The organism is Glaciibacter kafniensis, from assembly GCF_039538945.1.
In the GTDB taxonomy this organism is placed as follows: Bacteria; Actinomycetota; Actinomycetes; order Actinomycetales; family Microbacteriaceae; genus Cryobacterium; species Cryobacterium kafniensis.
Genome location: NZ_BAABCN010000001.1, coordinates 1 through 109477 on the forward strand (window position 1 = coordinate 1; position 109477 = coordinate 109477).

Here is a 109477-nt window from a genome sequence, read left to right on the forward strand (position 1 = left end):
GCGGTAAAACCACCATCAACAACGGCGTCGCCCTCTGCTGGTATCACCACTCCACCATCGACACCTCCGGCTGGCTGATCCGCATCCTCAACTGCGCCGTGCAAGTCAAAGCCCCACCCTGGATGGCCCCCAGCGGCGACTGGATACCCGCCCGCAAGCACCGCGCCCACACCACGCTCAGCCGCTGACCAATCTCGTTGGTCGAGGAGCGCGCGAGCCTGCGAGCACGCGTCTCGAGACCCCGCGACCCGACCCTCGAACGCAACCCACGTTCCCGAGATCGACTCGCCGGGTCTCGAGCGGCGGGGCCGTTGCGCGGCATGGTGGGGGACGAATCTGACCATTCCGTTGGTCGAGGAGCGAGCGCCAGCGAGTGTCTCGAGACCTCGTGAGCCGACGTTTGAACGCAACCCGAGTTCAAGGATTGGCTCGCGAGATCTCGAGACGCGGCCTCCTGCGTCGGCTGCTCCTCGATCAACGAAACGGTCATATACCTCATAGACGCGGCCGACTCCGTCGGGCGCTCCTCGACCAACGATGGGCGCGATCCCGAGATCGACTCACCGGGTCTCGACAAGCTCGACCAACGTGGCTGTCACTTGGGTCGACAGAGTCGCTTCTGGTGCGGGCGCACGCGGCATCCTCTAACGTCAGAGGAGAGCTGCTTTCGCTTTCCGACTGATTGGACGTAATCGTGACTACTCCCCGTGTGACTCTCAGCGCCGAGGGCGCTGACTTCGTTGCCGTCGATGTTCTCGTCGTCGGGGCGGTGGCCAGCGCTGAAGGGGTGACCTATTTCGGCGATCCCGCGTTCGCTTGGGTGAGCGAACAGTTCGAGACTTTTGGCGTGACCGGTGCGACCGACGCTCTCTTGCGCCTCCCCGCAACCGGGGCATCCGTCGGCAGTGTCGCGGTGATCGGACTCGGCTCGGCTGTCAACGTTGACGCTCTGCGCAACGCCGCCGGCTCCGCAGTGCGCCAGCTCGGCGGCGCCGCCTCTGTTGCATTCGCCCTGCCGCTCAGCACCGAAGCTGAGGTGCATGCCGTTGTCGAAGGCGCCACCCTCGGTTCCTACTCCTTCACCATGTTCAAAGGCACGAGCAAGAATGCTCAGAAGCTGCCGTCAACCGACATCACCGTGCTCACCTCGGTCGCCGTCGAGGAGAAGGCACTCGAACGCATTGCGGTGCTCGGCGACTCAGTGCGCATGGTCAAAGACCTCGTCAACACGCCCGGCGCCCAGCTGTTCCCTGCCTCGCTCGCCCAAGTTGCGGTGGATGCCGCAGCCGGGCTGCCGGTCACCATCGAAGTCTGGGACGAGGTCAAGCTAGCTGCCGAAGGCTGCGGCGGAATCCTCGGCGTCGGACAGGGCTCGTCACGTCAGCCGCGACTGGTGAAGGTGAGCTACGCCCCGGCCGGCGCCAGCACGCACCTCGCCTTCGTCGGCAAGGGAATCACCTACGACACCGGCGGATACTCGCTCAAGCCCTGGGACGCCATGCTCACGATGCACCACGACATGGCCGGTGCGGCCACCACTTTGGCCGTCACGCTCGCTGCTGCTCGCCTGAACCTGCCGGTGCGGCTCACTGCCTGGCTCTGCCTCGCCGAGAACCTCGTCTCGAGCACCGCCATCCGCCCGAACGATGTGCTGACGATGCGCAACGGCACCACCGTCGAGGTGATCAACACCGACGCAGAGGGGCGCCTCGTCATGGCCGACGGCCTGTCGCTGGCCAGCGAAGAGCACCCAGACGCCATCATCGACGTCGCGACCCTGACGGGCGCAGCCATCGTCGCTCTCGGACGCCGCACCGCCGGAGTGATGGGCGACGCCGACCTGGTCGCCCGGGTGGTCGCCGCCGGTGAAACCACCGGTGAAGCGCACTGGCCGATGCCGCTGCCGACCGAGCTGCGTCGCCTGCTCGACTCGAAGTTCGCCGACCTGGCCAACATCAACGCGGGAGTACGCGACGCCGGGATGCTCGTGGCCGGCATCTTCCTGCAGGAATTCGTGGGCACGCAGGCCGGTAGTGCGGCGAAGATTCCCTGGGCTCACCTCGACATCGCCGGCACGGGCACCAACAACGGTCCCGGCTACGGAGTCGTCGGTGACGGTGGCACCGGCGCCTCGGTGCGCACGGTGCTGCAATTGGTCGAGAACCTCGCCAGCGCGTAGGCGCTCAGATACGACAGAGGCGGCGCCCACCTGATGGTGGGCGCCGCCTCTGTGTGTGCGGTGAGAACCGCTAGGCGCGAGCGTGGCGGCGTCGGGCCGCGACCAACAGGCCGAGACCGAGCAAGAGCGCCGCTGCACCCCCCGTCAGGATGCCGTCGACTGCGTTGGTGCCGGTTGAGGCGAGTTCTGCGGTGACCGGAGTCGTGGTGCCGCTACCCGTGCCGGGCGCGGGCGCAGCTGTCGGGGTGTCCGTGGGCGCCGGGGTCGGGGTGTCCGTCGGAGCCGGGGTGGGCGTCGGCGTCGGAGTCTGCGTGGGCGTCGGTACTGCGGTGACCGTCAGCGGAACGCTGGTGCTGGTGTCCGCGAGCACGTCGAAGAGGTGGATGGTGTGGTCGGCGGCCAGGGTGCTGGCTGGGATCGTGGCGACGAAGCTGACCGTGCCGGCCGCATCCGCTTTCGTGGTACCGAGCACGACGGGGTCGGAGTGCAACTCGATGCGCACGTCTCCGTCGGGCGTGAAGTTCTCACCGGTCACGGTGACGTGCCCGCCGGCGACGATTGTGCTGACCGACAGCTCGGCGGCAAGGGGCAAGGCCGGAGGGGTCACAAAATACAGGGCTCCGGCGTCGTCCGAGAGTGTCGTGACGCGTGTGGCGGGCACAGCGGGGGTTGCACTGTCGAAGCTCCACAGCCCATTGGGTTCGTAGGAATCGAACCAGAGCACATCGTTGCTGTCGAAGTCGGCGACCCAATTCTGTCCGAATGAATTGACCGATTCGCTGACGAGCGTTGGCGCATAGCCGGTGCCGGTCCCAGCGAGCGTGTAGATGTTTCCGTCGAAGTTCACCATATACAGAACACCGGCACTGGATGAGGCCAATCCATTTCCGTTCAGTTCGCCGAGAACCGGACGCAGATCGGTGACGGCGCCGGTTGACAGATTGACGGTGCCGAGGCGGTCGTCGTCAAGCAGAACACGTGCGGTTCCATCGGAGGTGATATCGAGATCCTGGAAGTCGTCGGATTCATCTACGCCGCTCAGCGGTACGACCGCGATGATGTCGTTGGTCACCGGATCTAACGAAGTCAGGGTGTACACGTCATCGTCGGTCTCGGCGATGTAATAGACGAGTCGGGTCACCGGGTTGAAGTCACCCCCGGAAACATCGCTGTCTGGGATCGTGCCAACCTTCGTGAATGTATTCGTGGCGGAGTCGAATGCCGAAATGGTTTCATCGTCGTAGCCGATCATGTGGAGCACCTCCCCGGGCGCCGGCGCTGCTGAGGCTGCGGCAGCCCCGAGCAGCGGGGCAGTGAGCAGCACGGCGAGGCCGACGGCAAGCGAAGTTCGGGCAGGGGTCATCCACGATGTCATACGTGTCACGCTACGGAAGCGCTGAGGCCGCTACTAGGGACCTAGGTCGCATCTTGGTGCGTGACGTCGGCGCCGCAGACGGCACACAGAAAGGGCCGGTCCTCGAGGAGGGCCGACCCTTTCTATTGGTTGAGTTCTATTGGTTGAGCGGATGTCGCTAGTTGCGCGCGATCGCGAAGAGGCGCAGCAGCTCGACGTAGAGCCAAACCACCGTCACCATGATGCCGAAGGCGCCGCTCCAGCCGAACTTGCGAGGCGCACGGTTGTTGACTCCGCGCTGGATGAAGTCGAAGTCGAGCACGAGCGAGTACGCGGCCATCACGACGGCGAGCAGGCCGATGACGACGCCGAACGGGATGCTTGTGCCCGGGATGTCATTGCTGCGCAGGCCGAACGCAGCATCGGATCCGCCGAAGACCATCATTCCAATGTTGACCAGGGAGAAGACCAGGTAGCCGACCATCGCGATGAGGAAGACCTTGGTGGCCTTCTTCGAGGCACGGATCTTGCCGCTCTTGAACAGCGCAAGGGTCACGCCGACGACGACGAGGGTGGCCAGCACGGCCTGCATGACCAGGCCACCGCCGAAGGCATCTTCAAAAATGTAAGAAATGCCGCCGACGAAGAGACCCTCAAATGCCGCGTAGGCCAGGATCAGGCCGGGGGACGGCTCCTTCTTGAAGGTATTGACCAAGCCGAGAACGAGTCCGACGATCGCACCGAGGATCGGAATGAAGGGCAGGCCTGGGGTGAGCGTCCAGCCGGCGACAGCGGCGACGACCAGGATCGCAAAGCAGAGTGCCGACTTGGCAATGGTGTCTTCGTAGGTCATGCGGTCGGTGTCCTGCGCGCCCGCCGACGGGGCGTTGTACATCTGCTGCAGTTCGTCGCCGGAGAGAACCGGAGCCTTCGTCTGCGGCCCCTGGGCGCTGAAGGCCGGGTTGCGCGAGAAGGCGGGGTTGGAAGTTGCCATGGTGTCCGGGCTCACATTCAACTGGGGGACAGGGACGCGCCGAAACCGACGTTGTCTCCAATCTAGCTGAGAGAACGTTCAGATTCACTGAGGATTCGCCGAATAACTGCGCTCGTCAGGGCTGGCTGGTCGTGCGCGTGACCGCACGTCGATCGTCGCGCCAGCGCGCGAGTTGGCGGGCGAACCAGGCGGCGGCCACGCTCACCCCGGCGCAGAAGAAGAGCGCCACGGCCGTTGCGGTGTACTCATGCAAGGTCAGCTTTGCCACGATGCTGGCTGCGATCGGTGCCACAACGGCCAGGTAACTGACAGCCGGGCGGTGGCGAACGAGCAGCCAGGCGGCGAGAAGCGCGGCGAAGGCTCCGACGAAGTCGGGACCGGCAACCGGAACGAGGCCGGCGATCATGCAGGGCACAAGCACGAGAAGGCGCCGCCACAGCGCAGCAGGAAGGCAGAGCCAACCGACCGCCTGCACGACAGGTCCAATCAGCAGGAACCAGAGGCTGTAGGTGCTGGTGAGGTTTGTCGCGGCAACTCCGACGACGATTGCGGCCAACCCGACGAGATAGCGGGGCAGATAGCTGCCCCAGCGCAAACGCAGACTGCGGGTGGGCTCACTCCACACAATCACATCCCCGATTCTGGTCAACACATCACCGTTTCTGGCCGGCACACCACTGATTCTGCCAGGCCCGAGACTAACCTTGTCGCATGACCAGGTCAGCCCCATCGCATCCGATTGTCATCGGACATCGTGGCGCATGCGGCTACCGGCCCGAACACACTCGTGCGGCATACGAGTTGGCCTTCGCTCTCGGCGCCGACGCCATCGAACCAGACATCGTTGCCACGCGCGACGGGGTTCTCGTCGTGCGCCACGAGAACGAGATCTCCGGCACGACGGATGTCGCCACTCGCGCCGAGTTCGCCGAGCGACGCACCACGAAACACATCGATGGCATCGCCCTGACGGGATGGTTCACCGAAGACTTCACCTGGGCCGAGCTGGCGACTCTGCGCGCTCGCGAGCGAATCCCCGCGCTGCGCAAATCGAGTGCCAGCTTTGACGGAGCATTTGGGCTACTGCGCCTGCGCGATGTCTTCGACCTCATCGATGACGCCTCGATCGACGTGCCCCGGCCGCTCAGCATGGTCGCTGAAATCAAACACGCCACCTATTTCGAGTCGATCGGTCTGCCGCTCGACGAGCTGTTTGCGGCCGAAGTGAACGAGGCCGGCTGGAACGAGGGCGACGGACGCCTCGTGATCGAGAGCTTCGAGAAGCACGTGCTCGACCAGGTCTACGCGCGGGGAATCTACGGAAAGCGGGTTTACCTGATCGAGGCGTCTGGCAAACCTTTCGACGAGGTCGCCCGGCTCGGCAGTGCGGCCGCGCACTATGCCGATGCGCTCACCGATGCCGGGCTCTATGCGCTCGCCGGGCACGTCGACGGGGTGAGCGTCGACAAGAAGCTCATCCTCGAGATCGATGCCGCCGGCGACGTCACCGGCAAGTCTGAACTTGTCGACAGTGCCCATGCGGCTGGTCTCGAAATCTACTGCTGGACCCTGCGCCCGGAAAACAAGTTTCTGTCCCGCTCCTTTCGCACCGGAAAGGTGAGCGCCGACTTCGGCGCGTGGCAGAGCGAATTCGCGTTGATCATGGGCACGGGGATCGACGGGGTGTTCGCCGACCACCCGGATCTCGCGGTCGCCGTGCGCGCCGAGCTCTGAGCATCCGCTCGCTTCTCGCTTCTCGCTTCTCGCCGATCGTCGCTCGTCGGGCTGGGTGTCAGGGGCACCACCTACAATTGAACCGACATGACGACTCTCCTCGACCCCGATTCCACGCCTGCGAATCAGGCCTCCGTGGTGCCCATTATTCTCGACGGCTACGGACCAGGTCAGGGCGCAGCCTTCGGGGCAGGGCCAGGTGCTGGCTCCGGTGCTGGCTCAGGTGCCGGCTCACACCAATCGCCGCTGCTCAACGGGCTGAACCCGCAGCAGCGCATCGCCGTCGAATACCGCGGACCGGCCCTGCTGATCATCGCCGGCGCCGGCTCCGGCAAGACCAGTGTGCTCACCCGCCGAGTCGCCAGCCTGATCGACAGCCGCGAAGCCTGGCCGAGCCAGATCCTCGCGATCACCTTCACCAACAAGGCCGCTGCCGAGATGCGTGAGCGCGTCAAAGCGCTACTCGGCCAGGGTGCCGATGGCATGTGGATCTCCACCTTCCACTCCTCCTGCGTGCGCATTCTGCGTCGCGAGGCCGAGAAGGCGGGTCTCACCACCAACTTCAGCATCTACGACTCCTCTGACACCCGGGTCACGCTCAAGCGCATCATCAAGGGCCTCGACGCCGACACTCTCGGCTTCACCCCGGCCAACGTCTCGTCGAAGATCTCGAAGCTCAAGAACGAGCTCGCCGACGTCGACTCCTACTCCCGCAATGCGAACATGAGCGACCCGCAAGAGGTCATGTTCGTTGAGATCTTCCGGCAGTACACCAAGCGGTTGCGCGACGCCAGCGCCCTCGATTTCGACGACCTGATCGGCGAGACCGTCTATCTGTTCCGGGCGTTCCCCCAGGTCGCCGCGCTCTATCGGCGCCGGTTCCGTCACATCCTGGTCGACGAATACCAGGACACCAACCACGCCCAGTACTCCCTCATTCGCGAGTTGACCCGGCCGGTCACGGCCGAGATCGCCGAGGAGATGGAATCCCAGGGGCTGCACGTGCGCAACGTGCAGGATGCCACCGGAACGATCCCGGGCGCCTCGCTCACCGTCGTGGGCGACTCCGACCAGTCGATCTATGCGTTCCGCGGCGCGGACATCCGTAATATCAGTGAGTTCGAGCGCGACTTTCCGGGCGCCCAGGTGGTGTTGCTCGAACAGAACTACCGGTCGACGCAGAACATCCTCTCCGCGGCGAACGCCGTGATCGGCCACAACTTCGACCGCAAAGACAAGAAACTGTGGAGTGCCGACGGGCCAGGCGAGAAAATCGTCGGTTACACCGCGTACTCCGGCCACGACGAGGCCCAGTTCGTTGCCGATGAGATCGAGGCCCTGCACAGCACCGGCATGGCCTATCGGGACATGGCCGTCTTCTACCGCACCAATGCGCAGACCCGTGCGCTCGAAGAAATTCTGGTGCGGGCCGCTGTTCCCTACCGCGTGGTCGGCGGCACCAAGTTCTACGAACGCGCCGAGATCAAAGACGCCCTGGCCTACCTGATCGCCGTCGCGAACCCCGCCGATGAGCTGGCGCTGCGGCGCGTGCTGAATACTCCGAAGCGCGGCATCGGCCCAACCACCGAAACGGCCCTCGGCAGTTTTGCAGAGGCCAACGGCATCACCTATCGGCAGGCGATGCGGGATGCCGCGGCGCTCGGACTCGGGCCCAAGGTCACCGGATCGATTCTGCAGCTGGCCGGCCTGCTCGATGAGGCTGCCCTCAAGCTCGACCCGGAGAACCCGGCTGGCGTCGCCAATGTGGCTGAGATCCTCAGCTTCGTGCTCGAGCAGAGCGGTCTGCTCGCGGGACTTCGCAACAGCCGCGACCCGCAAGATGAGGCGCGGGCCGAGAATATCGAAGAATTCGTCGCCCAGACGAAAGACTTCAACCGGGAGAACCCCGACGGCGGGCTCGTCGACTTTCTCACCCAGGTGTCGCTGGTCGCCGCCGCCGACGACCTCGACGATGAGTCGGGAACGGTCTCGTTGATGACCCTGCACACCGCGAAGGGACTGGAATACGACGCCGTGTTCTTGACCGGCGTCGAAGAGGGATTGCTGCCGCACCAGATGTCGGCCGGCGAACCTGGCGGCCCGGCCGAAGAACGGCGCCTGTTCTACGTCGGAATCACTCGCGCCAAGAAGCGGCTGTACCTCTCGCTGGCCATGAGTCGCGCGCAGTTCGGTGAGGTGAACGTGGCCATGCCGAGTCGCTACCTGCAAGAGATTCCCGCTGAGCTGATCGACTGGAAGCAGTCGCCGGGAATGGCGAACTCTCGTGGCGGAACGCAGCCGCGCGCACTCAACGCCCGACGCGACGGCTACGGCTTCGGGGGCTCGAGTGGTTCCCGCGGCGTCGGAAGCGGCAGCGACCGGGTTCCGGCGGGGTTGCCGCCGGCTCCCAAGCCGAAGACCGAGTGGGCGAACCGCATCACGGCGCAGGTGCGCGACAACGGTGACCTCACCCTCGAAGCCGGTGATCGCATCCGTCACGTCGATTTCGGTGACGGTCGGGTGAATCAGGTGACGGGTGAAGGAACCAAGCGCATCGCTCATGTGCAGTTCGACACGTCGGGAGCGAAGAAGCTTCTGATTAAGGTCGCGCCGATCGAAAAGATCTGATGAGCGCCGGGGCGAAACAACCAGACGAGACGAGTAAGCCCGAAAGCCTGCTCGACCGAGTCAAGAACCTGCGCAGACTCGACTTCGAGGTCGCCACGCGGGCAGCGCTCGCCACGGCTGTTCCTCTGATCATTCTCGTGGCGCTCGGCCGCATCGACTGGGCGGCGTACGCGTCGTTCGGAGCGATGACGGCCCTCTACGGCAGGGGCGAGCCCTACCGCATCCGATTGCGCACGGTGAGCGTGGGGGCGCTCGGCCTGCTCGTGAGCATCGCGCTGGGCATCGGTATGTCCGTCAGCGGCGCCTCACTGCTGGTGCTCACCCTGGGGCTCCTTCTGGTCATTGTCGCCGGGCTGCTGCTCGCGGCAGCGGTCGGGCTCTTTCCGCCGACGCCGATCTTCTTCGTCTTCGCCTACGCGGTCTGTGCGCAGGCGCCGACGCCGCCCGCGGAGATCTGGTCACGGATGCTGGTAGCCGTGATCGCCGCCGCCTTCGCCTGGACGCTCACCATGTCGGGGTGGCTGATTCGCCGCGCTGCCGTCGACGCACGCACCGGGACGTTCAAAACCCTGCCGCGCCAACCGCAGGTGCGGGTTGCCGCAGTGGTCGATGCGCGGGTCTGGCTCGCCATCGTGCAGAACGTGGTCGGGGTGCTCATTGCCGGCGGGCTGGCCATCGCGGTGGGGATCGGGCATCCGTATTGGGCGGTAGTCAGCGTCGTCGCAGTGATGCCGCCGCCCGGAGCCGCCCACACCATCTCCCGCGCCATGCATCGAATCATCGGAACGGCGGCCGGCGTCGTGGTGACCGGGCTGATTCTGCTGCCCGGTCCTCCCGTCGGAGTGCTCGTGGCCGTGATCGTGATCGCCCAGTTCGGTGCTGAGATTCTGGTCGGCCGACACTATGGCGCTGCCCTGCTCTTCGTTACGCCGCTTGCACTGACCGTGGCGCACCTGGCGAGTCCGGTGACGGTACCGACACTGCTCGTCGACCGAGTGGTGGAGACGGCGCTGGGCGGCGGCATCGCGATCGCGATCGTGTTGATCACGCGCGCAGTGGCGAACCGGCGAAACGCTCCAGACGCGGTCTGAGCCGGCTCGAGCGGGTTCGCTCGACGGCGTCAACTCTGCCCGCGTCCGCTCTCTTGTCTGCGTCAGGGGACGAGCGTAGCGTTGTCGTTCACGGGGGATCACGCCCGCAATGCGAAAGGCTGATCATGGCTAGCGACTCAGACGGCCTCTGGCCACGACTGCCGGATGATGCGGAGCCGGTGGTCGACGATGAGCGTCCGATCGACGACGTCGACGAACCTCTCGATGAGGAAGAGCCGGTGGCCGGCGACATCGAACCCGGCATCGACGCGGACGAACGAATCGTCGTTGATGACGAAGATCTTGAGCGCTGACGCTCCCTGACTGCTGGGCGTGCAAACGCGTGAATTTACCCTCAGATTCGGTGGGCGCCAGAACCTAGACGACGTGCTCCCGCAGGGGTACCGTCTCGGGCATGAGCGACATGCGGGGCTGGAGTGATGACGAGCGGCGCGCCCGCGCCCTCGCCGCCAGCGAGATCACAACAGAAGCAATCACTGTGATTACGATCGAAGGCGAGCCTGAGGTCGAGAGTGAACAAACTCCTCTCCCTCGACATGCCACCTGACGCGTCAGTGGCCACACCTCAGTGGCCACACGTCAGTGGCCACATTTGACGCGCATTGTCACGTGAATCCGGCGCGAGCCTGACGCACAGGTCACTCGCGGCTTGACGGCGAACTCTGCTCCGAGTTGTCTGTCGTGCGCGAGGAGCGCGCCCGGCGAACGAGCATCCAGATCGCACGCCAGCCGAGCAGAAAAGCGCCGAGCACCAGTGTCGTGACGATCGCAAAGCTGAGTTGCACACCCTGGCCGACGAGCCAGCGGAGCGCGAGCCCACCGAAAACGCTGCAGAGCCAGACGACGAGTCCGGTCCAGACGATGGCTTGGGGGTGGCGCCACGCGCGCACAACCAGCCAGCCGAGTGCGAGGCCCGCGAGAAAAGGCCACCAGGTCGTGAGCACCCCGGCGAGGCCTTCGTTGTGACTGGCGCGACCGATCAAGACGAAGAGGAGCACGAGTGCGGCGTCGAGTACTGCGGCAGTAGCGACTGAAACGCGGGCGACGGATGCTGACGATGATCGTTCGGTTGCCATTCCTCAAGCCTATGGCGCGGGTCGACCGGGTCCGGCCGCCGGCGCTACCCGAGTCCGAGCAGGTGGTGCTCCGGGTCAAGCGTCGACAGTAGCTGACCGCAGATCTCGCTGAGCTGAGCGACCTGGCGCGAGGTGAGCGGGTCGAAGACCACCTCGCGCACTTCCTCGACATGGCCGGGGGCGCTGGCGACGATCTTTTCCCAGCCGGCATCGGTGAGTGCGGCGATCGATGCCCTGCCGTCGACGGGCGAGGGAAAACGCGTGAGGAATCCCGCACCCTCCAGCCGTCCGATCACGTGGGAGAGGCGTGACAGCGACGAATTGGTGCGTGACGCCAGCTCGGTGAGCAGCAGCTGCTTCTGCGGGCTCTCAGAGATCATCGCCAAGACGTAGTACTCGAAATGGCTGAGCCCGGCATCGCGTTTGAGTTCGGCCTCGAGCCGGCTCGGTAGCAGCATTGTCACGGCGACCAAGCGCAGCCAGGCCAGACGTTCATCATCAGAGAGCCAGCGTGGTTCAGTCATGCGTTGATTCTAACATTTAACTTGACGCTTCAACTAAAGTGATTTACCATTTAGTTGTCGCTTCAAGTAAATCCCGGGGGGCTGGCGGCACCGATCCACTCACTGATCTTCAGAAAGAGAAACCATGACTGACATCACCATCATCGGAACCGGCAACATGGCACGCGGCATCGGCACACGTGCAGTGGCCGCAGGTCGCACCCTCGAAATCCTCGGTCGCGACTCGGCCGCGGCGCAGGCGCTCGCCGCAGAGCTCGGCGGCGCCGTCAGCTTCGGCAGCACGGATGCCGCGCCCGCCGGTTCGCTCGTTGTGCTGGCTCTGCCGTTCGACGCGGCGAAAGAGGTCGTGGCTGGGTACGGTGACGCGCTGGCCGGCAAGGCGCTGATCGACATCACGAACCCGGTCGACTTTGCCACGTTCGATTCCCTCGTCGTCGCACCCGGAACATCCGCCGCCGAGGAGATCGCCGCGCTCGCCGCACCGGGTGCCGTGGTCGTCAAGGCCTTCAACACCGCATTTGCCGGAACCCTGGTCGCCGGAACTGTCGCCGATGTGCCGCTCGACATCTTCATCGCGGGTGACGACGCCGAGGCCAAGGCGGCCGTCGTCTCGTTCGTGACCGATGCCGGTTTGCACCCGATCGACGTCGGGCCGCTGCGCCGTGCGCGTGAGCTCGAAGGGTTTCAATTTGTCATCATGACGCTGCAGGCGAACCCGGAGTTCGACACCTTCAACTGGAACACCGGCCTCAAGGTGCTGGTCTAGTCACGTCGTTTCGCCCGTCGACGCGCCCGCCATCGCTCTCGCGGTGGCGGGCGCGTCGTTTTAGTCTGGGGGCTCCGAGGAATTCGAGGTGCGCGAGCGAGGTAGAGTTGACAGCGGCCAGGATGTCTTGACGTCGAGCTAGTTTCGCGCCGACAACTGTGCCAATGACCCCTCACCATGCATGAACGCTAAGTTGCGGATTGGAAGAGCAGCGTGGATCTTTACGAATACCAGGCCAGAGACCTGTTTGAAGAGTATGGAGTCCCGGTTCTTCCGGGAATCATCGCGGACACTCCTGAGGAGGTGCGCGCAGCTGCCGAGAAGCTCGGTGGCGTTGTCGTCGTCAAGGCCCAGGTCAAGGTCGGTGGACGCGGTAAGGCCGGTGGCGTCAAGGTCGCCAAGACTCCAGATGACGCAGAGGCCGCTGGCCGCGCCATCCTCGGACTCGACATCAAGGGTCACACCGTGAACCGCGTGATGGTCGCCGGTGGCGCCCGCATCGCGCAGGAGTTCTACTTCTCGGTGCTGCTCGACCGCTCGAACCGCTCCTACCTCTCGCTCGCCAGCTACGAAGGTGGCGTCGAGATCGAGGTGCTCGCGGTTGAGAAGCCGGAGGCGCTCGCCTACACGTCGATCGACCCGAACGTCGGAATCGAGCTTGACATCGCCCGCCAGATCGCGGTCGATGCGAAGTTCCCGGCCGAGCTGGTCGAGAAGGTTGCACCCGTCTTCGTGCAGCTCTACAACGTGTTCAAGGGTGAAGACGCGACTCTCGTCGAGGTCAACCCGCTCGTTCTCACCGAAGAAGGCGACATCATCGCCCTCGACGGCAAGGTCACCCTCGACGAGAACGCCGACTTCCGTCACCCGAAGCACGCCGCCCTCGAAGACGCTGCAGCTGCAGACCCGCTCGAGGCGAAGGCCAAGGAGAACGACCTCAACTACGTCAAGCTCGACGGTGAGGTCGGTGTCATCGGCAACGGTGCAGGCCTCGTCATGTCGACGCTGGACGTCGTCGCCTACGCCGGTGAGAACCACGGCGGCGTGAAGCCGGCCAACTTCCTCGACATCGGAGGCGGAGCATCCGCTGAGGTCATGGCTGCCGGTCTCGACGTCATTCTCGGCGACCCGCAGGTCAAGAGCGTGTTCGTCAACGTGTTCGGCGGCATCACCGCCTGCGACGCTGTCGCCAAGGGCATCGTCGGCGCACTCGCCGAGCTCGGCTCCGCGGCGAACAAGCCGCTCGTTGTGCGCCTCGACGGCAACAACGTCGAAGAGGGTCGTCGCATCCTCGCCGAAGCGAACCACCCGCTTGTCACACTGGCCGCCACCATGGACGAGGGCGCCGACAAGGCCGCCGAACTCGCCCACGCCGCGAAGTAAGGGATTTTCGAATATGTCAATCTTCCTCAACAAGGACTCCAAGGTCATCGTGCAGGGCATCACCGGCGGTGAGGGCACCAAGCACACCGCCCTCATGCTGAAGGCCGGCACCCAGGTCGTCGGTGGCGTCAACGCTCGCAAGGCCGGCACCAGCGTCGTGCACGGCGACGTCGAGCTGCCCGTCTTCGGAACCGTTGCCGAAGCCATCGAGAAGACGGGCGCGGATGTCTCCATCGCGTTCGTTCCGCCGGCTTTCACCAAAGACGCAGTGATCGAAGCCATCGACGCCGAGATCCCGCTGCTCGTCATCATCACCGAAGGCGTTCCGGTGCAGGACTCGGCTGAGTTCTGGGCCTACAACAAGGCCAAGGGCAACAAGACCCGCATCATCGGCCCGAACTGCCCCGGCATCATCACCCCCGGTGAGGCACTCGTCGGCATCACGCCGGCGAACATCACCGGCAAGGGCCCGATCGGTCTCGTCTCCAAGAGCGGCACCCTGACCTACCAGATGATGTACGAGCTGCGCGACCTCGGCTTCTCGACCGCGATCGGTATCGGTGGCGACCCCATCATCGGCACCACGCACATCGACGCCCTCGAGGCGTTCGAGAACGACCCGGAGACCCTCGCGATCGTCATGATCGGTGAGATCGGTGGCGACGCCGAGGAGAAGGCGGCCGACTACATCAAGGCGCACGTCACCAAGCCGGTCGTCGGCTACGTGGCCGGCTTCACGGCCCCCGAAGGAAAGACCATGGGCCACGCCGGCGCCATTGTCTCCGACGGAGCCGGAACCGCACAGGGCAAGAAGGAGGCCCTCGAGGCCGCCGGAGTCAAGGTCGGCAAGACGCCGAGCGAGACCGCGACCCTGCTGCGCGAGGTTCTCGCCGCACTGTAGGTCACGCATTCTCAGCATTTTCTGCATTCTCTGAAGGGCCCGCCGGTTTCGGCGGGCCCTTCTGCGTCGTGGTCGATCCGCCTCGATAATGTTCAGCCTGAGCGGGGTGCATCGCTCGGGGGCGACTGAGGATGCCCACAGCTGGCAATTATCGACATCCGTGGGGAGATGGATGGCGGTGAGCGGTGAGCGGTGAGCGGATGGCGGATGGCGGTGAGCGGATGCCGGATGGCAGATCGCAGAGGGATGCGAGATACCGATGACAGCGCTGCCCGACGGGGTGATACTGGGAGGCATGCAAGAACTATTTCAAATCGGTCTCACGATCTGGGTGGTCGTCGGCGTGATACTCGGCCTCACCGCGCTGGTCGCCATGGCCAAGGCGCCGTACCGCAAAGAGTAATTCGCTCACGTGGGGGGCATGCCCGGCGTCCCTTCGCCGAGCTTGACACTTCCGGTCGAGTTTGACCCGCACACCGGGGAAGCTCGACCGCAAATGTCAAAGTCGGCGGGTTCGGCTCGCCGGATTCGACCCGGGTGCTGATGTTATCGAAGGGCGCTCAACGAGATGCCGGTGGTCGAGCCCGTCAGGCTTTCGCCGGCCGGTCCCGATACGTAACCGGCTTACGAGGACTGGCTCGCGGGATGTCGACAGGCTCGATCAACGGATGCTTGCTCAACAGTTTGAATCGCACGCCATCGGCGGGGGAGCCGGGCGGCGCGTGCACGACAGGTAGGCTCGAAAGCCGATGAATCGCTCAACTACCGCCCTGCTCGCCGCACTCGAGGCCCTCATCGTCGTCGCAATCGGCGTGGGGATCGCGCTCGTTCCGCTGACCGTGCTCTGGGCGACCCACTTCGAGCTCGCCGTCGACTGGAGCGTCTTCTGGAATGCCGCCGCCGACGTCTGGCTGCTCGGCAACGGGGTCGATCTCACCGTGCAGCTTCCCGCCGCACTGGCAACCGCATTCGCGTTGCCCGGTGCGGAGGCGCCATTTGTTCTGAGTATTGCCCTGCTCGGCTTCACCGTGCTGGCCGTCACTCTGGGCGTGCGCACGGGCATCCGTGCCAGTGAAACCCCGCACCCGATCATCGGTGTGCTCGCCGCGATCGCCAGCTACGGCGTGTTCACGACGCTCATCGCCGTGTCATCGGGCAACAGCGTGGTGACCGCGTCGCGGCCTCAGGCGATCGTGTTACCGACGCTCATCTACGCAGCCGGTGTGCTCGTCGGCGTGCTTGGGGTGTTCGGGCGTGGGGTGTTCGAGCGGGGGGAACTCGCGCGCAGCGAGCTCGCACGCGGCTTGCCCACGACGGATGCGACGTCACGCTCGGCGAAGGAACCCGCCGCAGCCCGCAACGTGGGCCGCGTCGCCGGGCTCGGCCGCCGCATCCGTGAACGCTATTTCGATCTGCCGGACACGGCTCGCCAGGCGATCGCCGAGTCGCTACGTGGAGGTGCCGCCGCGGCCGTCGCCATCGTCGGAGTCGCGGCACTCGCGGTGGCCGTGTTGATTTTGGCCAACTTCGCGACGATTATCGGCCTCTACGAAGCCGTACAGGCCGGGGTGATGGGCGGGATCACCCTGACCGTCGTGCAGCTGGCGCTGCTGCCCAACCTTGTGATCTGGGCGGTCTCCTGGCTGATCGGTCTGGGCTTCGCGGTCGGCGTCGGCACCGGCGTCTCCCCGGTCGGCACCTCGCTCGGTGCGGTTCCGGGATTGCCGATCTTCGGCGCGCTGCCTCAGAGCGCCCCTCCGGGTGGATTTCTGTGGCTGCTGGTTCCGGTGCTGATCAGTTTCTTCACGGCGTTGCTGATTCGGCGCCGCTCCGACAAAGCCGGTCGGCCGGCGCCGACCCTGACCGGACAGCTCTCTGCCGGCGGAGGCATCGGCCTTGTCGCCGGGCTGCTGCTTGGCCTGGCCGCCTGGGCGTCTGCGGGAGCGATGGGCCCCGGTCGTCTCGCCGACGTCGGACCGAATCCGGTGCTCGTCGGCGTGCTCGCCGCGGTTGAAATCGGGATCGCCGCGTGCCTCGGGATGATTGCCGGAAGCCGTGTTGCGGCATCCGCTTCAAGCGCTGCCTCAACTTCAAGCGCTGCCTCAACCTCAAGCGTCACTGTCGACCCCAAATAACTCGCCGAGTTTGACACTTGCGGTCGAGTTGCCCTGCTCTGCCGGTCAAGCTCGACCGGAACGGTCAAGCTCGGCGAGGTGAGCGCATGCCGGATGTCGCCACGGCCGGAGCGCGTGCCTGTCACTGTAAACTCAGAGGGTGCTGTCACTGGTCGTACTTATCTCTGGCGGAGGGTCGAACCTGCGCGCACTGCTCGAAGCATCGGAAGACGCTGAATTTCCCGCGCGCGTCGTCGCCATCGGCGCCGACCGCGACGCCGACGGGCTGGCCCTCGGCGAGGAATTCGGAATCCCGACCTTCACTGTGCCCTTTACCTCGTTTGCGAACAGGGACGCCTGGGGAGATGAGCTTCTCGCCCAGATCCAGCAGTGGCAGCCCGACCTGGTCGTGCTCAGCGGGCTGATGCGCTTGCTGCCGCCCCGCGTCGTCGAGGCGCTCTCCCCACACCTGGTCAACACGCATCCGGCCTATCTTCCCGAGTTTCCCGGGGCTCACGGTGTGCGTGATGCTCTCGCTGCCGGCGCCACCCAGACCGGCGCCAGCCTGATTGTTGTCGACAATGGTGTCGATGCCGGACCGATCATCGCGCAGGAACGGGTGCCGGTGTTGCCTGGCGACACGGAAGCTTCCCTGCACGAACGCATCAAACCTGTCGAACGCCGTCTGCTGGTGCAGGCAGTTCTCGATATCGCCAACGGACACGTCGATCTCAAGGAGCTATCCCACGCATGAGCGGTCACACTAACGCCCAGAGCCTCTACCGCGACAGGGACCAGGTCGCCGTGAAACGCGCCCTCATCTCCGTCAGCGACAAGACCGGCCTGATCGAACTCGCCGACGTGCTCGCCGCCGCCGGTGTCGAAATCGTCTCCACCGGTTCGACCGCCGCCACCATCCGTGCGGCCGGCCACGCGGTGACGGATGTCTCAGCGGTCACCGGATTCCCCGAATCCCTCGACGGTCGTGTGAAGACGCTGCACCCGTCTGTGCATGCCGGCATCCTCGCCGACCTGCGTCTCGAGGCACACGAGAACCAGCTGCGCGACCTGAGCATCGCCGCGTTCGAACTCGTCGTCGTGAACCTCTACCCGTTCGTCGAAACCGTCGAGTCGGGTGCGGCCCCCGCCGACGTGATCGAGCAGATCGACATCGGCGGCCCCGCCCTCGTGCGCGCCTCCGCGAAGAACCACGCCAACGTGGCGATCGTCGTCGACCCGGAGAACTACAACGAGGTCATCGCCGCGGTTCAGGCCGGCGGCACCACCCTTCGTCTCCGCCAGAAACTGGCCTCGCTCGCCTTCGAGCACACCGCCAGCTACGACCTCAGTGTGTCGGCCTGGTTCACCGAGAACGTCTACGACCAGTGGGCAGACGACAACGACGAACTCGCCGGCGAGATCCTCGAGCAGTTCGACACTCTGCTCGCCAGCGCCTCGACCGCATTCGACACCGAAGCCGCATTCCCCGACACCCTGGTGATCGAGACAGAGCGCGGTAGCGTGCTCCGCTACGGCGAGAACTCGCACCAGTCTGCGGCCCTGTACCTCGGCGAGGGCGGTGCCGGCATCGCCCAGGCGACCGTGCTGCACGGCAAGGAGATGTCCTACAACAACTACGTTGACGCGGATGCCGCGGTGCGCGCCGCGTTCGACTTCGATGAGCCCGCCGTGGCCATCATCAAGCACGCCAACCCCTGTGGCATCGCCGTCGCGAGTTCCAAGGCCACCGACGCCATCGCATCCGCTCACCGTCGCGCACATGACTGCGACCCGGTGTCGGCGTTCGGCGGAGTGATCGCCGCCAACCGGATCGTCACACTTGGCATGGCCGAGACCGTCAGCCAGATCTTCACCGAGGTTCTCGTCGCGCCCGGCTTCGAGCCGGCCGCGTTCGAGCTGCTGAGCGCTAAGAAGAACATTCGTCTGCTCGAGCTTCCCGACGGCTACCGTCGCTCCTCGATGGAGCTGCGTCAGATTTCGGGCGGCCTGCTCGTGCAGGAAGCCGACGCATTCGACGACTTCGACTCGTCAACCTGGACGCTGGCCGCCGGCGAAGAAGCCGACGCGGCAACCCGCGCCGACCTTGAGTTCGCCTGGAAGGCCTGCCGGTCGGTGAAGTCGAACGCCATTCTGTTGGCGCGTGGCGGGGCATCCGTCGGCGTGGGAATGGGGCAGGTGAACCGGGTGGATTCCTGCCAGCTCGCCGTGACCCGTGCCGGTGATCGCGCGGCCGGCTCTGTTGCGGCCTCCGACGCCTTCTTCCCGTTCGCCGACGGCCTGCAGGTGCTTCTCGATGCGGGCATCACCGCGGTCGTGCAGCCCGGCGGCTCGGTGCGCGACGATGAGGTCATCGCCGCGGCAACGGCTGCCGGCGTAACAATGTACTTCACCGGAGAACGCCACTTCTTCCACTAGGAACGCAACTCAACGAGCGGGTGAACAGGGTTTCTACGGGGCCCGGTTCACCCGCTTTGTGTTGAATGAGCCGTGGTTTGACGGTTGCGTCGTAACATGCCTCGCGAGCCATATGTGCTCTGAGAGAATTGCAGCATGCTCACCTCCCTCCCCGTTCTCGATCTCTCCCGGCTCGACGCGGGACCCGCCGAAGCCGAGGCTTTTCGCAGCGAACTCCGCCGCGTCACCCACGAGGTCGGGTTCTTCTATTTGGTCGGCCACGGTGTCGACCAGGAATTGATCGACGAACTCCTCTCCGTGTCGCGCCGTTTCTTCGAGCTTCCGGCGGAGCAGAAGCTCGCCATTGAGAACGTGAACAGCCCGCAGTTCCGCGGCTACACCCGCGTCGGCGGAGAACTCACCCACGGTGACATCGACTGGCGTGAACAGATCGACATCGGCGCCGAGCGCGAGGCGATCGAACCTGGCCCCGGAGTGGCCGACTACTGGCGGCTCGAAGGCCCCAATCTCTGGCCGGATGCCCTCCCCGAACTGCGCGAGGTCGCCACGCGCTGGAACGACGAGCTGAATGCGCTCGCACTCCGGCTCCTGCGGGCGTGGGCGCTCTCGCTCGGAGCCCCGGAAGACGTCTTCGATGCGGGTTTTGCCACGCACCCGTTCTCGCTGATCAAGATCGTGCGATACCCGGGGGAATCCAACCCTGAGCCGAAGCAGGGAGTCGGGGCGCACCGCGATGGGGGAGTGCTGACGCTCCTTCTGGTGGAGCCGGGCAAGGGCGGACTGCAGGTCGAGCATGACGGCGAATGGATCGAGGCGCCCTCGGTGCCCGGTGCGTTCGTGGTGAACATCGGGGAAATGCTTGAGCTGGCCACGCACGGCTACCTCAAGGCGACCCTGCACCGCGTGATCTCGCCACTGATCGGCGACGACAGAATCTCCATCCCCTTCTTCTTCAACCCGGCACTCGACGCGACAATGCCTCGCCTCGAACTTTCGCCGGAGCTCGAAGCCCTGACGCGTGGGCTGTCGGTCGACCCGACGAACAGCCCGATTCTCGAAACCTATGGCGACAACGCGCTGCGCTACCGGCTGCGCGCGCACCCGAATGTCGCCGAGGTGCACCACAACGACCTGCTGAAGTAGGCCTGAGGGCGTCCTTTTCGGTGGTCGAGGAGCACGCGACGAAGGAGCGCGCATCTCGAGACCTCGCGAGCCAATCTTCAAACGCGACCCCAGTCGAGAGATCGGGTCGCGGGATCTCGAGACGCGGCCTCCTGCGTCGGCTGCTCCTCGATCAACGAAAAGCTTGCGCCTGATGCTCCGCGTGCCATATTCTGAAAGGCTGCCTGACCGAGGTGGCCCAAGACGATGACGCGCCCAGGAGGCAGACATGACAAAGACAGCCCAGCTTACGATCGCAACGGTTGCGAGCAGCGGCGCTGACTTTGGCGCCCTGCGTTTGTCCACGCCCAGCTTGTCCACGCCCAGTTTGTCGACGCTCCGTTTGTTCACGCCCAGTTTGTCGACGCTCCGCGGAGTGTCCACGTGCTATCCGTTTGGACCGACCGCCGCGTAGCACGCACCGGGGGAGCACCTCCGCCGTTGCACTCCTGTTACGCCCGCTTGCTCTGCCTGGTCTCTGCACGCAGGATCCCCACTCACAGAGCACCTCGACGCATCGCTGCGTCGGTTTTCTGTCGCGAGGCATCCCGGCGTCCGGATCAGTTCCGTGTGACTTCGACACGCTGCGCAGAATCACCCACGCCCCACACTTCGGTGGCCTCGCCACCTCTCTTGCACAACCAAATCAGGAACTCTTGTGACCACAATCACCTCGCCCGGACATCCCCCTCAACCCCCTGAGCAGCCCGTCGCCCCCGCGCGGCCGGTGCGCCTCTCTACCTTCCGCACGCTGCTGCGGCTCTACCCTTACGCCCAATCCGCGATGCCACGGCTGTATCTCGGGATGGTGTCGGCCCTGCTCGCCGGTCTCGTCGCTCTGGCCATCCCGCAGGTTTTGGCCTGGCTCGTCGACGGGCCGCTCTCTGACGGCGATACCAGCCAGATCTGGCCCGCTGTGGGGATTGTGCTCGGCCTCGGTGTGCTTGAAGCGATTTTGATCGCGCTGCGCCGCTGGTTTGTGCTGAATCCAGGCACCCACGTTGAAGCTGCCATGCGCAACAGTCTCTACACCCGGCTGCAGGACCTGCCCGTGACGTTTCACGACCGGTGGCCGAGCGGCCAGCTGCTGTCGCGCGCGGTCAGCGATCTCAACCTGATCCGCCGGTGGCTGTCGTTCGGCATCGTGCTGCTGGTGGTCAACACCATCACCATCGCCGTCGGATTCGCGATCCTGATCTCGATCAACTGGATCCTCGGCCTCATCTTCCTGGTCTGCTCGATCCCGATTTGGATCTACGGCTATGTCTTCGAAGAGAAGTACTCGGTGATCGCGCGGCGCAGCCAAGACCAGGCCGGCGACCTCGCGACGGCCGTCGAAGAGTCGGTTCACGGCATCCGTGTGTTGAAGGCCTTCGGTCGCGGCAGCTTCGCCCTGAAGAACTTCTCGTCGCAGGCGGAAAGCTTGCGCGGCACCGAAATTGAGAAGGCCCGCGCGATTGCGGGAATTTGGCTGTGGCTGCTCCTTGTTCCCGACGTCGCATTCGCATTTTGCCTGGTTGCCGGTGTGTGGCTCGCCAGCCTCGGCCATCTGAGTCTCGGTGAGCTCGTCGCCTTCTTCGCCACGGCCACTGTGCTGCGTTTCCCGGTCGAGTCGATCGGATTCCTGCTGTCGATGACCTTCGACACTCGCACAGCCACCGACCGCTTCTTCGACATTCTCGACGCGCCGAACACGATCACCGACCCGGTGAACCCGGTCACGATCGAGCAGCCGCGCGGCCGGCTCGCCTTCGAGAACGTGCACTTCCGCTACCACGATTCACCGGCGGATGTCCCCGATCTGCTCAACGGGGTCGACCTGGTGTTGGAGCCGGGGGAGACCATGGCCCTGGTCGGGCTGACCGGCTCGGGCAAGTCGACTCTGACCGCTCTGACGACGCGTCTCTACGACGTGACGGATGGCGCGGTGACCCTCGACGGCGTCGACGTGCGTCACCTGAGTCGCGAAGATCTGCGCCGTCACCTGGCGATGGCCTTCGAGGATGCGACGCTGTTCTCGGCATCCGTGCGCGACAACGTGCTGCTCGGCCGTGACGAGTTCACCGGGCCGAGCGCCGAGGCTGACGCCGTGCTGGAGGAGGCGCTGCGCATCGCGCAGGCCGGCTTCGTTCACGATCTTCCGGAAGGCGTCGACACGAAGGTCGGCGAAGAGGGAATGAGCCTCTCCGGCGGGCAGCGGCAGCGACTCGCCCTGGCGCGGGCTGTGGCCGCCGCACCGGCGGTGCTGGTTCTCGACGACCCTTTGTCGGCCCTCGACGTCGACACCGAAGCGTTGGTTGAAGCCGCGCTGCGCGACGTACTGGCGTCGACGACCGCCCTGGTCGTGGCACACCGGCCGTCGACAGTCACGCTGGCCGATCGTGTTGCTCTGCTGCAAGACGGCACCATCACCGCGGTGGGGCGGCATTCGGAGCTGCTTCTGACCAATGAGCATTACAAGTTCGTCATCTCCAGCCTGGAAGACGAAGAACGCAGAGAGAACGCCAGAGAGGAGGGCTCGCGATGAGTGTCACCGGAGTAGAAGGCGAAGAACGCAACGACTTCACCAAGGCGGAAAGCGCCCAGATTCGGGCTCGTTCGCTGCGCTTGCTCGGCTCGCTGCTGCGCCCGGAACGTTGGCGGGTCACCCTGGCGATCGTGGTTGTGGTCGTGTCGACGGCCGCCCAGGTGGCCGGCCCCGCGCTGATCGCGTTCGGCCTCAACAGCGGGCTTCCCGCATTGATGAACAACGACTGGGTGCCGCTGGCGGCAGCCGGTATCGTCTACCTGTTCACCGGCGTGATCGGCGCGGTTCTCGTCGCCTGGTACACGGTCATGTCGGCGCGCATCAGCCAGGCGGTGCTGATCGACCTGCGCAAGCGCGTCTTTCTGCATACCCAGAAGCTGAGCCTGGAGTTTCACGAGTCCTACACCTCCGGCCGCATCATCTCGCGGCAGACGAGCGACCTCGACGCCATCAGGGAACTGTTGGATTCGGGGATCAACCAACTGTTGCAGGGCGTGCTCTACATGGTCTTCATCGCGATCATGCTGTTCATCCTCGACCCGACGAGCGGGCTGGTGCTGTTCATTGCCCTCATTCCGCTCGCCGTGCTGACCCGCTGGTTCCAGGTGCGGTCGCAGACGATGTTCCGCCAGACCCGGGTCGCCTCGGCGCGCCTGATCGTGCACTTCGTCGAAACCATGACAGGCATCAGGGCGGTCAAGGCATTCCGCAAGGAGAAGCGCAACGAGCAGGAGTTCGGCGGGCTGGTCGAAGACTACCGGTCGGTGAACAGCAAGGTCATTCAGCTGTTCGGGATCTTCGATCCCGGACTGGTACTGATCGGCAATGTGACGGTCGCCGCCGTTCTGCTGATCGGCGGTTTCCGGGTGGCCGACGGGCAGCTGGCGATCGGTACGCTGCTGGCCGCACTGCTCTACGCGCGTCGATTCTTCGATCCGATGGAGGAGATGGCGATGTTCTACAACTCCTACCAGTCGGCCGCCGCGGCCCTCGAGAAGATCTCGGGTGTGCTTGAGGAGCGCCCTGGCGTGCCGGACCCGCTGCGCCCGGTCGACCTCTGGGAAGCGAAGGGCGACGTGAGTTTTCAGGGCGTGCAGTTCGCCTACAAGACCGATCGGGTCATCCTGCCGCATTTCGACCTCGAGATTCCGGCCGGGCAGACCATCGCTCTGGTCGGCTCGACGGGCGCCGGAAAGTCGACATTGGCCAAGCTCATCTCCCGGTTCTACGACCCGACGGATGGCCAGGTCACGCTCGATACGGTCGACCTGCGCGACCTGCATCCGAAAGATCTGCGCCGCGCGATCGTCATGGTCACGCAGGAGGCCTACCTGTTCAGCGGGTCGGTGTCCGACAACATCGCCATCGGCAAACCGGATGCGACATTCGACGAGATCAGAGCGGCCGCCGAGGCCGTGGGAGCCCACGATTTCATCGTCGGGCTGCCGAACGGCTACGAGACCGATGTGAACAAGCGCGGCGGCCGGGTATCGGCCGGTCAGCGTCAGCTGATCTCGTTCGCACGGGCGTTCCTGGCGAACCCGGCGGTGCTCATCCTCGATGAGGCCACGTCGTCGCTCGACATCCCGAGTGAGCGGCTCGTGCAGGAGGGGCTGCAAACGCTGCTCTCCGATCGCACGGCCGTCATCATCGCGCACCGTTTGTCGACAGTGGCGATTGCCGACCGGGTGCTCGTGATGGAGCACGGGGTCATCGTCGAAGACGGTTCGCCCGAGTCGCTGATTGCCGGCACCGGGCGGTTCGCCCAGCTGCACGCGGCCTGGCGCGACTCGCTGGTCTAGGTCGGCTGATCTAGCCCGCTGAGGGGCCCGGCGGGTGCGCCGGGCCCTTTCTCTGCGCCGCCCGCGGCATCCCGAGCGATCCGACGCGCGGGCGTCGTCGTCGAGACCCGTTGAGCCGCGCCGTTCGCTGGCGCCGTGCACCCCACCGAGTGCTCTGCGCTGTCGTGCTCATGGATGGAGTGTTCGCGCTGTACATTTGAAACCAGCAATCACACCTCTCGTTTGTGTTTACGCGACAAAGGAGTATTGTGAACGCAAACATTCATATGATCAACATCGGCGAAGTGCATGCGAAAGCGTCGTTTCAGTCGATGGGTTTGCCTCGCGCACCGCGGGGCGGCGATCACCTCAAAGGAGAGCGATACATGACACACAGCACTCGCTTCGTACGTTCCGCCGCTGTCGTAGCGGTGACGGCATTTTCCGTCTTCGGACTCGCTGCGTGCAGCACCGACAACGGCGCGGCCAGCGACAGCGGCCCGATCGAAATCAGCTACCTGCACCGCTTGCCTGACGGCGAGGGAATGACGCCGGTCAGCGAGATCGTCGCGCGTTGGAACAAGGAGAACCCTGACATTCAGGTGAAGGCCACTAAGTTCGACGGCGCGGCGACGGACATGATCCTGAAGCTCGAGACTGACGTCAAGGCGGGCAACGCCGACTGCCTCGCACAGGTCGGGTACTCCGAGGTTCCGCAGATGTTCGTCAAGGGCCTGCTGGAAGACGTGGCTGACGAAGCCGCGCAGTATGCCGATGACTTCTCGTCAGGCGCCTACGCGATGATGACCGTCGGCGACGCGGTCGTCGGTCTCCCGCAGGACACCGGCCCCCTCGTCTACTACTACAACGCAACCGAGTTCGAGAAGCTCGGCCTCCCGGTGCCCACGACACTCGACGAGCTGAGCAGCGATGCGGCCACGGCCGCCGCCGCTGGCAAGTACGTTGCCGCATTCACGCCCGATGAGGCGCTCTCCTGGCTGTCGGCGCAGGCCGCAGCAGCGGGCGACTCCTGGTTCGGCGCGACCAAAGACGGCTGGACCGTCGACACCGAGGGCGCAGGCAGCCAGAAGGTCGCCGCTTTCTGGCAGAACCTGGTCAACAACAAGCAGACGCTCGTCACTGAGCGCTGGGGCGAGGCATTCACCCAGGCGCTGAACAACACCAGCCTGATCGGGCACGTCGGCGCTGCTTGGGAGGCCGGCTTCCTGCTCGACTCGCTGGACGGCACCCCGGCCGAGGGCCAGTGGCGGATCGCCCAGCTGCCCGACTTCGGCGCCGGTGCGCTGACCGGTCCTGACGGCGGATCTGGCGTTGCCGTCATGAAGGGCTGCGAGCACCCGGCCGAGGCAATGGAATTCAACGACTGGTTCAACACGCAGATCGACGACCTCGCCTCGCAGGGACTGGTTGTTGCCGCGAACGGCACGCCCACCACGAGCGACAAGATGCTGCGTCAGTTCGGCGGCCAGGATGTGCTCGCAGAGCTCGCCACGGCTTCCGGCAACCTGAACCCCGACTTCGTCTACGCACCGGGCTTCGCCTCGCTGACCAAGATGAACGAGACTGCATCGGGCGTCGGAGCCGGCACCGCAACGGTCGCCGATATCTTTACCACCGCGCAGACCACCGCGGTAGCGACGCTCGAAGACCTCGGTCTGCCCGTCGCAAAGTAGGGCACAACGCGGCGTGAGCGCCGTGCCGGCGGATCACACGGAAACCCCGGTTGATCCGCCGGACCCGCAGTTGAAGTTGAAGGAGACCACCACCCCATGACCCTTTCCACACAGAGCCGCACCGGGCAGACGGGAAGTACGGAAGGCCTACGCCCTTCCGCGCGGACCCGCACCCGTCCAACGGGGCGAAAGGGGCGAGGAGGGCTGAAGCCGATGCACGGCGCACGGCAGCAGGCCGTCACCGGCTGGTTGTTCATGGCACCGTTCGCCGTATTGTTCGTTGTCGTCTTCCTCGTGCCGATCGTTGTCTCGATCTACTCGTCGATGTTCGCGCAGCTTCCGTCTGGGGACGGCCTCTACGGCGGCGGTGGGCTCGTCGACACGTTCGTCGGATTCGACAACTTCGCGCTCGCGCTCGGCAGCGCTCCGTTCTGGACAGGGATGGGTCGCGTACTGCTGTACGGCCTCTTTCAGGTTCCGGTGATGATCATTGTCGCGCTTGGACTCGCGCTGCTGCTCGACTCCTTCATCGTGCGTCGCCCTGGCGGCTTCCGCCTCGCGTTCTTCCTGCCGTTCGCGATTCCCGGCGTCATCGCCGCGATGATGTGGCTCTACCTGTACACCCCGGAGGTCTCGCCGTTCATGCAGTATCTGCCGGAGGGAACCAACCTCATGGCGCCGGGAACCGTGCTGTTCTCGATGGCGAACATGACCACCTGGACCTACACCGGCTACAACATGCTCATCTTCCTCTCCGCTCTGCAGACCATCCCGAAGGATCTGTTCGAGGCTGCTCGCCTCGACGGCGCGTCAAACTGGAAGATCGCAACCCGCATCAAGATCCCGCTCGTGCGCGGTGCTGCACTTCTGGCCGTGTTGCTGTCGATCATCGGCACCATTCAGCTCTTCAACGAGCCGGTCATCATGGAGGGCGCCAACCCCTGGATGGGCAAGGAGTACACCCCCATGATGCTGGCCTACAACTCGATGATGGGAGCCGTGTCGCCGTCTGGCACCGGCCCAGCGTCGGCCTATTCGCTGTTGATGGCGGTCATTGCGGGAGCTCTCGCGGTTGTCTATTCCCTGATTCAGCGCCGGAAGGGAGACAAGTCATGAGCGTCACCACTCTGATCGAAACCGCGAAACGCCGCGCTCAGGAAGCTGAGGCTGATCGTCCGCCCAAGTCGGCATTGCCAAGCCCACTGGCTCGAGGCATCGGCATCGCCGTTCTCGTCGTGGCCACGCTGTACTTTCTGGTGCCGGTGCTCTGGCTCGTCATCGCCTCGACAAAGAACAACCACGACCTGACGAATTCGTTCGGGTTCTGGTTCGCCGAGTGGAACCTGGCCGAGAACTACGAGAGCCTGATGTCCTGGACGCAGGGGATGTTCTGGCACTGGGTCGGCAACTCGATCTTCTACTCGCTGAGCGCCGGTGTGATCGGCACCCTGTTCGCCGTGATGGCGGGATACGCGATCGCCAAGTTCATCTTTCCCGGAAAGAAGATCGCGGTCGGCATCATCATGGCCGGATTGCTGCTCCCCGTCGCGTTGCTGACGGTGCCGCTCTACCTGGAGTTCCACACGCTGGGGCTCGTCGACACGCCCTGGGCGATCATCATCCCGTCGGCTGTCTCCCCGTTCGGTGTCTTTCTCGGCATGGTTTTCGCCCAGGATGCGGTGCCGACAGAGCTCCTGGAGGCGGCACGCATCGACGGTGCCAGCGAGGTGCGCATCTTCTTCACGATCGTGCTGAGACTGTTGGCACCCGCGATGGTGACTATCTTTCTGTTCATCTTCGTGGCGACCTGGAACAACTTCCTGTTGCCCCTGCTGATGGTCTCGACACCGGAACTCAAGCCCGTCACGCTCGGGCTGTTCGGCATGATCAGCTATTTCTCGCCCGACAAGGGTGCGGTGATGCTCGGAGCGCTTCTCGGCGTCATTCCGCTGATCATCCTGTTCTTCAGCCTGCAGCGATTCTTGCGTTCCGGCCTGGCCGCTGGAGCGGTCAAGGGCTGATCACCAGGCACGTTGATCGAACGACGAAGGGGATGCTCCATGGGGCATCCCCTTCGTCGTTCCCGCGCTCGGGATCGACCTCGAGACATATGCGTCCCGAGCTCCGAGCGCGGTCCAGTGCCGGCGCGCGCCGGCCCCAACGCGCGCACCGGCATCCGACCCGCGCGGCGGGAATCGGGTCTCGAATTCGGCTCGCGGAGTCTCGCCAGGCTCGACCAACGAGATGGTTGAGTCCGAGGATCGGCTCGCTGGGTTTCGAGACACGGGCTCGCTGCGCTCGCTCGTTCCTCGACCAACGAAATGATCGCGCGTGCGGGTCGACGAGCCGGAACGCAGTGAGGCCCGCGGCATCTGCCGCGGGCCTCACTGCGTGGTTCGTGGCTAGGAGCCGATGAACTCCTCGACCTCGCCGAGTTCGGCGTGATCGCGTACCTCGACTGTTGTGCCGAGCTGGTCGAGGTCGAGAACACGCACCTCGTTGCGGCCTGCTCGCCACAGTGGGGCCGGTGCGTACAAGGTCACCTGGGGGCCGATGTTCCAATACCGTCCGATGAGGAAGCCGTTGATCCAGACGAGGCCCTTCACACCATCGGGGAACGCCAGCCAGGCGTCGGCAGGTTCCGCGACATCGATTTCGGCGCAGGCGTACCCGTCGGTCCCCGGCTCGCCATCGGGCTGCAGGTCCGTGAGCGGCAGCACGCGGTGGGTCCACCCGTGTGCGTAGCGACGCCCGAGGAGCACACCGCTCAAGATTCCCTTGTGCTCGCCGATCTTCGGGCCGTAGTTGATGCGGCCCAGGCTCTCCACAACGATCGTGATCATGACGGAGCCGTCAGAGCCAGTGAGAACGGCTGTGGTGTCCCCGTCGCGATCGAGGGTGGCGATTCGTTCTCCGTCGACGAAGACAGTGGCGCGATCGTGGAGAAGAGGAATCGAGAGCACGGTTTCGCCGTGCAGCAGCGCGGTCGTCTCATAGACCACGATTCCCTCGGAAACGCCGAGTTCTTCAAAGGTCGCGGGATGGGCCTGGGGCGCGCCGGCAGAAAGTGCGCGCACAGCGTCGATGAGTGACGCCTCGGCGGTGAGCGGCACGGTCTGGGGAGTCTGGAATCGCGGTGCAGAGGGCAGCTCCGGCAGGGGGCCGTCGTGGAAGGGAGCGAAGGCCGCGCGCAGCGCTTCGAACTTCGCGCCGACTCGGCCGTCTTCGGCGATGGGTGCGTCGGAGTCGTAGCTCGTCGCTGTCGGCTGCAGCGTGCCGTCCCAGTTCGCGCCGTTCCACAGACCGAAGTTGGTGCCGCCGTGCGCCATGTACAGGCTCACTGAGCCGCCTGCGGCCAAGAGTTCGTCGACGGTGCTGATCATGCTCTCGGCGCTGCGCACGTGGTGACGTTCGCCCCAGTGGTCAAACCAGCCGCCCCACAGCTCGCTGCAGAGAAGTGGAGTCGCGTCGGGGAGGAGTCGCACGGCTTCGGCCACCCCGGTGCCGAAGGTGAAGCTCGGCATGGCGCCCGCGATCGACCCGTGATCCTGCATGCCGGCGGTGATGCCGTCGGCCGTGGTCAGGAGTTCGACGATGCCGTGCTGGAGAAGCAAGTCACGCTGGTGTTCGAGGTGCCCATGATCGGATCCGAACGAGCCATACTCGTTTTCAACCTGCACAGCGACAATCGGTCCGCCGTGTGCCGCCTGCAGCGGTGCCAGGCGGGGGAGGAGCTCTGCGTACCACGCCTCGACGGCCTCGCGGTAGGCGGGGTCGCTGCTCCGCACGCCGCGCGTGCGTCCGGTCAGCCAGGCGGGAAGCCCGCCGTTCGACCATTCGGCGCAGATGTACGGGCTCGGGCGCACGTACACGTCCAGGCCGATCTCACCGGCGAGGAGGATGAACCGCTCGACGTCGCGCCAGCCGTCGAAGCGGGGCTCGCCTTCTGTCTCTTCATGAAAGTTCCAGGCGACGTAGGTGTCGACGGTGTTCGCTCCCATTGCCGCGAGGCGGCGGAGCCGGTCCTCCCACTGATCAGGGTGCACTCTGAAGTAGTGCAACGCGCCAGCGAGCATCCGGTGGGGGCGACCATTCCGCAGCAACACGCTGTCGCGGTATGTGAGCGCAGCTACTGAATCAACGCTGACCTGGCTGTCGGTCGCGAACATCCGCGGCCTCCCTTGAATTGTGGGCATGATTGCCCGTTGAACAAAATGTTTGCGTTCACATTATCCCGCATTTTCGGTACTGCGTGTTGGGCCTCCGCGCCGTGCAAGTGAGCGCTCACTACACTGGGCAGATGCCAGTTCGTTCACAGCAGGATCGCTTGCCGACCCAGGTCGATGTCGCGCGCGTCGCCGGGGTGTCAACGCAGACGGTGTCTCGGGTGGTCTCGGGGCAACCGAACGTGCGTCCAGAGACTATTCAACGCGTGATGGCGGCGGTGGAGGCGACCGGCTACCGGCTGCACGCGGCCGCCGCGTCGCTCGCATCCGGTCGCAGTCGTACTCTCGGCGTGATCACCATCTCGTCTGCCCAGTATTCGACGAGTGCAATTTTGCTCGGCGTCGAGGCGGCCGCGTCAGAAGAGGGTTACTCGGTGTCGACGGCGAGCGTGCCGCAGCACTCAGCCCCTGCCTCGTTTCTCGGGGCATTCGATCGCCTGGAACGACAGGGGGCGGAGGGGATCGTGATCCTGGCGCCCGTGGGGTTTCTCGCCGAGGCGTTGGGCACGCGCACCGAGCGCACACCCACTGTTGGTCACCGGCAGTCCGATGGAATCGGCGCGGATGCGCTCGTCGATCAGCGGGAGATCGCCCGCCTGGCCACCGAACATCTGCTCGATCTCGGCCATCGCACCGTCTGGCATGTTTCAGGCGACGAGTTCTGGCAAGAGTCCAACGCGCGCAGGGACGAGTGGGAAGCCGTGCTTCGCGAACGCGGAGTGACGCCGCCGCCGGTGATCCCTGCCGACTGGTCGCCTGAGTCCGGCTACCGAGCCGGGCGCACGATCGCGGCGATTCCCGACGTCACTGCGGTCTTCGTGGCCAGCGATGAGATGGCCTTCGGCGTCATCCGCGCACTGCACGAGGCCGGACGCACAGTGCCAGACGACGTTTCGGTCGTGAGCGTCGACGACATCGCGCTCGCCGCGTACGCGGCGCCAGCGCTCACCACCGTTCGACAGCCGTTCCACGAAGTGGGGCGCGCCACGGCGACCCGCGTGATCGACCTGATTGAGAAGCGCGAGCCGAGCGTCACCCCTCAGCTCCGTGCCGAGCTCATCGTCAGAGCCTCGACGGCCCCGCCACCGCCGCTCGCGTAGAGCGCGCCACTCGCCTGTGCGGCCCCGCTGCAGACCATTATCTCGCCTCCCATTCGACGGAGATTTTTGCTCTGCGGCGCCGATGAGTCGAATTTGTGGCCATTTTCGGGTGAATCTCCGTCGAATGGGAGTTCAGCGCGTTCCCGTGTCGACAGACGGGGGTCGAGTGTCAGTGCTTTGTTGTGCCGAGGGCGGTGACATGCCGAAACTCCTCGGCGTGTGAGGCTGAAAAGCGCCGGCGGCGTACACCTGGCCGTCCATAATGGGACTGACCTCGCGCTGAGGGAATTCAAGTCGTACCTTCAGGGGAATGTGAGCGTAGACAGATGTCCAAAATTGCCGGTCAAACCGAGACCGTGGTGAAGGCCTCCTGGCTTCCGCTGATCGTCGTCGTGCTGACGCAGATCCAGGCCTCGTTCGCGGTCAACGCGCTCACCGTCTCGATGCAGGGAATCACCACCGACCTGAACACGCCGGCAACCAGCGTGGGAACGGCCATCACCGCGGGTACCTTCGCGATGGCCGCCTTCATTCTGCTGGGCGCCAAGGTCGGTGCCAAGTTCGGCTCCCGCCGGGTCTTTCAGATCGCAGTGGTCATTCACGGTGCGGCAATGGCCGCGGTGGCACTCAGCGCGACCCCCGCCATGCTGTTCATCGCCCAGGCGGCATCCGGTGCGGTCATCGCGCTGATCGCCCCCGCACTGGTCGTCTTCATTGCCGCCAACTTCCACGGACAGCAGCAGGCCAAGGCCATCGGCTACCTGGCCGCGGCCATCCCCGCGGCCGGCGTGCTCGCCCTGCTGATCGCCGGCACCTTCGCCTCCACCATCGGTTGGCGTTACTCGTTCGCGCTCATCGTGGTTCTTGCGGTGATCAACCTGCTGCTCAGCTTCAAGCTCAAGCCGGTCGCCCCGCAGAAAGACGTGAAGATCGACTGGGTCGGCGCTCTCGTCGCCGCGGCATCCGTCATTCTGCTCAGTTTCGGCTTCAGCGGCCTGAACACGTGGGGCGTCGTGCTCGCCACCGATGCGGCACCGTTCAACGTGCTCGGCATCTCTCCGGCTCCGATCCTGATCGTGCTCGGCATCATCGGCGGTCAGTTCTTCTTCAGCTGGCTTCGACGTCGCAAGGCGCAGGGCAAGCCGCAGATCTTCGACCTCGACGTGCTACGCACCGGCTCGGAGAAGGCCACGACGATCTGCATGGCCGCCATGCTGTTCGTCGGCACCGCAGCGAACTTCTTGATTCCGCTCTACATTCAGATCGTGCAGGGCCGTTCGAGCCTCGAAACCTCATTCGCGATCATTCCCTACACCCTCTCCATTTTCATCGCGAGCACCGTTGTCGCAACGCTGTACAAGCGCTTCCCGCCGCGTCAGATCGCCCGCGTCGGCTTCGTCGTCGTCGCGCTGGGGCTCATTCTGCTGGCCTTCACGATTCGCAACGAGTGGGAACAGTTCTTCGTCATCGTCGGTCTGATCACCCTTGGCCTCGGCCAGGGCGCGATCGTTGCCCTCGTCTTCAACACGCTGCTCTCGGCCGCACCCAAGACGCTGGCTGGTGACGTCGGAGCCTGGCGCGGACTCGTGCACAACATCTCGGGCAGCATCGGAATTGCGCTCGCCAGCGTGTTCGCCGTCGGCATCTTGAGTTCGATGGTCGTGACCGGGATCGCCGGAAATGCGACCCTGACCGATGACCTGAAGAGTCAAGTCGACCTCAACAGCATCAACTTCGTCACCAACGACCACCTCAAGGATGTGCTGAGCACGACGACAGCGACCCCTGAGCAGGTGGATGCGGCGGTGGCGCTCAACGAGGAAGCCCGACTGCGCGCACTCAAGATCTCTCTTCTCGCACTGGCGTCTATCGCGGTCCTGGCGATCATTCCCGCCGGGCGGATGCCCAACTACCGACCAGGGGATCTCCCCGCAGAGCTCTCCTCCGGTCGTCCGGCCAGTGAAGAGGAACTCGAAGTGGCCGACCATGAGGACGACCTCGACGCGACAGGCCACCACCCCTTTCCCACGCCCTCCGGCACCAACGCAGCCTAAGGAACACTGACATGCCTTCCAGCGACTACAAGCTCATTCCGGCCTCCTTCACGGCGACTCCGTCGTTGGCTGCGGCGCAGTCCGTCACGGTGACCGCGGTCACCGACGCCGGCGGCACTCCCGACAGTGCTCCCGGCGCGATCGGATTTCTGATCGGGACCACCGGCACCGTTCCTGCCGAGCTCGGCATCGATCGCGATGCCCTTGTGCGGGCCGGCTTCGACGGAAAAGCCGGGCAGTCGCTGGTGATTCCGCAGGCCGCAGGCCCTGAGCTGGTCGCCGTTGGCGCCGGCGACACCGCCGAGCAGTCTGAGGCTGCGCTGCGCGATGCCGCAGCGGTGTTCGCCCGGGCCGCACGTCGGGCCGAGAGCCTGGCCGTGGTCGTTGGCGGAGAATTCGACCTCGCACCCGCCTCCATCGGCCGTCTGGTGACCGAAGGTGCGCTGCTCGCGCGCTACCGTTACACCGAGCTCAAGACTGCGAGCAAGCACGTCGCGTTGTCGGCGCTTCAGATCGTGGTGGCCGCCGATCAGGTCGACGACGTGACCACGGGCATCCGCGTCGGTGAGATTCTCGCGCGCGCGGCAAACCTGGCGCGCGACCTGGCCAACACCCCGCCAGGGCACCTCACCGCCACCGATCTCGGTGACGTCGCGCTCACCCTCGGCGCCGAGCACGGGCTCGCCGTTGAGGTCTTCGACAAGAAGCAGGTCATTGAGCTGGGTCTCGGCGGACTGCTCGGCGTCAACGCCGGCAGCATCGAAGAGCCCCGCATGATCAAGCTCGTCTACACGCCGCGAAACAGCGACGCGACCGCGGCACCCGCCCAACTCACCCTGGTCGGCAAGGGAATCATGTACGACTCGGGCGGAATCAGCCTCAAGCCGTCTGACCCCATGCACCTCGCCATGAAGATGGACATGGCCGGCGCCGGCGCCGTTCTGGCCACCATGACGGCACTGGGCGACCTGGATTGCCCGACCAGCGTCACCGCGTTTCTGATGTGTACAGACAACATGCCGTCTGGCTCGGCGATGAAGCTGGGCGATGTGCTCACACTGCGCGGCGGTACGACGGTCGAGGTCAAGAACACGGATGCCGAGGGTCGCCTCGTGCTCTCTGACGCACTCGTGCTCGCCAGCGAAGAGTCGCCCGACGCCATCGTCGACATCGCCACGCTGACTGGGGCGGCACTGATGGCGCTCGGTCAGCGCACTGCCGCGGTGCTCGGCAACAACCAGGCGCTGATCGACCAGGCCAGCGCTTCCGCGCTCGCGACAGACGAATCGATCTGGCAGCTGCCCCTCGAGCGCCGCTACCGCGACCAGCTGAACTCTGACGTCGCCGACATGTCGAACATGGGCGGCAAGTACGCCGGTGCAACGCTGGCCGCACTGTTCCTCGCCGACTTCGTCGGGGACATCCCGTGGGCTCACCTCGACATTGCCGGAACCATGCAGGTCGATTCCGACGACGTCTGGCGTTCGAAGGGCGCGACAGGTTTCGGAACCCGTCTGCTCATCGACTTGGCGCTGAACTTCACCCCGGTGAAGTAACGATGTCTACAACCTCACTCTCGACGGCAGACACTCCCGAGGCGCCCGTCCCGCCGTCTGTGGCGCCGACTGCTGCGCAATTGACTGCAGCCGCGGCGACTGCTGCGGAATCGACCGCGGCCACGGCGACGGCTGCAGCGCCGCTGGCGCACACTCCGTGGCTGGCCTCGTCGGCGACATTCGCCCTGCTCAAGGCCGGGCCGTTCCGGTTCGGGTTCGTGGCGACCCTTGGCGTGCTTCTTGCGCTCGTCTTGGGCTCGGCGATCAGCTCGGTCAGCCACGCGCTCACGCTGATCTTTCTCGCACTGTTCATCAGCCTGGGGCTCTACCCGATGGTGCGTAAGCTCGAAAGCTGGCGTCTGTCGCGCACCCAGTCGGTCTTGGTTGTGACCCTCGGCTTCGTCGTGCTGGTGGCGTTGCTGCTGTGGATTATCGTGCCGATCATCAGCGAACAGGCCAGCTCGCTGATCACGCAGCTGCCGAGCGGACTCGATCAGATCGAGGACCAGGCCTGGTTCATCGACTTCAACGAGGCCGTCGGCGGTGCGCTGACGCCGTTGCTTCACTCGCTGCAGGCGGCAGTGACCGACCCGGCCGTCTGGCTCGCGGTCAGTGGCGGGGCGCTCCGCGTCGGAGCGAACATCCTGAGCGGAACCGTCGGTGTCGTGTTCGTCGTCGTGCTCACCCTGTATTTCGTGGCCTCGCTCGAGGGCATGAAGCAGGCGCTCTACACGCTGGTGCCGAAGTCGCGCCGCGCCGGGTTCTCCGAACTCGCGGAGCAGATCTTCGAATCCGTCGGCAAGTACCTCAGCGGCATGTTCATTCTCGCGGTCATCAACGCCCTCTTCACGTTTGTGTTGTTGACGGCATTGGGGGTGCGTTACGCGCCTATTCTCGCGGCCTTGGCGCTGCCGATCACCCTGATTCCGCTCGTGGGTAGTGTGATCAGCACGGCCATCATCGTGACGGTATCGCTGTTCACCTCGCCGACGACGGCGCTGTTCGCGCTCATCGGCATGATCGTCTACATGCAAATTGAGGCATACGTGCTGACGCCGAAGATCGTCGGTAAGGCCATCAACATTCCCGCCTCACTCGTCTTGATTGGCGCGTTGATCGGTGGAACGCTTCTCGGTCTGCTCGGAGCACTCATCGCCTGCCCGTTCATGGCGTCCATGCTCTTGATCATCAAGAAGGTCGTCGCACCGGCACAGGAAGCGCGCTGACCGCGGGCTCGTGATGTGGTCTGACTTCGGCGAGCTGATTGCTCTGGCTCTCGGCATCGCGATCAGTCCGATGCCCGTGCTCGGGGTCATCCTGATGCTGATGGCCCCGCGCGGGATGAGTGCCGGGGCTGGTTTCGCATTTGGCTGGATTGGTGGGGTCGGCCTCGCGGTGAGCATCTTCAGCCTGTTGTCGAGCTTGCTGCCGGCCCGCGGCAGCGAGGGACCCGACACCGCGTTCGGACTGACTCCGGTGATCGTCGGCGCTGCCCTCGTCGCCGTCGGAGTGATTCAGATCTGGCGTCGCGCCCGCGGCCAGGCCGACGACGATGCCGCGGAGCTGCCCCGGTGGCTCAGCGCTGTCGACAAGCTCACCGTGACCCGAAGCGTCGTGCTCGGGTTCAGCTATGCGTTCTTGCGGCCGAAGAACCTCGTGATCACCATCGCGGCCGGACTGGTGATCGGCCGGGCCGAACCAGGCGTGGCCGGAACCGCGATCGCCCTCGGCGTTTTCACCGTCATTGCCTCAGTGACGATTGCCGCTCCACCGCTGGCCTACGCACTCGGCGGCGAACAGGTGAAGGCGACGTTGGTGCGCCTGCGCGTCTGGCTGCTGGCCAACCTGGCACTGATCACCGGGATGACGCTCATCTTGATCGGCATCGCGCTGGTCGTGCTGGGGTTCGTCAGTCTCTAGCGGCTCTAGCGGCTCTAGCGGCTCTAGCGGCTCTAGCGGCTCTAGCGGTGGGAGCCCGTACCGGCAGGGTGCTAGCCGATTGCCTGCGACTTGAGCAGAGCGAACTCGTCGTCGGTGAGTGCTCCGGCGGTGTGGAGCGCGGCGAGACGCTCGAGACGAGCGATCAGCTCGTCGGGGGAGGCGACGGCGGCAACCGGTGCGGCGGCAACCGGTGCGGCGGCAACGGGGGCGGCGAGCGGCGCGGCGACCGGTGCGGCGACCGGTGCGGCGGCAACGGGCGCGGCGGCAACGGGCGCGGCGACCGGCTGAGAAGCGGCGAATGCCGCCTGCTTGCGCGCGGCGCGGCCGGTCACGGCCGAGGCGGTGCCGGTGATGACAGCGGTGCGTGCTGCGGTCTGAATCAGGCTGGGGCGGTTGCGGCGTCCGAATGCCATGGGATCCTCCTCGATTGTCACCGTTCCGGCTGCGCATCGCAGACGGCGTGCGGTGAAGTGTCACCCAGCCTAGGGGGCTGAATCTGGTCTTCGCTCACACCTGTCACGACGATGTCGCTGTGCGACCAACCAGACCGATGTGTCCTTTCGATTTTCGGCGCTACTCGGCTGCCGCAGCCGGAGTAGCAGCATCCGACCGATCCTGGCCGGGACTCCATCTGGCCACGACGAAATCGATGCGGTAGCCGGCCGGCCCGCTCGAGACGGTCAGCGGAGTGCCCTCGTCACGGTAGTGAGTCAGCGCACGCGCTTCGTGACCGATGGGCGGATGCCCGCCGGCCCTGATCACCCGCCACCACGGGACATCCGCGCCGTACCGCGCCATGATTTGGCCGACGAGGCGGGCGCCGCGCGAGCCGAACACCGCCGCAACACCGCCGTAAGTCATCACTCGTCCGGGCGGGATATCCCGGACGAGTTCGAGCACGCCGTCAACAAACGAGCTCTCGGGGGTGAGAGTCATCACACTGTGCCTGCCGAACTAGAGCTCGAGGGCGCCGATCGTCTCGCCGTACTGGGTCTGGCCGACGTCAATGAAGCCGATGCGGTGGAAGAATGCCTCAGGCCCGTCATCGCCGGCCTCCCAGATCGCGGTGATGCGATCGAAACCACGTTTGCGGGCTTCTTCGGCGAGGGCGTGCGCCGCAAACTTGCCGACACCCTTGCCCTGCGCGTCAGCGTCGACGTTGATGCGCCAAATGCAAGCACGGAACTCTTCTTCTGGGCCGTCGGGGTCGAAGTTGCCGTGAATGAAACCGACAACCTTGTCGCCCTGCAGCACCACGCGTTGCCAGGCCGTCGCTGGATTGATAGTGGATGCTGCGACCGAGTACGAGACCGGGGCAATAAATTGTTCCTGGCCGGGCTTCAGGCTCAGGCTGTTGGCCGCAACGATGTTGCGTGCGGAAAGTTCTTCCAGTCTCAGCTCAGTCATGAGAACAGGCTAACGCGCACCCGCCCGGCTGTGTAGTCGGCTTTCCGACTGACCCTGGCAACCGGCTGAGAGAAATGTCTCGATGCCGCAGTTAATCAGACATCCTCCGGCTAGCTTGGCGCCGGACAGCCGACCAGCACCGTACCGCCGACGTCCGGTTCCGTCACCCCTTCCAGCCACTCCCTGTATCTTGATATCAAGACAAGTTCGAAGCACGCGACGCCAAGGAGCCACCGCACGATGACAAAAATCATCTACACCTACACCGACGAGGCGCCGATGCTGGCAACTCACTCGTTCTTTCCCGTCATCAGCGCGTTCGCGGGCGCTGCGGATGTCGAGATCGAGACGCGGGACATCTCCCTCGCCGGCCGCATCATCGCGGCGTTCCCCGAAAACCTGAACGACGAGCAGCGCATCGGCGACGCGCTCGCTGAGCTGGGGGCACTTGCCACCACGCCCGAGGCGAACATCATCAAGCTGCCGAACGTGTCGGCATCGCTCCCGCAGCTGAAGGCCGCCATCGCTGAGCTCCAGGCCAAGGGCTACGATCTGCCCGACCACCCCGACGACCCGCAGACCGACGCCGAAAAGGATGTCCGCGCCCGCTACGACAAGCTCAAGGGCTCTGCGGTGAACCCGGTGCTCCGCGAAGGCAACTCTGACCGCCGCGCGCCCCACTCGGTCAAGGAATACGCACGCAAGTACCCGCACCGCATGGGCGCCTGGACCGCCGACTCCAAGACCAACGTCGCCACCATGGGCCACGATGACTTCTTCTCGAACGAGAAGTCGGTGGTCATCGACGCCGCCGACGTTCTGCGCATCGAGCATGTGAACGCGGCCGGAGAGATCACCACGCTGCACCCCGGCGTGAAGGTGCTGCCGGGCGAGATCGTCGACGCGACCTTCCTCAACGTCGCGAAGCTGCACGAGTTTCTCGCCCAGGCGATCGCGCGTGCGAAGGCGGAGGATGTGCTGTTCTCTGTACACCTCAAGGCAACGATGATGAAGATCTCAGACCCGATCATCTTCGGGCACGTGGTGCGCGCATTCTTCCCGGCCGTGTTCGAGAAGTTCGGTGCCGACCTCGACGCCGCCGGCCTCAGCCCCAACAACGGACTCGGCGGCATCCTCGACGGTCTCGGCGCGCTGGAGAACGGTGCCGAGATTCGCGCCGCATTCGAGCAGGGTCTGAAGGACGGCCCGCGCCTCGCGATGGTGAACTCCGACAAGGGCATCACCAACCTGCACGTGCCGAGCGACGTGATCGTCGACGCCTCGATGCCGGCCATGATCCGCAGCTCTGGCCACATGTGGGGCGCCGACGGTGCAGAGCACGACACCATCGCGGTCATCCCTGACTCGAGCTACGCCGGCATCTACCAGGCCGTGATCGACGATTGCCGGGCCAACGGAGCCTACGACCCGACCACGATGGGATCCGTTCCGAACGTCGGCCTCATGGCCCAGAAGGCTGAGGAGTACGGCTCGCACGACAAGACGTTCGAGATCGCCGAAGCGGGCACCGTGCGCGTCGTCAACGCGGAGGGCGAAGCTCTCATCGAACACGAGGTGCAGGCCGGCGACATCTGGCGTGCCTGCCAGACCAAGGACGTCGCCATCCGCGACTGGGTGAAGCTCGCCGTCAACCGCGCCCGTGCGACCGGAACCCCGACCGTGTTCTGGCTCGACGAGCACCGCGCGCACGACGCGAACCTCATCGCGAAGGTCAACGCGTACCTGCCCGAGTACGACACCACCGGCCTCGACATTCGGGTGCTCGCACCCGCAGAGGCCACCACACTGTCGGTCGAGCGGATCCGCCGCGGCGAGGACACCATCTCGGTGACCGGCAACGTGCTGCGCGACTACAACACCGACCTGTTCCCGATCCTCGAGCTCGGCACCAGCGCCAAGATGCTGTCGATCGTGCCGCTGCTCAACGGTGGTGGCCTGTTCGAGACCGGCGCAGGCGGCTCCGCCCCGAAGCACGTGCAGCAGCTGGTGGAGGAGAACTACCTCCGCTGGGACAGCCTCGGCGAGTTCCTCGCTCTGGCCGCCAGCTTCGAGCACTTCGCCGACGCGAACAACAACCCCAAGGCCCGTGTGCTCGGGGCGACCCTCGACCGCGCCACCGGCACGTTCCTGCTGGAGAACAAGTCGCCCGGCCGTGCCCTCGGCACGATCGACAACCGCGGTTCGCACTACTTCCTCACTCGCTACTGGGCCGAGGAGCTGGCGAAGCAGACGGATGACGCTGAGCTCGCCGCCGCGTTCGGCCCCCTGGCCGTGACACTGCGCGAGAACGAGCAGAAGATCGTCGACGAATTGATCGCCGTGCAGGGATCGCCCGTCGAGATCGGCGGCTACTACAAGGTCGATGAGGCGAAGACTGACGCGGTCATGCGTCCGTCGACCACGTTCTCCGCGGCCCTCGCCGCGCTGTAACGCATCTCTGGGGGCCGGGCGGAGCATCCGCCCGGCCCCCATGTGGTCGTATTTCTCCCCATTCGACGGAGATTTTTGCTCCACAGGCCGTTCTGCTCGCTCGGGGACCTGATTCGACCAGAATCTCCGTCGAATGGGCGGGAGGCGAGCCTGTCCTTGCTCGCGTTACGCGCACGGCACGAGAAGAATGTGAGTATGGCCTCCATTCCTGCACTTCTGCGCCGGTACCCATTCGTGACAGCGACACTCGTCGTGGGGCTGGTCGGCCTGCTGCTCTGGATGCTCGGGGCGACATCGTGGGTGCAGTGGCTATTCAGCGGATTCGCGCTTGTGATCGCCGCGATCCAGCTCGTCGGCATGATCAAAAACCTGCGCCGCGGAAACTGGGGCATCGACATCCTGGCCATCACGGCCATCGTCGCGACGGTGCTGGTCGGCGAGTACGTGGCCAGCATCCTGATCGTGCTCATGCTCACCGGCGGGGAGGCGCTGGAGGACTACGCCGCGAACCGGGCCACGAGAGAACTGAACGCCCTGCTCAAGCGCGCCCCGCAGATCGCGCACCGGCTGCAGACGGATGCGTCGCAACCGGAAGACATCCCGGCCGGCGCTGTCGAGACCGGTGACCTTCTCCTCGTGCGTCCGTCGGAGATCGTGCCGGTCGACGGAGATCTCGTCTCGGCCAACGCGTCGTTCGACGAATCGTCTCTGACCGGCGAGAGCATCCCGGTCGAGCGTCACAGCGGTCAGGCCGTGCTGAGCGGTTCGATCAACGGTTCGACTGCAATCAGGATTCGGGCGACGGCCACTGCGGTGAACAGCCAGTATCAGCGCATCGTTGCGCTCGTCGAGGAGGCCTCGGCGAGTAAAGCACCTGTGGTGCGCCTCGCGGATCGCTATGCAGTTCCGTTCACCATCGTCTCGTTGCTACTCGCGGGCACCGCGTGGGCGGTCTCCGGCGACCCGGTGAGGTTCGCCGAGGTGCTGGTCTTGGCCACTCCGTGCCCCCTGCTGATTGCGGCACCCGTCGCGTTCCTCGGCGGAATGAGCCGGGCTGCCCGCAACGGAATCATCGTCAAGGGCGGGGGAGTCGTCGAGACCCTCGCGCGGGCCCGCACCGTCGTGTTCGACAAGACCGGAACGCTCACCGAAGGCCGGCCGACGATCTCACGGGTGCTCGCCGAGCCGCCTTTCACCGAAGCCGAAGTACTCGGTCTGGCCGCATCGGCGGAGCAGTACAGCTCGCACGTGCTCGCGGCATCGGTCATCGCCGCAGCCGAGGCGGCGGGACTCGAGTCGGAGGTGGCCGACACCGCAAGCGAAGTCGCCACGTTCGGGGTCGTCGCCCGATTCGGCACGCGCGAAGTGGCGGTCGGCAAGCTGCGCTTCATCGAATCCCATGCTGAGGGCACGCGGGCCGCCCCGCTCAGCGGCGGGGAGCTGGCGATCTACGTCGCCATCGACGGCCACTTCGCCGGCAGCCTTCTGGCAAGCGACGCAGTGCGCGGCAACGCCCGGGAAACGGTCGAGGCGCTTCGCTCGCTCGGCGTGCGCGAGACGCTCATTCTGACCGGTGACGCCCAGGCGACGGCAGACCATGTGGGCACGCAGCTCGGCATCACTCGAGTGCAGGCCGACTGTCTTCCGGAAGACAAGGTCAACGCGGTGCGTGCGCTCGAGGCCCGCCCGGTGATCATGGTCGGCGACGGGGTCAACGACGCCCCGGTGCTCGCCGTCGCCGATGTCGGTATCGCAATGGGCGCGAAAGGGTCGACTGCGGCGAGCGAATCAGCCGACGTCGTCATTCTGGTCGACGACATCTCACGCACCGCCCGCGCCGTCATGATCGGTCAGGACACGGTGCGGATTGCGCTGCAGAGCATCTGGCTCGGCATCGCGCTCAGCATCGGATTGATGATCGTGGCGGCGTTCGGCCTCATTCCGGCGACGGTCGGAGCGCTGCTGCAGGAACTGGTGGATCTGGCGACCATTCTGAACGCCTTACGTGCGATCGGCGGGCGCCGGGATGCCGCGGCCGCAGCCACGCGCGTCGCCTCGGCGGCTGCGGCGCGGGGTGTCGCGATCGGCTGAGACAGTGCGGTGTGGCGGCGTGATCGGCTGAAGCGGCATGGCGTGTGGCGGCGTGATCGGCTGAAACGGCGCGGCGCGAGTCGGGCGCCGCGGCGCGCGTGGGGGCCGACGCGCGCTGCGGCATCCAACCCGCGCGGCGGCATCCGGCGGCATCCGACCCGCGCGGTGAGCCTGATGCTCGAAACCGAGCCAGGTGGCCCTCTCCACGGATGTCGGCACGCGAGTTGCCACAGATGGCCCCATCGGCTCGCTTCAAGGGGCCATCTGTGACAACTCGCGAACGTAGACGCCGGGTGGGCGCGGTCGGGCTCGACGGAAATCGCCGAGCCGCCATCACGCTCCGTGCGGCGCGTGGCGTCATGATCGGCCGAGACCGCGGCGCGGGTCGAGCGCCGCTGCGCGCGCGGGGGCCGACGCGCGTGTCGGCGCCCAACCCGCGCGGCTGCCATTTCGTTGGTTCAGAAGCGCCGGCGACGTGGCCGCATCACAAATTGGTAAAGAAACCTAAAAAAGTCGGCCTAATCGCTTGCGGAGAATTAGTTCGTAAGATTTACTAACAAACATGACAGCAATGGGTGCTCAGCGGATCGATGATGACCGCGCCCTTCGCACGACCGCGAAGGTGCTGCCAGAGCATGCCCGCGGACACAACCGTTCGCTCGTGCTGCAGACGTTGTATCGCTCAGGTTCGCAGAGTCGCGCCGATCTCGCCCGTGAGACCGGCCTCACCCGTGTGACGATCTCCGACCTGATCAGTGAGCTGATGGGGGAGAGCCTCGTCATCGAACTGGGCCAACGCGAAGAGTCGCGCCCCGGTAAGCCGGCGACGCTCGTCGACATCGATCGCAGCGCCTTTCAAATTGTGTCGCTCGACCTCTCCGGACACGCTCTCTTGCGTGGGGCGGTACTCAGCCTCGACGGCGATGTACTGGACAGTGCGGAACTCGAGCTGGTCGGCGCGCGGGGCGAAGAAGCCTTCGACAAGGTCGCCGAGCTACTCTCCCGTGTGATCGCGCAGACCACGGCTCCGATCCTGGGCGTCGGCATCGGTTCGCCCGGCATCGTCGACCGCGCCGGCGTCGTGCGCAACGCCCCCAACCTCGGCTGGCGCGACCTGCCCCTGCAGCAGCGTCTCCAGGATGCGACCGGCCTGGCCGTGCTCGTGTGCAACGACGCGAACGCCGCTGCCCTGGCCGAGCACAGCTTCGGCGGTGCCGACCACGACCTGCTCCTGGTCAAGGTCGACCATGGCGTTGGCGCGGGACTCCTGATCGGCGGACGCGCCGTCTTCGGCGAAGGCTTCGCAGCCGGCGAGATCGGTCATGTCGTCGTTGGAACCGACGCGGGCCCGCTCTGCGCCTGCGGAAAGAACGGATGCCTCGAAGCGTGGCTCTCCGCCCCGAGCCTGACCGCCGCGATCGCCGCGGCCACGGCGGATGCCGCCACCCCGGCCGCCGCCGAACAGGCGACCCACCATATTCTTGCGGAAGCAGGGCGACGCCTCGGCATCGTTCTTGCTCCCGTCGTCGGAGCGCTCAATCTCTGGGAGATTGTCTTGAGCGGCCCGACTCATCTTCTCGATGGGCCGCTCTCTCTGGCCACCGTCGAGACGCTCCGGAAGAGAACGATGGCTGATATCACTGGCGATCTCACCCTCCGGATGACCACGCAAGGGCAGGACATCGTTCTGCGCGGCGCGGCCGCCATGGTCCTGTCCGGACGACTCGGGGTTTCGTAATCACAGCGTTCACCCCTGCACCAATCGATGTGGCACCCGCACACATTGGCAATCCAAGAAAGGAACTTCTCATGAAGAGAAAGCTCGTATCTCTCGCCGCTCTGGCGACAGCATCCGCACTCGTGCTTGCAGGCTGCTCCTCCAACGCCTCTGAATCCGGTGGCGATGGCGCCAGCACCGACGGCGCGGGAAAGACGATCACCCTGTGGCTCGCCGGTGGGGACACCCCCGACGAATTGCGCGACTACTTGAAGACTGAGTTCAACAAGGAGACCGGCGCAACGCTGAGCATTCAGCAGCAGGACTGGGGAGACCTCGTCACCAAGCTGACGACGTCGCTTCCCGACGCCAACAACACCCCCGATGTGACGGAGATGGGCAACACCCAGTCGCCGACCTTCACCAACGTCGGTGCGTTCCTCGACATCTCCGACATGTACGACGAGCTCGGCGGCGACAAGCTGCTGCAGTCATTCGTTGACGCCGGCACGGTGGGCGACAAGAACTACACGCTGCCGTACTACTTCGGCTCGCGTGCCGTGTTCACCCGCTCGGATGTCTGGGAGGCGGCCGGCGTGGCACAGCCCACGACACTCGACGAGTTCAACGCCGGCGTCGCAGCGGTCACCGCGGCCAACCCGCTGAACATCCCGGGCTTCTCCGGCTTCTACCTCGGCGGCCAGGACTGGCGCAACGGCATTTCCTGGATCTTCGCCAACGGTGGAGAGCTCGCCACGGTCAAGGACGGCACCTGGACCTCGACACTCGCGTCGGCCAACACCCAGAAGGGCCTCGCTCAGCTGCAGCAGCTGTACAAGACCGCGTCCAACGCGCCAAACGACGCCAAAGACAGCAACCAGTACATCTACCTGAACGACAGTGATGAGATCAAGGATGCCGATGGCAACGTCACATCGAGCACCTCGCTGTCAGCGGCAACGATCATGGCTCCGACCTGGGCGCACTGGTCGATCGGAACCCTCGGCACCGACGCTGAGGGCAAGGCGACCCGCACCTGGGACGACACCAAGAACGCCATCTTCGCTCTCCCCGGCAACGACGGCAAGCCGGCACCGGTCTTCGCCGGCGGCTCGAACATCGGTATCTCGGCCAAGAGCAAGAACCCTGAACTGGCCAAGACCCTCATGAAGATCATCTTCTCCGAGGACTACCAGAACATGCTCGGCAAGAACGGCCTCGGCCCGGCAAACAGCGACTACACCGCGTCGCTCGGTGACGACCAGTTCGCGAAGGCACTCATTGAGTCCGCCTCGAACTCGAAGCTGACCCCCGCCGCTCCGGGCTGGGCCACCGTTGAGGGTTCGCTCGTCATGGAAGAGTTCTTCAGCAAGATCAAGGACTCGACCGACCTCAAGGCCCTCGCCACGGAGTACGACGAGAAGCTCACTCCGATGCTGAACGGCAAGTAACAAGGTTCGTTCCCTTTCGTTGGTCGAGGAGCGCGCGAGCTTGCGAGCACGTGTCTCGAGACCTCGCGAGCCAATCTCTGAACTGCAGTTGCGTTCGGAGGTCGGCTCGCGAGGTCTCGAGACGGCCGCGGGCGGCCTCCTCGACCAACGGAACAAAGTGAAAGGAGGCTCAGCGTGACAACGCCGAACCTCGTGTTGGAGCAGGTCGGACCGACCCGTACCGACAAGCCACGCAGAAAGCGGCCACTCGCCCCGTATCTGCTCATCCTGCCCGCCATTGGCATCCTGATCCTGGCACTGGGCTACCCGCTCATCTGGCAGTTCGTGACCTCGATGCAAAAGTTTGGGCTTGCCCAGCAATTCGGCCAGCCGCCGGAGTTCGTCTGGTTCGAGAACTACATCACTCTCTTCACCGACCCGTACATGTGGACGGTCGTCGCCCGCTCAATCGCCTTCTGCCTGGTCACCGCTGCGGTCACCATGATCGTCGGCACCCTGATGGCCCTGCTGATGAAGGCTGTGAACACGGGCGTTCGCATCACCATCCAGATTTCGATGCTGTTGGCCTGGGCCATGCCCGTCGTGGCGGCGATGACCGTCTGGAACTGGCTCATCGATTGGCGTCGCGGTGTTCTGAACAACGTGCTGGTGTCGATGGGATTCGACCAATTTCAGAACCACAACTGGCTCGCCGATCCGCTCTCCTTCTTCTTCATCGCGATGATCATCGTGGTCTGGATGAGCGTTCCGTTCGTCGCCTTCTCCATCTACGCCGGGCTCACCCAGGTGTCTGGCGAGGTGCTGGAGGCCGCGCAGATGGACGGCGCCACGCCGACCCAGCGTCTCTGGTACATCATCGTGCCGATCATCAAGCCCGTGCTCGCCATCATCCTGCTGCTGCAGATCATCTGGGACTTGCGCGTGTTCACGCAGATCCGACTGCTGCAGGATGCTGGCTCTATCGCATCAGAGACCAACCTGCTCGGTACCTACATCTACCAGCTCGGCGTCGGATCGAGTGACTTCGCCATGGCCAGCGCCGTGTCGATCTTCGTGCTCGTGCTCACCGTCGCGCTCAGCTGGTTCTACGTGCGCAGCATGCTCAAGGAGGACGAGTCATGACCTCGACCGTGAACCCCACGCCCGCCATTCCCGCCGTTGCCGTGGCCCCGCACCCAACGCCGACCGCTCAAGCGCGTTCGACGGCCCGCACCGGCACCGAACGCAGCGGCAACCGCCGTTTCAAGCCCGGCAGGGTCGCGCTCGGTGTGATCGGCGTCGTCGTCTCGCTGATCTGGGTCTTTCCGGTCTACTGGATGCTCAACTCGTCGCTACTGCCGAACGTCGTGTTGCAGAACACCACGCCGACCTGGCTGCCGTTTGGCGGCTCGTTCGACAACTTCGTCGCGGTGTTCGAGGGCGGAACCTTTCTTCCGGCGCTGGGGATGTCGACGGCGATCGCCTTCATCACCGTGACGTTCTGCCTGCTCCTCGCGTTCTTCGGAGCGCTCGCGATCAGCCGTTTCCGTTTTCGCGGACGCAAGACGTTCGTGTTGGCCGTGCTCCTGATTCAGATGCTGCCGGCCGAAGGCCTCTTCATCGCCCAGTACAAGATGATGGGCAGCCTCAACCTGCTCAACTCCATCGTCGGCGTGAGCATCATCTACATCGCCGCGGTCGTTCCGTTCACGATCTGGATGTTGCGCGGCTTTGTCGCCGGTGTGCCGGCCGACCTCGAAGAGGCGGCCATGATCGACGGGCTGAGCCGCACCCAGGCGTTCATGCGCATCACGTTCCCGCTGCTCGCGCCGGGGCTGATCGCATCCGGTGTGTACGCTTTTCTGCAGGCCTGGAACGAGTTCACTGTGGCTCTCGTGCTGCTGCAAAACAACTCAGATCAGACGCTTCCGCTCTGGCTGCGCGGATTCATTCAGGCCAGTGCCAGTCGGGCGACCGACTGGGGCCAGGTGATGGCCGCATCGACCATGGTCGCCGTTCCGGTGATAATCTTCTTCCTCTTCGTTCAGGGGCGTATGACCAGCGGACTGGTCAGTGGGGCGGTCAAGGGATGAGCCTGACGCAGCATGTACCCATCGACGATTCTCTGCGCAGAATCGTCAGCACCACCCTGATGCCCGGATTTGTCGGCACCACGCTGCCCGACTGGCTGGAACGTCGCCTGCGCAACGGGCTCGGAGCGGTCTGTATCTTCGGGCAGAACATCGTGTCATCCGAGCAGCTGCGCCGGCTGGCGACGGCGATTCTCACGGCGAACCCGCTCGCGGTGATCGCCATCGACGAGGAGGGCGGCGACGTCACCCGGCTCTACCAGGGGTTGGGCTCGCCCTACCCTGGCAACGCCATCCTCGGTCGCCTCGACGATGTGAGCTACACCGAAGAGGTGGGCCGCCTCGTGGGCTGGGAGTTGCGCAAGGCCGGCTGCACTCTGACCTTCGCTCCGGATGTCGACATCAACTCGAACTCAGACAACCCGGTGATCGGGGTGCGCAGTTTCGGTGTCGACCCGATCAAGGTCGGAGCACACTCCGCGGCGTGGGTGCGCGGATTGCAGGCCACCGGTATCGCCGCCAGCCCGAAGCATTTTCCGGGACACGGCGACACCGCTCTCGATTCGCACCTGGCCATGCCGATCGTCGATCTCTCGCTCGAGACCCTGCGCGAACGCGAATTGGTTCCGTTTCGGGCGGCGATCGCCGCCGGCGCCAAGACCATCATGACCTCGCACATTCTGTTGCCACAGGTCGACCCGGCGAACCCCGCCACCCTCTCGAGCGTGATTCTCGATGGGCTGCTGCGCACAGAACTCGGGTTCAAGGGCGTCATCGTCAGCGACGCCATCGACATGACAGGGGCCAGCGGAATTCTCGGGATTCCCGCCGCCGCGGCCGCGGCTTTGGCGGCAGGCTGCGATCTGCTCTGCATCGGCACGGAGAACACCGACGCTCAGCTCGATGAGATCGAGGCTGCGGTGATCGCCGCGGTTGAAGCCGGCACGCTCTCGCGTTCACGCCTGGCCGATGCCGCCGAGCGCGTGATTCGTCTGGCCGAAGAGACCTGCGCCGACTTCGATCGCATTCCGATTACGGACTATGCGCTCGCGATGGAGGAGCCGAGTTTCGATACGAAGCGGATTGCCGCGTCGTTCGGCCTGAACGACCTGGCGAAGAACTGGATTGCCCAGACGCCGGACACCTTCTCGGTCGTGCGCCTCGAGACGGCGATGAACATCGCAGTCGGGCAAGCGCCGTGGGGCCCATTCGCGGAGCTCGACGCCAGTCCGGATTCTGATCTCGCCGAAGCGTGGAGAACCCGCCCCGTCGTTTCACGCACAGCCGACGACCAGCACGAGATCATGCTGGCCGCCCATGCTCCGGTTCTGGTGATCGGAAAAGACAACCACCGGCATCCGTTCGTGCGCGACGTGATCGATGCGTTGCGGGCGGAGGAACGTGAGGTGCTCGTCGTCGACATGGGCTGGCCGTCCGACGATCTGGCCTACGCCGACATCGCGACATTCGGCGCGTCGCGCTTGGCCGGGCGGGCGCTGCTCGAGCTGCTGACTCCCTGACTATCTGATCGAACCTGATCGTTTCAGGTAGAATTCAATCAGAGCGGTGATTGGTACCGCGGGAGTTGGAGTTCGCAGTGGCTGAAGTAGTAATCGTTGAAAACGAGGCCGCCGCCGGCGTTCTCATCGCCCAGTCAATCCGTGGGCTGATCGAGTCTCGGCCGGACGCCGTGCTCGGTTTGGCCACTGGCTCGACTCCGATTCCGGTCTATCAGGCGCTCGCCGCCTCATTTGCGGCGGATCCGCTCGATGTCAGCCGGGTGCGTGGGTTCGCTCTCGACGAGTACGTCGGCCTGCCGTTCGGGCACCCCGAGAGCTACCGCCAGGTCATCACGCGTGAGGTCGTTGAACCGCTCGGCTTGACGGCCGCGAACATCCACGTTCCCGACGGGAGCCTGGCCACCATCGAGCACGCCGGACTCGACTACGAGCAGGCGATTCTCGAAGCCGGCGGCGTCGACGTGCAGATTCTCGGCATCGGCCGCACCGGACACCTCGGCTTCAACGAGCCAGGCTCGTCGTTCGGTTCGCTGACCCGGGTGAAGACGCTGACCGAGAAGACCCGTGTCGACAACGCGCGTTTCTTCGACTCACCCGAGCAGGTTCCGATGCACTGCATCACGCAGGGGCTCGGCACGATTCTGCGCGCCCGCCACCTCGTGCTGCTGGCGTTCGGCGCGGGCAAGGCCGACGCCATCGCTGCAGCAGTCGAGGGGCCGATGACCGCGAGCCAGCCCGGCTCGGCGATTCAACTGCACCCGCACGTGACGGTGGTCGTGGACGCCGCTGCCGCGAGCAAGCTCGTCAATCGCGACTACTACCAGCACGCCTGGGATCACAAGCCCGCGTGGCAGGGCATCTAGCCGGCGCATCCGTCGCGCACGGCGCATCCGTCGTCTCGCCAGCGCCTACCCTGGAGAGATGAAGTCTTTCCGGCCGCTCGGCACTGAACCCCGCCGAGCCGGAGCGAAACCTCGGCTCTCGCGCGACGTCTACGTCTTGGGCGTCATCTCCTTCTTCGTGATGGTCGGGTTCGGCGTCGTGATTCCGGTGCTGCCGGTCTACGTGCGCAGCTTCAACGTCGGAAACCTCGAGGTCGGCGCCGTCGTGTCGGCCTTCGCCCTGATGCGCCTGGTCGCGAGTCCGTTCTGCGGGCGCCTCATCGACTGGATGGGCGAACGCCTGGTCTTGGCCATCGGCATCGGCATCGTCGCCGTGTCGAGCGGACTGGTCGGCATCGCCGCGAACTATCCGCAGCTGTTGATTCTGCGCGGAGTCGGCGGAATCGGCTCGGCCATGTTCACCGTCTCGGCGATGACTCTTCTGCTCGGCTCCACCTCGCCGGCGTTGCGGGCGAGGGCGATCGGTTTCTACCAGGGCGGCTTTTTGCTCGGCGGCATGGCCGGCCCCGCCATCGGCGGCTTGCTCGCCACCATCTCGCTGACCGCGCCGTTCTTCTTCTACGCGGCGACCCTCGCCATTGCCGGTGTCGTCGGCCTCATTCTCTTGCAACCGCGAACCGAACAGGATGCCGCGGGTGCGGCCGCCGAGGCCGCAGCAGCGATCCCGTTCCGGAGGGTGCTCACCGACAAACGCTATCGAGCCGCCTGTCTGGCCAACTTCGCGCAGGGCTGGACCTCGTTCGGGGTGCGCAGCGCCCTCATTCCGGTGCTGATCGTCGAGGTGCTGAATGGCCCGAGCGCGTGGACCGGCATCGCCTTCGCCGTTGCTGCCGTCGCCCAGACGCTTGCGTTGGCACCGGCCGCCAAGTTCATCGACACGGTCGGTCGCAAGCCCGCCATCATCGGCTCATTCGCGGCCGCGGCGGTCATCATCACTGCGGTGCCGTTCGCGCCGAACATCTGGGTGCTGACCGCGCTCCTGTGCCTCTACGGCGTCGCCGCGGCATTCATGGGAACCGCGCCGGCCGCAGCAGTGGGCGACGCGGCCGGATCGCGCGGCGGACGTCCCGTCGCCGTGTTCTCGATGTTCGGCGATGTCGGCGCCATCATCGGCCCGCTGGCCGCCGGGCTGCTCGCCGACACTCTCTCGTACCCCGCCGCGTTCGGAGTGGGGGCGGTGCTGTTCCTCGTCGCATCCGCCTACGCCGTGCGGATGCCGGGCGGGGTGCCCGCGGGCGACACCGCGTCGATTCTCACCGTACAGACGCCGCCAACGCGCCCGTCCTCCGCAACAGCCGACTGACTATTCCTGGGTTGCGGCCCCACAAGCAGGCTGCATAAACGAATTGTCCGAAATATCCGGTGGCTAACTCCGGTAATCCTCGGATTAGCCAGTTTCCTGGGGCGGAATGACGCGGGCCGAGGGAACCGACGGCGCGGATCCCCGGAGTTAGCCACCAACACGAGGGCTGGCCCGGCGAGAAACAATCAGCGAGACGGGAGCGGCCGGGTCGCCTCCTCCACGAGCTCCAGAAGATGCCGGTATTCCTGCCCGGTCGCCCGGCTCATGCCGAGCTCGCAGGTGCGGTTCGCCGACGCATACGAGGCATAGCTGCGCTCGGTGACCTCTGCGGCCTCCCTCGCCGACGCCGACGCGGTGAGCTCCGGATGCAGCAGCCCGCGGTCGCCGGCGAAGGCACAGCAACTCCAGTCCACCGGAACGTGCACATCGGGACTGATCCGTTCGGCCAGCGCGGTCATCATGTCGTTGATGCCGAGCTGCGTCGACGAACAACTGTGGTGCAGCGCAATCGACGCAACCGGCGTCGTGACCGGCAGCCGCTCGATCACATTCACGTGAATGAACTCGACAGCATCGACGAAGCGCAGCGCCGCATAGTCGCCCCCGGCGGCGATCGCGTTCTTCTGCATCGTCTCCAAGCCCTCTGTGCAGGATGCCGCGTCGCAGACGATCGGCAACTCGCCACCGCGACTCGCGGCCAGCAGCGCCGGCAGCACGATGTCGGTCATCCGCTCGTAGCCGCGCGTGTTTCCCTTCGACTTCCATGGCGTGCCGCAGCAGAGCGAATCGAGGCCCTCGGGAATCGTCACGCTCACGCCGGCCCGCGTGCAGAGCTCGAGGAAGGCATCCGTCACCCCGATCCCGTTGGCGGCCGGGCCGAACATCGTGCCGATGCAGGCGGCGAAGTAGACGGCGGTCGGCGCGGCCACCGCGTCGCCGGCCGATAAGCCGCGTCGCCGTGACCCGCCACGCGGCAGACCCTCGTCGTAGAGCGGCACGGTGTCGGCGCCGAGCAACGCCCGACCGACCCGGGTCGCCGCGGTGACGAGCGGAGCCGGCACCCGGTCGGCCACACTCAAGGCAAGCCCGCCGAGCGCGGTGACCGTGCCCCAATTCTTCGCGGCCCCGAGCCAGGCCGTTTGTTCGAGCGCGCTCGTGTTCTCGGCCCGCAACCGGCGCACGAGATCACCCGTGTTGATGTTCACCGGGCAGGCGACCTGGCACATCCCGTCGACCGCACAGGTCTCGACGCCGTCGTAGGTGTAGTCGCGGCGCAGCTCCTCGAGCAGGCGGGTGTCGCCGGCGGCCTCCGCCGTCTTCATCTCCCGGCGAATCACAATGCGCTGCCGGGGCGTCATGGTCAGGTCCTTCGACGGGCAGGCCGGCTCGCAATAGCCACACTCGACGCAGCGGTCCACCTCCGCCTCGACCGTCGGGGCGAGCTTGAGGTTCGCCAGGTACGACTGGGGGTCGTCGGAAAGGATCACTCCGGGGTTCAACAGCCCGGTCGGATCGAAGAGCGACTTGAGTTCCTGCATCACCGCATACAATTCGTCGCCGTATTGGCGCCGCACGAACGGGGCCATGATGCGCCCGGTGCCGTGCTCGGCCTTGAGCGACCCGCCGTTGCCGAGAACGAGATCCACCATCTCCTCTGTAAACCGCTCGTAGCGCGTGAGCGAGGCGGGGTCGTCGAAATGCTCGTTGAGCATGAAGTGGATGTTGCCATCCTTGGCATGCCCGAAGATCACGCTTTCTTCGTAGTCGTAGGCGTCGAAGAGCCCGATCAAGCTCTCGCAGGTGCCGAGCAGCGCCGGAACCGGCACCACGATGTCTTCGAGCAGAGCCGTCGTTCCCGATGGGCGTGCGCCGGCCACTGTCGTGTAGAGGCCCTTGCGAATGTGCCAGAGATTAGCCCGTTCGCGTGCGTTCCCCGTCAGCGAGAGGGGCGCGATGAGATCGAGCGCCGTGAGAGCGGATGACCCGGCGGCCTGCTGCGCAGCCAGCTGGTCAGGGCTCTCGGCCAAGTATTCGAGCAGCAATGCCGCGTGGCCGTCGACGCTCAGCGCCTGGAGCTCTGGCGTGCTGTCCGGCTGGGTCTGAGCCACCCGCAGCGAGGTCGCATCCATCAGCTCGATCGTGCCGAGCCCGGCGGCGACCAGCGACGGAAGCGCCGACGTCGCAGCGCTGAGAGTGGGAAAGAGGGCGAGGCCGGTCAGCGCCTGGGGGAGCGCCGGAACCGTGCGAAAGGTGACCTCGGCGACGAAGCCCAGGGTTCCCTCGCTGCCGATCATCAGATGGGTGAGAATGTCGACCGGACGTTCGTGGTCGAGAAACGAGTTGACCCCGTAACCCATCGTGTTCTTCATCGAGAACTGCGCTTCGATCAGCGCGACGGATGCGGGGTTGCCGCGCACCCGGTCTCGCAACCGGGCCAAGCCGCGGTAGAGGGCGGGTTCGAGCTGGCGCAGACGCTCGTCCGCGTCGGCCGCGCCGGTGTCGACGATCGTGCCGCTCGGCAGCACGACCACCATCGATTCGACGGTCTGATAGCTGTTCTGCGCGGTGCCGCAGGCCATGCCGCTCGAGTTGTTGGCGACCACGCCCCCGATCGTGCAGGCGATCTCGCTCGCCGGGTCAGGGCCGAGCTTGCGGCCGAAACGCGTGAGGCGGGCGTTCACCTGCCGCACCGTCACGCCGGGCTGCACGCGTACCCTGGCACCGGCATCCAGCACCTCGATCGACCGAAAATTGGCCCGGGTGTCGACCAGGATGCCGTCGGTGACGCCCTGCCCGCTCAGGCTGGTTCCGCCAGAGCGAAAGGTCAGGGGGATGCCACGGCGCTGGCTCTCCCGATAGAGCTCTGCCACCTCTGCGGCGCTGGACGGCGTTGCGACGCTGGTGGGAACGAGTAGATAGTGCGAGGCGTCGTGAGCGTACTTCAGCCGATCAATCGAGCGGGTGCTCGAGGCGATGGGGATGCTCACGGAAAGCGGGATTGCGGGTGCCGTCGGGGCGCTGGGTGCCGACGCGGGGGCCGAAGAGGCGCTCATTCGTGATCCTTTCAGGCTGCGACGGTGCGTGTGCTCATCGGGTGCGGAACGCCGTCATCGACTCGGGGGAGCCTGGGAACAACACTACGAGAAAATAAAGTACAAACTATACGTAAGTTCTGAATATTTATTTCAAAGTCGGATTTGCCGAAATTGAGGGGCCCGCGCTGGTAGCCATCAACCGACCTGGTCGAGGTTCTTCCTGGCGCAGCTGACGGTCTGCGGGTGCGGTGCGGGTCTGCGCACCTGGTGCCCTCGAACGGCGCAGCTCGCCGCAGGGGTAGCGCGAGGGCAGGCTTGCGCGACAAGTCGACGAAAGGCGTCGAGAGACGACTGCAAAAGTCGACGAAAGAGGTCGCCGAAAAAAGTCGACGTGAGTGAAAGCTGAGCCTAGCTGAGCTCTTTGCGCCCCGAGATGAGCCCGCTGACCGTGGCGAGCACGGCGAAGACTCCGGCGACGATCGGCTGACCAAGGTCCCACCAGGCGAGCGCGGCGGCGCCCATCACCGCGATCTCGACGAGGGCCTTGCCGAACGGGTCGAGACGGAACACGGCCTTGGGCGAGCGGAACAGCGCCCAGACCAGGATCGCGAACGCGGGTGCGGCGATACCGACCAGCACGCCGGGCCAAGGAAGCGGCCAGGCAGTGAAACCCCAGATGCCAAGACTGACGAAAGCGAAAAGTTCGAGCACGAACCGCAGAACGTCGTTGGGGCCGAGCTTGATCTCAGGGTGTGTCTCTGTCACCTGGCTATTCTACCGAAGCGGCGCGGCTGCAATGCCCGAGCGGCCGGCGCTCCACGGATGTCGTCACGCGGGTCGGGTGCCGCCACGCGCGTTGGCGCCGGCCAGCGCAGCGGCATCCGACCCGCGCAGCGCGAGAAAGACCCGAGCTGCCAGGTGCAACGCCTACTTGAAGATGATCGTGCGCGCGCCATCCTGCAGCACACGGTTCTCAGCAAACCACTTCACGGCCTGGCTGAGCGTGCGGCTCTCTTCGTCTTGACCGATGGCCACGAGCTCGCCTGGCGTGCGCGAGTGATCGACCCGCACCACGTTCTGCTCGATGATCGGGCCCTCGTCGAGGTCGCTCGTCACGAAATGCGCCGTCGCCCCGATCAGCTTCACGCCGCGCGCGTGAGCCTGACGGTACGGGTTGGCGCCCTTGAAGCCGGGCAGGAACGAGTGGTGGATGTTGATGGCGCGGCCCTCGAGGCGCGCGCAGAGTTCGGGGGAGAGAATCTGCATGTAGCGAGCGAGCACGACGAGCTCGATGTCGTGCTCCTCGATCGCCTCGATCACGCGCGCTTCGAACGCGGCCTTGCTGGCGGCATCCGTGATGGGCATCGACTCGAACGGAACACTGTAGAAGCCGACCAGGTCGCGCAGCGTGCCGTGGTTGCTGAGCACGAGCGGGATCTCGACGGCGAGCTGCCCTGCACGCTGACGAAAGAGCAGATCGTTGACACAGTGGCCGGCGGTCGACGCGAGAACGAGGGTGCGCAGCGGGCGGCCGACCACGTCGATGATGGCGTGCATGTCGTAGCGCGCGATGACGGGGTCGAGCGCGGCGTGCAGCTCGAGGCGATCGGCGGGGGATTCCACCTGCAGGCGAATGAAGAACCGACCGGTGTCGGCACTGGAGAACTGCTGGCTCTCTGTGATGTTGCCGCGCGCAGAAACGATGGCGCCGCTGACCGCGTGCACGATTCCGGGCTGATCGGCGCAGACCAGGGTGATGACCCAGTGGTGGTGAGGGGTTGCCGGCGTCAAACTGTTCATCCGCCTAGGTTACCGGCCATCCACAGGCACCATGCTGCGCGCGTCGGTTAGACTGTCATTTGGTCACGCCGTTTTCGCGCGGCCCCGGGCGCGCACGTCGCGCGCAGTCGATCCGGCCCCACGTGGGCATTCACCGGATCCGCCGTCCGTGAGTTAGCTCTTTCATGTCAAGAACCACCGTTCCGCAGGCGTCTGTCGCCTCCCCCTCCTTTCCCTGGGTCGGCCTGATCACTCTCGCCGCCGCCATCTTTCTGTCGATCACATCGGAGATGCTGCCGACCGGGCTGCTGCCCGAGATGAGCGAATCGCTCGGTGTGAGCGAATCGAGCGTCGGCCTGCTGGTGACCTGGTTCGCCTTCACCGTCGTCGCCACCAGCACCACGATGGCGCACCTGACCCGGCGGATGCCGCGTCACGGTCTCGTCGTCGCCGTGCTCATCGTCTTCGCCATCAGCAACGTGATGACCGCGTTCGCCCCGACATACGGCCTCGTTGTCGTGTCCCGGGTTCTCGGCGGGCTCGCGCACGGCCTGTTCTGGTCGGTCGTCGGCGCCTACGCCGCGCATCTGGTTCCGAAGGAACAGATCGGCCGAGCCGTGTCGATCACCGTCGCCGGCGGAACTCTTGCTTTCGTCTTCGGTGTACCCCTCGCCACGGCGGCCGGGCACCTGATCGGCTGGCGGATGTCGTTCGCCCTCCTCGCCGTGCTCATGCTGATCGGTGCGGCGGTGGTGTGGAAGTTCCTCCCGAAGGTCACCCACCACGCGATTCGCGACACAGATACCAATGTCACGGCGACCCAAACACCGCGCGCGCTGAGAACGAAGAAGGCGAAGGATCCCACGGTTTCCGCCGTCATCCTGATCTGCTGCATCACCATGGTGATCATGGTCGGCCACTACACCTTCTACACCTACATCGCCCCCTATCTGATCGACGTGCTCGGCGTCGGCACCGACGGGCTGGCCCCGTTGCTCTTCGCCTTCGGCATCGCCGGCGCCGTCGGTCTCGTGCTCTCCGGCACGGTCTTCGGCCCGCGCCCCCAGCTCGGCATCATGCTGGCAGTGATCGTCTCGGCGCTCGGTGTGAGCGCGCTCGCCGTGTTCTCCGCGAACCTGCCCGTCGCGATTGCCGCATTCGTGCTCTGGGGCATCGCGTTCGGCACCTTCCCGCCGCTTCTGCAGACGAGGATGCTGCACACCGCGTCGCTGCGCTTCAGGGACACCGCGAGCGCCATCTACACGACGGCGTTCAACGCCGGTATCGGCGGCGGGGCGCTCGTCGGCGCCATTGTGCTCAACGTGGCCGGCCTCGAGGTGCTGCCGTTCGTGTACATCGGACTGCTGGGGGTGGCCTTCGTGATGCTTGTCGTCAGCGACATCGTGATTCGCCGGCGGGCGCTGGCCTAGCTCGCCCGCACGTCGCGACCGGCGGCATCCGCTCGCGAGCTGTGGCAGATGACCATTTTGCCTGCGTGAAATCGGTAATCTGCCACAGTTCGGCGACGCGAGTCAGGCGAGGGAAACCCTAACCGGGTTGGTCGTCACCCGCCTGGTCGGCGAGCGGACGGCTGGCCACGACCGGCACGTGCCCGGTGAATCCCTCCCGTTCGAGCGCGATGGCGAAGATCCGATTGCGGCAGAGGAACCAACCTGCGACGAGTGCGGGAATGATGATGATGAGCGAGCTGATCGTGAGCGTTCCGACCGGCCAATCGAGCGCCATCAGAACCAGCACACCGACCAGAAACACCAGCGTGAGGTAGCCCGTATACGGTGCTCCCATCATCCGGAAGGCCGGTCTCGCCAGGAGCCCTTTCTTCGACCACGCCAACAACCGCAGCTGGCAGAGCACGATCATTCCCCACGAACTGACGATGCCGATCGCCGCCGCGTTCAGCACGATCTCGAACGCCTCGTCGGGAACGATCGCGTTCAAGCCGACGCCGAGCAGCGTGACGACGCCGGTGAGCAGGATGCCGCCGAACGGCACCCCGTGCCGGCTGAGTCGGCTGGCGAAGCGCGGAGCCGAACCGGCCAATGACATCGAGCGCAGGATGCGTCCGGTCGAGTAGAGCCCGGCGTTCAGCGACGAGAGCGCCGCGGTGAGCACCACCAGGTTCATGATCACGTCGACACCCTCCACCCCGATGCTGCCGAAGAACGTGACGAACGGACTCTCGCCCGCCTTGTAGTCGGAATAGGGCAGCAACAGCGACAGCAGCAGGATCGACCCGACGTAGAAGACCGCGATCCGGATGATGACGGTATTGATCGCCTTCGGCATCACCTTTTCGGGGTTCTGCGTCTCGCCGGCCGTCGTGCCGACGAGTTCGATCGCCGCATAGGCGAACACGACGCCCTGCACCACCAGAACTGTCGCAATCAGCCCATTCGGAAACCAGCCGCCGTTGTCGGCGATGAGCGAGAAACCCACCTGCTGGCCTTCGACAGGGGTGCCGAAGATGACCATCCAGGTGCCGACCAGAAGAAAGGCGATGATCGCGACGACTTTGATCAGCGCGAACCAGAACTCAAGCTCACCGAACACCTTCACCGACAGCAGGTTGAGCCCCAAGACGACGCCGAGCGCGATCAACGCATACGCCCACTGCGGAACCGCCCCGAGTGGTGCCCAGTATTTGCTGAAGAATCCCATATAGAGCGCGACGGCGGTGACATCGACGATGGCGGTCATGGCCCAGTTGAGCCAGTAGAGCCAACCCGTCACGAACGCCGTCTTCTCGCCGAAGAACTCGCGGGCGTAGGAGATGAAGGAGCCAGACGACGGGCGGTGCAGTACCAGCTCGCCGAGCGCGCGCAGAATCAAGAAGGCGAAGAGCCCGCAGATCGCGTAGACGAAAACGAGCGAGGGTCCGGCGGTGGCCAGGCGTCCGCCCGAGCCGAGAAACAGCCCGGTTCCGATCGCGCCACCGATCGCGATCATCTGCACCTGGCGAGATTTCAGGCCCTTGTGCAGGCCCTCATCCTCGTGCACCGTCACCGCGTCGACGATGTGTTCGACGGGAGTCTCGAGGTGATCGGGCAGGTGCTCCACATGCGGATGCAGGTGCGGATGCGGAGGCAGAGGCGGGTGCTCGACCCTTCCCGTTTGAGGGGGTGGCACGGGGGTGTCGTGCGGTTCGCCGGGTCTGCTGCTCGTCATTGTGCACGCTCCGAATCAATCGGTTGTGCGGCCCAACTTTACTCCGGCACATCCCGAGCTGTACCTCGAATGTGGGTCACGATTTTCAGTCCGATGATCCGGATGCCGTCGCCGAACTGTGGCAGATGACCATTTCTGGGCGGTAAAACGGTAATCTGCCGCAGTTCGGCGAAAGAGACGAGCGTGCGATGAGCGCGACGCGAGACGCGAGACGCGCGCGACTAGTACAAGCGCCGCCCGGCCGCGAACACCGCGTCCACCTCGAACGTGTCGCTCAGCAGCACCGCGTCGGCCGCGAAGCCCACCGCGAGGGCGCCGAGATCGTCGGAACGGCCGATCGCTCTGGCCGGCGTCGCGGTGAGAGCCGTCACTGCCTCTTCGACCGACACTCCGACCTCGGTGACGGCACGGCGCAGGGCCACATCCAGGGTGAGAGTCGAACCGGCGATCGAGCCGCCCTCGGTCAGCCGGGCGACGCCATCCGTCACGGTGACGGGCAGGGTGCCGAGAATGTAGGCGCCGTCGGCGGCGCCAGTGGCCGCCATCGCGTCGGTGATCAGTGCGATCCGGCCGGGCGCCCCGGCGAACGCGAGCCGAACCACTTCTGGATGCACGTGCACGCCGTCGTTGATGACCTCGAGAATGACGTGGGCGGAGTGGGTGGCCGCGGAGACCGGTCCCGGTGCACGGTGGTGGATGCCGCGCATGCCGTTGAAGGCATGCGTCAGAATCGAGGCCCCGGCGTCGAAGGCCGCCAGCGCGGTCTCGTAGTCGGCGGCGCTGTGTCCGACGGCAACGGCGACACCCGCATCGGTGAACTGCCGGATGGCGTCGAGAGCTCCGGCAAGTTCGGGAGCGAGGGTCACCTGAGAAATCGTGCCGCGGCCGGCGGCGAGCAACCGGCTGATCGAGTCGGCGTCGGCGGCACGCAGCAGCTCGGGATCGTGCGCGCCACGGAACTCGTTGTCGAGGAAGGGGCCTTCGAGGTGCGCACCGAGAATGAGCGGGTTCTGCTCAGCCGCATCGGCGATCGCAGCGACGCGGCTTTCGAGGTCGGCCTGGCTCGCAGTGACCAGCGACAGCACGGCCCGGGTGGTGCCATGGCGGTGGTGCACGGCCAGAGCGGTGTTGATTGCTGAGGCGCCGAGTTCGAACGCCGCCCCGCCGGCACCATGGCAGTGGATGTCGATGAAGCCGGGAGTGAGCCGGCGGCCGGCGGCATCCGTCACCGTGGTCTGCTCAGAGCGCAAATCGTGCCAGCCGGTGCCGGTGCCCACGCCGGTGATGGTGTCGCCGCTGAAGGCGACCCAGGAGTCGGCGACGGTCTGCCCGCCGGAGACCAGGCGTGCGGAATGAAGGATCAGGTCGGCGTTGGTCATGAAGCGACGATAACCGAAATGCCGTTGTCGTTGAACGCGGTGACCTGCTCGGCGGTGATTCCCGCGTCGGTGATTAGCGTGCTGAACAGTTTGGAGCCGCCGATCGTCGCGAAGGCGATGACGCCGATCTTGCTCGAATCCGCCACCACCACCGCGCGGGAAGCGCGGCTGGCCATCAGCGAGTTCACTGCCGCTTCTTGCTCGTCGTGCACTGTGGCGCCCATCACCGGATCGATGCCGTTCACGCCGATGAAGGCGAGATCGAGGGTGATCTTGCTCAGCACCACATCGCTGTACGGGCCGACCAGCTCGTAGGATCGCGGGTGCACGACGCCGCCGGTGACCACGGTTTTGATCTGGGGGCGCATGGCTAGCTGAGCCGCAATGTTGATGGCGTTGGTCACCACGGTGAGGCTCGACTGCGGGGAGGCCTCCATGATGTCGGCGCGCGCGCAGAGCACCGCGGCGATCGACGTGCTTGTCGTGCCGCCGCAGAGCCCGATGACCGCCCCACGCTGAACGAGAGCGCTCGCCGCGTGAGCGATCTGCAGCTTCTCGGGAGCGTGCTGCTCCTTCTTGTACCGGATCGGAAGGTCGTAGGCGACGGTCTGCCCCGTCGCGCCGCCGCGCGTGCGGGTGAGCAGCTGCTGTTCGGCGAGGGTGTCGAGGTCGCGGCGCGCCGTGGCTGCCGACACGTGCAGCTTGGTGATGATGTCCTCGACATCGAGATGACCTGTTTCGGCGAGCAGGTCAAGCACAGCGGTGAGTCGCTCCGCGCGGTTCATGGTTACCCCTTTATGTCCACTGCCAGTGTGGCATCCGCACCGGCGGCGATCGGAATGCCACTCGCGAACAGGCTCAGCAGTCTCGCCGCTTCCCCGGTCACCGCGTCGCGCCCGGCCGCCAGATACTTACGCGAATCGACGACGGCTTCGTGCTCGGCCAGGTAGCGGCGAATCGCGGCGGTGAAGAAGCCGTTGAGGTGCGTCGAGACGTTGATCTTGGTCATTCCGGCCTGAATCGCGTCGACGAGCTGGGCGTCGGCGACGCCCGATGAACCGTGAAGCACCAGGGGCACGGCGAGGGCGGCGCGCAGCTGAGCGATCAGCGTGAGGTCGAGGGCGGCATCGCGCTGGGTCATCGCGTGGGAGGAGCCGACGGCGACGGCGAGGGCGTCGACGCCCGTCGCGCTCACAAAGGAGACCGCCTCGGCCGGGTCGGTGCGCACGCCGGGAGCATGGGCGCCGTCTTTTCCGCCGATCTTGCCGAGCTCGGCTTCGACGAACACTCCGGCGGCGTGCGCGTAGGCCGTCACCCGGGCGGTGGCCGCCACATTTTCGGCGTAGGGCAGGTGCGCGCCGTCGTACATGACAGAGCCGAAGCCGAGATCGACGGCCTGGAGTGCCAGGTTTTCGTCTTCGGCATGGTCGAGGTGCACAGCGACGGGCACGGATGCCGCAGTGGCGATCGCGAGGCTGGCCAGCGCGATTGGGGAGAGCGCTCCGTGATACGTGGCGCAGTTCTGGGAGATTTGCAGAATCACGGGCAGGCCGGCCCGCTCGGCGCCGGCGACCAGCGCCTCGGCCGTCTCGAGGTGGATCACGTTGAACGCGCCGATGCCGGTTCCGGCGGCGGAGGCGGCCTGCATGAGCGTGCGAGTGGGAGTGAGGGTCATCGGGTCTCTCGATCGGTGGTGTCGAAGCTCAGCGGGTCAGGGCTCACGGTGTCGAAGTTCGATGGGCCGAAGCGTGTCGGGTCGAAGCTCGGCGGGTCGAAGATCAGCTCCGCGGCGAGGGCGGTGTGATCGGGCGAAATCTCGCCGGCGAGCGGCATCAGCACCGCGGCTGCCGACCACGCGGTGGCGGCGCCGAGCACCTGGTCGATGCGGTACCGGCCCGTTGCATAGGCGACAGCGGCGGCCGCGACAGCGGCATCGCCGGCGCCGGTGGGGTTGCCGCGCAGAACCCGCGGAAGCCGGGCAAAGAAGGGGGCTTCTGGGTCGCTCGCCGAGAGGGCGACCATTCCCTCTTCGCCGAGTGAGAGCAACACCAATTCGGCGCCGAGGGCGAGCAGGTGCCGGGCGCCGACGAGCGGGTCGCCGATTCCCGTCGCTTCGGCCAGTTCATGCCGGTTCGGCTTCAGCACCGTGGCTCCCGCTGCTGCCGCGGCCAGAAGCCCGGCGCCCGAGGTATCGATGATGCTCGGCACACCGTTTGCCGTGGCGAGGGCGACGAGTCGCGGATAGAAACCGAGCGGTGCACCGGCCGGGAGGCTGCCCGAGCCGACGAGGCAGCGCGCCGTCGGTAGAGCGGATGCGACGGCATCCGTCAGCAGTTGCCACTCGGTCGACGTGTGGTTCTCACCGCTCTCGGTGAAAATCGTGGTCTGGTTGCTGTCGTGCTCGACGAAGGCGATCGTGCGCCGGGTGCTGGCCTGCACCGGAACGAGCCGGTGGGTCACGCCGCTGGCGGCGAGTTCGTCGGCGAATTCCTGACCTGACGCGCCGCCGGCCGGGGCGATAGCGAGCACCGGGTAGCCCTGTTGATGGGCGACCCTGGCCACATTGACGCCCTTGCCGCCGGCCCGCACCGAGGCCGCGGCGACCCGGTTGGTGTCGCCGAGGCGTACGGCATCTACCGGGTAGGTGAGGTCGAGGGCCGGGTTCGGGGTGACGGTGACGATCATGCGAGTGCTGCCGAAGAGCCGAGTGCCGAAGAGACGAGTGCTGGAGAGTCGAGCGCCGGTGCGGCGGCGCGAGCCAGGTCGCGTGCCCGCAATGCGGCGCCGAGCAGGCCGGCGTTCTCACCGATCAGGGCCGGAACGATGGCCGGGCGACGGTGGAAGCTGAGCAGTGCGTCAACGCGTTCGCGCAGCGGCACGAAGAGCGTATCGCCGGCCTGGGCGAGCCCGCCGCCGATGACCACTGCTTCGGGGGCGAGTACGGCGGCGAGCTGGGCGATGCTGAGGGCGAGCGCGTCGAGGGCCTCGCTCCAGATCTGCTCGGCCGCAACGTCGCCGTCGGCGGCGCGGGCCAGCACGTCGCGCGCTCCGGTGGGGCGCACCCCGGTGCGTTCCTCGTAGCGGCGCGCGATGGCGCCGGCTGAGGCAATCGTCTCAAGGCAGCCGCGTGAGCCGCAGGCGCAGACCGGCCCATTCGGATCGACGATGGCATGCCCGATTTCGCCCGCGTAGCCGCCGCCGGTGTGTGCGTGGCCGTCGACGAAGAGGGATGCCGCGATGCCGGTGCCGATGACCATCACGACGAGGTCGCGATAGGGGCGCCCGGCACCGAGACGAAACTCGGCCTCGCCCGCTGCCCGCACGTCGTGCGTGAACGTTGTCGGCAGCTGAACGAGTTGCTCGGTCAGCTGCTTGAACGGCACATTCGACCAGTGCAGATTCGTCGACAGAATGCCGATTCCCGCATCGTCGTCAACGAGACCAGGGGCGAGCAGCCCAACGGCGCGCGGGCTGACGCCCGGAAAATCAACGGCGAACTGCTGGGTGAGCTCGTGCACGCGCGTGATCACCGAGGTCGCGGTGTTCGCACCGTCCAGGGGAGTCGGGGTGCGGCTGAGCCCGAGCATCTGCCCTGACTCGTCGAACAGCGCAGCCTTGGTGTCTGTACCGCCGACATCGATGGCGATGACGGCGTCACCGTCGCCGAGGGGGAGCGCTTCTGAGTTCACGGCGTTCGGTGTCACGGCACTGGTCAATGAGAAAGGCGTCGCTGATCTACTGGTCACGAGCCCAGAATGACAGAACGGGTGAGGTTGCGCGGTTCGTCGGGGTTCAGGCCCTTCGCCCGTGCGCGCAGCAGCGACAGCTTCTGGGCACGAACCAGGTCGGCCAGCGGGTCGAGTTCGCTCGAGACGAAGCGTGCGCCCGTCGCCGCGACATCCTGGGCGATGCCCTCGGGGGGCGTGCCGAACATCCAGGTGACCCGACCGGGTGCGGCGATGCTGATCGGTCCGTGACGGTACTCCATTGCCGGGTAGGACTCGGTCCAGGACTGCGACGCCTCCCGCATCTTGAGTCCGGCTTCGTGGGCGAGGCCGACGGTCCAGCCGCGGCCCAAGAAGGTGACCTGCTCGGCTGCGACGAGGTCATCGTCGAGCTCATCGGCGACGGCGATCTCGGCGTCGGCAATCGCCTGCGTCAGGTCTTCGCCGAGCGAGGCGCGCAAGAAGGCGAGCGCCGTCGTGGCGAAGCGAGTCTGCACGACCGACTGCTCATCGGCGAACGGCAGGGCGATGAGGTCGTCGACCTCGTCGACGAAGGGGGAGGCGGTGTCGCCGACAATGCCGATGATGCGGGTGCGACCACGGTGGGCGCCGACAAGCTCGCGCACCTCGCTCGTCGTGCCGGAGCGGGTGAGGGCGATGATCGCGTCATAGTCGCGGTCGACGAAGGCTTCGGATGCGGCGAACGCGTCGGTGATGCCGTGGCCGCCGGTCTCGCGCAGCGCCGCGTAGGACTGAGCCATGAACCACGACGTGCCGCAGCCGACAATGGCAACCTTCGCGCCCGAGGCGGGAAGCACCGCGTGCTCGGCGTGCATTCCGGCGGCGCGAGCCCAGGTTTCGGGCTGTGACGCCAGCTCAATGGCCATGTGTTCGGGTGCGGTGATCATGGCGGGGGAGCTCCTTGTGTCGTGTGAACGCGGTGAGGCGTGACGTGCCGGGGTGGCGAACAAAAGCCACCAAAGTGATTGAAATTGATTGTAACAGTAGAACTTCAATCATTTCATGGTTGTTTGGTGATCGTAAAGGATCATCGCAATGTGACGCCAGGCTCTTGACTCCGCCGTCGAGAGGTGTCACATCATGTGAATAGTTTTCATCATCACACTGAGCTCATGGCGAACTGGTAGTGCGGTGGAACCGGCTGATCGGGGCAGACGTCCTGCCAGAGCGCCGTGATCGAGTTCTCTCCTTCGCGTAGATCGGCGACCTCCACGCCCTCGTGCAGAAGTGCGGCGGCCTCGTCACGGTGCCCGCTTTGTGCCAACGCCAACGCCGTGAGGAAACGCACACGCCCGCTCTGCGGTAGTCCTTGCTCTGCGTGTGCGATCAGCCGAAGCGCGACCTCCGGCATACCGACGCGGATGGTTGCGGTCACCGCCTCGAGCAGGAGCGACGCGTTACCCGGCTCCAGTGCACACGCCAGCCCGTAATGGGCGATTCCCTCGGCAGTCCTCGGCGTTGCCCCGTGGTCTGCGGACAGGGCGAGCAGGGCCAGGCCGCGATGCGCCTGCGCTGCCCACTCTTGCGACGGCTGCTGAAGCACTGGCGCCAGGCGCAGGGCTTCCCGGTACAGTGCGCCCGCGGCAAGCGGCTCGCCTCTGGCGTGAGTCATCACGGCGCGATGCAGGATCGCGTGCGGGCTGGGTGACTCCGCCTCAAGCAGCGATTCCCAGTCCCGACCGGCAACAAAAGAAGTCGCGCCGCCGAATCCAGCACCGTTCAGAAGGTCTCGCCAGGGTTTCTGCTCGGCTGTGATCGATTCGGCCGGAAAAGGAGTCCCGGTCTCCTCAACCCACGGTAGGCCGTTCCTCCGACGCCGTACCGATTCCAACGCACCCCAGCCGGTGCCGACGACAACAGGGAGTTCGGGAGGTAGATCCGCCCGCGACCGCGCCGACGAGAGTGCGGCCTCCAGCGACGATGAGCCGACGAGGTCATCGACGCGCGACTGGCAATGCCCGACGGCCGCACCCCAATCTGCGCCGTGCGCGAGGCCGGGATTGACCTGTGCGTTGCCGTACGCTTCCAGCCAAAACCATTCAGCGCCGGCCGGCATAGCCAGATGCTGGAACTGGGTCTGGGCCAGACCGGACTGGATCTCCGCGTATGGGCCGCCTTCGGGACTGAGCCACTCCTGCCAACGCTGTCCTCCGCTTCCCTGGCCCCAGACGAACAGCTTTCGCCCCCGCAGCCGGTCGGTTGACAGCATGGCCAGGCCATCGCCGTCTCGATCGGCGTTGAGAATCCACCGGCGCTGCCGGGCGGGAAGATCGAAGAAAAAGTCCCGCGCGCGCGGATTGTTGGTCGGCCAGGTGCAGTCGACGCCGCCGTCGATGGTCGGGTCAACCCGCACGAGGCCGTCGGAATAGTCGCTCGCAAACGCGGATTCTGCGGGCGCGATGACCCGGCTCCCGGCATTTTCCGGCACGGCCGCGTTCGTCCACCAGTACAGCGGAACCTCACGAATGTTCGGATTCCTGATCCGGATCGCCGCGAACAACACCGCCGAATCCGGCGGCAGCCACACGTCGATCTGAAAGACGACCTCGCGCAGCCGCTCGAACTCCCACATCCGCAACACGTCGTGTCCGTCGGCGGTGCGCACAATGGCCGTGTGCAGCGGGCTGCAGGTCGTCGGCGAATGTCCCCTGGTTCCGATGTTCCATTCGATTCCGCCGGCGAACCAGGCGTTCCGCAACGCCAAATTGGCGAACTGGATGGCCGGCTGAGTGTGGAGAAGCTGCTTCTCGGCGGTCTTGTCGTAGAGCTCCCACAGCCGTCCACCGAGTTCCGGAAGGAATACCGCGCGAAGCCGCCCGTTTTCCAGCACGACGGTGCGGAGTTCGCGGTGCGTCCTCGTGCGGTCGTACGCGTCCTGGGACCGGTACGGAAAGAGGTTGGCAGGATTGCCGTAGGTGGAGCCGTCGATGATCTCCCGTGGCACCGCGCCCGCTATCCGATAGGGCGTCTCCGGCGGTGCGCCCACCAGGGGGAGGGGGTTCTCCGGACCGAGTTCCGCGATTGAAAAACGTCGTCGCACCAACTGCACGGTTGACGCTCTGTTCGCTGGCCCGGTCATCCGTTGCCTGAATTCTTGCGCCGTGCAGCATCCCGGAGCGCCGTGACGTCGCCGGTAATTCGACGAAAGATGTTTTCGTCGACACGGATGCCGGCGCGCCGCAGCCCCAGCACGGCTGCGCCGACGAGGCCGTCCGTGACGGTGATCGGCGGGGAGTTGTCCAGTCCGGCTCGGAGCGATGCGCCCAGCGGTATCGTGGCTGCGAGCAGGCCTCTGCCGAGCACGCTTCCGCCGAGCACCACCGGCCCGTCGACACCCCGGTCCCAGATCGAGGCAAGCGTGTCGGCCAGCGCGGATGTGGCGTCGGCGAGGATCGCGCATGCGACCTCGTCATCGTGCGCCTGGAAGGCAAGCGGAGCGAAGCGGGAGAGTTCGACCGGACGCAGCGCATAGAGTGCGTCGACGAGCCGCAGGAGGATCAGGGGGCGCTCGCCGCGTCGTTCCGTCGTCGCGGTGAGGTGCAGCTCCGCGAGAAGCAATTCGGTGAGCGCGGTCTGCGGCGCGCGTCGGTCCAGGAACCCGACGACCGCACTCACCACGCGATGGCCGATCCAGTACCCAGAGCCGGCATCCCCGAGGAGCCATCCCAGGCCGTCGGAGACAGCCGCGAGCCGGCCGTCCTCGATCCGACCGGCGACGGCTCCCGTTCCGGCGATCAGGACATAGCCGTTCGGCAAGAGGGTTCCTGAGTAGAACGTGGCCAGGACATCGGACACGAGCGCCACCGGTCCGCGCAGTCCGAGTGGGGCAAGCAGTGCGGTGATCTGCTCCACAGGGGCGTGGATGCCTGCGCCGGCCATCGCGATCACCGCCGACGTGAAATCGCCCGCGCCAGGCGTCGCAGTGGCGCGTGCGCGTTCCGTCGCGGAGACCAGTGAGGCGACAGCCGCATCGGATCCTCCCGAAATCGGATTTCCGCTGCTGGCCAATCCGAGGCCTCGACAGTGCCCGGACGGCTCAACAATGGCCGCACGCGTCGTGGTGCCACCCGCGTCAACTGCCAGGATTCTGCACATCGTTACCATTTCGTATGTACGGCAATGTGCACACACTGTAACGTAAGCATCGATTTCACATCCACTCCAATGAAGGAGAAACGGATTCCCGTGATTACCACTGCGGTGCGAACGTCCCACAGGGATCCCACTATCGGTGTGATCAATCGGATCGAGGTCTGGCTTCCGCAAATGTCCGGTGCCTCCGCAGCGAGACAACCGGCCGTCGGACGAGGCTAGGGACGCGATGCCGAACACCCCATCCGCGTCGGACCTGGCGCTGCAATACACGAAAGAGGTCACCTCACGCATTGATGCGCTGGCATCCGGGGCGCGCTCGGGAGCCTTCGATACCGCGGTCGACTTGATGGTGACGGCAATAGAACGCGGCGGCGTGATCCAGGCGTTCGGCACCGGCCACTCCGAAGCATTCGCAATGGAAATTGCCGGGCGGGCGGGCGGGTTGATCCCGACGAACAAGATCGCTTTGCGTGACGTCGTGTTGCGCGGAAGCCTCGGCGTTGATTCCCTGGGCAGCTCCGCGCTCGAACGAAACGCTGCCGTTGTCGAGGAGCTCTTTGACATTTCACCGGTTGGACCCGACGATGTTTTCATCATCGCTTCGAATTCCGGGGTTAACGGTTCGGTTGTCGGGCTGGCCCTACTGGCACAGGAGCGAGGGCACCACGTGATCGCCGTGACGAGCCTTCAGCACACAAACCTGGTTGAACCCAAACATCCCAGTGGCAAGCGCCTGAGCGAGGTGGCTGATGTCGTGCTCGACAACACGGCCCCCTTCGGCGACGTCACTGTCGAACTTCCGGGCGGCGTCCGCGTCGGCGCGGTTTCGTCGATCACCTCTGCGTTCATCGCGCAGCTTCTGACGATCGAAACCGCGCGGCGCATCGTGGAGTCCGGAAGAACGCCGCCGCTCTACCTCTCAGCGAACATCCCAGGCGGCGATGAACACAACCGCTCACTCGAGGATCTGTACCGGAACAAAATCAGGCGCGACGCCTGATCACAACCAAACACGGAGGTCTGTAGAAATGGAAATTCAGAACAAGCCGCTGATACGGCGTGATTTTCTCCGAGGCGCACTCGTCGCTACGGTCCTGATTCCGCTCGGCGGCGCACTCACTTCGTGCGTGGGAGGCGGAACCACCACCACCGGACCCACGGGAACGGTTTCGGCCACGAATCCGTTCGGCATGGTGGACAAGTCAACCGTGGACGCTGTCATCTTCAAGGGCGGCTACGGCATCGACTACGCGACTTTCGCGGGCAAGCAGGTTGAGAAAGTGCAGGCGGGATCGACTGTCAAGGTCACGCCCCAGACCAACATCGCGCAGACCCTGCAGCCACGATTCGTTTCGGGCAACCCGCCGGATGTCATCGACAACAGCGGGGCGAACCTGATCGGCATCAACACCATCAGAGACCAGCTCGAAGACCTCACCTCGGTCGTCGAGGCCAAAAACTATGAGGGCAAGGTCATCAAGGACACTCTGTACCCCGGTGTCATTGAGCCGGGCACGTTCGACGGCAAGTTCGTGCAGCTGAACTACGTGCTGACGGTCTACGCGATGTGGTATTCGGCGGCCTTGTTCGAGACGAACGGCTGGACCGTGCCGAAGACCTGGGACGAGATGATGGATCTCGGCGGCAAGGCGAAAGCGGCCGGCAAGTACTTGCTCGGTTGGGGCAAAGAAGCCGCGACCTACTACCAGACTATGGCCATCGGATCGGCGATCAAGGAGGGCGGCGACGACGTGCGTCTCGCCCTGGACAACCTCAAACCAGGCTGCTGGTCTTTGGGGCCGGTGCAGGACGTGTTCACCGGACTGAAGAAGATCATCGACGCCGGCTATATGAAGCCCGGTGGCGCTGGAACGCAGTTCACCGCAGCGCAGGCGCAGTGGAGCAACTCGGAAGACTTCATTCTCTACCCGTCGGGGGGCTGGATCGAGAACGAGATGAAGACCCAGACCAAGGACGGCTTCAAGATGACCGGTGCGCCGGAACCCACGGTGACCAGCAACTCGAAGCTACCCTGGGAGGCGCTGCACAGCACGGCAGGCGAGGGGTACATTGTGCCGTCGAAGGGGAAAAACGTCCCCGGCGGCAAGGAGTTCCTGCGCGCCATGCTCTCCCAGGACGCAGCAGTCAACTTCGCCAAGACCACGTTCTCCTCGACCATCGTCAAAGACACGATTCCGGCCGACGGTTTTGGATCGACGGCCCTGGTTTCACAGGTCAAGATGCTCGAAGCGGCCGGGTCGAACGTCTTCTCCTGGAACTTCGTGGACCTCTACGGCATGAACACCGACCAGCTGGTGGTGTGGAACACGTTCCTTCAGGGGGGCTCGGATGTCGCCGCACTGACAGCCGGGCTGCAGGCCATCACGGACAAGGTGGCCAACGACCCATCAGTGAAGAAGGTCACCGTCACATGACAGCGGTGATTGCGCCGATCGAAGAGATGGGCGGCGGAAAATCCCCTGCCGCCCATCGGTGGAGCCGAAAAGACCTGACCTTTGACAAGATCACGTTCATGCTCGTGTTCCTCGTCGTTCCGGTCGTCGGCTACATCATTTTCGTCGTTTCTCCGTTCGTGCAGGCGTTCTACTATTCGTTGACGGACTGGTCGGGCTTCACCCCCGGCATGAACTTCATCGGCATCGCCAACTACGGCAAACTATTCACCGACAGCACCTTCCTGACGGCGATGGGCAACAGCGTTCTTCTGGCGCTTGTCCTCCCGGTTGTCACCATCGGCCTCGCGCTGATCCTTGCGTCGCTGGTGACGGTGGGCGGGCCCAGCAGCGGACCCGTCAGGGGCCTGCGCAATTCGAGCATCTACCGGGTTGTCTCGTTCTTCCCCTACGTCATTCCGGCCATCGTGATTGGGATCATGTGGGGGCAGATCTACGACCCGAGCAGCGGCATTCTCAACGGGATACTCACCGGGCTCGGCCTCGAACAGTTCACCTCGTTTGCCTGGCTCGGCATAGAGGGCGTCGCTATGCCCGCCGTGATGTTCGTGATCGTCTGGGGGCTGGTCGGTTTCTACATGGTGCTGTTCGTCGCCGCGATCAAGGGAGTACCGGCGGAGATCTACGAAGCAGCTCGGATCGACGGGGCCGGACGGTTCCGCACGGCGATGACGATCACGATCCCACTCATCCGGGACAACATCCAGACCGCGTACATCTATATGGGAATACTGGCGCTCGACGCCTTCGTCTACATGGCCGCCTTGGAACCCGGCGGTGGTCCGGCGAACTCGACGCTCGTGATGTCGCAGCAGCTGTTCACCACGGCGTTCACGAAGGGACAGTTCGGTTACGCCTGTGCCATGGGCGTCGTCCTCGCCCTGATCACCCTCATTTTCGCCGGTGTCGTGTTCTTGGTGAACAGACTCACCGGCGGAAACAATGAGGTAGCAGAATGACAATCGACCAGAAAGCGGATGGGGCCGCCTCCGCCCCGCCAGCGAAGTCACTCTCCGCAGGCGACAAGATCGTGGGCACGGTATCGCATGGCCTTCTGACGCTGTGGACATTGATCGTCGTCCTGCCATTGCTATGGACCATCATGTCGTCGTTCAAGACGAGCAAGGAAGTCCTGCAATCTCCGTTCACACTGCCGTCGCACTGGAATTTTGACAACTATGTCAATGCCTGGTCGATCGCCGGCATCGGAACCTTCTTCGTGAATTCGATCATCGTTGTGTTCGGAGCATTGATCCTCACCATGCTCTTCGGCGCGATGTCGGCGTACGTGCTGGCCCGATTCCAGTTTCCCGGCAGTCGGGCGATTTATTATCTGATGCTCGCCGGTTTGACGTTCCCGATCTTCCTGGCGATCGTCCCTCTTTTCTTCGTGCTCCAAAGCCTCGGAGTATTGAACACGCTCCCGGGGCTCATCCTCACCTACTCGGCGTTCGCCTTTCCGTTCACCGTGTTCTTCCTTTTTTCGTTTTTCAAGTCCCTCTCCAACTCGATCGCCGAGGCTGCAGCCCTGGACGGGGCCGGCGAGTGGCGCACCTTCTTCCAGGTCATGCTTCCGATGGCGAGGCCGGGTTTGGCGACAGTGGCGATTTTGAACTTCGTCGGGCTGTGGAACCAGTTCCTCCTGCCGGTGGCATTGAACACTGACCCCAATAATTACGTGCTGACGCAAGGCATGGCCCAGTTCGCTTCGCAGGCGGGGTACTCGGTGGACTTCGGCGCCCTTTTCGCTGCCGTCGTCATTACCGTCATCCCCGTGCTGATCGTCTACCTCGTCTTCCAGCGCCAGCTGCAGGGGGCCGTCACGCAGGGAACCAACAAATAGCCGTTCGGAACACGGAGTGCATGGCCTGACTGCGCGGTGCGCCTGAACCAGCCCGGTAAACTAGAGGCGAGACAGACTGACCGACGAACGCCGGGAGGCCGCATGGCGACATTCCTCCTCGCTTTCCTGCTCATTTCGCTTCTCACACCGTTTCTGACCCGGTGGATGGGCACGCGAATCTTCTACCTGATCGCGCTGCTTCCGGCCGCGGCGTTCGGCTACACACTCACCCAAACGGCAATAGTCACCTCGGGTGGAGCGGTGACCGAGAGCATCCCGTGGATCCCTCAACTCGGAATCTCGCTGTCCTTCAGGGTCGACACACTCGCCTGGATTCTCGCCCTCGTCGTAACCGGCGTCGGCGCGCTGGTCTTGATCTACTGCGCCCGCTACTTCTCTCCGACTGAGCCGGGGCTCGGCAGGTTCGCCGCCTGCCTGCTGGCGTTCGCCGGCACAATGTACGGCCTCGTCACCGCGGACGACATCGTCGTCATGTTCATGCTCTGGGAAGTCACGAGCATTCTCTCTTACCTTCTGATCGGGCATTACACCGCCAAGCGGGAGAGCCGCGGTGCGGCGCTGCAAGCGTTGCTCGTGACGACCTTCGGCGGCCTCGTCATGCTGATCGGCGTCGTGATGATCTCGTTCGAGTCGGGCACCACGTCGATGGCGGCCATCATCGCGAACCCGGCACAGGGCACCATCGCGAACTGGGCGATTCTGCTCATGCTGGTCGGCGCCCTGTCGAAGTCGGCCCTGATCCCCTTCCACTTCTGGCTGCCCGCCGCCATGGCCGCCCCCACCCCGGTGAGCGCCTACCTGCACGCTGCCGCCATGGTCAAGGCCGGCATCTACCTGGTCGCCCGGTTCGCCCCTGGCTTCGCCGACACCCCCGGCTGGACGCCCCTGCTGGTCACCCTCGGCATCTGGACCATGCTCGTCGGCGCCTGGCGCTCGTTGCGGCAATACGATCTCAAGCTCGTTCTCGCCTACGGCACCGTCAGCCAGCTCGGCTTCTTGATGATCGTCGTCGGATTCGGCACGCGTGACTCCGCGCTCGCCGGCGTCGCGCTGCTCGTCGCCCACGCCCTCTACAAGGCCGCACTCTTTCTCGTCGTCGGCATCATCGACCATCGGGCCGGCACCAGGGACTGGCGTCACCTCTCCGGCATCGGCCGCCGGGAGCCGGCGCTCGCGATCATCACCCTGATCGTCGTGGCGTCGATGGCCGGCATCCCGCCGCTGTTCGGCTTCGTCTCGAAAGAGGCGGTATTCACCGCATTCATCGACGCAGGCCAGAGCGGAGACGGCTGGGGCTGGATCGCCCTCATCGGCACCGCGATCGGCTCGGCACTCACCGTCGCCTACAGCGCCCGTTTCTTCTGGGGAGCCTTCGCCACCCGGGCAGGGCAGAAGGACACCGTGCTGCACGCCAGCCGGTGGGACATCCAACTCGCCCCCGGCATCCTCGCTGCGGCGACCCTTCTGCTCGGTCTGCTGGCCGGCCAGGTCGACCGCTTTCTCGCGCCGTACGCCGACACCGCGCCCGGCGACGGTCACTATCACCTCGCCCTCTGGCATGGCTTTGAGCCCGCACTCGGCGTGACCGCGCTGGTGCTGCTGGCCGGCGCCGTGCTGTTCTGGTTCAGAAAACGGGTGTCGGTGCTGCAGGATGCGGTGCCGCCCTACATCGACGCCGGTCACGGCTACGGCGTGCTGATGCGGTCGATCGACCGGGCATCGGCCCGCGTGACGCACTTCGTGCAGCGCGGCGGCCTGCCGCAGTACCTGTCGACGATTCTGGTCGTCTTCGTGCTCGGCCTCGGCTTCGCCTCGCTCGTCAACCGCACCTGGCCAGACACCATCGTGCTCTGGGACTACCCGGGCCAGGTCATCATCGCCGCCATCATGGCGATCGCCGCGGTGATGGCGGCGCGCGTCGGGCAACGGATGACCGCTGTGCTGCTCGCCGGCGTCACCGGGTACGGCCTCGTCGCCCTGTTCGCGCTGCATGGCGCCCCCGATCTGGCCCTCACTCAGGCGCTCGTCGAGACGATGACCCTCGTCGTGTTCGTTCTCGTGCTGCGCCGGCTCCCTCCGCGGATCGCCGAGCACAACCGGCCGATGCACCGCAAACGCCGTGCGCTGATCGGCACCCTGGTCGGTGTGGTGATGGGCACTGTCGGCGTGATCGCTCTCGGCGCCCGCCAGGCACCGAGCATTTCGGCCGAGCTGCCCCGCCTCGCTGTCGAGCAGGGCCACGGCAACAACATCGTCAACGTGATGCTCGTCGACATCCGTGCCTGGGACACCATGGGGGAGATCTCGGTGCTCATCGTGGTGGCTACCGGTGTCGCCAGCCTGCTCTTCGTCTCTGGCCGCACCGCAGACGTGCCACGGGTGCAAGGCTCCCGCAAACTGCGGTCACGGGCGAACCGTCGCCGTGTCGTTCCCGACCCGACGGCGTCGAACGCGGGCGCCGACGTGACGCGTCAGTCCTGGCTCGTCGCCGGCAGCACACTCGCGCCGGGCAACCGCTCCATCTTGATCGAAGTGCTCGTGCGGTTGCTCTTCCACCCCGCGATCATCGTGTCGATCTACCTGCTCTTCGCGGGTCACAACGCACCAGGTGGCGGTTTCGCCGGCGGGCTGCTCGCCGGTCTCGCCCTGGTGGCGCGCTATCTCGCCGGCGGCCGTTACGAACTCGGCGAGGCTGCCCCGATCGATCCAGGAAAGATTCTCGGTCTCGGCATCTTCCTCGCGGTCGGCATGGCGATTGTTTCGCTGTTCTTCGGCGGGTTGCCGCTCGAATCCGCCTACTTCACCGCCGACGTTCCCGTGCTCGGACATCTCTCGTTCGGCACCTCGACGATCTTCGATATCGGCGTCTATCTGGTCGTCATCGGACTCGTTCTCGACATTCTGCGCAGCCTCGGCAGCGAGATCGACCGGCAGAGCGAGGTCGCACAGGCCAACGATGACGACGGCGGAAACGATGGTGCGGGCAGTGCGGATGGCGTGGGTGTCGAAAACGTGACGGCCACACCTGGCGAGCACACGGCATCCGGTGCCGGGCGCGAGACGTGGGAGGTGACCCGATGAGTGCATCGCTGACCCTCGTGATTGTGATGGCAATCCCGGTGTTAATGTGCTGCGCTGCTGGCGTCTTTGTCCTGCGTTCCACGGCATCCGGTGCCGGGCGCGAGACCTGGGAGGTGACCCGATGAGTGCATCGCTGACCCTGGTGATCGTGATGGCAATTATGTACGCGGCAGGCGTCTACGTGATGCTCGAACGCAGCCTCACCCGGGTGCTGATCGGCTTCTTGCTCGTCGGCAACGCCACCAACCTGCTGATCTTCATCATGAGCGGCCGGCCCGGCAGCTCGCCGATCGTCACCGGCACCGCCCTCGACGACTCGATGGCCGATCCGATGCCACAGGTGCTGATTTTGACCGCGATCGTGATCAACTTCGGCATCACCGCGTTGCTGCTGGCCCTGATCTACCGTTCCTGGTGGCTGGCCCGCCTCGGCGACGAGGGGGACAACGTCACCGACGAGCACGCCGACGAGACGACAGAAACGACCGAAGAGGCACTGCGCTCGTCCGCCGACGATGAGGCGGCCATCCAGGCGGTTCTTGACGCGAGTGAGAGCGAAATCGAAACCCCCGAATCCGCAGCGAACGCCACAGAAGGCGGGGTGGCCCGATGAACGTGAATGTGCTCATTCCCCTCGTTGTCACAATCCCGCTGCTCGGCGCCGGCATCACCCTCGCGCTGGGCCGCAGACGTCGGCAGCAGATCCTTGTCAGCGTTGCCTCGCTGACCGCCGTCGCGGTGATCAGCGCCATCCTTCTCGTGCTCATCGACCGTGACGGCACAGCCGTGGTGGATGTCGGCGGCTGGGCGCCGCCGTGGGGAATCGTGCTGGTCGTCGACCGGCTCTCTGCGATCATGCTGCTGATCTCGGCGCTGATGCTGCTCGGGGTGCTGATCTTCGCCGTCGGTCAGGGCATCATCGACGGAGACAGAGAGACTCCGGTCTCGATCTTCCACCCCACCTATCTGGTGTTGGCGGCCGGGCTGTTCAACGCCTTCGTCGCCGGCGACCTGTTCAACATGTATGTCGGGTTCGAGATGCTGCTCTCGGCCAGCTATGTGCTGCTGACGCTCGGTGGCACGGGTGCGCGCATCAGGGTGGGCATCACCTACATTGTGGTGAGCCTGGTCTCCTCACTCCTCTTCCTGGCCGCCATCGCCCTCCTTTACGGCGCGACCGGCACCGTGAACATCGCGCTGCTGGCCGAGCGCATTCCGGCGCTTCCGGCCGACGTGCAGCTCATTCTCAACGTGATGCTGCTTCTCGCGTTCTGCGTCAAGGCCGCGGTGTTCCCGCTGTCGTTCTGGCTACCCGACTCGTACCCGACGGCCCCGGCCCCGGTCACAGCGGTGTTCGCCGGCTTGCTCACGAAGGTCGGCATCTACGCGATCATCCGCACTCAGACGCTGCTCTTTCCTGACAGCGCTCTGACCGTGCCACTGATGGTGGCCGCCTTCCTGACGATGCTGATCGGAATTCTCGGCGCGCTCGCCCAAGCCGACATCAAGCGGCTGCTCTCCTTCACCCTGGTCAGCCACATCGGGTACATGATCTTCGGCATCGCCCTCGGCTCGCAGCTCGGCATGGCCGCCACGATCTATTACGTGGTTCACCACATCACCGTGCAGACCGGCCTGTTCCTGGTGGCCGGTTTGGTCGAACGGGTCGGAGGCACCACCTCGCTGTCACGCCTGGGCGGGATGCTCAAGGCTGCACCGTTCGTGGCCATCCTCTTCTTCGTCGGAGCGATGAACCTCGGCGGCATCCCGCCGTTCTCCGGCTTTCTCGGCAAGGTCGCGCTATTCCAGGCGGGCGTCGAATCCGGCGGCTGGCTGAACTACTTGCTCATCGCGGCCGGCGCGGCAACCAGCTTGCTCACCCTCTATGCCCTCGCCAGGGCCTGGAACATGGCGTTTTGGCGCTCGAGCGCTGAGGCAGAAGTGCGCTCCTCGCCCGAGTCGATGAAGGAAGACCCGCAGGACGAGGGTACGGTGCTGACCAAGACGGTGTCACCGCTGATGACCGGCGCGACCACTGCGATGCTCGCCCTGACTCTCGCCCTGACGATCTTCGCCGGCCCCCTCTTCGACCTGGCCTCCCGAGCGGCAGCCGACATCGAGCATCCGGCCACCTATATCGACGCCGTGTTCCCGGACGGTACGCCATGACCACACGCAGAGATCGATTCAATGCTGTGGTGAACCAACTGCCGCTTTTCATCGGGCTGGTTCTGCTCTGGATGCTGCTCTGGGGCAACTTCTCCTGGCTCAACCTGCTCACGGGGGCTGTTTTCGCCGCGGTCGTCTCCGTCGGTTTCTATCTGCCGGCCGTGCAACAGAGCGGGCGGCTGAATCCCTGGCGCCTCCTGATCTACTTCATTCGGTTGCTGGTCGACATCGTGCGGGCCTCAATCGAGGTGGCCGCGCTCGCGCTGTCGCCGCACTACAAGGCCACCAACGCGATTCTCGCGATTGAGCTCAGCACCCGCAGCGACCTCATCCTCACCTGGACGGCCGTGTCGACATCCATTGTTCCCGGCTCGATTGTGATCGACATCGACCGCGTCAGTTCGACGCTGTATCTGCACGTGCTGAACATGCACAACTCAGAGGAGACCGAGAAGTTTCGCCGTTCCGTGCTCGCGACCGAGCGGCGTATCGTGTTGGCACTCGGCTCACGGGAAGACGTGAAACGGTTGCGTTCAAAGCCGCACGACCGCGAGGGCTGGAAGCCAGGAGAACCACGGGGAGGATCCTCATGACCATCGTTGCAATCATCACCGGGGTGCTGCTCGGCGCGGCCGGACTCTGCTCGGTCTACCGCATCGTGCGCGGGCCGTCGGTGCTCGACCGCGTGATCGCCGCCGACGTGCTCGTGGCCACGATCATGTGTGCGCTCGGCGCCGATATGGCGTTCAACAATCACACCGACACGCTTCCGGTGCTGCTGGTTCTCGCCCTGTTCGGTGTGCTCGGCTCGATCTCGGTCGCCCGCTTTCTGCCCCGTCAGGACAGCGCATGAACGACGACACGATCCGCGATGTCGCGACGGCCATCCTGGTGCTGCTCGGTGCCCTGATGTGCTTCGCCGCCGGCATCGGTCTGCTTCGTTTTCCTGACGTGCTCAGCCGGCTGCACGCCGCCACCAAGCCGCAGATTTTCGGGCTGATGGCCATCACAGCGGATGTCGCGATCAACAATTTCTCGGTCGGCACCGTCACTCTCGTGGTCGCCATCGTCGGCTTCCAGGCCTTGACCGCACCGATGTCGGCCCACCTGGTCGCCCGCGCGGCCTACGACACGCAGCACTTGCGCACCGACCTGCTCATCGTCGACGAGATGGGTCCGCGGCGCAGCGCCGGAGGCTGATCAGCTGCTGAGCGACGTGCCCGCCGCGGCTGATAGGCTGAGCGCGTCGCAACTGGCGTAGCACGAAGATGGGTCACCATCGGGGAGCGACTGACACGGTTAGTGGCCGCGCGCCTGGGCCACGACATCCATTTCGAATGTCTAAGGAGACCTCCGTGTCCACGCAACCAACTAACACCTTCAACGAGCCCCTCGAGGTCGTTGACCCCGAGATCGCGGCAGTTCTCGAGCAGGAGCTCGGACGCCAGCGCGACTACCTCGAGATGATCGCGAGCGAGAACTTCGTGCCGCGCGCCGTGCTGCAGTCCCAGGGCTCGGTTCTCACCAACAAGTACGCAGAGGGCTACCCGGGACGCCGATACTACGGCGGCTGCGAGTACGTCGATGTGGCTGAGCAGCTCGCCATCGACCGTGCCAAGTCCCTGTTCGGCGCCGAGTACGCCAACGTTCAGCCGCATTCCGGAGCCACCGCCAACGCGGCAGTGCTCTCGGCGATCGCGACGCCGGGCGACACCATCCTGGGCCTCGAACTCGCCCACGGTGGTCACCTCACCCACGGCATGAAGCTCAACTTCTCTGGCAAGCTCTACAACCCGGTTGCCTACGGCGTCGACCCGGAGACCTTCCGTGTCGACATGGATGTCGTGCGCGACAAGGCCCTCGAGCACAAGCCGCAGGTCATCATCGCCGGCTGGTCGGCATACCCGCGTCACCTCGACTTCGCCGCATTCCGCGCCATCGCCGACGAGGTCGGCGCCAAGCTCTGGGTCGACATGGCTCACTTCGCCGGACTCGTCGCCGCCGGCCTGCACCCGTCGCCGGTTCCCTATGCCGATGTCGTGTCGAGCACCGTGCACAAGACCCTCGCAGGCCCCCGCTCAGGTTTCATCCTTTCCCGTGACATGGAGCTGGCCAAGAAGCTCAACTCCAACGTCTTCCCCGGCCAGCAGGGAGGGCCGCTCATGCACGTCATCGCCGCCAAGGCGACGGCGTTCAAGCTGGCCGCGACCGCTGAATTCAAGGACCGCCAGGAGCGCACCCTGCGCGGTGCCAGCATCCTGGCCGACCGTCTGACCGCCGACGACTCGAAGGCCGGCGGCGTCGACGTGCTCACCGGTGGCACCGATGTGCACCTGGTGCTCGCCGATCTGCGCAACTCGCCGATCAACGGCCAGCAGGCCGAAGACGCGTTGCACGCGGTCGGAATCACGGTCAACCGCAACTCGGTTCCGTTCGACCCGCGCCCGCCGATGGTCACCAGCGGCCTCCGCATCGGCACCCCGGCCCTGGCCACGCGTGGTTTCGGCGATGCCGAGTTCACCGAGGTCTCCGACGTCATCGCCGAGGCTCTCAAACCGGACGCCGACATCCAGGGTCTGCGCGCCCGTGTCAAGGTTCTGACCGACGCGTTCCCGCTCTACACCGGTCTGCACCAGTAGTAGTCGGAAGGGGGCGGCCGGAATTCTCCGGCCGACCCTCCTTCCCTCCGGCCTTCTCCTCTCCACTTCCCGTTCCCTACTCCGCGCATCCGCTCTCGTCTGTTTTTTCCCCATTCGACGGAGATTTTTTGGATCTTGCCGCTCTGAGCGCTCTCACACCGGCGTGTCGTCGATAATCTCCGTCGAATGGGCGGGGACTGCGGGCGGCAAGAGACCCGAGAGCAGGAATTGCTCAGCCCGGGCAACCGTCCCTCACTTCGGAGATTCTGTCCGACGTGGTAGACCAGAGCAGGCGACGACTGGGCGGAGCTTCGACGATTCAGAAATTCTCCGTAGTTCGGCACAGGATGCCTGGGCTCGGGACCCGCGCATGACGCACACAACGCGCACCGCGGGCACAACAGAACGGAACACACTATGACGGCAATTACCCTCGACGGCGTCGCCACCGCAACAGCGGTCAAGACCGAGCTGGCCGCGCGCATCACCGCGCTGAAGGCCCAGGGAATCACCCCCGGACTCGGCACGCTGCTGGTCGGCGACGACCCGGGCTCCCGCTCCTATGTCGCGGGCAAGCACCGCGACTGCGCCGAGGTCGGCATCGAGTCGATCCGCGTCGACCTCCCGGCCACGGCCACCGACGCCGACGTGCGCGCGGCGATCGACGAGCTCAACGCGAACCCGGCCGTCACCGGTTACATCGTGCAGCTTCCCCTGCCGAAGGGCCTCGACGAGCACGCTGCCCTCGAAGCGATCGACCCGGCAAAGGATGCCGATGGTCTGCACCCGACGAACCTCGGTCGGTTGGTGCTCGGCATCGAAGGCGAACTGCACTCGCCGCTGCCGTGCACACCGGCCGGCATCGTCGAGATGCTGCAGCGCTACAACGTTCCGATCAGCGGCAAGCACGTGACCGTCGTCGGCCGCGGCCTGACCGTCGGGCGCCCGCTCGGTTTGCTCTTCACCCGCAAGGGCCTCGATGCCACCGTCACCCTGACGCACTCCCGCACGGTCGACCTGGCTGCCGAGGTACGCCGCGCCGACATCGTCGTGGCCGCGGTCGGGGTCGCCCACCTGATCAAGCCCGAATGGATCAAGCCGGGCGCTGCCGTGCTCGATGTCGGAATCACGCGCGTGCAAGACGAAGAGACCGGCAAAGGAAAGCTGACCGGAGATGTCGACCCGGCTGTCGCATCCGTCGCCGGCTATCTCTCGCCGAACCCGGGCGGGGTCGGCCCGATGACGCGAGCGATGCTGCTCAGCAATGTGGTGGATGCGGCGGAGCGCGCTCTCACCCGCTAGTCATTCTCGCCCGCTCGCCGGATGACCCGATACCTCCATCTCGCGAGGCCGCGCTTCGCGAGCCCGTGTCGCGAGCCCGCTTCGTGAGCCCGTGTCGCGAGCCCGTGTCGCGAGCCCGCGTTGTGACGCCCGTGTCGCGAGCATTCGCCGAGTTTGACACTTGCGGTCGACTTTCCCCGGCACACCAGGGGAACTCGACCGCAATGGTCAAACTTGGCGGGACTTGGCGGGACTTGACGGGGCTAGATGGGGCGGGAGGCGTAGCGTCGCTGCGGGCGGCCGGTTTGGCCGTAGCGCAGAGTCACGGTGGCCTGACCGGTGAGCACGAAGTGCTCCAGGTACTTGCGGGCGACGACCCGGGAGAGACCGAGCGCCTCTGCACACTCCGACGCCGCGACATCCGGCGCACTGTCGCTGAGCGAGCGCGCGACGAGCAACGAGGTCTCTTTGCTCAGACCCTTGGGAAGCGCGGGCGGCGCCGACAGAGTCCCCGACGTTCCGAGCGCCAGATCGAGGTCACTCTGGCTGAGGTCGCCGGGGCGCCCGAGCAAGCGTCGGCGCTCGGAGTAGACCGTCAGGCGGGAGAGGAGTTCCTCCACCTTGAACGGTTTGAGCAAGTAACTCGCGATCCCGCCTTGCAGGGCGGCGCTGATCGTCTCGGCCTCCCGGGCGGCGCTCAGCACGATGAAGTCCAGATCGTTGCCGCGCGACCTGGCGTGACGGATGACGTCGAGCCCGGTCATATCCGGCAGATAGATGTCGAGGAGCACGAGGCGCGGGCACAGCGCGGCAATGGCGGCAAGCGCCTCGGCGCCGGTATGGGCGACTCCGACCACGCGGTAGCCTGCCACCTGCTCGACAACGCGTTCGTGCGCGCGGGCAACCATGAAATCGTCGTCGACGACGAGTACGTCAAGCATGCGTCGTCCCATTCAGAGCGAGAGTCCTGGTGTACTCGGGCAGCGACTGCGACCGCGACTGCGGCGGCGTCAGCGTCGGGGGCAACACCGGTGCCGGCGTTACGGCTAGAGCCGGCAATACGGCTTCGAACACCGTTCCGTGGCTGTGCCGGTAATCGACGGTGCCGCCGCGACGGGTCGCGACCAGCCTGACGATCGCGAGGCCGTAGCCGTGAGTGGCGCTGTCGTTGTGGGCACCATCGTGATTGGCACCGTCGACACTGGCACGGGAAACCCCACCGGAGCTCGGATCCCCGACCAACGGCCGCTTAGAAGTTACCCCCGCCTCGAACAGGTGGCCGAGCAGCGCGGGCTGGATGCCGGGGCCGCTGTCCGACACCATCACATGCACCTCGGAAACCGGGGTCTCGGCGACAGGGGTCTCCTCAACCGGAGCGTCGTCATCGGCGGGCTCACCACCCACCGTACGGATGTCCAACGTGACCACCCGGGTCGCCGCGCCGGTCACCGCGTCGAGTGCGTTGTCGACCAGGTTGCCGATGACCGTGACGAGATCCGCGCCGAGCAGAGAATCAACACGAGGAAGCGCGGAGCCCGGACTCAGCGTCAGTTCAGCGCCGCGTTCTCGAGCGAGGGAGGCCTTCGCAATCACGAGTGCGGCGACCGACGGTTCTAACACCCGCGTCAGCACGTCACGATCGAGCTCGGAGCGATCCCGGGTGACCGTGTCGATGTAGTCGACCGCCGCGTCAGCATCCCCGAGCTGGATCAGCATCGAGATCGTGTGAAGCCGGTTGGCGAACTCGTGGGTCTGGGCGCGGAGCGTATCGGTGACCTGCTTGCTGCTGCCCAGGTCGCGTTGCAGGGTGACCAGCTCGGTGCGGTCGCGCAGCGTCGTGACGACTTCTGGAATTGAGTTCGGTGGCCGAATCGTGGTTTGGTTCAACACCAGCAGCATCCCATTGTTGACCAGGGCGGCGTCGCTGACCAGCGTTCGATGCGAACGCAAGGCGAGTACCGCCTCCGCGTCGAGCCCGACGTCGTCTATTGAACGGCCCTCTGCGTCGTCGGGGAGGCTCAACAACGCGTGGGCGCTGTCGTTGGCGAGAGTGATGACGCCATCGGCATCGACGGCGATCACCCCTTCACGGATGCCGTGAAGCATCGCCTCTCGATGTTCGGCAAGGCGCGCGATCTGTTCTGGCTCGAGGCCGAGGGTCTGACGCTTCACCCTGGCGGCCAGCCACCAGGAGCCTGCAGCGCCGAGTATTCCTGCGACGCCCAAGTAGGTGAGCAGATTTGGTGCGGCAGCGGCGAGCAGCCCGGAGAGCGGAGGCATTCGGCGCCCCGCGATGATCATTCCGACGAGGTGGCCCGCGTTGTCGAGAATGGGAACCCGGGCGACAACATGGTCGATGTTGCCGATCGGTGCCACGCCGGCCCAGGCGCCGTCGGAATCGGCGCCCGACGTGTCGATGGGACCGGAGGGGTGCACGGTACTGCCCAGCAGACGCGGGTCGGCGGGGGAAGCAAGCACCCGGCCATCGGCAGTCGTCACGAGCAGCTCGTCGACTCCGGTCGTGGTACGCAGCGACTCGACAGGGCCTGCCAATCGCTGGTTGGCGGCTTCGACACCGTCGAGTCCGTCGGAGGGGCCGATGGTGTGTGGCGCGGCGAGTCCGGCATTTGTCGAGAGGATGCTGCGCAGAAGCGGGTTGGCGGCTGAATATTCGGCGACCGCGAGCATCCGTCGTTGCTGCACCGAGTTGAAGCTCGTGTTGGTCTGCTCAAGAGAGATCGCGGTGACTGCGACGAGCACGATCGCCAGGAGGCTGAGCTGAAAGAGAAGGAGTTGGCGGGTGAGGCTGAGCCTGGTCCGAATGCGGCCCGATGCGGGTGAGGGAGACGGCGAGGGCGGGCGAAGCACTTGCGTATGCACATGCCCTCCAGATTGGTCGTCGTTGGCCCCCTGAAATAGTCCCTCACAATGGGGGAGAAGCAAAACCGGTCACAAGCTACACAACGTTCGCTATGACCATAAGTTGTGCCTCTGGTGCACCCCATGCGCATCATAGCCAGGGTCAGCAACGAGGCAGACCGTGAAACCAGAGGATCACAATGAGAAAACCAGCAATGACGCGGCGCCTCATCGGCACAACAGTTTTGGCTTCGAGCATGGTGCTCATCCTGAGCGCGTGCGGTGTCACCAGTGCCGCCGCACCCGTCGCCGACAGCGGCCCGATCAAGAACCTTCAGGTCATGGTTCCCAACGCTCCCGGCAGCGGCTATGACGTCACTGGACGAGCCGCGGTGCGCGTCATGGATGAAATTGGAATCACCTCAGGCACCGAGGTCACCAACCTCGCAGGGGCCGGCGGCACTGTCGGGCTCGCCCGCACGCTGACCGAGAAGGGCAACGCGAATTTTCTCCTTGTGATGGGACTCGGTGTCGTTGGCGCCGCGTACACCAACGAAGGCGACGCCACGATTGCTGAGGCAACGCCGATCGCCCGCCTGATCGAAGAGGCCGGGGCCATCTTCGTGCCGACAAACTCTCCGTACCAGACCCTCGACGACCTGATCGTCGCCTGGAAGGCCGACCCTGCTGCGTTCCCGGTCGGCGGCGGATCATCACCGGGTGGTCCTGACCATCTGCTGCCGATGCAGCTGGCGGATGCCGTCGGCATCGACGCGTCGAAGGTCAACTATGTCGCGTATGACGGCGGAGGCGAACTGCTGCCCGCCGTACTCGGCGGCAAGCTCCAGTTCGCGGCATCTGGCTACGGCGAGTTCCTCGAACAGGTCAAGTCTGGCGATCTGCGAGTCCTCGCCGTGACCAGCGAAGAGCGCGTTCCTGTGATCGACGCCCCGACACTGACCGAGGAAGGTGTTGACCTCGTCTTCACCAACTGGCGCGGGCTTCTCGCGGCGCCGGGACTCAGCAAGACCGAACAAGCCAGGCTCGTCACCGCAGTGACAGAGATGCACGACAGCAAGGAATGGGCGAAGGTACTGAAGGACAACGGCTGGACCGACGCGTTCCTCACCGGAGAAGCATTCGAATCCTTCCTCACCGAGCAGGACTCACGGGTCTCGACAGTTCTGACGAACCTGGGATTGGTGTGACCTCTCTTCGCACCCTGATGCGCGGCCGCTCCGAGCTCGGTGTTGCGGCCGGACTCGGGGTGACCGCACTCGTCGTTGCGATCGATGCTGCGAACATCCGCCACACCGCCATCAGCTCGGGGGTGATGGGCCCGCAGGTCGTGCCGGCCATCATCGCCATCGGGTTGGCGCTGAGCGCGATCGCGCTCACCGTCACGGTGCTGCGTGGCGGACACGGTGAGCAGGAAGACGGAGAAGACATCGATCTGTCGCAGGGCGCACACTGGCCGACACTGCTCGGACTCGGCGGGCTGATCCTGCTCACGGCGTTGCTGATGAACATCCTCGGCTTCGTCATCTCGAGCGCGCTGCTCTTCTTCGGGGCGTCGGTCCTGCTCGGGTCGCGCCGCTACGTTCTGAGCCTGCTCATCGGCGCCGCGCTTGCCGTGGCGACCTTCTACGGTTTTGTGCTCGGCCTCGGCATTCCATTGCCGGCCGGGCTGCTGACAGGAATTCTCTGATGGATAATCTCGCCCTGCTGATGCAGGGATTCACCAACGCGCTCACGCTCGACAATCTGCTGTTCGCGCTGATCGGTGTATTACTCGGCACCGCGGTCGGCGTTCTGCCCGGCATCGGACCGGCAATGACGGTTGCGCTGCTGCTGCCGCTTACCTACGCGCTCGACGTGACCGGCTCGCTCATCATGTTTGCCGGGATCTACTACGGCGGCATGTATGGCGGATCGACGACGTCGATTCTGCTCAATACGCCGGGGGAGTCGTCCTCGGTCGTCACCGCCCTCGAGGGCAACAAGATGGCGAAGGCCGGTCGAGGCGCTCAGGCGCTCGCGACCGCCGCAATCGGCTCATTTGTGGCCGGAACGATCGCCACCGGCGCGCTCGTGTTTGTTGCCCCGTTTATTGTCTCGATCGCGATCAGCCTCGGTGCCCCCTCTTACTTCGCCATGATGGTCTTCGCGTTCATCGCAGTGAGCACCGTGCTCGGTTCCTCCCGCATTCGCGGCATCGCTTCGCTATTCATCGGGCTGACGATCGGCCTCGTCGGCATGGATGGCACGAGTGGTCAGCCGCGGTTGACGTTTGGTCAGCCGCTGTTGGCTGGCGGAATCGACGTCGTCGTCATTGCCGTCGCTCTGTTCGCAGTAGGGGAGGCGCTCTGGATCGCAGCTCACCTGCGCCAGGGCAAGCCTGCGACGATTCCGGTTGGTGTGCCGTGGATGGCCAAGGAGGACTGGAAACGAAGCTGGAAACCGTGGCTGCGCGGCACGGTGATCGGATTCCCCTTCGGTGCGATTCCGGCGGGAGGGGCGGAGATTCCCACCTTCTTGTCGTACGCCGCCGAGAAGAGGCTGTCGAAGCATCCTGAAGAGTTTGGGCACGGCGCCATCGAGGGTGTGGCCGGGCCGGAGGCCGCGAACAACGCATCGGCGGCAGGAACGCTCGTGCCGCTGTTGACGCTGGGTCTGCCGACGACGGCAACGGCTGCAGTGATGATCGCTGCGTTCAACCAGTACGGGATTCACCCGGGGCCGCTTCTCTTCACGACCGAGCCGGTGCTCGTTTGGACGCTGATCGCGAGCCTGTTCATCGGCAACGCCCTGCTGCTCGTGCTCAACCTGCCGCTCGCACCGTTCTGGGCCAAGCTGCTGCGCATCCCGAGGCCGTACCTCTATGCAGGCATCCTGTTCTTTGCCACGCTCGGTGCGTATGCGGCAGGGCTACAGGCCATGAACATTGTGATTCTGCTGCTCGTCGGATCTCTCGGCTATGTGGCACGGCGCTACGGGTTTCCCGTGCTCCCCATCATCGTCGGCGCCATCCTCGGCCCGGAGATGGAGCGGCAGTTGCGCCGGGCGTTGCAGATCAGCTCCGGCGACCCCGCAGCGCTGGTGAGCGAGCCCCTCGCGGTCGTGCTCTATACAGTCATCGTGGTGTTCCTCGTCGTGCCGCCCCTGGCTCGGACGCTCCGCAACAGGATGGGCGATCGCGCGAACGGCGAGGGACCAGCTGCCAGGCCTTCAGTCGACACCGTGACTGGGCCTGCCGGGAGTTCCGAGACGAGCGATTCAGCGGATGGCTCTGCGTCGAGCCCCGTAGACAAGCCGGACTCGCTCGTTCACTGATGCCGTCGGTGCTCCGCGCCGAGCCGGCGTGAACCTCCATCCCGCGCCGAGTTTGACACCTGCGGTCGACTTTCCCCGGCGCACCGGGGTACTTCGACCGGAACGGTCAAACTCGGCGAGGTCGGGGTGGCGCCCCGGCCCGGCTGGGTTGTGAAGTAGGTACCTAGCTACGTGTTCGAAATTTGCTCACACGAATAACCTCCTCAGAGTCCTGATGATTCTGGGGGAAACCTACATGCTCGCTTCACGCCCGACGATGCCGTCCGACCGGCGCTCGACGCCGCTCAGAACGGCGACCACCGCCGTAGTCACTGCCCTCGCTCTCGTCGCCGTCAGCCTCACCGTCCCGCCGGCGTCGACGGCATCCGCGGCCGGACTCATCGACAGCCCCGCCAGTTTGGCTGCCGCCTTCGCAGCCGGGGGAACAGTGACCCTGGACGCGAGCATTTCGGTCTCTGCCACTGACCCCATTGCTGTACCAGCGAACACGAGCGTCACACTCAACCTGAACGGCAAGAAGCTCGTCTTGCAGGGGGCAGGCACCCGCGCAGGCCTCCAGGTGCCAGACTCCGCCGCACTGACCATCTCGGATGCCGTCGGTGGCGGCGAACTCACCGCGACGGGTGGGCCATCGGGCGCGGGAATCGGCGGCAACCAGGGAAGCGCAAGCGGATCGATCTCGATCGCCAGCGGAACCGTCACGGCGAGCACGCTCTACTATGCCGCTGGCATCGGTGGCGGCAATGGCGGCGCGAACGGAAAGGTCAAAATTACCGGGGGAACGGTGAAGGCGACGGGTGGCCTACGCTCCGCAGCGATCGGCGGTGGCATGAACGGAGCCGGTGGAACCGTTGAGATTACCGGTGGCACGGTCACCGCGACCGCAGGAATGTCCGGTGCGGGTATCGGTGGTGGCGAGCTGGGTGCAGGCGGAAACATCACGGTGTCCGCAGGTACGGTGACGGCGAGCGGTGGTTCGCGTGGCGCTGGAATCGGCGGAGGCACCGAACGTTCCGGCGGCATCGTGCAGATATCTGGCGGCATCGTCACTGCGCAGGGTGGCGACTCCGCTGCGGGAATCGGCGGCGGCTACATGGGGGCCGGCGAGACTGTTGCGATCACCGGCGGCACCGTTTTCTCGACCGGCGGCTATGCGGGCGCGGCCATCGGCGGCGGCTTCGGCCAACACGGAGCAACGGTCACCATCGCAGGCGGCGCGAACGTCACCGTCGCAGCCAATACCCAGTCGCCTATGCAATCTGTGTTCGGCGGCGGCAACGGTATTTCCGATTTCGGGTCTCTGTCCAACGCCGGTGTCCTCACCATCGGTTCGGGCGCCAGGCTTACGGTTCCGGCCGCGAACACGGTGCAGAACGGTGGGGTGATTCGAAACCTCGGCACGATTTCTCTGAACGGCATGATCAACAACTCCGGACGCATCATCACCGCCCAGGGCGCGGTCAACCCGGCGACCAATGTGGCAGGGCGCAGCTTTGCCGTCACGTTCAATGCAGACCCGGTTGCTGTGCCTGGTCTGCGAGTTTTCGCGAGCACGCTCACCGACGCGGAAATGTCGCTCCCACCTGCGCCCACCCGGCTCGGATACCTCTTCGGCGGCTGGTTCACCGCCCCGACCGGCGGCACGGCCTGGGGCGTCGGCACGACGATCAGCGGTAACACCACGGTGTACGGCCGCTGGACGGCTGACCCGAGAACCGTGTCGTTCGATGCTCAGGGCGGGTCCAGTGTCGCCGCCGTCGTCACCAACAATGGGTTTGTCATCACGGCTCCGACCGCGCCCACGCGGGACGGCTATCGCTTTCTGGGTTGGTTCACGGCCACCACCGGTGGCACGGCATGGAACTTCGACGCGCCCGTCACCACAAATGTCACCGCCTTTGCCCGATGGGTCGAGACGCGCAGTGTGACCTTCGATACGCAGGGTGGAACTGTTGTCGATTCCGTCACAACGGATGTCGGCACCGCCATTCCAGCGCCCAGCTCACCGACGCGCACCGGGTACCGTTTTCTCGGCTGGTTCACTGCGGCATCCGGGGGCTCCGCGTGCAACTTCAACGCAGCCGTCACCGCGAATGTCACCGCCTACGCCCAGTGGGTCAAGGTCCGCACGGTGACGTTCGATGCTCAGGGTGGAACCGCAGTCGCACCGGTCCGAACCGATACTGATGTTGCCATCCCCGAACCAGGCGCCCCCTCGCGAACCGGGTACGCCTTCGGCGGGTGGTTCACCGCTCCCATCAACGGCACCGCTTGGATGTTCACGGCCCCCATCACGGCGGATGTCACGCTCTATGCCGGCTGGACCGCGGAGAAGCGCGTCGTCACGTTCGATGCGCAGGGCGGCAGCGCGGTTGCCGCCGTGAGCACCGACTACGACACCCCGATCGAGGCACCGGTTGTTCCGAAGCGCACGGGCTACACCTTTGTGGGATGGTTCACAGCGGCGTCGGGTGGCACGGCGTGGAACTTCGACGCATCCGTCAGAACGGATGCCATGGCGTTCGCCCGCTGGACGGCAGACCCGCGCACGGTCAGTTTCGATGCACGCGGTGGTAGCGCTGTCGCCGCGGTGGTCACGACGTATGACGCGATCATCAAGGCTCCGACCGCGCCAAAGCGCACGGGCTACACCTTTGCGGGCTGGTTCACGGCGGCGTCGGGTGGCACGGCGTGGAAGTTCACGGCGCCGGTGACCGCGAATGTGAAGGTGTACGCCCACTGGACCGGGGAGAAGCGCACGATCACATTCGATGCACGCGGTGGCAGCGCCGTCGCCACGGTCGCGACCGCATATGGCGCCATCATCAAGGCGCCGGCAGCACCGGAGCGCAGTGGCTATGTCTTCGCGGGTTGGTTCACGAAGGCGTCGGGTGGCACCGCGTGGAAGTTCTCCGCACCGGTGACCGCGAACGTGAAGCTGTATGCCCACTGGTTGGTGAAGCGCACGGTGACGTTTGACTCACGCGGTGGCAGCGCGGTTGCTGCGGTCAGTACCGGGTCGGGCAAGGTCATCAAGGCGCCGGCAGCACCGAAGCGCAGTGGCTATGTCTTCGCGGGTTGGTTCACGAAGGCGTCGGGTGGCACGGCGTGGAAGTTCTCCGCACCGGTGACCGCGAACGTGAAGCTCTACGCACACTGGCTGGTGAAGCGCACGGTGACGTTTGACTCACGCGGTGGCAGCGCGGTTGCTGCGGTCAGTACCGGGTCAGGCAAGGTCATCAAGGCTCCGGCAGCACCGAAGCGCAGCGGCTATGTCTTCGCGGGTTGGTTCACGGCGGCGTCGGGTGGAACAGCCTGGAAGTTCTCCGCACCGGTGACCGCGAACGTGAAACTCTACGCACACTGGACCAAGCAGTAGCCCGCTCAAGCCGTGAGGTGCCAACTTTTGCTCGTGCGCGACGCGCCCAACTAGCCAAAGTTGGCACCTCACGGCAGGGGTATGACGGGTCAGGCGGGGGTGGCGTGCGCGTGCAGTGCCGCGTGGGCGAGGTAGTGCTCGGCATTCAAGCGGATGCCCGCGATCTCGTCGTCGGTCAGCTCGCGACGCACCTTGGCCGGCACCCCGGCGACGAGCGAGCCCGGCGGAACGATCGTGCCCTCAAGCACCAGCGCGCCGGCCGCAACGAGCGAACCGGCGCCGATGACCGCGCCGTTCATGATCGTGGCGGACATGCCGACGAGCACCGAGTCTTCGATTGTGCAACCGTGCAGAACCGCGCCATGCCCGACCGAGACATCCGCTCCGATCGTGAGCGGGTAGCCGCGGTCGACGTGGCAGGAGACGTTGTCTTGCAGGTTCGAGCCGGCGCCGAGTGTGATCGGCTCCGCTTCGGCGCGCAGCACGGCGTTGTACCAAACGCTGGAGCGTTCGTCGAGGATGACCTGACCGACGACCACGGCACCGGGGGCGACGAAGGCCGACTCCGCGACGACGGGCGCCGGCAGATTCGGCAGAGACAGGATGCGGGCGGAGGAATCGATGGCCATGCGTGCCAGCCTATCGCTGGGTCGGGAAGCGAGGCGATGCGGGATATTCGCTCAGAACTCGGCCCGTCGGACGCCGAGTTTGACAGAAGCGGTCGACTCTCCCCGGCGCACCAGGGGAACTCGACCGCAACCGTCAAACTCGGCGGGCTGGTGCACTCTGGGAATCAGTTTGGGGGCGGCGACGCGGCACCGGCTGGGGGCACTCATCTAGGCTTCTCGCATGGTGAACACAGCGCATCCCGCCGTCGACCGCGTGCGCGCGGCGCTCGACGCGTTCGGCCTGGCCCCCGACATCCGTTGGTTCGATGACGCCACTCCGACGGCTCAGGCCGCCGCCGCGGCGCTCGGCATCGAGGTGGGCGCCATCGCCAACTCCCTCATCTTCACCCTCGACGGGGCGCCGCTGCTCGTGCTCACGTCCGGCGCCCACCGGGTCGACACCGCCTGGCTCGGCGAGCAGTTGGGCGGCACGATCAAGCGGGCGTCCGCCGACACGGTGAAGGATGCGACGGGCCAGGTGATCGGAGGGGTCGCGCCCATCGGGCATCCGTCACCGATCCGCACGCTCGTCGATCTGGCGCTCGCCGACTATCCAACGGTGTGGGCCGCTGCCGGTCACGCGCACACCGTCTTCCCGACCTCGTTTGATGAGCTAGTGCGGATCACGGGTGGGCAACCGGTCGCCGTCGCTCCCTGACGCGAAATCAGACGCTTGGCAGGTTCTCACAAGCAGACCCCGCCCACTTCATCCGTTTGTCTATAGAGCGTGACTCAGCGCGAATCTAGGCTCACCGTACTTGCACCGGTTCCGAGCATCACAGATGAACAACTGACAAAGGATGATCAATGCGCGCTCGACATGTATTGCCCGTATTCGCAGCCCTGGGCGCACTGCTTCTCACCGGCTGTGTCGACAACTCAGCACCGACTGGCGCGGAGACCACAGCCCCCGTTGCCAACGGCGTCAACGCCGATGCTGTCGCGCTGCTTCCCCAGGATGTTGCCGACTCCGGCAAGCTGGTCATCGGTACCAGCCCGAACTACGCGCCCAACGAGTTCAAGAACGACGCCGGCGAACCGATCGGCTGGGCGATGGAAATGAGCACCGCTCTCGCCGAGACTCTCGGCCTGAAGCCAGAGTTCACCATCGCCCGCTTCGAGACGATCATCCCCGGCATCGTCGGCGGCAGCATCAACGCAGGGGTGTCGTCCTTCACCGACAACGCCGAGCGCCAGAAACAGGTCGACTTCGTCAACTACTACGTGGCCGGCATCCAGTGGGCGTCGCCGAAGGGAAAGGATGTCGACCCCGACAACGCCTGCGGGCTCACTGTCGCGGTGCAGGCCACCACCTACCAGGACACCGATGAGATTCCGGCGAAGAGTGAGGCTTGTGTCGCAGCCGGCAAGGCAGCGATCAACAAGCTGCCATTCGACACTCAGGATGCCGCAGCCAACGCAGTCGTGCTCGGCCAGGCCGATGCGTTCACCGCTGACTCGCCCGTCACCCTCTACGCCATTTCAAAGCTGGACGGCAAGCTGCAGACCGCCGGAGAGACGTTCGACGCCGCGCCATACGGGATCGCCGTCGCGAAGGATTCCGGCATGGCTGAAGCCGTGCAGGCCGCACTGCAGTCGATGGTGGATGACGGTTCGTACACCAAGATTCTTGACGCCTGGGGAGTAGCCGACGGTGGGCTGGAGACGATCACCATCAACGCCGGCGGAAAGAGCTAGCAACACGCTGGCGGGGGAGGAGCCGGTGGGGGAAAGCGCCGGTTCATGACGAAGTGCCGGTCGCAGCAATCGCTGCGACCGGCACTTTCGGTTGTGCTGTGTCTGCGTCGGGCCGGCCCGATCAGGCGGCGCGGCCGGCTCCTGCCGCTGCGCGCACCACGAAGAGCTCGGGGGTTCCGAATCCGGCAGCGGCGAACGCGGCGATGACCGCGGCCTTCACCGTGGGAATGAGCTCGGTCGGAGTCAGCGCGATCGCTGCTCCGCCGAACCCTCCGCCGGTCATCCGGGCGCCGATCGCACCGGTGGCCCTGGACGTCTCAACGGCCAGGTCGAGCTCGGCCACCGAGATTTCGAAGTCGTCGCGCATCGAGACGTGCGAGGCATCGAGCAGTGCGCCGATCGCGGTCGGGCCCTGCTCACGCAGGGTGCGCACGGTGTCGAGCACCCGCTGGTTCTCGGTGACGACGTGGCGCACGCGTCGGAACGTCTCGTCGTCAAGCAGCTCGGCCGCCCGGTCGAGGTCGGCTACCGAGACGTCGCGCAGCGAGTCGGCGCCGAGTGCCGCTGCACCCTTCTCGCAGGAGGCTCGACGCGACGCATAGCCGCCGGTGGCGTGCGAGTGGCTGACCCGGGTGTCGATGATGAGCAGCTCGAGGCCGGCCTCGTCGAAGCCGAGCGGGATGACCTCTGAATCGAGACTCCGGCAGTCCAAGAAGACCGCGGAATCCTTCTCGCCGAGCAGCGAGGCGGACTGGTCCATGATGCCGGTGGGGGCGCCGACCGCGCGGTTTTCGGCGAGCTGGCCCACTTTCGCCAGGGTGCGGCGGTCGAACCCGAGACCCCAGACCTCGTTGAGGGCAACGGCGACAGCGCTTTCGATGGCGGCAGACGACGACAGGCCGGCCCCGATCGGCACATCCGAATCGATGTAGATCTCGAAACCGGTCACCGTTTCGAGATCTGCACCGAACTGGCCGAGGGCCCAGGCCACGCCGAGCGGGTAGGCCGACCAGCCGTGCAGGTTCTCGGGAAACAGCTCATCGAGCGAGATCTCGATCGCGTCGTCGGCGAACGAGCTGGCCACGCGGATCAGGCGGTCGGAGCGTTCGGCCAGGGCGACGACGGTGCGTCGATCGATGGCGAACGGAAAGACGAAGCCGTCGTTGTAGTCGGTGTGCTCACCGATCAGGTTGACGCGTCCGGGCGCCGACCAGAGGCCGACCGGTTCGTGCGCGAAGTGGCTTTCGAAGCCGACGCGTGCGGCTTGTTCGAGGGTCTGGGCGTTCATTCTGTGTCCTTCCCGATGGCTGAAGCCACGGCATCCCGAATCGTCGCGGCGGCCTGCTCCGGCGCGACGTCACCGATCCAGGCGCCCATAGCGGCCTCGGACCCGGCAAGAAATTTGAGTTTGTCGGCGGCCCGGCGTGGGCTCGTCACCTGCAGCATGAGACGGATGTCGTCACGGTGCGTCGCAACCGGCGCCTGGTGCCAGGCGGCGATGTAGGGCGTCGGGGTGTCATAGATCTCGTCGATGCCCCGCAGGAGCTGACGGTAGAGCACGGCAAGCTCGTCACGCTCAGCGAGCGACGTCTCGGCGAAGTCGGCCACGTGACGGTGCGGCAGCATGTGCACCTCGATGGGCCAGCGCGCGGCGAACGGCACAAACGCCGTCCAGTGCTCGCCGCTCAGAATAACTCGGTCGCCGGCACGCTCTGACTCCAGGATGTCGGCGAACAGGGTGGGCCCGTAGCGCTCGATCGACTCGATCACCCGCTGGGTGCGGGGCGTCACGTAGGGGTAGGAGTAGATCTGGCCGTGCGGGTGGTGCAGCGTGACGCCGATGGCTTCACCGCGGTTCTCGAACGGGAAAATCTGCTGGATGCCCGGCAGCTGCGAGAGGGCGTGCGTGCGCTCGGCCCACGCCTCGATCACGGTGCGCGCCCGCACCGTGGAGAGACTCGCGAACGATCCTTCGTGCTCTGGGCTGAACGCCACCACTTCGCAGCGACCGACGGAGGTGCGGGTGCGGCCGAGGCCGATGGTCGACAGGTCGTCCAGGTCGGCGGGGGCGTCGGCATCCGTCAAGAGCGGGCCGAACGACGGCGACTTGTTCTCGAACACCGCGACGTCGTAGTTGCTCGGGATCTCCGAGGGGTTGTCTGCGGTCGCAGGGGCCAGCGGGTCGAGGTGCGCCGGGGGCAGGAACACGCGGTTCTGCCTGGCCGCGGCGATCGACACCCATTCGCCGGTCAGGGCGTCCTGACGCATCGATGCCGTGCCAGGCCGGGGCGCCAGCTCGCGCAGATCGGGGGCTCGGTCGGGCGCCAGCGTCGTGTTGGGGTCGTCGAAGTAGATCAGCTCGCGGCCATCGGCCAGGGAGTGATGCTGCCGCGCGATGCGGTCGTCGCGCACGAAGGCGCCGGCAGTGATGCCCGCGCTGGTTTCAGGGGTGTCGCCCACGGTGGTTTCGGTAGTGGTGTCCATAACAGTGACAAGAATAACCGATTTGCGTAAACGAAACACGACCTTGCGTATTGAAAAGAAAACGATGATAAGTGAAGATTGAGTCATGGCAGATGACAGCACGCAGCTCGAGGCGGATGCCCCACTCGAGCGAGAGCTCATTCCGGCGGCTGTGCGGCGCGAGCGCATCGAACGTCTCGTCGACGAACGTGGCTTCGTGCGCGTCAGCGAGTTGCGCACGACCTTCGGCATCTCGGGCGTCACCGTGCGCGCCGACCTGGACGCTCTCGAAGCAGCCGGCACCGTCATGCGGGTGCACGGCGGGGCGATGCCGGCTCAGCGCGGGCGGGGCGCCGGCGCTGGTCGCGAGCAGTCCTTCGAGGAGTCGCTTGAAGCGTCGGTCATTCCCAAGCAGCAGATCGGGGCACTCGCCGCCGCCCTGGTGCAGAGCGGTCAGAGCATCATCCTCGACGTCGGAACCACCACCCTCGCCGTGGCGCGCGCGCTCGCCGTACGCACGGATCTCACCGACGTGGTGATCATCACCAACGGTCTGAGCATCGCCCTGGAACTCGAACCGACGATTCCCCGCTTCACCGTGATCGTCACCGGCGGCTCCCTCCGCCCGCTGCAGCACTCACTCGTCGAGCCGCTGGCGGCAACGATTCTCGGCAGCGTGCACGCCGACCTCGCCTTCATCGGCTGCAACGGCGTCGATGCCACTCACGGGGTGACCAACATCAACCTGCCAGAAGCCGGAGTGAAGACTCTCATGCTCGCCGCGGCCCGGCGTGCGATCGTCGTGGCCGACGGCTCGAAACTGGGCCAGGCGCATCTCGGCACGGTCGGGCCGCTGGCCGCTTTCGACACGCTGGTGACGGATGCCGCTGCTCCCGCCGCCCAGCTCGATCTTCTCCGTGAGGCGGGGTTGACAGTGATCAGGCCGGAATAGGCTGGGCGCATGAGCGCACCCACCGGTTTTCAGCATCGTCTCGCCGTCGAATCAGCGAACGGACGTTTCGTCGGGCGTTCCACTGCGGTGATCACCGAAGTCGCGGCCGGGCTGCGCTCGTATGCCGTGAATGGAATAGACCTGGTCGAGTCGTTTGCCGAGACCGCGACGCCGCCGATGGCGGCCGGGATTGTGCTTGTTCCCTGGCCCAACCGCATCCGTGACGGCCGGTGGACGCAGGGTGGCGTGACCCGCCAACTGGCGATCACCGAGCCGGTGATGCAGAACGCCAGTCACGGACTGCTGCGGTTCATGCCGTATCGGCGCGTGGCCGGCAGCGAGAACTCCGTCACGTTGGCCGCCACGATCTTTCCGCAGTCCGGCTACCCGTTTCACCTCGAGACCACTGTCGAGTACACGCTGACGCCGGGAGGCCTCGTCGTGACACACGGCGTGCACAATGTGGGGGCGGATGCGGCCCCATACGTGGTCGGGGCGCACCCGTACCTGCAGATCGCCGGGGTGCCGACAAGCGAGCTGACGGTTGAGGTGAGTGCGGCGACCCGCATTCTGGTCGACGAGCGTCGGAACCCCATCGGACAAGAGTCCGTCGATGGCACTCCGCAGGACCTGCGCGACGGCAAGGTCGTCGGCGCGCTCGACCTCGACGACGGCTATGCCGACGTCACGATGGCGGCGGGCCGGGTCGAGCATCGATTGACCGCGCCAGACGGTCGTGCGCTCACCCTCTGGGGTGACGAGAATATGCGTTACGTGCAGGTGTTCACACCGCGCAGCTTTCCGACGACGGTTGGGCCGGTTGGGCCGGATGGCGCGGATGGCGCGGATGGCGCGGCGCCGGCACCGGCGACGCATCAGGCCATCGCGATCGAGCCGATGACCGCGCCGGCCAATGCGTTCAACAGCGGGGCGGGGCTGCGCTGGCTGCAGCCGGGCGATCGCTGGAGCGTGAGCTGGGGGATCAGCCACCACGGATTCAGCTCACCCCCAGAACCGACGGCGGCCTCTGGCGCCGAGTCTGGCAACTGATGACGCTCTCGCGGGCGGCGCTGCTCAGCCCGGCCGATGCCGAACGCTTGCAGGCCCTCACTGGCATGAAGCGGCTGGCCACCGGGCTGCTTCTCGTAATGGCAGTGATTTTCGCGGTCGCCTTCGCGCTGCAAGACCGCTACCCCTGGCTCGCCTATGTGCGCGCTGCTGCGGAGGGCGGAATGGTCGGTGCCATCGCCGACTGGTTCGCCGTGACCGCACTTTTTCGTTACCCGCTCGGCCTGCGCATTCCGCACACCAACATCATCGCGAGTCGCAAGAACGAGATCGGGGCGAGTCTCGGCGAGTTCGTCGAGACCAACTTCCTCTCCGAGTCTGTCGTGCGCGGCAAGCTCGAATCGATGGGCATCTCGGCCAGGGTCGGCAGCTGGCTCAGCCAGCCAGCGAACGCGGATCGGCTCACCCAGGAGCTCGCGGTGGCCGGAACCGGCTTGCTCGATCTCCTCTCGGACGATGACATCAGGGATCTGATCGAAACGATCGCGCGCGAGCACCTGATGGAGCCGCAGTGGGGCCCGAGCATCGGTCGGGTCGGCGAGCGGTTGGTCGCATCGGGTCAGCAGCATGCGGCGATCGACCTGCTCCTCGACAAGGCCGAAATCTGGCTGCGCATGCACCCAGAGGCATTCGGGCAGGCAGTGTCCGAACGGCTGCCCGGGTGGGTTCCGGGCTTCCTCGACCGGATGGTCGACGACCGGGCGTTCAAAGAGGTGCTCGGCTTCATCAACGCCGTGCGCATTGACCAGCAGCACCCCCTCCGCATTGCGCTCGACAGCTACCTCGCAGATCTGATGCGCGATCTGCAGCGCGACCCCGCGACAATCTTTCGCGCCGAGGCGCTCAAGGTCGATCTGCTCGACAGCCCGCGGTTGCGAGAATTCGCCAGCGAAACGTGGGAGTCGGTGAAGGCATCGCTCGGCGAGGGTCTGGCCGACCCCGAGAGCGGCCTGCGCAGAGGCATCCGTGCAACGGTTCTGGACGTCGGCGCCCGCCTGGTGCGCGACCCCGCACTGGGGGAGCGCATCGACCGCTGGATTGCCGATTCGGTGAGCTATGCCGTGCAGCAGTACCGGCATGAACTCGCCGGAGTGATCACCGAGACGGTTGAACGCTGGGATGCCGGCGAGACCGCAGACAAGATCGAACTCCAGGTGGGCAAGGATCTGCAGTTCATTCGCATCAACGGCACGGTTGTCGGGGCGCTCGCCGGGCTCGCGATCTTCACGATCGCGCAGGCGATCGCGGCGCTCTGGCCGTAGTCGTCGGTCGGTCCGATCGTGCCCCGGACCGTCGTTGGTCGAGGAGCAGCCGACGCAGGAGGCCGCGTCTCGAGACCCGGCGAGCCGATCTCTTGACTTGGGTTGCGTGTGAACGTCGGCTCACGAGGTCTCGACCAACGACGCGGGTCGCATCCCGGTCGCCGAACTGTGGCACATGACCATTGTGCCCGACACGAAATGGTCATGTGCCACAGTTCGCGAGATGGAATCGACCCCGCCCCGCGCTCAGTTGCCGTGCGCCCAGAGCTGCAGCCACACGAGCAAGCGCGATTCCGGGTCGTCGAGCCTCACGCCGAACAGCGGTTCAAGCCGGGAGAGGCGGTACCGCACCGTGTTCGGGTGCAGCTTGAGCCGAGTTGCCGTCTCGATCGCGTTCGAGCCTGAATCGAGATAGGTGAGCACGGTATCGACGAAGGCGGTGCCCTTCATTGCATCGTGGGCGGCAAGGGATGTCGCCACCTCGCCGGGCAACTGGCCGGCCGCACGCAATGCAGCCACGATCTGGCGCAGCCGAAGGCGCGGGCCGAGCGTGATCGCATCCGCAACAATGTCGTCACTGTCTTGCTGCACCCGGCCGTCTTCGCTGTCGCGCAGCAGCACGGCCAGCACGGCTTCGGCATCGAGGCGGGAGTCCGCGACGGCGGCGATCGGCACCGCCACCCCGATTGCGGCGAGCACCGGGCGATCGAGCAGCCGCCGAGTGTGGTGGGCGATGCGCAGGATCGCCTCCTGCTGAAACGCTTGCGACGATGTCGTCGTTTGCGGCAGCACCACATAGACCAGATTGTCGGCCAGGCCGCACACCGCGGTCGGCAGCCAGACGGCGCAGGCCGCCCGCACGGTGTCGAACAGGCGCAGGCTCGACTGCACGGCATCCGGGGTGGTGCCCGCGGTGTTCCAGGTGCCGATGGCGACGACCCGAATGCTGTCGGCGGCGATGCCCAGCTGCACCGCGGCCAGTTCAGCCCGGCCCGGCTCGAAGAGCAGCGGGCGTACCAGCTCGAGGTGACGGGCACGCACGGAATCCCGGTGGGTGCGCCCGTGCAAGAGGTGCAGGGCGGCGACGTTGGCCGCCTCCAGCAGGATGCGGTCGGTCTCGGCCTTCGAACGCTCCGGCGGGTCGATCAGCCAGAGTGACCCGAGCACCACTTTGCCGGCACGGATGGCGACGGCCGAGCGGGTGAAGGAGTGCGCTTTCGGGGCCACACTCACCACCTCGCGAGACGCGTGAACGCGCCGATAGTCGACATCGTTCTGGTCGGTGTGCGGCACATGCATCTGCAGGATCGAGTTGCGTCGAGTCTCATCGATGGGTTGCCCCGGCAGGGTCGAGTAGGCGAGCAGCGTCTGTTCGACATCGGCGACCGCCACCGCACCGCCGGCCAGGGAGGCGACGTTGTTGGCCAGTTCGAACAGGTCGCCGGGGCGCACATCGACGAGGCTCCGACCCGACTGGCCGTGCGAGGCGATGGCGGCGCTCAAGATTTCGGCGAGCTGGTCCCAAGGCACACTGTCGGCAGCCCGAAACAAAATGATGCCGGCGGCTCTGGCCGCCGCGTGCAACTCCGTCTCCGGTGCGCCGTGAGCCTTGTAGACGAGCGCCCGGTAGCCGGCATCCCGCATCTGCTCGAGCTGGCCGGGCAACTGATCGCCGGAAAGCGCCAGGCCGTTGGCCAAGGCGACCGCCCCCGGAAACTGCGGGGCCCTGGCAAATCTGTCGTAGAGCACGGTGCCGGTCACGGTGCGGGTCAGGTCGGCGGTGGTCTCGACGAGTCCGGCGATCTCCGGGCCGAGAGTCTCGGCCAGTTCGGCGACGGTCGGCAGCTGGTCGGCGTCGGGGACGGATGCGCCGCTCTCGCGTTCGCTCGTACGTTCGCTGGCACGGTCGCCGGCACGTTCGCCGGCACGTTCGCCTCTGTGTGTGCTCGTCTCTGTGCTCACGGCGGCCTCTCCGAGCTACTGGCAGGACTTCACAATTTGAACCCTGCGTCTTCGTGGGGATGTCCATAGAGCGCGGACTCTTGCGATTCTAGGCTTGCGCAGGCACCCGGCCGAACGGGACCCGTCTCGACCCGGAAGGGCATCACATGAAGATCAACGATGTCAGGCAGCTCGTTCAGTTGAAGGTTCCGGTGCTGTCTCGGCAACGCCGCGTGCTTGCCAACGCCTTCAATGTGGCCGAGTACCGGGCCGCCGCCCGTCGGGCACTACCGGCCGGTATCTTCGACTATCTCGACGGCGGAGCCGAAGACGAGGCGACGCTGCACCGCAACCGAGCAGTGTTCGAGCAATGGGGGCTGATGCCGGCCTGGGGCGCGGTGGCAGTGCCCGACCTGCAGACGACGATTCTGGGTCGCCAGAGTGCCTTGCCGATCACTCTCACGCCGACCGGGGCGACCCGGTTGTTCCATCCCGATGGAGAACTCGCCGTGGCCCAGGCGGCGACTGCCGCCCAGATTCCCTACGGTGTTGCCGGGCTCAGCACGGTTTCGATGGAGGACATCGCCGCTCAATCGCCGACTCTCGACCGCTGGTTCAACGTCGGGCTGTCTCCCGACAAGGGCGCGCTGAGCGCGAAGCTCGACCGCTGCGCCGCGGCCGGCTACCGGGCGATCGTCGTCGGCATCGACACGCGCGCACTCGGGGCTCGGGAACGCGACCGCAAGAATGGGTTCACCGCCCCGCCGGCGCTGACCCTGTCATCGCTGATCGGCATTGCGACCCGGCCGAACTGGTGGGTGAATTTTCTGCGGGCTGATGGCATCCGTTTTCCGAACCTCGAACCCGCCGGCGCCGAAGGTGCGCTGGCCACGCCGTCGATGTGGGAGCAGATTCTCGGACACTCCGAATCGACTCAGGGCTGGAACGACCTCGAAGCGTTGCGCGCAATGTGGCCGGGAAAGATCGTGCTCAAGGGCACCGTCAACCCCGCGGATGTCGAGCGGGCGGCGAGTCTCGGTATTGACGCCGTGCAGCTGAGCAACCATGGCGGCCGCCAGCTCGACCGCATGCTCAGCCCGCTCGATGTTCTGCAGGAGTCGAGGCAGCGGGTCGGCAGCAGCACCGAGATCTATGTCGATTCGGGTATTCGCCGGGGGAGCGACATCGCGATCGCGCTCGCGCTCGGTGCCGATGCCTGCTCGATCGGGCGCCCCTACCTCTATGGCCTCGCCGCGGCGGGGGCGGATGGCGTCGCGAGCGTCATCGACATTCTGGCCGAGGAACTGCTGCGCACGATGACGCTCGTCGGCGTGACCTCTGTCGCCGATCTGCAGGCGCGAGGCACCGAGGTCGTGCGGCGCATCGGCGCTGCCTCGGAGGATGCGCGCCGCCCGGTGCTCGGCTAGCCCCGCTCAATCTGCGGCACGCGTTCACAACTTCGGAGATTTTCCACAGGGCGAATCCGGCCCGATTTCGCGCGAAACAAGCAAAATCTCCGATGTTGCGAACAGCCACTTCGTTGGTCGAGCCTGTCAGTGACCTCGCGAGTCAACCTCACCGCGCTCCACCGCGGTTCAGAACGCTGCGGGCCTCAGCCGGCCTCAATTACCGCCGCATGCAGGGCCAGCAGCGGCGCAGTGCGCTCGGCCGGGCCCCGCCCGAAGCCGCATTCCGTCGCAACGCCATACTGCTCGACTCCCGCAGCGGTCAGCGGGGCAGCAGCCGCACGGATGCGACGCTCGGCACCCTCGACGCCGTCTTCGTGGTGCACGAGGCCGAGAAACAGATCGGTCTCCGCGTCGAGGCTAAGCCAGGCAAGCGGAGCAAAATAGGCGTCGTCGTCGCGTTCGATCGGAACCGGCAGGTGCACGAAGTTGATCGGGCGCGACACCGTGGCGCACAGGCCGTTGGCGACGGCGACGAGGTGGGCGGCGTCGGGCGGCTCGACGAAGTGCGATTCGGCGACATCGCCGTAGCAGAGGTGGAACCCGAGCTGCACGTTGTGCGGAACCGCTGAGGCGACACGGGCGGCGAGCTCGACGCATGGTCGAAGCCGGCCACGATGATCGGGTCGATCGGCAAACGGGCCAGGCCTGGCGTGGCGTCGAAGGCTGCGCCCTGAAAAAGAATCCAGTGAAAACGCTCGCCGACTTCACCGTCTGGCATCCGCGTCAGATGCGCGCCGAGGTTCTCGGAGACGATGCGAAACGTGTCATCGGCGGTGGGCTGGTTGATGGAGCCGACGAGGTGGGCGCCGTGCACGCGTGGGGTCAGAGTCACGCGGCAATCCTATTGCGACCGCCGCAGGCGAAACCGAACGGGTTGTCAGCAAACGTCACGGTCGTCCGAGCTGTCGCGGCAGGTGTGCGGAGACCAGAATGGCCCGGTCTCACGAGGAGACCGGGCCAACGAGTGGGTGGGCCCCGTCGGGCTCGAACCGACGACCCACGGATTAAAAGTCCGATGCTCTACCAACTGAGCTAGAGGCCCGCGGTTAATAATCTAGCGTGGATTTGCGCCCAGTTTTTCTCGCTACCGTTGAAGGTGCACTTTAGTGCCTGTCAGTTCGGGCGCGCACAGGTGCCGCGAAACCCAAAGGAGGACGTCATGGCCGAAGATTTCCACAAACCGACACAGTTCTCCGGAAGCAAGTTCGAGTCGTTCAAAGGCGGGGAGGATCCGGCCCAGATCAGCCGCATCGCGCACGAAACCGCGCATGCCATTCTGTCCAGAGTGCGTAGCGACCCCGACCCGGCGACCGTCGAACGGCTCGTCGCCTACACCGACGAGCACGGCATCGACGCGGTCGCCGAACTCTGGTCGCGCGCCACGCCGCGCAGCCTGCCTGGCGCGCTGTGGCGCATCTACTTGATTCGTTTGCTCATTCGACAAGACCCTCAGGGCACGTCGTATCTCTACCAACGCGGCACCGAAGTTGCCGTGACGATCGACCCCGTCGTCGCCGGCGCATCCGCCCCGACCGGCCCGGACGAGATCATCGCGCTCGCCGATGAGATTCTGCGCGGCCTCTTCACTGGCGACTTCGCCGTTGCTCTCGACCGTGCCGCTGCGTTCTGCCGCGTGATCGCGACCGGCTGCACGAGTGTGGCCGACGATCTGGATGCGACGGAGCCGGCCAGATCGGGTGAGCTCACCCGCCGCGCGTTGCGGTTTTCGACCACGGCACAGGAGTTCACCTCGTGTGCCAAGCTCTGGCGGCAGCACTCGCTGGAGTAGCTTCCGCACCCGCCCGACACCATTCGCCACGGGCGAACACCCCTCAGACCTCGATTACAATAGAAACCGGTCGGGCCGCAGTAACCCCGGGCTCCAATATTCGCCGCCTAGAGCGGCCGTCCGCCGAGAGGCGTTCTGCGGCCTGGCCTCATTCTTTATAGCGATCTTCACCGCGATGCGCTCAGGCGCGGCCCGCGGCTCACGCCTCGCGCATCACAGCGACTTTCAGTCACCTCACAGCACCCGCGACCAATCCATCGCGCGCTTCGTGCCGAACCACTCACATGGAACGGGAGCGGAACTGACATGCTTAGTCTCATGACCACCGACTCCTCGCCCGACCTGGACGAGCGCGCTCCTGCCTCCGCGGCAGAATTGCTCGCCCGGGTGTCCCAGGGTGATCAGGTCGCCTTTGGCCAGTTGTACGACCAGATGGCACCACGCGTGCTCGGTCTGGTCAAGCGCCTGCTCATCGACCACGCACAGTCGGAGGAAGTGACGCAAGAGATCTTTTTGGAAATTTGGCAGAGCGCATCCCGCTACGACCCACGCCTCGGTGGCGCCTCGACCTGGATCATGACCATGACCCACCGCCGGGCCGTCGACCGCATTCGCGCGTCGCAGGCCGGGCGTGACCGCGATCTGCGCATTGGCATCCGCGACCGCGCTGTCGAATACGACCAGGTGTCTGAAACTGTTGAAGTTCGAATCGAGAATGAAAGGGTGGGGCGGGCGATGTCCAGATTGTCTGAGCTGCAGCGGCAGGCGGTCAGCCTGGCCTACTACGGCGGCTACAGCCAGACGGAGGTCGCCGAACTGTTGAAGATTCCGCTCGGCACGGTGAAAACACGGCTGCGAGACGGCATGATTCGATTGCGCGACGAAATGGGGGTGGCGTCATGACCAAGCACGATAGCGACAACTTCGGCGAATCCGCCGCCGCCCACGCCCTGAACGCGCTCAGCCCTGAGGAGCGAGCCGCTTTCGAAAAGCAGCTGGGCGATTCGAAACAGGCTCGCCTCGAGGCTCTGGAGTTTTCTGAGACCGCCGCAGAACTGGGCCTCGCCGTCGCCCCGGTGCAGCCATCCGCGTCGCTCAAAGCGAACCTGATGGCTCAGTTGGCGGCGACCCCGCAGCTTGCGCCGCCGCCGCCCGCGACGCCGGCCGCCGGCAACCTCGAGCCCGTTGGTCCTCCGATCGCGGCCGAAACCGCGGCAGAACGCCGGGCCGCCCGCCGCTGGTTCAGCCGTCCCGTGGGCATCCTGATCGCTGCCGCCGCGGCAATCGCGCTATTCTTCGGCGGAACCCTCGTCGGTCAAACCATCAATTCAAACCAGTTCGCCGAGCAGCAGGCGAGCGCGCTTGCCCAGATCAACGCGGCACCGGATGCTCAACGTGCGACCACGACGACGGCTGACGGGCAGCCGGCCACCCTGGTCTGGTCTGGCGAACTCGGCCAGTCGGCCCTCCTAGTCGAAGATCTTCCGGCGCTGCCGAACGATGAGGCCTACCAGCTCTGGTATATCAACGGCGAAGGAGCGGTCTCGGCCGGAACCTTCACCTCGCCCGGCAGCGGAACCGTCTGGCGCGTGCTCGACGGCACCATGCAAGCCGGCGACGCCGTCGGCGTCACTGTCGAGCCGGCGGGCGGTTCGAAGCAGCCCACCACGAAGCCGATCATCGCGATCCAGAGTTAGCTCGCGCAATCTGACGATCGATTCGAGTCCCATCCGGATGATCGTGTTCGCGCCAGTGCACCACGGCTGGATGCCCAGTCCCGGCGCGGTCTATCCCGCTCGGCGCGGGGTAGACACCGCGCCAGCGGGGATACACCGCGCCGAGGCGGCAGAACGCGTGTGTCACTCAATTCAAACTGCGTTCACGCGGCGGCTAGGCTCCTTTCATGACGTTGCCTTTCACTCTGCTGATCGACCCGGTGCCCGCAGATTCCACGCGCACCAACTTTGACGACACCTTCCACGCCATCGACTCGAACGCTCCGGCGTTGCGCGTGGCGGAGCTCAGCACCCAGCGGGGTGATGGCATCTTCGAGACCCTCAGCGTGGTCAACGGGCACCCGCAAGAGGTCGAACCACACATCAGCCGCCTGATCAACTCGGCGCGCATCTGCGATCTGCCGGTGCCGCATCCCGGTCAGTGGCGGGCCGCCATCGCCCTGGCGGTATCGCAGCTCCCTGCCGACGGCGAGCTGGCCCTCAAATTCGTGCTCAGCCGCGGTGTCGAGGCCGGGCCCGCGCCGACCGCCTGGCTGCACGCCACCCGCGCCTCCAACTTCGAAGCGGTGCGTGAGCACGGCGTGAAGGTGGTCACCCTCGACCGTGGCTACCCGCGCGGGGTCGCCGAACGGGCGCCGTGGCTACTGATGGGCGCCAAGACGCTCAGCTATGCCATCAACATGGCGGCGCTGCGTGAGGCGAAGCGTCGTGGCGCAGACGACACCATCTTTCTCACCACCGACGGCTATGTGATGGAGGGCCCGACCTCGAGCGTCATCATCCGTTCAGGCGGTGTCTACGTGACCCCGGCGCCGAGCGGTGCCATCCTGCACGGCACTACCCAGCAGAGCGTCTTCGAATACCTCGAGGCGCAGGGGGAGCGCACCGAATATCGCGACGTCACCCTCGCTGAGCTGCGTGAAGCGGATGCCGCATGGCTGGTCTCGAGTGTGCGTCTGGCGGTGTCGGTGACCGAACTCGACGGCACTCCGATCCCGGTCGATGCCGAGCTGACCCGGGCGATCAACGCGGCATTGTTGGCGCGCACGGCGTAGCCGGCCGCCGCATCCGTTTCGGAGCTGAATCGACTGCACCATTTCCGCTTGGAATGCCTGGTGCGGCCGTTAGTCCACAGCGGGTTGCGTGAGGATCTGAGTTGACGCCATGCTCATTGCATTGATGAGAGGTTGATCGTCAAGTTCGTCGGCGATGAGTCCCGTGAAGTCTTCAATCCCCGCGACGCGAAGTGGGGCAATGTGGGAGTGCTTGGCATGGTCGGCAAGCACGTAGGAGCGCGCCGACTTCCTGAGCACGAGTTGTCGAGTTGCCACCTCGTCAGCGTGATAGTCGGTCAACCCTGCTTGAGCGTCGATTCCGCCTGAACCGAGGAACGCGATATCGGGGTGGACATCCTCAAAAAAGCGGAGAGTTGTCGCATTGGCCAGGGACATATCTCCTCCACGCAGCCGTCCGCCGGAGACCAGGACTTCGATGTTTCGCCGCTCGGCGAGTTCGAAGGCCACAAGCAGTGAGCAGGTGACGACTCTTCCGCGGAATTCGACCGGAAGTTGGCGGGCAACCTCAAGGCAAGTCGTGCCGACGTCAATCATGAGCGTCATGCCCGGCTTCACCAGCGAGACGGCGATGCGGGCCATCTTCGCCTTCGCCTCCCGCGAGAGATCGGCTCTGTCAGAGAAGGGAGGTTCCTCGCCTGAGATCGCCGCTGGGTCGCTGGCGCCACCCCTCACTCGCGAGAGGTGACCGCGCGATTCCAGTGCCGAGAGGTCCCTTCGCACCGTTTCAAGTGAGACGCCCAAATCCTGCGCTATCTCATCGCTGCTGACGTATGTTTTCTGCGCCAATTTGTTCAGGATGAATTGGTGACGTTCTGCAGCGAGCACTGTCGCACCGGTCACGTCCCGTGGAGTGGTGTAAATCTCGGCAGGCCCGCGTTGCTTCGTTAACGTGAAGAGCCATCGT

The 109477-nt window shown here is 65.5% G+C and carries 88 protein-coding genes, 1 tRNA gene, 1 pseudogene and 1 riboswitch; of the genes and pseudogenes, 60 read left to right on the plus strand and 30 right to left on the minus strand.

The window, feature by feature from the left end; all coding sequences use genetic code 11:
• Both ABD791_RS00005 and ABD791_RS00010 read left to right on the plus strand, forming a co-directional pair.
• Positions 1–188: pseudogene (locus tag ABD791_RS00005) on the plus strand (hypothetical protein); the annotation flags it as partial.
• A 503-nt stretch (positions 189–691) separates the two neighbouring features.
• Positions 692–2179: a leucyl aminopeptidase gene (locus tag ABD791_RS00010; protein ID WP_486326965.1), complete on the plus strand. Its 1488-nt coding sequence runs from the start codon at positions 692–694 to the stop codon at positions 2177–2179.
• 70 nt (positions 2180–2249) lie between these two features.
• Here ABD791_RS00010 and ABD791_RS00015 read toward each other — a convergent pair whose 3' ends face one another.
• The 3 genes from ABD791_RS00015 to ABD791_RS00025 all read right to left on the minus strand — a co-directional run bounded on the left by ABD791_RS00015 (position 2250) and on the right by ABD791_RS00025 (position 5158).
• Entirely contained in the window at positions 2250–3554 is a 1305-nt protein-coding gene (locus ABD791_RS00015; protein ID WP_345061051.1) for an LPXTG cell wall anchor domain-containing protein, read from the minus strand.
• Positions 3555–3711: 157 nt separating this feature from the next.
• Positions 3712–4527, minus strand: a complete 816-nt coding sequence (locus tag ABD791_RS00020; RefSeq protein ID WP_345061053.1) for a Bax inhibitor-1/YccA family protein — start codon at positions 4525–4527, stop codon at positions 3712–3714.
• Positions 4528–4642: 115 nt separating this feature from the next.
• Entirely contained in the window at positions 4643–5158 is a 516-nt protein-coding gene (locus ABD791_RS00025) for a hypothetical protein (RefSeq protein WP_345061055.1), read from the minus strand.
• An 80-nt stretch (positions 5159–5238) separates the two neighbouring features.
• On the opposite strand from ABD791_RS00025, the gene ABD791_RS00030 reads away from it, so the two are divergent.
• The 5 genes from ABD791_RS00030 to ABD791_RS00050 all read left to right on the plus strand — a co-directional run bounded on the left by ABD791_RS00030 (position 5239) and on the right by ABD791_RS00050 (position 10548).
• A complete protein-coding gene (locus tag ABD791_RS00030; RefSeq protein WP_345061057.1) occupies positions 5239–6261 on the plus strand; it encodes a glycerophosphodiester phosphodiesterase family protein in 1023 nt (340 codons plus the stop codon).
• Positions 6262–6348: 87 nt separating this feature from the next.
• A complete protein-coding gene (locus ABD791_RS00035) occupies positions 6349–8889 on the plus strand; it encodes an ATP-dependent helicase (RefSeq protein ID WP_345061059.1) in 2541 nt (846 codons plus the stop codon).
• Positions 8889–9980 carry an FUSC family protein gene (locus ABD791_RS00040; protein WP_345061061.1) on the plus strand — a complete coding sequence of 364 codons (1092 nt, stop codon included), beginning with the start codon at positions 8889–8891 and terminating at the stop codon, positions 9978–9980. The genes ABD791_RS00035 and ABD791_RS00040 overlap by 1 nt, the downstream gene beginning before the upstream one ends.
• Before the next feature lie 125 nt (positions 9981–10105).
• Positions 10106–10294 (plus strand): hypothetical protein, encoded by a 189-nt coding sequence (locus ABD791_RS00045; RefSeq protein WP_345061063.1) that lies wholly within the window; start codon positions 10106–10108, stop codon positions 10292–10294.
• Positions 10295–10395: 101 nt separating this feature from the next.
• Positions 10396–10548 (plus strand): hypothetical protein, encoded by a 153-nt coding sequence (locus tag ABD791_RS00050; RefSeq protein WP_345061065.1) that lies wholly within the window; start codon positions 10396–10398, stop codon positions 10546–10548.
• A gap of 91 nt (positions 10549–10639) precedes the next feature.
• Here ABD791_RS00050 and ABD791_RS00055 read toward each other — a convergent pair whose 3' ends face one another.
• The gene (locus ABD791_RS00055) at positions 10640–11077 is read right to left on the minus strand and encodes a DUF3054 domain-containing protein (RefSeq protein WP_345061067.1); all 438 of its coding nucleotides are present in this window, start codon (positions 11075–11077) and stop codon (positions 10640–10642) included.
• A gap of 44 nt (positions 11078–11121) precedes the next feature.
• Positions 11122–11601: a MarR family winged helix-turn-helix transcriptional regulator gene (locus tag ABD791_RS00060; RefSeq protein ID WP_345061069.1), complete on the minus strand. Its 480-nt coding sequence runs from the start codon at positions 11599–11601 to the stop codon at positions 11122–11124.
• Between the two features lie 124 nt (positions 11602–11725).
• Between ABD791_RS00060 and ABD791_RS00065 the strand changes: the two genes are divergently transcribed.
• The 12 genes from ABD791_RS00065 to ABD791_RS00120 all read left to right on the plus strand — a co-directional run bounded on the left by ABD791_RS00065 (position 11726) and on the right by ABD791_RS00120 (position 28385).
• Positions 11726–12367 carry an NADPH-dependent F420 reductase gene (locus ABD791_RS00065; protein WP_345061071.1) on the plus strand — a complete coding sequence of 214 codons (642 nt, stop codon included), beginning with the start codon at positions 11726–11728 and terminating at the stop codon, positions 12365–12367.
• 213 nt (positions 12368–12580) lie between these two features.
• Positions 12581–13750: an ADP-forming succinate--CoA ligase subunit beta gene (gene sucC / locus ABD791_RS00070; RefSeq protein ID WP_345061073.1), complete on the plus strand. Its 1170-nt coding sequence runs from the start codon at positions 12581–12583 to the stop codon at positions 13748–13750.
• A gap of 13 nt (positions 13751–13763) precedes the next feature.
• Positions 13764–14651, plus strand: coding sequence for a succinate--CoA ligase subunit alpha (sucD, locus tag ABD791_RS00075; protein WP_345061075.1), 888 nt, complete (start codon positions 13764–13766; stop codon positions 14649–14651).
• Positions 14652–15400: 749 nt separating this feature from the next.
• Entirely contained in the window at positions 15401–16786 is a 1386-nt protein-coding gene (locus tag ABD791_RS00080; protein ID WP_345061077.1) for a cell division protein PerM, read from the plus strand.
• A 139-nt stretch (positions 16787–16925) separates the two neighbouring features.
• Positions 16926–17519 carry a phosphoribosylglycinamide formyltransferase gene (purN, locus tag ABD791_RS00085; protein WP_345061079.1) on the plus strand — a complete coding sequence of 198 codons (594 nt, stop codon included), beginning with the start codon at positions 16926–16928 and terminating at the stop codon, positions 17517–17519.
• Positions 17516–19201 (plus strand): bifunctional phosphoribosylaminoimidazolecarboxamide formyltransferase/IMP cyclohydrolase, encoded by a 1686-nt coding sequence (gene purH / locus ABD791_RS00090; protein ID WP_345061081.1) that lies wholly within the window; start codon positions 17516–17518, stop codon positions 19199–19201. Before purN ends, purH begins: the two co-directional genes overlap by 4 nt.
• A gap of 135 nt (positions 19202–19336) precedes the next feature.
• Positions 19337–20344, plus strand: coding sequence for an isopenicillin N synthase family dioxygenase (locus ABD791_RS00095; RefSeq protein WP_345061083.1), 1008 nt, complete (start codon positions 19337–19339; stop codon positions 20342–20344).
• 802 nt (positions 20345–21146) lie between these two features.
• Complete coding sequence (locus ABD791_RS00100; RefSeq protein ID WP_345061209.1) at positions 21147–22889, plus strand: ABC transporter ATP-binding protein; 1743 nt, start codon at positions 21147–21149, stop codon at positions 22887–22889.
• The gene (locus ABD791_RS00105) at positions 22886–24691 is read left to right on the plus strand and encodes an ABC transporter ATP-binding protein (RefSeq protein WP_345061085.1); all 1806 of its coding nucleotides are present in this window, start codon (positions 22886–22888) and stop codon (positions 24689–24691) included. The genes ABD791_RS00100 and ABD791_RS00105 overlap by 4 nt, the downstream gene beginning before the upstream one ends.
• 365 nt (positions 24692–25056) lie before the next feature.
• Positions 25057–26364, plus strand: coding sequence for an ABC transporter substrate-binding protein (locus ABD791_RS00110; RefSeq protein WP_345061087.1), 1308 nt, complete (start codon positions 25057–25059; stop codon positions 26362–26364).
• A gap of 213 nt (positions 26365–26577) precedes the next feature.
• Positions 26578–27480, plus strand: coding sequence for a carbohydrate ABC transporter permease (locus tag ABD791_RS00115; protein WP_345061089.1), 903 nt, complete (start codon positions 26578–26580; stop codon positions 27478–27480).
• Positions 27477–28385, plus strand: a complete 909-nt coding sequence (locus tag ABD791_RS00120; RefSeq protein ID WP_345061091.1) for a carbohydrate ABC transporter permease — start codon at positions 27477–27479, stop codon at positions 28383–28385. The genes ABD791_RS00115 and ABD791_RS00120 overlap by 4 nt, the downstream gene beginning before the upstream one ends.
• 381 nt (positions 28386–28766) lie before the next feature.
• On the opposite strand, the gene ABD791_RS00125 is transcribed toward ABD791_RS00120, so the two are convergent.
• Positions 28767–30533 carry a glycoside hydrolase family 35 protein gene (locus ABD791_RS00125; RefSeq protein ID WP_345061093.1) on the minus strand — a complete coding sequence of 589 codons (1767 nt, stop codon included), beginning with the start codon at positions 30531–30533 and terminating at the stop codon, positions 28767–28769.
• Positions 30534–30664: 131 nt separating this feature from the next.
• Between ABD791_RS00125 and ABD791_RS00130 the strand changes: the two genes are divergently transcribed.
• The 5 genes from ABD791_RS00130 to ABD791_RS00150 all read left to right on the plus strand — a co-directional run bounded on the left by ABD791_RS00130 (position 30665) and on the right by ABD791_RS00150 (position 37220).
• On the plus strand, positions 30665–31690 hold the full coding sequence (locus ABD791_RS00130) for a LacI family DNA-binding transcriptional regulator (RefSeq protein ID WP_345061095.1): 1026 nt from the start codon (positions 30665–30667) through the stop codon (positions 31688–31690).
• A gap of 326 nt (positions 31691–32016) precedes the next feature.
• Positions 32017–33744: an MFS transporter gene (locus ABD791_RS00135; protein WP_345061097.1), complete on the plus strand. Its 1728-nt coding sequence runs from the start codon at positions 32017–32019 to the stop codon at positions 33742–33744.
• 11 nt (positions 33745–33755) lie between these two features.
• Positions 33756–35300 (plus strand): leucyl aminopeptidase, encoded by a 1545-nt coding sequence (locus tag ABD791_RS00140; RefSeq protein WP_345061099.1) that lies wholly within the window; start codon positions 33756–33758, stop codon positions 35298–35300.
• A gap of 2 nt (positions 35301–35302) precedes the next feature.
• Complete coding sequence (locus ABD791_RS00145; protein WP_345061100.1) at positions 35303–36526, plus strand: AI-2E family transporter; 1224 nt, start codon at positions 35303–35305, stop codon at positions 36524–36526.
• Between the two features lie 13 nt (positions 36527–36539).
• Positions 36540–37220: a GAP family protein gene (locus ABD791_RS00150; protein WP_345061210.1), complete on the plus strand. Its 681-nt coding sequence runs from the start codon at positions 36540–36542 to the stop codon at positions 37218–37220.
• Between the two features lie 71 nt (positions 37221–37291).
• Here ABD791_RS00150 and ABD791_RS00155 read toward each other — a convergent pair whose 3' ends face one another.
• The 3 genes from ABD791_RS00155 to ABD791_RS00165 all read right to left on the minus strand — a co-directional run bounded on the left by ABD791_RS00155 (position 37292) and on the right by ABD791_RS00165 (position 38648).
• Positions 37292–37654: an SHOCT domain-containing protein gene (locus tag ABD791_RS00155; RefSeq protein ID WP_345061102.1), complete on the minus strand. Its 363-nt coding sequence runs from the start codon at positions 37652–37654 to the stop codon at positions 37292–37294.
• 160 nt (positions 37655–37814) lie between these two features.
• Positions 37815–38177 carry an MGMT family protein gene (locus tag ABD791_RS00160; RefSeq protein WP_345061103.1) on the minus strand — a complete coding sequence of 121 codons (363 nt, stop codon included), beginning with the start codon at positions 38175–38177 and terminating at the stop codon, positions 37815–37817.
• An 18-nt stretch (positions 38178–38195) separates the two neighbouring features.
• Positions 38196–38648, minus strand: coding sequence for a GNAT family N-acetyltransferase (locus ABD791_RS00165; RefSeq protein ID WP_345061105.1), 453 nt, complete (start codon positions 38646–38648; stop codon positions 38196–38198).
• A gap of 240 nt (positions 38649–38888) precedes the next feature.
• Between ABD791_RS00165 and ABD791_RS00170 the strand changes: the two genes are divergently transcribed.
• The 9 genes from ABD791_RS00170 (at position 38889) to ABD791_RS00210 (ending at position 52152) form a co-directional block, all read left to right on the plus strand.
• The gene (locus ABD791_RS00170) at positions 38889–41099 is read left to right on the plus strand and encodes an NADP-dependent isocitrate dehydrogenase (protein ID WP_345061107.1); all 2211 of its coding nucleotides are present in this window, start codon (positions 38889–38891) and stop codon (positions 41097–41099) included.
• A 195-nt stretch (positions 41100–41294) separates the two neighbouring features.
• Positions 41295–43190 carry a heavy metal translocating P-type ATPase gene (locus ABD791_RS00175; RefSeq protein WP_345061108.1) on the plus strand — a complete coding sequence of 632 codons (1896 nt, stop codon included), beginning with the start codon at positions 41295–41297 and terminating at the stop codon, positions 43188–43190.
• Positions 43191–43752: 562 nt separating this feature from the next.
• Entirely contained in the window at positions 43753–44928 is a 1176-nt protein-coding gene (locus tag ABD791_RS00180) for an ROK family transcriptional regulator (protein WP_345061110.1), read from the plus strand.
• 71 nt (positions 44929–44999) lie between these two features.
• Positions 45000–46358, plus strand: coding sequence for an extracellular solute-binding protein (locus ABD791_RS00185; RefSeq protein WP_345061111.1), 1359 nt, complete (start codon positions 45000–45002; stop codon positions 46356–46358).
• A 174-nt stretch (positions 46359–46532) separates the two neighbouring features.
• Positions 46533–47480, plus strand: a complete 948-nt coding sequence (locus ABD791_RS00190; protein ID WP_345061113.1) for a carbohydrate ABC transporter permease — start codon at positions 46533–46535, stop codon at positions 47478–47480.
• Positions 47477–48430, plus strand: a complete 954-nt coding sequence (locus ABD791_RS00195) for a carbohydrate ABC transporter permease (RefSeq protein ID WP_345061115.1) — start codon at positions 47477–47479, stop codon at positions 48428–48430. Before ABD791_RS00190 ends, ABD791_RS00195 begins: the two co-directional genes overlap by 4 nt.
• Positions 48427–49947 (plus strand): glycoside hydrolase family 3 protein, encoded by a 1521-nt coding sequence (locus ABD791_RS00200; RefSeq protein ID WP_345061117.1) that lies wholly within the window; start codon positions 48427–48429, stop codon positions 49945–49947. The genes ABD791_RS00195 and ABD791_RS00200 overlap by 4 nt, the downstream gene beginning before the upstream one ends.
• Positions 49948–50024: 77 nt before the next feature.
• Entirely contained in the window at positions 50025–50810 is a 786-nt protein-coding gene (locus ABD791_RS00205) for a glucosamine-6-phosphate deaminase (RefSeq protein WP_345061119.1), read from the plus strand.
• Positions 50811–50868: 58 nt separating this feature from the next.
• Entirely contained in the window at positions 50869–52152 is a 1284-nt protein-coding gene (locus tag ABD791_RS00210; RefSeq protein ID WP_345061121.1) for an MFS transporter, read from the plus strand.
• A gap of 185 nt (positions 52153–52337) precedes the next feature.
• Here the strand turns inward: ABD791_RS00210 and ABD791_RS00215 are convergent, their stop codons facing one another.
• The 3 genes from ABD791_RS00215 to purU all read right to left on the minus strand — a co-directional run bounded on the left by ABD791_RS00215 (position 52338) and on the right by purU (position 56987).
• Positions 52338–55205 carry an FAD-binding and (Fe-S)-binding domain-containing protein gene (locus ABD791_RS00215; protein ID WP_345061122.1) on the minus strand — a complete coding sequence of 956 codons (2868 nt, stop codon included), beginning with the start codon at positions 55203–55205 and terminating at the stop codon, positions 52338–52340.
• Positions 55206–55595: 390 nt separating this feature from the next.
• Positions 55596–55952, minus strand: coding sequence for a YrdB family protein (locus tag ABD791_RS00220; RefSeq protein ID WP_345061124.1), 357 nt, complete (start codon positions 55950–55952; stop codon positions 55596–55598).
• Positions 55953–56114: 162 nt separating this feature from the next.
• The gene (gene purU, locus ABD791_RS00225; RefSeq protein WP_345061125.1) at positions 56115–56987 is read right to left on the minus strand and encodes a formyltetrahydrofolate deformylase; all 873 of its coding nucleotides are present in this window, start codon (positions 56985–56987) and stop codon (positions 56115–56117) included.
• A 164-nt stretch (positions 56988–57151) separates the two neighbouring features.
• On the opposite strand from purU, the gene ABD791_RS00230 reads away from it, so the two are divergent.
• A complete protein-coding gene (locus tag ABD791_RS00230; protein WP_345061127.1) occupies positions 57152–58396 on the plus strand; it encodes an MFS transporter in 1245 nt (414 codons plus the stop codon).
• Between the two features lie 118 nt (positions 58397–58514).
• Here ABD791_RS00230 and ABD791_RS00235 read toward each other — a convergent pair whose 3' ends face one another.
• From ABD791_RS00235 to ABD791_RS00275, 9 genes are all read right to left on the minus strand, one after another.
• Entirely contained in the window at positions 58515–60152 is a 1638-nt protein-coding gene (locus tag ABD791_RS00235; protein WP_345061128.1) for an amino acid permease, read from the minus strand.
• Positions 60153–60373: 221 nt separating this feature from the next.
• Positions 60374–61531 carry an N-acetylglucosamine-6-phosphate deacetylase gene (gene nagA, locus ABD791_RS00240; RefSeq protein WP_345061130.1) on the minus strand — a complete coding sequence of 386 codons (1158 nt, stop codon included), beginning with the start codon at positions 61529–61531 and terminating at the stop codon, positions 60374–60376.
• Positions 61528–62316, minus strand: a complete 789-nt coding sequence (locus ABD791_RS00245) for a DeoR/GlpR family DNA-binding transcription regulator (protein WP_345061131.1) — start codon at positions 62314–62316, stop codon at positions 61528–61530. The genes nagA and ABD791_RS00245 overlap by 4 nt, the downstream gene beginning before the upstream one ends.
• Positions 62317–62318: 2 nt before the next feature.
• The gene (locus tag ABD791_RS00250; protein ID WP_345061133.1) at positions 62319–63206 is read right to left on the minus strand and encodes a class II fructose-bisphosphate aldolase; all 888 of its coding nucleotides are present in this window, start codon (positions 63204–63206) and stop codon (positions 62319–62321) included.
• Complete coding sequence (locus tag ABD791_RS00255) at positions 63203–64216, minus strand: 1-phosphofructokinase family hexose kinase (protein WP_345061134.1); 1014 nt, start codon at positions 64214–64216, stop codon at positions 63203–63205. The genes ABD791_RS00250 and ABD791_RS00255 overlap by 4 nt, the downstream gene beginning before the upstream one ends.
• Complete coding sequence (locus tag ABD791_RS00260) at positions 64213–65277, minus strand: ROK family protein (RefSeq protein ID WP_345061136.1); 1065 nt, start codon at positions 65275–65277, stop codon at positions 64213–64215. Before ABD791_RS00260 ends, ABD791_RS00255 begins: the two co-directional genes overlap by 4 nt.
• Positions 65274–66164 (minus strand): SIS domain-containing protein, encoded by an 891-nt coding sequence (locus ABD791_RS00265; RefSeq protein ID WP_345061138.1) that lies wholly within the window; start codon positions 66162–66164, stop codon positions 65274–65276. The genes ABD791_RS00260 and ABD791_RS00265 overlap by 4 nt, the downstream gene beginning before the upstream one ends.
• A 212-nt stretch (positions 66165–66376) precedes the next feature.
• On the minus strand, positions 66377–68356 hold the full coding sequence (locus tag ABD791_RS00270) for a DUF5107 domain-containing protein (protein ID WP_345061140.1): 1980 nt from the start codon (positions 68354–68356) through the stop codon (positions 66377–66379).
• A complete protein-coding gene (locus ABD791_RS00275) occupies positions 68353–69372 on the minus strand; it encodes an N-acetylglucosamine kinase (protein ID WP_345061142.1) in 1020 nt (339 codons plus the stop codon). Before ABD791_RS00275 ends, ABD791_RS00270 begins: the two co-directional genes overlap by 4 nt.
• A gap of 226 nt (positions 69373–69598) precedes the next feature.
• Between ABD791_RS00275 and ABD791_RS00280 the strand changes: the two genes are divergently transcribed.
• The 12 genes from ABD791_RS00280 to ABD791_RS00335 all read left to right on the plus strand — a co-directional run bounded on the left by ABD791_RS00280 (position 69599) and on the right by ABD791_RS00335 (position 82901).
• The gene (locus ABD791_RS00280; RefSeq protein ID WP_345061144.1) at positions 69599–70372 is read left to right on the plus strand and encodes a sugar isomerase domain-containing protein; all 774 of its coding nucleotides are present in this window, start codon (positions 69599–69601) and stop codon (positions 70370–70372) included.
• A gap of 28 nt (positions 70373–70400) precedes the next feature.
• On the plus strand, positions 70401–71807 hold the full coding sequence (ngcE, locus tag ABD791_RS00285; RefSeq protein ID WP_345061146.1) for an N-acetylglucosamine/diacetylchitobiose ABC transporter substrate-binding protein: 1407 nt from the start codon (positions 70401–70403) through the stop codon (positions 71805–71807).
• 26 nt (positions 71808–71833) lie between these two features.
• A complete protein-coding gene (locus ABD791_RS00290) occupies positions 71834–72805 on the plus strand; it encodes a carbohydrate ABC transporter permease (RefSeq protein ID WP_425562203.1) in 972 nt (323 codons plus the stop codon).
• Positions 72802–73689 (plus strand): carbohydrate ABC transporter permease, encoded by an 888-nt coding sequence (locus ABD791_RS00295; protein ID WP_345061150.1) that lies wholly within the window; start codon positions 72802–72804, stop codon positions 73687–73689. Before ABD791_RS00290 ends, ABD791_RS00295 begins: the two co-directional genes overlap by 4 nt.
• A 102-nt stretch (positions 73690–73791) precedes the next feature.
• Entirely contained in the window at positions 73792–76791 is a 3000-nt protein-coding gene (locus tag ABD791_RS00300; RefSeq protein ID WP_345061152.1) for a Na+/H+ antiporter subunit A, read from the plus strand.
• 121 nt (positions 76792–76912) lie between these two features.
• Positions 76913–77404: a sodium:proton antiporter gene (locus tag ABD791_RS00305; protein ID WP_345061153.1), complete on the plus strand. Its 492-nt coding sequence runs from the start codon at positions 76913–76915 to the stop codon at positions 77402–77404.
• Positions 77401–78960 carry a Na+/H+ antiporter subunit D gene (locus ABD791_RS00310; RefSeq protein WP_345061154.1) on the plus strand — a complete coding sequence of 520 codons (1560 nt, stop codon included), beginning with the start codon at positions 77401–77403 and terminating at the stop codon, positions 78958–78960. The genes ABD791_RS00305 and ABD791_RS00310 overlap by 4 nt, the downstream gene beginning before the upstream one ends.
• A complete protein-coding gene (locus tag ABD791_RS00315; RefSeq protein ID WP_345061156.1) occupies positions 78957–79553 on the plus strand; it encodes a Na+/H+ antiporter subunit E in 597 nt (198 codons plus the stop codon). The genes ABD791_RS00310 and ABD791_RS00315 overlap by 4 nt, the downstream gene beginning before the upstream one ends.
• The gene (locus tag ABD791_RS00320) at positions 79550–79813 is read left to right on the plus strand and encodes an MrpF/PhaF family protein (protein ID WP_345061158.1); all 264 of its coding nucleotides are present in this window, start codon (positions 79550–79552) and stop codon (positions 79811–79813) included. The genes ABD791_RS00315 and ABD791_RS00320 overlap by 4 nt, the downstream gene beginning before the upstream one ends.
• Entirely contained in the window at positions 79810–80160 is a 351-nt protein-coding gene (gene mnhG, locus ABD791_RS00325) for a monovalent cation/H(+) antiporter subunit G (RefSeq protein WP_345061160.1), read from the plus strand. Before ABD791_RS00320 ends, mnhG begins: the two co-directional genes overlap by 4 nt.
• 38 nt (positions 80161–80198) lie before the next feature.
• A riboswitch (ZMP/ZTP riboswitch) is annotated at positions 80199–80287 on the plus strand.
• A gap of 10 nt (positions 80288–80297) precedes the next feature.
• Complete coding sequence (gene glyA, locus ABD791_RS00330; protein ID WP_345061162.1) at positions 80298–81599, plus strand: serine hydroxymethyltransferase; 1302 nt, start codon at positions 80298–80300, stop codon at positions 81597–81599.
• Between the two features lie 417 nt (positions 81600–82016).
• The gene (locus ABD791_RS00335; RefSeq protein WP_345061164.1) at positions 82017–82901 is read left to right on the plus strand and encodes a bifunctional methylenetetrahydrofolate dehydrogenase/methenyltetrahydrofolate cyclohydrolase; all 885 of its coding nucleotides are present in this window, start codon (positions 82017–82019) and stop codon (positions 82899–82901) included.
• Positions 82902–83143: 242 nt separating this feature from the next.
• Here the strand turns inward: ABD791_RS00335 and ABD791_RS00340 are convergent, their stop codons facing one another.
• Together ABD791_RS00340 and ABD791_RS00345 are read right to left on the minus strand one after the other, a co-directional pair.
• Entirely contained in the window at positions 83144–83821 is a 678-nt protein-coding gene (locus ABD791_RS00340; RefSeq protein ID WP_345061166.1) for a response regulator, read from the minus strand.
• Positions 83814–85760: a sensor histidine kinase gene (locus tag ABD791_RS00345; RefSeq protein WP_345061168.1), complete on the minus strand. Its 1947-nt coding sequence runs from the start codon at positions 85758–85760 to the stop codon at positions 83814–83816. The genes ABD791_RS00340 and ABD791_RS00345 overlap by 8 nt, the downstream gene beginning before the upstream one ends.
• Before the next feature lie 179 nt (positions 85761–85939).
• Here ABD791_RS00345 and ABD791_RS00350 point away from each other — a divergent pair, with 179 nt between their 5' ends.
• From ABD791_RS00350 to ABD791_RS00365, 4 genes are all read left to right on the plus strand, one after another.
• Positions 85940–86947, plus strand: coding sequence for a Bug family tripartite tricarboxylate transporter substrate binding protein (locus ABD791_RS00350; protein WP_345061170.1), 1008 nt, complete (start codon positions 85940–85942; stop codon positions 86945–86947).
• Positions 86944–87447 carry a tripartite tricarboxylate transporter TctB family protein gene (locus ABD791_RS00355; RefSeq protein WP_345061172.1) on the plus strand — a complete coding sequence of 168 codons (504 nt, stop codon included), beginning with the start codon at positions 86944–86946 and terminating at the stop codon, positions 87445–87447. Before ABD791_RS00350 ends, ABD791_RS00355 begins: the two co-directional genes overlap by 4 nt.
• Complete coding sequence (locus ABD791_RS00360) at positions 87447–89072, plus strand: tripartite tricarboxylate transporter permease (protein ID WP_345061174.1); 1626 nt, start codon at positions 87447–87449, stop codon at positions 89070–89072. The genes ABD791_RS00355 and ABD791_RS00360 overlap by 1 nt, the downstream gene beginning before the upstream one ends.
• 235 nt (positions 89073–89307) lie before the next feature.
• Positions 89308–92451 (plus strand): InlB B-repeat-containing protein, encoded by a 3144-nt coding sequence (locus tag ABD791_RS00365; protein ID WP_345061176.1) that lies wholly within the window; start codon positions 89308–89310, stop codon positions 92449–92451.
• Positions 92452–92540: 89 nt separating this feature from the next.
• On the opposite strand, the gene ABD791_RS00370 is transcribed toward ABD791_RS00365, so the two are convergent.
• Positions 92541–93080 carry a gamma carbonic anhydrase family protein gene (locus tag ABD791_RS00370; protein WP_345061178.1) on the minus strand — a complete coding sequence of 180 codons (540 nt, stop codon included), beginning with the start codon at positions 93078–93080 and terminating at the stop codon, positions 92541–92543.
• Positions 93081–93300: 220 nt separating this feature from the next.
• Here ABD791_RS00370 and ABD791_RS00375 point away from each other — a divergent pair, with 220 nt between their 5' ends.
• Entirely contained in the window at positions 93301–93777 is a 477-nt protein-coding gene (locus tag ABD791_RS00375; RefSeq protein ID WP_345061180.1) for a YbaK/EbsC family protein, read from the plus strand.
• Between the two features lie 149 nt (positions 93778–93926).
• Positions 93927–94817 carry an ABC transporter substrate-binding protein gene (locus tag ABD791_RS00380; RefSeq protein ID WP_345061182.1) on the plus strand — a complete coding sequence of 297 codons (891 nt, stop codon included), beginning with the start codon at positions 93927–93929 and terminating at the stop codon, positions 94815–94817.
• Positions 94818–94938: 121 nt separating this feature from the next.
• Here ABD791_RS00380 and galK read toward each other — a convergent pair whose 3' ends face one another.
• Positions 94939–96105 carry a galactokinase gene (gene galK / locus ABD791_RS00385; RefSeq protein ID WP_345061184.1) on the minus strand — a complete coding sequence of 389 codons (1167 nt, stop codon included), beginning with the start codon at positions 96103–96105 and terminating at the stop codon, positions 94939–94941.
• A complete protein-coding gene (galT, locus tag ABD791_RS00390; protein ID WP_345061186.1) occupies positions 96102–97301 on the minus strand; it encodes a galactose-1-phosphate uridylyltransferase in 1200 nt (399 codons plus the stop codon). The genes galK and galT overlap by 4 nt, the downstream gene beginning before the upstream one ends.
• An 85-nt stretch (positions 97302–97386) precedes the next feature.
• Between galT and ABD791_RS00395 the strand changes: the two genes are divergently transcribed.
• Genes ABD791_RS00395 through ABD791_RS00405 form a run of 3 tightly spaced genes read left to right on the plus strand, consistent with a single transcriptional unit; the run spans position 97387 to position 100562 of the window.
• Positions 97387–98232, plus strand: a complete 846-nt coding sequence (locus tag ABD791_RS00395) for a DeoR/GlpR family DNA-binding transcription regulator (RefSeq protein WP_345061188.1) — start codon at positions 97387–97389, stop codon at positions 98230–98232.
• A gap of 9 nt (positions 98233–98241) precedes the next feature.
• Complete coding sequence (locus ABD791_RS00400) at positions 98242–99282, plus strand: aldose 1-epimerase family protein (RefSeq protein ID WP_345061190.1); 1041 nt, start codon at positions 98242–98244, stop codon at positions 99280–99282.
• Positions 99282–100562, plus strand: a complete 1281-nt coding sequence (locus tag ABD791_RS00405; RefSeq protein ID WP_345061192.1) for a DUF445 domain-containing protein — start codon at positions 99282–99284, stop codon at positions 100560–100562. Before ABD791_RS00400 ends, ABD791_RS00405 begins: the two co-directional genes overlap by 1 nt.
• A 246-nt stretch (positions 100563–100808) precedes the next feature.
• Here ABD791_RS00405 and ABD791_RS00410 read toward each other — a convergent pair whose 3' ends face one another.
• Positions 100809–102524 (minus strand): PucR family transcriptional regulator, encoded by a 1716-nt coding sequence (locus ABD791_RS00410; protein ID WP_345061194.1) that lies wholly within the window; start codon positions 102522–102524, stop codon positions 100809–100811.
• 146 nt (positions 102525–102670) lie between these two features.
• Between ABD791_RS00410 and ABD791_RS00415 the strand changes: the two genes are divergently transcribed.
• Positions 102671–103930, plus strand: coding sequence for an alpha-hydroxy acid oxidase (locus ABD791_RS00415; RefSeq protein WP_345061196.1), 1260 nt, complete (start codon positions 102671–102673; stop codon positions 103928–103930).
• Positions 103931–104115: 185 nt separating this feature from the next.
• Here the strand turns inward: ABD791_RS00415 and ABD791_RS00420 are convergent, their stop codons facing one another.
• Complete coding sequence (locus ABD791_RS00420) at positions 104116–104523, minus strand: hypothetical protein (RefSeq protein ID WP_345061198.1); 408 nt, start codon at positions 104521–104523, stop codon at positions 104116–104118.
• Positions 104524–104941: 418 nt separating this feature from the next.
• A tRNA-Lys gene (locus tag ABD791_RS00425) sits at positions 104942–105014 on the minus strand.
• Positions 105015–105131: 117 nt separating this feature from the next.
• On the opposite strand from ABD791_RS00425, the gene ABD791_RS00430 reads away from it, so the two are divergent.
• From ABD791_RS00430 to ABD791_RS00445, 4 genes are all read left to right on the plus strand, one after another.
• On the plus strand, positions 105132–105761 hold the full coding sequence (locus ABD791_RS00430; protein WP_345061200.1) for a DNA-directed RNA polymerase subunit beta: 630 nt from the start codon (positions 105132–105134) through the stop codon (positions 105759–105761).
• A 318-nt stretch (positions 105762–106079) separates the two neighbouring features.
• Positions 106080–106664 (plus strand): ECF RNA polymerase sigma factor SigK, encoded by a 585-nt coding sequence (sigK, locus tag ABD791_RS00435; RefSeq protein ID WP_345061201.1) that lies wholly within the window; start codon positions 106080–106082, stop codon positions 106662–106664.
• A complete protein-coding gene (locus ABD791_RS00440; RefSeq protein ID WP_345061203.1) occupies positions 106661–107458 on the plus strand; it encodes an anti-sigma factor in 798 nt (265 codons plus the stop codon). The genes sigK and ABD791_RS00440 overlap by 4 nt, the downstream gene beginning before the upstream one ends.
• A gap of 206 nt (positions 107459–107664) precedes the next feature.
• Positions 107665–108552, plus strand: a complete 888-nt coding sequence (locus ABD791_RS00445) for an aminodeoxychorismate lyase (RefSeq protein WP_345061205.1) — start codon at positions 107665–107667, stop codon at positions 108550–108552.
• A gap of 69 nt (positions 108553–108621) precedes the next feature.
• Here the strand turns inward: ABD791_RS00445 and ABD791_RS00450 are convergent.
• Positions 108622–109477, minus strand: an 856-nt coding sequence (locus ABD791_RS00450; protein WP_345061207.1) for a DeoR/GlpR family DNA-binding transcription regulator, incomplete at its 5' end; no start/stop codon positions are given.

Bases quoted from the DNA above. Each gene is read 5' to 3' on its own strand.
- ABD791_RS00215 (WP_345061122.1), bottom strand. From the start codon at position 55,205: ATGAGCGCCTCTTCGGCCCCCGCGTCGGCACCCAGCGCCCCGACGGCA.
- ABD791_RS00175 (WP_345061108.1), top strand. From the start codon at position 41,295: ATGGCCTCCATTCCTGCACTTCTGCGCCGGTACCCATTCGTGACAGCG.
- ABD791_RS00405 (WP_345061192.1), top strand. From the start codon at position 99,282: ATGACGCTCTCGCGGGCGGCGCTGCTCAGCCCGGCCGATGCCGAACGC.
- ABD791_RS00415 (WP_345061196.1), top strand. From the start codon at position 102,671: ATGAAGATCAACGATGTCAGGCAGCTCGTTCAGTTGAAGGTTCCGGTG.
- ABD791_RS00245 (WP_345061131.1), bottom strand. From the start codon at position 62,316: ATGAACCGCGCGGAGCGACTCACCGCTGTGCTTGACCTGCTCGCCGAA.
- nagA (WP_345061130.1), bottom strand. From the start codon at position 61,531: ATGACCAACGCCGACCTGATCCTTCATTCCGCACGCCTGGTCTCCGGC.
- ABD791_RS00250 (WP_345061133.1), bottom strand. From the start codon at position 63,206: ATGACCCTCACTCCCACTCGCACGCTCATGCAGGCCGCCTCCGCCGCC.
- ABD791_RS00045 (WP_345061063.1), top strand. From the start codon at position 10,106: ATGGCTAGCGACTCAGACGGCCTCTGGCCACGACTGCCGGATGATGCG.
- ABD791_RS00155 (WP_345061102.1), bottom strand. From the start codon at position 37,654: ATGGCATTCGGACGCCGCAACCGCCCCAGCCTGATTCAGACCGCAGCA.
- ABD791_RS00080 (WP_345061077.1), top strand. From the start codon at position 15,401: ATGAATCGCTCAACTACCGCCCTGCTCGCCGCACTCGAGGCCCTCATC.
- ABD791_RS00440 (WP_345061203.1), top strand. From the start codon at position 106,661: ATGACCAAGCACGATAGCGACAACTTCGGCGAATCCGCCGCCGCCCAC.
- ABD791_RS00350 (WP_345061170.1), top strand. From the start codon at position 85,940: ATGAGAAAACCAGCAATGACGCGGCGCCTCATCGGCACAACAGTTTTG.
- ABD791_RS00115 (WP_345061089.1), top strand. From the start codon at position 26,578: ATGCACGGCGCACGGCAGCAGGCCGTCACCGGCTGGTTGTTCATGGCA.
- ABD791_RS00145 (WP_345061100.1), top strand. From the start codon at position 35,303: ATGTCTACAACCTCACTCTCGACGGCAGACACTCCCGAGGCGCCCGTC.
- purH (WP_345061081.1), top strand. From the start codon at position 17,516: ATGAGCGGTCACACTAACGCCCAGAGCCTCTACCGCGACAGGGACCAG.
- ABD791_RS00200 (WP_345061117.1), top strand. From the start codon at position 48,427: ATGAGCCTGACGCAGCATGTACCCATCGACGATTCTCTGCGCAGAATC.
- ABD791_RS00400 (WP_345061190.1), top strand. From the start codon at position 98,242: ATGAGCGCACCCACCGGTTTTCAGCATCGTCTCGCCGTCGAATCAGCG.
- ABD791_RS00180 (WP_345061110.1), top strand. From the start codon at position 43,753: ATGACAGCAATGGGTGCTCAGCGGATCGATGATGACCGCGCCCTTCGC.
- ABD791_RS00035 (WP_345061059.1), top strand. From the start codon at position 6,349: ATGACGACTCTCCTCGACCCCGATTCCACGCCTGCGAATCAGGCCTCC.
- glyA (WP_345061162.1), top strand. From the start codon at position 80,298: ATGTCTAAGGAGACCTCCGTGTCCACGCAACCAACTAACACCTTCAAC.
- ABD791_RS00290 (WP_425562203.1), top strand. From the start codon at position 71,834: ATGGGCGGCGGAAAATCCCCTGCCGCCCATCGGTGGAGCCGAAAAGAC.
- ABD791_RS00015 (WP_345061051.1), bottom strand. From the start codon at position 3,554: ATGACATCGTGGATGACCCCTGCCCGAACTTCGCTTGCCGTCGGCCTC.
- ABD791_RS00100 (WP_345061209.1), top strand. From the start codon at position 21,147: ATGCCACGGCTGTATCTCGGGATGGTGTCGGCCCTGCTCGCCGGTCTC.
- ABD791_RS00060 (WP_345061069.1), bottom strand. From the start codon at position 11,601: ATGACTGAACCACGCTGGCTCTCTGATGATGAACGTCTGGCCTGGCTG.
- ABD791_RS00050 (WP_345061065.1), top strand. From the start codon at position 10,396: ATGAGCGACATGCGGGGCTGGAGTGATGACGAGCGGCGCGCCCGCGCC.
- ABD791_RS00030 (WP_345061057.1), top strand. From the start codon at position 5,239: ATGACCAGGTCAGCCCCATCGCATCCGATTGTCATCGGACATCGTGGC.
- ABD791_RS00105 (WP_345061085.1), top strand. From the start codon at position 22,886: ATGAGTGTCACCGGAGTAGAAGGCGAAGAACGCAACGACTTCACCAAG.
- ABD791_RS00310 (WP_345061154.1), top strand. From the start codon at position 77,401: ATGAACGTGAATGTGCTCATTCCCCTCGTTGTCACAATCCCGCTGCTC.
- galT (WP_345061186.1), bottom strand. From the start codon at position 97,301: ATGGACACCACTACCGAAACCACCGTGGGCGACACCCCTGAAACCAGC.
- ABD791_RS00055 (WP_345061067.1), bottom strand. From the start codon at position 11,077: ATGGCAACCGAACGATCATCGTCAGCATCCGTCGCCCGCGTTTCAGTC.
- ABD791_RS00275 (WP_345061142.1), bottom strand. From the start codon at position 69,372: ATGTGCAGAATCCTGGCAGTTGACGCGGGTGGCACCACGACGCGTGCG.
- ABD791_RS00320 (WP_345061158.1), top strand. From the start codon at position 79,550: ATGACCATCGTTGCAATCATCACCGGGGTGCTGCTCGGCGCGGCCGGA.
- ABD791_RS00210 (WP_345061121.1), top strand. From the start codon at position 50,869: ATGAAGTCTTTCCGGCCGCTCGGCACTGAACCCCGCCGAGCCGGAGCG.
- ABD791_RS00395 (WP_345061188.1), top strand. From the start codon at position 97,387: ATGGCAGATGACAGCACGCAGCTCGAGGCGGATGCCCCACTCGAGCGA.
- galK (WP_345061184.1), bottom strand. From the start codon at position 96,105: ATGAACGCCCAGACCCTCGAACAAGCCGCACGCGTCGGCTTCGAAAGC.
- ABD791_RS00195 (WP_345061115.1), top strand. From the start codon at position 47,477: ATGACCTCGACCGTGAACCCCACGCCCGCCATTCCCGCCGTTGCCGTG.
- ABD791_RS00315 (WP_345061156.1), top strand. From the start codon at position 78,957: ATGACCACACGCAGAGATCGATTCAATGCTGTGGTGAACCAACTGCCG.
- ngcE (WP_345061146.1), top strand. From the start codon at position 70,401: ATGGAAATTCAGAACAAGCCGCTGATACGGCGTGATTTTCTCCGAGGC.
- ABD791_RS00305 (WP_345061153.1), top strand. From the start codon at position 76,913: ATGAGTGCATCGCTGACCCTGGTGATCGTGATGGCAATTATGTACGCG.
- ABD791_RS00300 (WP_345061152.1), top strand. From the start codon at position 73,792: ATGGCGACATTCCTCCTCGCTTTCCTGCTCATTTCGCTTCTCACACCG.
- mnhG (WP_345061160.1), top strand. From the start codon at position 79,810: ATGAACGACGACACGATCCGCGATGTCGCGACGGCCATCCTGGTGCTG.
- ABD791_RS00160 (WP_345061103.1), bottom strand. From the start codon at position 38,177: ATGACTCTCACCCCCGAGAGCTCGTTTGTTGACGGCGTGCTCGAACTC.
- ABD791_RS00270 (WP_345061140.1), bottom strand. From the start codon at position 68,356: ATGACCGGGCCAGCGAACAGAGCGTCAACCGTGCAGTTGGTGCGACGA.
- ABD791_RS00095 (WP_345061083.1), top strand. From the start codon at position 19,337: ATGCTCACCTCCCTCCCCGTTCTCGATCTCTCCCGGCTCGACGCGGGA.
- ABD791_RS00255 (WP_345061134.1), bottom strand. From the start codon at position 64,216: ATGATCGTCACCGTCACCCCGAACCCGGCCCTCGACCTCACCTACCCG.
- ABD791_RS00165 (WP_345061105.1), bottom strand. From the start codon at position 38,648: ATGACTGAGCTGAGACTGGAAGAACTTTCCGCACGCAACATCGTTGCG.
- ABD791_RS00280 (WP_345061144.1), top strand. From the start codon at position 69,599: ATGCCGAACACCCCATCCGCGTCGGACCTGGCGCTGCAATACACGAAA.
- ABD791_RS00370 (WP_345061178.1), bottom strand. From the start codon at position 93,080: ATGGCCATCGATTCCTCCGCCCGCATCCTGTCTCTGCCGAATCTGCCG.
- ABD791_RS00140 (WP_345061099.1), top strand. From the start codon at position 33,756: ATGCCTTCCAGCGACTACAAGCTCATTCCGGCCTCCTTCACGGCGACT.
- ABD791_RS00430 (WP_345061200.1), top strand. From the start codon at position 105,132: ATGGCCGAAGATTTCCACAAACCGACACAGTTCTCCGGAAGCAAGTTC.
- ABD791_RS00265 (WP_345061138.1), bottom strand. From the start codon at position 66,164: ATGATCACCGCACCCGAACACATGGCCATTGAGCTGGCGTCACAGCCC.
- ABD791_RS00335 (WP_345061164.1), top strand. From the start codon at position 82,017: ATGACGGCAATTACCCTCGACGGCGTCGCCACCGCAACAGCGGTCAAG.
- ABD791_RS00120 (WP_345061091.1), top strand. From the start codon at position 27,477: ATGAGCGTCACCACTCTGATCGAAACCGCGAAACGCCGCGCTCAGGAA.
- ABD791_RS00360 (WP_345061174.1), top strand. From the start codon at position 87,447: ATGGATAATCTCGCCCTGCTGATGCAGGGATTCACCAACGCGCTCACG.
- ABD791_RS00135 (WP_345061097.1), top strand. From the start codon at position 32,017: ATGTCCAAAATTGCCGGTCAAACCGAGACCGTGGTGAAGGCCTCCTGG.
- ABD791_RS00150 (WP_345061210.1), top strand. From the start codon at position 36,540: ATGTGGTCTGACTTCGGCGAGCTGATTGCTCTGGCTCTCGGCATCGCG.
- sigK (WP_345061201.1), top strand. From the start codon at position 106,080: ATGACCACCGACTCCTCGCCCGACCTGGACGAGCGCGCTCCTGCCTCC.
- ABD791_RS00380 (WP_345061182.1), top strand. From the start codon at position 93,927: ATGCGCGCTCGACATGTATTGCCCGTATTCGCAGCCCTGGGCGCACTG.
- ABD791_RS00125 (WP_345061093.1), bottom strand. From the start codon at position 30,533: ATGTTCGCGACCGACAGCCAGGTCAGCGTTGATTCAGTAGCTGCGCTC.
- ABD791_RS00170 (WP_345061107.1), top strand. From the start codon at position 38,889: ATGACAAAAATCATCTACACCTACACCGACGAGGCGCCGATGCTGGCA.
- ABD791_RS00020 (WP_345061053.1), bottom strand. From the start codon at position 4,527: ATGGCAACTTCCAACCCCGCCTTCTCGCGCAACCCGGCCTTCAGCGCC.
- ABD791_RS00445 (WP_345061205.1), top strand. From the start codon at position 107,665: ATGACGTTGCCTTTCACTCTGCTGATCGACCCGGTGCCCGCAGATTCC.
- ABD791_RS00130 (WP_345061095.1), top strand. From the start codon at position 30,665: ATGCCAGTTCGTTCACAGCAGGATCGCTTGCCGACCCAGGTCGATGTC.
- ABD791_RS00340 (WP_345061166.1), bottom strand. From the start codon at position 83,821: ATGCTTGACGTACTCGTCGTCGACGACGATTTCATGGTTGCCCGCGCG.
- sucD (WP_345061075.1), top strand. From the start codon at position 13,764: ATGTCAATCTTCCTCAACAAGGACTCCAAGGTCATCGTGCAGGGCATC.
- ABD791_RS00295 (WP_345061150.1), top strand. From the start codon at position 72,802: ATGACAATCGACCAGAAAGCGGATGGGGCCGCCTCCGCCCCGCCAGCG.
- ABD791_RS00365 (WP_345061176.1), top strand. From the start codon at position 89,308: ATGCTCGCTTCACGCCCGACGATGCCGTCCGACCGGCGCTCGACGCCG.
- ABD791_RS00065 (WP_345061071.1), top strand. From the start codon at position 11,726: ATGACTGACATCACCATCATCGGAACCGGCAACATGGCACGCGGCATC.
- ABD791_RS00040 (WP_345061061.1), top strand. From the start codon at position 8,889: ATGAGCGCCGGGGCGAAACAACCAGACGAGACGAGTAAGCCCGAAAGC.
- ABD791_RS00230 (WP_345061127.1), top strand. From the start codon at position 57,152: ATGTCAAGAACCACCGTTCCGCAGGCGTCTGTCGCCTCCCCCTCCTTT.
- purU (WP_345061125.1), bottom strand. From the start codon at position 56,987: ATGAACAGTTTGACGCCGGCAACCCCTCACCACCACTGGGTCATCACC.
- ABD791_RS00375 (WP_345061180.1), top strand. From the start codon at position 93,301: ATGGTGAACACAGCGCATCCCGCCGTCGACCGCGTGCGCGCGGCGCTC.
- ABD791_RS00185 (WP_345061111.1), top strand. From the start codon at position 45,000: ATGAAGAGAAAGCTCGTATCTCTCGCCGCTCTGGCGACAGCATCCGCA.
- ABD791_RS00235 (WP_345061128.1), bottom strand. From the start codon at position 60,152: ATGACGAGCAGCAGACCCGGCGAACCGCACGACACCCCCGTGCCACCC.
- ABD791_RS00110 (WP_345061087.1), top strand. From the start codon at position 25,057: ATGACACACAGCACTCGCTTCGTACGTTCCGCCGCTGTCGTAGCGGTG.